General features: G+C 68.4%; 106 protein-coding genes, 2 tRNA genes, 1 other RNA gene and 8 pseudogenes (2 of these 117 cut by a window edge). 73 read left to right on the top strand and 44 right to left on the bottom strand.

Translation table 11 applies throughout. From position 1 onward, the window contains the following. A pseudogene (locus tag IPG68_04575) lies at window positions 1-1,034 on the top strand (NAD-glutamate dehydrogenase) (it extends 3,801 nt beyond the left edge of the window). A 4-nt stretch (window positions 1,035-1,038) separates the two neighbouring features. Here the strand turns inward: IPG68_04575 and IPG68_04580 are convergent. Beyond that, window positions 1,039-1,650: an alpha-ketoglutarate-dependent dioxygenase AlkB gene (locus IPG68_04580; GenBank protein MBK6762584.1), complete on the bottom strand. Its 612-nt coding sequence runs from the start codon at window positions 1,648-1,650 to the stop codon at window positions 1,039-1,041. A 59-nt stretch (window positions 1,651-1,709) separates the two neighbouring features. On the opposite strand from IPG68_04580, the gene IPG68_04585 reads away from it, so the two are divergent. From IPG68_04585 to IPG68_04620, 8 genes are all read left to right on the top strand, one after another. Then, a complete protein-coding gene (locus IPG68_04585; protein ID MBK6762585.1) occupies window positions 1,710-2,339 on the top strand; it encodes a hypothetical protein in 630 nt (209 codons plus the stop codon). Further along, a complete protein-coding gene (locus IPG68_04590; GenBank protein MBK6762586.1) occupies window positions 2,330-2,767 on the top strand; it encodes a hypothetical protein in 438 nt (145 codons plus the stop codon). Before IPG68_04585 ends, IPG68_04590 begins: the two co-directional genes overlap by 10 nt. 185 nt (window positions 2,768-2,952) lie before the next feature. After that, window positions 2,953-4,326: a peptide chain release factor 2 gene (prfB, locus tag IPG68_04595; GenBank protein MBK6762587.1), complete on the top strand. Its 1,374-nt coding sequence runs from the start codon at window positions 2,953-2,955 to the stop codon at window positions 4,324-4,326. 98 nt (window positions 4,327-4,424) lie between these two features. After that, complete coding sequence (ftsE, locus tag IPG68_04600; protein MBK6762588.1) at window positions 4,425-5,120, top strand: cell division ATP-binding protein FtsE; 696 nt, start codon at window positions 4,425-4,427, stop codon at window positions 5,118-5,120. Continuing rightward, complete coding sequence (locus IPG68_04605; protein ID MBK6762589.1) at window positions 5,117-6,025, top strand: ABC transporter permease; 909 nt, start codon at window positions 5,117-5,119, stop codon at window positions 6,023-6,025. Before ftsE ends, IPG68_04605 begins: the two co-directional genes overlap by 4 nt. Window positions 6,026-6,424: 399 nt before the next feature. Continuing rightward, on the top strand, window positions 6,425-7,303 hold the full coding sequence (locus IPG68_04610; GenBank protein ID MBK6762590.1) for a peptidoglycan DD-metalloendopeptidase family protein: 879 nt from the start codon (window positions 6,425-6,427) through the stop codon (window positions 7,301-7,303). 4 nt (window positions 7,304-7,307) lie between these two features. Further along, window positions 7,308-7,784, top strand: a complete 477-nt coding sequence (gene smpB, locus IPG68_04615; protein MBK6762591.1) for an SsrA-binding protein SmpB — start codon at window positions 7,308-7,310, stop codon at window positions 7,782-7,784. Window positions 7,785-7,866: 82 nt separating this feature from the next. Next, window positions 7,867-8,658: an amidohydrolase gene (locus IPG68_04620; protein MBK6762592.1), complete on the top strand. Its 792-nt coding sequence runs from the start codon at window positions 7,867-7,869 to the stop codon at window positions 8,656-8,658. Window positions 8,659-8,690: 32 nt separating this feature from the next. On the opposite strand, the gene IPG68_04625 is transcribed toward IPG68_04620, so the two are convergent. Next, window positions 8,691-9,464 (bottom strand): universal stress protein, encoded by a 774-nt coding sequence (locus IPG68_04625; protein ID MBK6762593.1) that lies wholly within the window; start codon window positions 9,462-9,464, stop codon window positions 8,691-8,693. Window positions 9,465-9,486: 22 nt separating this feature from the next. Then, window positions 9,487-10,968, bottom strand: coding sequence for an NAD(P)/FAD-dependent oxidoreductase (locus IPG68_04630; protein ID MBK6762594.1), 1,482 nt, complete (start codon window positions 10,966-10,968; stop codon window positions 9,487-9,489). Between the two features lie 59 nt (window positions 10,969-11,027). Here IPG68_04630 and IPG68_04635 point away from each other — a divergent pair, with 59 nt between their 5' ends. Both IPG68_04635 and ssrA read left to right on the top strand, forming a co-directional pair. After that, window positions 11,028-11,888 (top strand): hypothetical protein, encoded by an 861-nt coding sequence (locus IPG68_04635; GenBank protein ID MBK6762595.1) that lies wholly within the window; start codon window positions 11,028-11,030, stop codon window positions 11,886-11,888. A gap of 80 nt (window positions 11,889-11,968) precedes the next feature. Further along, window positions 11,969-12,334: a transfer-messenger RNA gene (gene ssrA / locus IPG68_04640) on the top strand. Window positions 12,335-12,582: 248 nt separating this feature from the next. Here ssrA and IPG68_04645 read toward each other — a convergent pair. Next, window positions 12,583-14,565 carry an EAL domain-containing protein gene (locus tag IPG68_04645; GenBank protein ID MBK6762596.1) on the bottom strand — a complete coding sequence of 661 codons (1,983 nt, stop codon included), beginning with the start codon at window positions 14,563-14,565 and terminating at the stop codon, window positions 12,583-12,585. A gap of 276 nt (window positions 14,566-14,841) precedes the next feature. Between IPG68_04645 and IPG68_04650 the strand changes: the two genes are divergently transcribed. From IPG68_04650 to IPG68_04665, 4 genes and pseudogenes are all read left to right on the top strand, one after another. Then, the gene (locus IPG68_04650; protein MBK6762597.1) at window positions 14,842-15,228 is read left to right on the top strand and encodes a hypothetical protein; all 387 of its coding nucleotides are present in this window, start codon (window positions 14,842-14,844) and stop codon (window positions 15,226-15,228) included. 83 nt (window positions 15,229-15,311) lie between these two features. After that, complete coding sequence (locus tag IPG68_04655) at window positions 15,312-15,752, top strand: hypothetical protein (protein ID MBK6762598.1); 441 nt, start codon at window positions 15,312-15,314, stop codon at window positions 15,750-15,752. A gap of 36 nt (window positions 15,753-15,788) precedes the next feature. Then, a complete protein-coding gene (locus tag IPG68_04660) occupies window positions 15,789-17,309 on the top strand; it encodes a biotin carboxylase (GenBank protein MBK6762599.1) in 1,521 nt (506 codons plus the stop codon). A gap of 48 nt (window positions 17,310-17,357) precedes the next feature. Beyond that, window positions 17,358-17,950 (top strand): annotated as a pseudogene (locus IPG68_04665) (LON peptidase substrate-binding domain-containing protein). A 16-nt stretch (window positions 17,951-17,966) separates the two neighbouring features. Here IPG68_04665 and IPG68_04670 read toward each other — a convergent pair. Next, window positions 17,967-18,392: an OsmC family peroxiredoxin gene (locus tag IPG68_04670; protein MBK6762600.1), complete on the bottom strand. Its 426-nt coding sequence runs from the start codon at window positions 18,390-18,392 to the stop codon at window positions 17,967-17,969. An 80-nt stretch (window positions 18,393-18,472) separates the two neighbouring features. Here IPG68_04670 and IPG68_04675 point away from each other — a divergent pair, with 80 nt between their 5' ends. Further along, a complete protein-coding gene (locus IPG68_04675) occupies window positions 18,473-19,072 on the top strand; it encodes a TetR/AcrR family transcriptional regulator (GenBank protein ID MBK6762601.1) in 600 nt (199 codons plus the stop codon). After that, the gene (locus IPG68_04680; protein MBK6762602.1) at window positions 19,069-20,307 is read left to right on the top strand and encodes a glycosyltransferase; all 1,239 of its coding nucleotides are present in this window, start codon (window positions 19,069-19,071) and stop codon (window positions 20,305-20,307) included. Before IPG68_04675 ends, IPG68_04680 begins: the two co-directional genes overlap by 4 nt. Before the next feature lie 134 nt (window positions 20,308-20,441). Here IPG68_04680 and IPG68_04685 read toward each other — a convergent pair whose 3' ends face one another. Beyond that, complete coding sequence (locus IPG68_04685) at window positions 20,442-21,152, bottom strand: aspartate/glutamate racemase family protein (protein ID MBK6762603.1); 711 nt, start codon at window positions 21,150-21,152, stop codon at window positions 20,442-20,444. Window positions 21,153-21,175: 23 nt separating this feature from the next. Here IPG68_04685 and IPG68_04690 point away from each other — a divergent pair, with 23 nt between their 5' ends. Continuing rightward, the gene (locus IPG68_04690) at window positions 21,176-21,952 is read left to right on the top strand and encodes a GNAT family N-acetyltransferase (GenBank protein ID MBK6762604.1); all 777 of its coding nucleotides are present in this window, start codon (window positions 21,176-21,178) and stop codon (window positions 21,950-21,952) included. A gap of 71 nt (window positions 21,953-22,023) precedes the next feature. After that, window positions 22,024-22,420 (top strand): annotated as a pseudogene (locus IPG68_04695) (NUDIX domain-containing protein). A gap of 6 nt (window positions 22,421-22,426) precedes the next feature. Here IPG68_04695 and IPG68_04700 read toward each other — a convergent pair. From IPG68_04700 to argF (IPG68_04715), 4 genes and pseudogenes are all read right to left on the bottom strand, one after another. Beyond that, window positions 22,427-23,023, bottom strand: a complete 597-nt coding sequence (locus tag IPG68_04700) for a TetR family transcriptional regulator C-terminal domain-containing protein (protein MBK6762605.1) — start codon at window positions 23,021-23,023, stop codon at window positions 22,427-22,429. Continuing rightward, window positions 23,020-24,117, bottom strand: coding sequence for an agmatine deiminase (aguA, locus tag IPG68_04705; protein ID MBK6762606.1), 1,098 nt, complete (start codon window positions 24,115-24,117; stop codon window positions 23,020-23,022). Before aguA ends, IPG68_04700 begins: the two co-directional genes overlap by 4 nt. Next, window positions 24,114-25,607: an APC family permease gene (locus IPG68_04710; GenBank protein MBK6762607.1), complete on the bottom strand. Its 1,494-nt coding sequence runs from the start codon at window positions 25,605-25,607 to the stop codon at window positions 24,114-24,116. Before IPG68_04710 ends, aguA begins: the two co-directional genes overlap by 4 nt. Before the next feature lie 13 nt (window positions 25,608-25,620). Further along, window positions 25,621-26,645: pseudogene (argF, locus tag IPG68_04715) on the bottom strand (ornithine carbamoyltransferase). A gap of 1,135 nt (window positions 26,646-27,780) precedes the next feature. Between argF (IPG68_04715) and IPG68_04720 the strand changes: the two are divergent. From IPG68_04720 to IPG68_04750, 7 genes are all read left to right on the top strand, one after another. Next, window positions 27,781-29,283 carry a PAS domain S-box protein gene (locus IPG68_04720; protein MBK6762608.1) on the top strand — a complete coding sequence of 501 codons (1,503 nt, stop codon included), beginning with the start codon at window positions 27,781-27,783 and terminating at the stop codon, window positions 29,281-29,283. After that, the gene (locus IPG68_04725) at window positions 29,250-29,669 is read left to right on the top strand and encodes a GGDEF domain-containing protein (protein ID MBK6762609.1); all 420 of its coding nucleotides are present in this window, start codon (window positions 29,250-29,252) and stop codon (window positions 29,667-29,669) included. Before IPG68_04720 ends, IPG68_04725 begins: the two co-directional genes overlap by 34 nt. A 45-nt stretch (window positions 29,670-29,714) precedes the next feature. Then, complete coding sequence (locus tag IPG68_04730) at window positions 29,715-30,833, top strand: DUF3089 domain-containing protein (protein MBK6762610.1); 1,119 nt, start codon at window positions 29,715-29,717, stop codon at window positions 30,831-30,833. Beyond that, entirely contained in the window at window positions 30,830-31,675 is an 846-nt protein-coding gene (locus tag IPG68_04735; GenBank protein MBK6762611.1) for a GNAT family N-acetyltransferase, read from the top strand. Before IPG68_04730 ends, IPG68_04735 begins: the two co-directional genes overlap by 4 nt. A 150-nt stretch (window positions 31,676-31,825) precedes the next feature. Beyond that, complete coding sequence (locus tag IPG68_04740; GenBank protein ID MBK6762612.1) at window positions 31,826-32,386, top strand: hypothetical protein; 561 nt, start codon at window positions 31,826-31,828, stop codon at window positions 32,384-32,386. A 66-nt stretch (window positions 32,387-32,452) separates the two neighbouring features. Further along, window positions 32,453-33,070 (top strand): hypothetical protein, encoded by a 618-nt coding sequence (locus tag IPG68_04745; GenBank protein MBK6762613.1) that lies wholly within the window; start codon window positions 32,453-32,455, stop codon window positions 33,068-33,070. Between the two features lie 33 nt (window positions 33,071-33,103). After that, window positions 33,104-34,801, top strand: a complete 1,698-nt coding sequence (locus IPG68_04750) for an STAS domain-containing protein (protein MBK6762614.1) — start codon at window positions 33,104-33,106, stop codon at window positions 34,799-34,801. On the opposite strand, the gene IPG68_04755 is transcribed toward IPG68_04750, so the two are convergent. From IPG68_04755 to IPG68_04770, 4 genes and pseudogenes are all read right to left on the bottom strand, one after another. Continuing rightward, a complete protein-coding gene (locus IPG68_04755; protein MBK6762615.1) occupies window positions 34,793-35,143 on the bottom strand; it encodes a glycosyl transferase in 351 nt (116 codons plus the stop codon). The genes IPG68_04750 and IPG68_04755 overlap by 9 nt on opposite strands. A gap of 139 nt (window positions 35,144-35,282) precedes the next feature. Next, on the bottom strand, window positions 35,283-35,915 hold the full coding sequence (locus IPG68_04760; GenBank protein ID MBK6762616.1) for a hypothetical protein: 633 nt from the start codon (window positions 35,913-35,915) through the stop codon (window positions 35,283-35,285). Between the two features lie 133 nt (window positions 35,916-36,048). Next, the gene (locus IPG68_04765) at window positions 36,049-36,312 is read right to left on the bottom strand and encodes a glycosyltransferase family 39 protein (protein MBK6762617.1); all 264 of its coding nucleotides are present in this window, start codon (window positions 36,310-36,312) and stop codon (window positions 36,049-36,051) included. A gap of 256 nt (window positions 36,313-36,568) precedes the next feature. Further along, window positions 36,569-37,587 (bottom strand): annotated as a pseudogene (locus IPG68_04770) (glycosyltransferase). 665 nt (window positions 37,588-38,252) lie between these two features. Here IPG68_04770 and IPG68_04775 point away from each other — a divergent pair. The 3 genes from IPG68_04775 to IPG68_04785 are packed head-to-tail and all read left to right on the top strand — an operon-like array spanning window position 38,253 to window position 40,987. Further along, window positions 38,253-39,464: an MFS transporter gene (locus tag IPG68_04775; protein ID MBK6762618.1), complete on the top strand. Its 1,212-nt coding sequence runs from the start codon at window positions 38,253-38,255 to the stop codon at window positions 39,462-39,464. Window positions 39,465-39,520: 56 nt separating this feature from the next. Then, on the top strand, window positions 39,521-40,054 hold the full coding sequence (locus IPG68_04780; GenBank protein MBK6762619.1) for a hypothetical protein: 534 nt from the start codon (window positions 39,521-39,523) through the stop codon (window positions 40,052-40,054). Between the two features lie 60 nt (window positions 40,055-40,114). Then, complete coding sequence (locus IPG68_04785; protein MBK6762620.1) at window positions 40,115-40,987, top strand: hypothetical protein; 873 nt, start codon at window positions 40,115-40,117, stop codon at window positions 40,985-40,987. Here the strand turns inward: IPG68_04785 and IPG68_04790 are convergent. Both IPG68_04790 and IPG68_04795 read right to left on the bottom strand, forming a co-directional pair. Continuing rightward, a complete protein-coding gene (locus tag IPG68_04790; protein ID MBK6762621.1) occupies window positions 40,944-41,876 on the bottom strand; it encodes a peptidoglycan-binding protein in 933 nt (310 codons plus the stop codon). The two genes, IPG68_04785 and IPG68_04790, sit on opposite strands and share 44 nt — an antisense overlap. A 214-nt stretch (window positions 41,877-42,090) precedes the next feature. After that, window positions 42,091-42,543 (bottom strand): VOC family protein, encoded by a 453-nt coding sequence (locus IPG68_04795; protein ID MBK6762622.1) that lies wholly within the window; start codon window positions 42,541-42,543, stop codon window positions 42,091-42,093. Between the two features lie 196 nt (window positions 42,544-42,739). Between IPG68_04795 and IPG68_04800 the strand changes: the two genes are divergently transcribed. Continuing rightward, a complete protein-coding gene (locus tag IPG68_04800) occupies window positions 42,740-43,417 on the top strand; it encodes a helix-turn-helix domain-containing protein (protein ID MBK6762623.1) in 678 nt (225 codons plus the stop codon). A gap of 98 nt (window positions 43,418-43,515) precedes the next feature. On the opposite strand, the gene IPG68_04805 is transcribed toward IPG68_04800, so the two are convergent. From IPG68_04805 to IPG68_04815, 3 genes are read right to left on the bottom strand one after another with little or no spacing between them, the layout of a single operon-like run. Then, window positions 43,516-43,920, bottom strand: coding sequence for an arsenate reductase ArsC (locus IPG68_04805; protein ID MBK6762624.1), 405 nt, complete (start codon window positions 43,918-43,920; stop codon window positions 43,516-43,518). A 34-nt stretch (window positions 43,921-43,954) separates the two neighbouring features. Then, window positions 43,955-44,671, bottom strand: a complete 717-nt coding sequence (locus IPG68_04810) for an aquaporin family protein (GenBank protein ID MBK6762625.1) — start codon at window positions 44,669-44,671, stop codon at window positions 43,955-43,957. Then, window positions 44,668-44,823 carry a hypothetical protein gene (locus IPG68_04815; GenBank protein ID MBK6762626.1) on the bottom strand — a complete coding sequence of 52 codons (156 nt, stop codon included), beginning with the start codon at window positions 44,821-44,823 and terminating at the stop codon, window positions 44,668-44,670. Before IPG68_04815 ends, IPG68_04810 begins: the two co-directional genes overlap by 4 nt. Window positions 44,824-45,069: 246 nt before the next feature. Between IPG68_04815 and IPG68_04820 the strand changes: the two are divergent. From IPG68_04820 to IPG68_04850, 7 genes and pseudogenes are all read left to right on the top strand, one after another. Then, window positions 45,070-45,376: pseudogene (locus tag IPG68_04820) on the top strand (winged helix-turn-helix transcriptional regulator). Then, entirely contained in the window at window positions 45,376-46,440 is a 1,065-nt protein-coding gene (locus IPG68_04825) for a permease (GenBank protein ID MBK6762627.1), read from the top strand. The pseudogene IPG68_04820 and the gene IPG68_04825 overlap by 1 nt, the downstream one beginning before the upstream one ends. Window positions 46,441-46,442: 2 nt before the next feature. Continuing rightward, window positions 46,443-46,727: a thioredoxin family protein gene (locus IPG68_04830; protein MBK6762628.1), complete on the top strand. Its 285-nt coding sequence runs from the start codon at window positions 46,443-46,445 to the stop codon at window positions 46,725-46,727. Then, window positions 46,724-46,963, top strand: a complete 240-nt coding sequence (locus IPG68_04835; GenBank protein MBK6762629.1) for a TM0996/MTH895 family glutaredoxin-like protein — start codon at window positions 46,724-46,726, stop codon at window positions 46,961-46,963. Before IPG68_04830 ends, IPG68_04835 begins: the two co-directional genes overlap by 4 nt. Before the next feature lie 14 nt (window positions 46,964-46,977). Next, window positions 46,978-48,081, top strand: a complete 1,104-nt coding sequence (gene arsB / locus IPG68_04840) for an ACR3 family arsenite efflux transporter (GenBank protein MBK6762630.1) — start codon at window positions 46,978-46,980, stop codon at window positions 48,079-48,081. A 52-nt stretch (window positions 48,082-48,133) separates the two neighbouring features. Next, a complete protein-coding gene (locus tag IPG68_04845; GenBank protein MBK6762631.1) occupies window positions 48,134-48,295 on the top strand; it encodes an arsenic metallochaperone ArsD family protein in 162 nt (53 codons plus the stop codon). 570 nt (window positions 48,296-48,865) lie between these two features. Then, the gene (locus tag IPG68_04850; protein MBK6762632.1) at window positions 48,866-50,698 is read left to right on the top strand and encodes a phosphoenolpyruvate carboxykinase (GTP); all 1,833 of its coding nucleotides are present in this window, start codon (window positions 48,866-48,868) and stop codon (window positions 50,696-50,698) included. A gap of 58 nt (window positions 50,699-50,756) precedes the next feature. Here the strand turns inward: IPG68_04850 and IPG68_04855 are convergent, their stop codons facing one another. From IPG68_04855 to IPG68_04865, 3 genes are all read right to left on the bottom strand, one after another. Next, window positions 50,757-52,268 carry a sulfatase-like hydrolase/transferase gene (locus tag IPG68_04855; protein ID MBK6762633.1) on the bottom strand — a complete coding sequence of 504 codons (1,512 nt, stop codon included), beginning with the start codon at window positions 52,266-52,268 and terminating at the stop codon, window positions 50,757-50,759. A gap of 19 nt (window positions 52,269-52,287) precedes the next feature. Then, window positions 52,288-53,244 carry an MFS transporter gene (locus IPG68_04860; protein MBK6762634.1) on the bottom strand — a complete coding sequence of 319 codons (957 nt, stop codon included), beginning with the start codon at window positions 53,242-53,244 and terminating at the stop codon, window positions 52,288-52,290. Between the two features lie 242 nt (window positions 53,245-53,486). After that, entirely contained in the window at window positions 53,487-54,509 is a 1,023-nt protein-coding gene (locus IPG68_04865; GenBank protein MBK6762635.1) for a LacI family DNA-binding transcriptional regulator, read from the bottom strand. 176 nt (window positions 54,510-54,685) lie between these two features. Between IPG68_04865 and IPG68_04870 the strand changes: the two genes are divergently transcribed. From IPG68_04870 to IPG68_04895, 6 genes are read left to right on the top strand one after another with little or no spacing between them, the layout of a single operon-like run. Beyond that, window positions 54,686-55,984, top strand: a complete 1,299-nt coding sequence (locus IPG68_04870) for an extracellular solute-binding protein (GenBank protein MBK6762636.1) — start codon at window positions 54,686-54,688, stop codon at window positions 55,982-55,984. 25 nt (window positions 55,985-56,009) lie between these two features. Beyond that, the gene (locus IPG68_04875) at window positions 56,010-56,927 is read left to right on the top strand and encodes a sugar ABC transporter permease (GenBank protein ID MBK6762637.1); all 918 of its coding nucleotides are present in this window, start codon (window positions 56,010-56,012) and stop codon (window positions 56,925-56,927) included. Beyond that, entirely contained in the window at window positions 56,927-57,751 is an 825-nt protein-coding gene (locus tag IPG68_04880; GenBank protein ID MBK6762638.1) for a carbohydrate ABC transporter permease, read from the top strand. The genes IPG68_04875 and IPG68_04880 overlap by 1 nt, the downstream gene beginning before the upstream one ends. A gap of 2 nt (window positions 57,752-57,753) precedes the next feature. Further along, window positions 57,754-58,926, top strand: coding sequence for a sn-glycerol-3-phosphate ABC transporter ATP-binding protein UgpC (gene ugpC / locus IPG68_04885; protein ID MBK6762639.1), 1,173 nt, complete (start codon window positions 57,754-57,756; stop codon window positions 58,924-58,926). A gap of 3 nt (window positions 58,927-58,929) precedes the next feature. Beyond that, window positions 58,930-60,198, top strand: a complete 1,269-nt coding sequence (locus IPG68_04890; GenBank protein ID MBK6762640.1) for a DUF4032 domain-containing protein — start codon at window positions 58,930-58,932, stop codon at window positions 60,196-60,198. Continuing rightward, window positions 60,195-61,832: a glycoside hydrolase family 13 protein gene (locus tag IPG68_04895; protein ID MBK6762641.1), complete on the top strand. Its 1,638-nt coding sequence runs from the start codon at window positions 60,195-60,197 to the stop codon at window positions 61,830-61,832. Before IPG68_04890 ends, IPG68_04895 begins: the two co-directional genes overlap by 4 nt. Window positions 61,833-61,905: 73 nt before the next feature. Here the strand turns inward: IPG68_04895 and argF (IPG68_04900) are convergent, their stop codons facing one another. Both argF (IPG68_04900) and IPG68_04905 read right to left on the bottom strand, forming a co-directional pair. Beyond that, entirely contained in the window at window positions 61,906-62,910 is a 1,005-nt protein-coding gene (argF, locus tag IPG68_04900) for an ornithine carbamoyltransferase (protein ID MBK6762642.1), read from the bottom strand. Window positions 62,911-62,982: 72 nt separating this feature from the next. After that, entirely contained in the window at window positions 62,983-64,215 is a 1,233-nt protein-coding gene (locus IPG68_04905; protein MBK6762643.1) for an arginine deiminase, read from the bottom strand. A gap of 217 nt (window positions 64,216-64,432) precedes the next feature. Here IPG68_04905 and IPG68_04910 point away from each other — a divergent pair, with 217 nt between their 5' ends. Both IPG68_04910 and IPG68_04915 read left to right on the top strand, forming a co-directional pair. Then, window positions 64,433-66,070: a YfcC family protein gene (locus IPG68_04910; protein MBK6762644.1), complete on the top strand. Its 1,638-nt coding sequence runs from the start codon at window positions 64,433-64,435 to the stop codon at window positions 66,068-66,070. A gap of 93 nt (window positions 66,071-66,163) precedes the next feature. Continuing rightward, window positions 66,164-66,370, top strand: coding sequence for a hypothetical protein (locus tag IPG68_04915; GenBank protein MBK6762645.1), 207 nt, complete (start codon window positions 66,164-66,166; stop codon window positions 66,368-66,370). A 43-nt stretch (window positions 66,371-66,413) separates the two neighbouring features. Here IPG68_04915 and IPG68_04920 read toward each other — a convergent pair whose 3' ends face one another. After that, window positions 66,414-66,788, bottom strand: coding sequence for a WhiB family transcriptional regulator (locus IPG68_04920; GenBank protein ID MBK6762646.1), 375 nt, complete (start codon window positions 66,786-66,788; stop codon window positions 66,414-66,416). 372 nt (window positions 66,789-67,160) lie between these two features. Here IPG68_04920 and IPG68_04925 point away from each other — a divergent pair, with 372 nt between their 5' ends. Together IPG68_04925 and IPG68_04930 are read left to right on the top strand one after the other, a co-directional pair. After that, window positions 67,161-67,436, top strand: a complete 276-nt coding sequence (locus tag IPG68_04925; GenBank protein MBK6762647.1) for a DUF3039 domain-containing protein — start codon at window positions 67,161-67,163, stop codon at window positions 67,434-67,436. Between the two features lie 105 nt (window positions 67,437-67,541). Beyond that, window positions 67,542-68,171, top strand: a complete 630-nt coding sequence (locus IPG68_04930) for a helix-turn-helix domain-containing protein (GenBank protein MBK6762648.1) — start codon at window positions 67,542-67,544, stop codon at window positions 68,169-68,171. A 9-nt stretch (window positions 68,172-68,180) separates the two neighbouring features. Here IPG68_04930 and dacB read toward each other — a convergent pair whose 3' ends face one another. Further along, the gene (dacB, locus tag IPG68_04935; protein MBK6762649.1) at window positions 68,181-69,620 is read right to left on the bottom strand and encodes a D-alanyl-D-alanine carboxypeptidase/D-alanyl-D-alanine-endopeptidase; all 1,440 of its coding nucleotides are present in this window, start codon (window positions 69,618-69,620) and stop codon (window positions 68,181-68,183) included. A gap of 199 nt (window positions 69,621-69,819) precedes the next feature. Here dacB and IPG68_04940 point away from each other — a divergent pair, with 199 nt between their 5' ends. Further along, complete coding sequence (locus IPG68_04940; GenBank protein ID MBK6762650.1) at window positions 69,820-71,574, top strand: hypothetical protein; 1,755 nt, start codon at window positions 69,820-69,822, stop codon at window positions 71,572-71,574. 74 nt (window positions 71,575-71,648) lie between these two features. On the opposite strand, the gene IPG68_04945 is transcribed toward IPG68_04940, so the two are convergent. Beyond that, complete coding sequence (locus tag IPG68_04945) at window positions 71,649-73,352, bottom strand: aminotransferase class V-fold PLP-dependent enzyme (protein MBK6762651.1); 1,704 nt, start codon at window positions 73,350-73,352, stop codon at window positions 71,649-71,651. 70 nt (window positions 73,353-73,422) lie between these two features. Here IPG68_04945 and clpS point away from each other — a divergent pair, with 70 nt between their 5' ends. From clpS to IPG68_04980, 7 genes are all read left to right on the top strand, one after another. Then, a complete protein-coding gene (gene clpS, locus IPG68_04950) occupies window positions 73,423-73,707 on the top strand; it encodes an ATP-dependent Clp protease adapter ClpS (protein ID MBK6762652.1) in 285 nt (94 codons plus the stop codon). Continuing rightward, entirely contained in the window at window positions 73,707-74,234 is a 528-nt protein-coding gene (locus IPG68_04955; GenBank protein ID MBK6762653.1) for a DUF2017 family protein, read from the top strand. Before clpS ends, IPG68_04955 begins: the two co-directional genes overlap by 1 nt. A gap of 99 nt (window positions 74,235-74,333) precedes the next feature. After that, a complete protein-coding gene (locus IPG68_04960; protein ID MBK6762654.1) occupies window positions 74,334-74,717 on the top strand; it encodes a M67 family metallopeptidase in 384 nt (127 codons plus the stop codon). 5 nt (window positions 74,718-74,722) lie between these two features. Then, on the top strand, window positions 74,723-74,995 hold the full coding sequence (locus tag IPG68_04965; protein ID MBK6762655.1) for a MoaD/ThiS family protein: 273 nt from the start codon (window positions 74,723-74,725) through the stop codon (window positions 74,993-74,995). 1 nt (window position 74,996) lies between these two features. Then, window positions 74,997-75,944: a cysteine synthase gene (locus IPG68_04970; GenBank protein MBK6762656.1), complete on the top strand. Its 948-nt coding sequence runs from the start codon at window positions 74,997-74,999 to the stop codon at window positions 75,942-75,944. Beyond that, window positions 75,941-76,747 carry a glutamate racemase gene (locus IPG68_04975; GenBank protein ID MBK6762657.1) on the top strand — a complete coding sequence of 269 codons (807 nt, stop codon included), beginning with the start codon at window positions 75,941-75,943 and terminating at the stop codon, window positions 76,745-76,747. Before IPG68_04970 ends, IPG68_04975 begins: the two co-directional genes overlap by 4 nt. After that, complete coding sequence (locus IPG68_04980; GenBank protein MBK6762658.1) at window positions 76,744-77,490, top strand: MBL fold metallo-hydrolase; 747 nt, start codon at window positions 76,744-76,746, stop codon at window positions 77,488-77,490. Before IPG68_04975 ends, IPG68_04980 begins: the two co-directional genes overlap by 4 nt. Here the strand turns inward: IPG68_04980 and IPG68_04985 are convergent. Next, entirely contained in the window at window positions 77,487-78,212 is a 726-nt protein-coding gene (locus IPG68_04985) for a hypothetical protein (protein MBK6762659.1), read from the bottom strand. The genes IPG68_04980 and IPG68_04985 overlap by 4 nt on opposite strands. A gap of 434 nt (window positions 78,213-78,646) precedes the next feature. On the opposite strand from IPG68_04985, the gene rph reads away from it, so the two are divergent. The 4 genes from rph to IPG68_05005 are packed head-to-tail and all read left to right on the top strand — an operon-like array spanning window position 78,647 to window position 83,153. Further along, on the top strand, window positions 78,647-79,438 hold the full coding sequence (gene rph, locus IPG68_04990) for a ribonuclease PH (protein MBK6762660.1): 792 nt from the start codon (window positions 78,647-78,649) through the stop codon (window positions 79,436-79,438). Next, window positions 79,435-80,052: an RdgB/HAM1 family non-canonical purine NTP pyrophosphatase gene (gene rdgB / locus IPG68_04995; GenBank protein MBK6762661.1), complete on the top strand. Its 618-nt coding sequence runs from the start codon at window positions 79,435-79,437 to the stop codon at window positions 80,050-80,052. Before rph ends, rdgB begins: the two co-directional genes overlap by 4 nt. Window positions 80,053-80,061: 9 nt before the next feature. Next, window positions 80,062-81,999, top strand: coding sequence for a M13 family peptidase (locus tag IPG68_05000; GenBank protein ID MBK6762662.1), 1,938 nt, complete (start codon window positions 80,062-80,064; stop codon window positions 81,997-81,999). Next, window positions 81,996-83,153: a YihY/virulence factor BrkB family protein gene (locus tag IPG68_05005; GenBank protein MBK6762663.1), complete on the top strand. Its 1,158-nt coding sequence runs from the start codon at window positions 81,996-81,998 to the stop codon at window positions 83,151-83,153. Before IPG68_05000 ends, IPG68_05005 begins: the two co-directional genes overlap by 4 nt. Before the next feature lie 36 nt (window positions 83,154-83,189). On the opposite strand, the gene IPG68_05010 is transcribed toward IPG68_05005, so the two are convergent. From IPG68_05010 to bcp, 6 genes are all read right to left on the bottom strand, one after another. Then, window positions 83,190-84,023, bottom strand: coding sequence for a DUF4239 domain-containing protein (locus IPG68_05010; GenBank protein MBK6762664.1), 834 nt, complete (start codon window positions 84,021-84,023; stop codon window positions 83,190-83,192). Next, on the bottom strand, window positions 83,926-86,154 hold the full coding sequence (locus tag IPG68_05015) for a fibronectin type III domain-containing protein (GenBank protein MBK6762665.1): 2,229 nt from the start codon (window positions 86,152-86,154) through the stop codon (window positions 83,926-83,928). Before IPG68_05015 ends, IPG68_05010 begins: the two co-directional genes overlap by 98 nt. 1,045 nt (window positions 86,155-87,199) lie before the next feature. Next, window positions 87,200-89,068 (bottom strand): hypothetical protein, encoded by a 1,869-nt coding sequence (locus IPG68_05020; protein MBK6762666.1) that lies wholly within the window; start codon window positions 89,066-89,068, stop codon window positions 87,200-87,202. Then, window positions 89,065-89,421, bottom strand: a complete 357-nt coding sequence (locus IPG68_05025) for a hypothetical protein (GenBank protein ID MBK6762667.1) — start codon at window positions 89,419-89,421, stop codon at window positions 89,065-89,067. The genes IPG68_05020 and IPG68_05025 overlap by 4 nt, the downstream gene beginning before the upstream one ends. 96 nt (window positions 89,422-89,517) lie before the next feature. Beyond that, a tRNA-Leu gene (locus IPG68_05030) sits at window positions 89,518-89,599 on the bottom strand. Window positions 89,600-89,636: 37 nt separating this feature from the next. Then, window positions 89,637-90,110, bottom strand: a complete 474-nt coding sequence (bcp, locus tag IPG68_05035; GenBank protein MBK6762668.1) for a thioredoxin-dependent thiol peroxidase — start codon at window positions 90,108-90,110, stop codon at window positions 89,637-89,639. A 116-nt stretch (window positions 90,111-90,226) separates the two neighbouring features. Between bcp and IPG68_05040 the strand changes: the two are divergent. The 6 genes and pseudogenes from IPG68_05040 to IPG68_05065 all read left to right on the top strand — a co-directional run bounded on the left by IPG68_05040 (window position 90,227) and on the right by IPG68_05065 (window position 93,529). Next, a pseudogene (locus IPG68_05040) lies at window positions 90,227-91,194 on the top strand (PDGLE domain-containing protein). Window positions 91,195-91,205: 11 nt separating this feature from the next. Beyond that, window positions 91,206-91,946, top strand: a complete 741-nt coding sequence (gene cbiQ / locus IPG68_05045; GenBank protein ID MBK6762669.1) for a cobalt ECF transporter T component CbiQ — start codon at window positions 91,206-91,208, stop codon at window positions 91,944-91,946. Continuing rightward, window positions 91,874-92,671, top strand: a complete 798-nt coding sequence (locus tag IPG68_05050; GenBank protein ID MBK6762670.1) for an ABC transporter ATP-binding protein — start codon at window positions 91,874-91,876, stop codon at window positions 92,669-92,671. The genes cbiQ and IPG68_05050 overlap by 73 nt, the downstream gene beginning before the upstream one ends. Before the next feature lie 9 nt (window positions 92,672-92,680). Further along, a complete protein-coding gene (locus IPG68_05055; GenBank protein MBK6762671.1) occupies window positions 92,681-93,019 on the top strand; it encodes a DUF3618 domain-containing protein in 339 nt (112 codons plus the stop codon). Next, window positions 93,019-93,325, top strand: a pseudogene (locus tag IPG68_05060) (co-chaperone GroES). The gene IPG68_05055 and the pseudogene IPG68_05060 overlap by 1 nt, the downstream one beginning before the upstream one ends. Before the next feature lie 131 nt (window positions 93,326-93,456). Next, a tRNA-Lys gene (locus IPG68_05065) sits at window positions 93,457-93,529 on the top strand. 66 nt (window positions 93,530-93,595) lie between these two features. Here the strand turns inward: IPG68_05065 and IPG68_05070 are convergent. Further along, a complete protein-coding gene (locus IPG68_05070) occupies window positions 93,596-95,182 on the bottom strand; it encodes an MFS transporter (GenBank protein ID MBK6762672.1) in 1,587 nt (528 codons plus the stop codon). A 174-nt stretch (window positions 95,183-95,356) separates the two neighbouring features. After that, window positions 95,357-95,869, bottom strand: a complete 513-nt coding sequence (locus IPG68_05075) for a CHAP domain-containing protein (protein ID MBK6762673.1) — start codon at window positions 95,867-95,869, stop codon at window positions 95,357-95,359. Window positions 95,870-96,112: 243 nt separating this feature from the next. On the opposite strand from IPG68_05075, the gene IPG68_05080 reads away from it, so the two are divergent. The 4 genes from IPG68_05080 (at window position 96,113) to IPG68_05095 (ending at window position 99,710) form a co-directional block, all read left to right on the top strand. Further along, entirely contained in the window at window positions 96,113-96,301 is a 189-nt protein-coding gene (locus tag IPG68_05080) for a hypothetical protein (protein ID MBK6762674.1), read from the top strand. Beyond that, window positions 96,298-97,032 carry a hypothetical protein gene (locus tag IPG68_05085; protein ID MBK6762675.1) on the top strand — a complete coding sequence of 245 codons (735 nt, stop codon included), beginning with the start codon at window positions 96,298-96,300 and terminating at the stop codon, window positions 97,030-97,032. Before IPG68_05080 ends, IPG68_05085 begins: the two co-directional genes overlap by 4 nt. A 147-nt stretch (window positions 97,033-97,179) precedes the next feature. Then, window positions 97,180-98,316 (top strand): hypothetical protein, encoded by a 1,137-nt coding sequence (locus IPG68_05090; protein ID MBK6762676.1) that lies wholly within the window; start codon window positions 97,180-97,182, stop codon window positions 98,314-98,316. Then, complete coding sequence (locus IPG68_05095) at window positions 98,316-99,710, top strand: hypothetical protein (GenBank protein MBK6762677.1); 1,395 nt, start codon at window positions 98,316-98,318, stop codon at window positions 99,708-99,710. Before IPG68_05090 ends, IPG68_05095 begins: the two co-directional genes overlap by 1 nt. Here IPG68_05095 and IPG68_05100 read toward each other — a convergent pair. Genes IPG68_05100 through IPG68_05110 form a run of 3 tightly spaced genes read right to left on the bottom strand, consistent with a single transcriptional unit; the run spans window position 99,600 to window position 102,813 of the window. Continuing rightward, a complete protein-coding gene (locus IPG68_05100; protein MBK6762678.1) occupies window positions 99,600-101,204 on the bottom strand; it encodes a hypothetical protein in 1,605 nt (534 codons plus the stop codon). The genes IPG68_05095 and IPG68_05100 overlap by 111 nt on opposite strands. A 4-nt stretch (window positions 101,205-101,208) precedes the next feature. Continuing rightward, the gene (locus IPG68_05105; protein MBK6762679.1) at window positions 101,209-102,663 is read right to left on the bottom strand and encodes a hypothetical protein; all 1,455 of its coding nucleotides are present in this window, start codon (window positions 102,661-102,663) and stop codon (window positions 101,209-101,211) included. A gap of 3 nt (window positions 102,664-102,666) precedes the next feature. After that, entirely contained in the window at window positions 102,667-102,813 is a 147-nt protein-coding gene (locus IPG68_05110; protein ID MBK6762680.1) for a hypothetical protein, read from the bottom strand. A 56-nt stretch (window positions 102,814-102,869) separates the two neighbouring features. Between IPG68_05110 and IPG68_05115 the strand changes: the two genes are divergently transcribed. After that, window positions 102,870-104,537 carry a methylmalonyl-CoA mutase gene (locus tag IPG68_05115; protein ID MBK6762681.1) on the top strand — a complete coding sequence of 556 codons (1,668 nt, stop codon included), beginning with the start codon at window positions 102,870-102,872 and terminating at the stop codon, window positions 104,535-104,537. On the opposite strand, the gene IPG68_05120 is transcribed toward IPG68_05115, so the two are convergent. Next, the gene (locus tag IPG68_05120; GenBank protein MBK6762682.1) at window positions 104,534-105,133 is read right to left on the bottom strand and encodes a TetR/AcrR family transcriptional regulator; all 600 of its coding nucleotides are present in this window, start codon (window positions 105,131-105,133) and stop codon (window positions 104,534-104,536) included. The two genes, IPG68_05115 and IPG68_05120, sit on opposite strands and share 4 nt — an antisense overlap. Before the next feature lie 119 nt (window positions 105,134-105,252). Here IPG68_05120 and IPG68_05125 point away from each other — a divergent pair, with 119 nt between their 5' ends. After that, window positions 105,253-106,176 carry a tetratricopeptide repeat protein gene (locus IPG68_05125; protein MBK6762683.1) on the top strand — a complete coding sequence of 308 codons (924 nt, stop codon included), beginning with the start codon at window positions 105,253-105,255 and terminating at the stop codon, window positions 106,174-106,176. A 3-nt stretch (window positions 106,177-106,179) separates the two neighbouring features. Here the strand turns inward: IPG68_05125 and IPG68_05130 are convergent, their stop codons facing one another. Further along, window positions 106,180-106,878: a glutamine amidotransferase gene (locus IPG68_05130; protein ID MBK6762684.1), complete on the bottom strand. Its 699-nt coding sequence runs from the start codon at window positions 106,876-106,878 to the stop codon at window positions 106,180-106,182. Beyond that, window positions 106,875-108,062 carry a DUF1727 domain-containing protein gene (locus IPG68_05135; protein ID MBK6762685.1) on the bottom strand — a complete coding sequence of 396 codons (1,188 nt, stop codon included), beginning with the start codon at window positions 108,060-108,062 and terminating at the stop codon, window positions 106,875-106,877. Before IPG68_05135 ends, IPG68_05130 begins: the two co-directional genes overlap by 4 nt. Window positions 108,063-108,205: 143 nt before the next feature. On the opposite strand from IPG68_05135, the gene IPG68_05140 reads away from it, so the two are divergent. Both IPG68_05140 and IPG68_05145 read left to right on the top strand, forming a co-directional pair. Beyond that, window positions 108,206-110,290 carry a DEAD/DEAH box helicase family protein gene (locus tag IPG68_05140; GenBank protein ID MBK6762686.1) on the top strand — a complete coding sequence of 695 codons (2,085 nt, stop codon included), beginning with the start codon at window positions 108,206-108,208 and terminating at the stop codon, window positions 110,288-110,290. Then, window positions 110,245-110,805 (top strand): hypothetical protein, encoded by a 561-nt coding sequence (locus IPG68_05145; protein MBK6762687.1) that lies wholly within the window; start codon window positions 110,245-110,247, stop codon window positions 110,803-110,805. Before IPG68_05140 ends, IPG68_05145 begins: the two co-directional genes overlap by 46 nt. A 93-nt stretch (window positions 110,806-110,898) precedes the next feature. On the opposite strand, the gene glgB is transcribed toward IPG68_05145, so the two are convergent. Further along, on the bottom strand, window positions 110,899-113,061 hold the full coding sequence (gene glgB, locus IPG68_05150; protein ID MBK6762688.1) for a 1,4-alpha-glucan branching protein GlgB: 2,163 nt from the start codon (window positions 113,059-113,061) through the stop codon (window positions 110,899-110,901). Beyond that, window positions 113,061-114,758, bottom strand: the 3' portion of a protein-coding gene (locus IPG68_05155) for an alpha-1,4-glucan--maltose-1-phosphate maltosyltransferase (protein MBK6762689.1). Its footprint extends 276 nt past the window's final position; only the last 1,698 of its 1,974 coding nucleotides appear in the window; the start codon falls outside the window, past its right edge; it ends in the stop codon at window positions 113,061-113,063. The genes glgB and IPG68_05155 overlap by 1 nt, the downstream gene beginning before the upstream one ends.

Consider the following 114,758-nt stretch of genomic DNA (forward strand, 5'->3'; position numbering starts at 1 on the left):
GCGGACTGAGTTCACCGGAGTTGTCCGTGCTGCTCGCGTGGTCGAAGATCGCGCTGACCGACGATCTGATGGCCACGAACGTCGACCAGGATCAATGGGCCCAGGAGATGCTGGCGGGATACTTCCCGCCGGATCTACGGTCGCGGTACGAGAACCGCCTCGACGAGCATCCCTTGCGCAAGGAAATCGTCATCACGATGCTCGCGAACGACATCGTCAACCACGGCGGCATCACGTTCATGCATCGCGTGACTGAGGAGACCGGCGCCTCGGTGGAGGAGGTCGCGCGGGCCTACGTCGCCTGCCGGCAGATCTTCGATCTCGACGGCATCTGGGAGGAGATCAAGTCCCTGGACCGGGCCGCCCCCACAGCCGCCCAGAACGAGCTGTACCTGGAGATCCGCCGCCTGCTCGACCGCTCCGTGCGCTGGGTGCTCACCACCCGCGGTGGTGTGCTGGACGTGTCCAGACTGATCGAGGGTGTGCACCCGGTGGTCCACGCCCTGACGCCGATGGTGACCGACTTCCTGCGCGGCACCGAGCGGCAGCGACTCGAGGAGCGTGCCGCCGAGTTCGCGTCCCTCGGGGCCCCCGAGCCGCTGGCGATGCGGGTGGCCGCCTGCCTTGACCAGTACTCGCTGCTGGACATCGCGGACATGGCCGCCCGCGAGAAACAGGACCCGGAGTCCGTGGCGCGACTGTACTTCGGGGTCTCGGAACGGTTCGGGGTGGATGCGCTGCTGACTCAGATCTCCAACCTGGACCGGGCGGACCGCTGGTCCGCGCTGGCCCGGGCTGCGGTGCGGCAGGACCTCTACGCGGCGCAGGCGGGGCTCACCGTGCGGGTCATGCGTCGCACCGACCCCGGGCTGGCGCCTGAGGAGCGGATCGCGCAGTTCGAGAAGGCCAACCCGGAGGGGCTGAACCGGGCCCGGACGACCCTTGCGGAGATCCGTATGTCCGGTCCGCCGAGCCTGGCCACGGTGTCGGTGGCCCTGCGGCTGCTGCGCAACGTGTCGCAGCAGGGGGTCTGACCGGTCAGTCCACCCCGGCCTGCCGGTACTGGACACTGATCCGCGGTCCCGCGGTGCGCACCTTCGGAACAGCGTGCTCCCACGTGGTTTGACACGTGCCACCCATGACGAACAGGTCCCCGTGGCCGAGACGGAACGACCGGCTCGGCCCGCCGCCGCGGGGGCGCAACAGCAAGGGACGGGCGGCGCCGACCGAGACGATCGCGATCACCGTCTCCTGGCGGCGGTGGCGGATCCGGTCGCCGTGCCAGGCCACCGAGTCCCGGCCGTCGCGGTACCGGCACAGTCCGGCGGTCTCGAACTGCTCCGGGCCGTAGTGGCTGTTGAGGGCGTGGAAGGCCCGCACCAACGTCGGGTGGGGCAGCTGTTGCGGGTCGGTGCACCACGCGGTCAGCCGCGGCACGTCCACCGCCCGCTCGTACATCATCCGGTTCCCCTGCCGCCACGGCACGTGGTCGCACAGGGCGTCGAAGACTTCGAGGTCGTCGGTGAGCCAGCCGGGAAGATGATCCACCCATGCGCCCGCCCCAAGGCCGATCCGCTGGATGCCGGCCAGTTCCTGCGGATCGGCACTGATCCCCTCAGCGCCCATGAGGCAGGGCTGCAGAACGGTCATAGGACCACCTTATCGAACATGCGTTCGCAGTGGAAGCACGTGGCGTAGGCTGGTTTGCAATGAAATTCTTGGTCGTAGCCAGCGGTGCCCTGTCCCTGCTCCTGCTGCCCGTGACCCCCGCGGGCGCCGACGACGGTGGGCAGCCGGCCGCGCCGCTGGCCGCCCCGCAGTCCGTGGTCGCGGTCCAGTCGGGCAACAGTGTCGAGGTGGCGTGGCAGGCTGTGCCGGGAGCGACGTCCTACGAGGTGCGCAGCGACCCGGCGGGCCAGACCTGCACGACCACGATGACCTTCTGCTCGTTCGACTCGCTGCCGCGCCGCGTCACGTACACCTTCACTGTGACGGCCTCCGACGGCGTGCAGACCAGTCTGGCGTCCCCGCCCAGCGCGCCCGTGCGACTGCGCGCGCAACTGGCCAAGCCGATCTTCGCCTCCGAGAAGGTGCTCGTCGGGCGGTCGGTGCGCGGCCGCAAGATCTGGGCGGTGAGACAGGGGAACCCGCTGGCCGTCAACGTGCTGCTCAGCGTGGGGCAGATGCACGGCAGCGAACCGGCCGGGCTGCGCGTCACCGACCGGTTGCGCAAGCGCGCGGTCGGGCAGGACGTCGACTACCAGCTGTGGACCATCCGCACGATGAACCCCGATGGCGCCGTGCGGGGAACCGCTACAACAGTCGCGGCGTGGACCTGAACCGCAACTTCCCGGGGACGTGGTCGGCCTCCCAGTCGCGTTCCGGGCGGGCCCCGGGCAGTGAACCCGAGACCAAGGCGATGATGCGCTTCCTCAAGCGGCTGCGCCCCACCGGCGTGCTCAGCTTCCACCAGCCCTGGGACACCGTCCTGAGTGTCTGCGACCAGCGGTCTGCCTACTGGGTACGGCGCACGGCTGCGTTGATCGGCCTGCGCCAGCCCGGCCGCGCCACGAACTGCGGCCGCTGGTTGCCCGGGACCATGAACAGGTGGACCGCCCGCAACACCGCCAGCTGGTTCGTCACCGTGGAACTCGCGCCCAGCCACCGGCTCGGCCGGCAGATCGGCACGTCGGTGTCGGCCGTGGTGCGGATCGCGGAGGAGATGTCCTCGGACGACGGGCCGGCGTTGGGGATGGCCGTTTCCTGATCGCTGCGGCAGTAGGGTGGCGTCATGACCGAATCCCCGCAGCCCGAGCCCGAGGCCACCCCGCCCAGCAGCACCAGCGTCCCGCCGCCGCCCCCGCCGGCAGCGCGCCACCGCCGCCCCCGCCCGCCCCGGCCGCCGTACCCACCACCGCCGCGGGCGTCCCGACCTTCCCCGACGGCAAGCCCATGGTCGACGCGCAGGGCAGGCCGGCATCCCCGAAGTCCCGCCTGGCCGCTGCGCTGCTCGCCTTCTTCCTGGGCGCCTTCGGCATACATCGGTTCTACGTGGGCAAGATCGGCACCGGCGTGGCGATCATCGTGACCTTCGGTGGCTTCTTCGGGATCTGGCCGCTGATCGACCTGATCATGATCCTCGTGGGTTCCTTCAAGACAAGCAGGAGCGGTACCTGGCCAACTGGTAGGCGCGGGCGCGGTTACCCTACGAGAGTGGCCGAACAGGAACTCTCCGAGCAGGTAGCCGCGCTCGACGGCACCCTGAAGCAGATCGAGGCGGTGCTGGACCTGCCAAGGCTGGGCGAGGAGATCGCCGAGCTCGAGCGGGAGGCCTCGGTGCCGAACTTGTGGGACGACCCTGAAGCCGCTCAGAAGGTGACCTCGCGGCTGTCCTACCTGCAGCAGGAGCAGCGACGTGTTGTGGCCCTGCGGCAGCGCGTCGACGACCTGCCCGTCCTCATCGAACTGGCCGAGGCGGAGCACGACGCGGCCAGCCTCGACGAGGCACGCAAGGAACTCGGGGAACTCCAGGTCACGGTCGCCGAACTCGAAGTGCGCACTTTGCTGTCCGGTGAGTACGACGAGCGCGAGGCCCTGATGTCCATCCGGTCCGGCGCCGGCGGTGTCGACGCCGCGGACTGGGCTGAGATGCTGCTACGGATGTACAGCCGGTACTGCGAGCGCCACGGCTGGCCGTTGGAGGTCTACGAGACCTCCTACGCGGAGGAGGCCGGCATCAAGTCCGCCACCTTCGCGGTGAAGGCGCCGTTCGCATACGGCACTCTGTCGGTCGAACAGGGTACCCATAGGCTCGTGCGCATCAGCCCGTTCGACAACCAGGGGCGGCGGCAGACCTCGTTCGCGGAGGTCGAGGTGATCCCGGTCGTGGAGAAGACCGAGAGCGTGGAGATCCCCGACGACGAGTTGCGTGTCGACGTGTACCGCTCGTCCGGCCCGGGCGGCCAGGGGGTCAACACCACGGACTCGGCGGTGCGCCTGACGCACCTCCCCACCGGCATCGTGGTCAGCTGTCAGAACGAGCGCTCGCAGTTGCAGAACAAGGCCAGTGCGATGGCCATCCTGCAGGCGAAGCTGCTCGAGCGCCGCCGGCAGGAGGAGAAGGCCGAGATGGACGCACTCAAGGGGGACTCGAGCGGCTCCTGGGGCAACCAGATGCGCTCGTACGTCCTGCACCCCTACCAGATGGTCAAGGACCTGCGCACCGAGGTGGAGACCGGCAACACGGCCGCAGTGCTCGACGGTGAGATCGACCAGTTCGTCGAGGCGGGCATCCGCTGGCGCCGGCAGCAGGCGACGGCGAACTGATCGGCGCCGAGACCGGCTCCGACCCGCCGGGAGCGGTGCTGTCAGCACCCGGACTTCCGTGCCTAAACTGAACGCAATCATCCGAGGTGGGGAAGTCAGTGATCACGTTCGAGCGCGTCACCAAGCGCTACGACAAACGCAACCGGCCCGCTCTGCAGGACATCAGCCTGCGGGTGCAACCCGGTGAGTTCGTCTTCCTCGTGGGGGCCTCGGGTTCTGGGAAGTCCACTTTCCTCCGGTTGGTCCTGCGGGAGGAGAGGGTCACGACGGGACGGGTGATCGTCGCCGGCCGCGACGTCGGCAAGTTGTCGCGCTGGAAGGTGCCGGCGTTGCGACGGGGGATGGGGGCGGTTTTCCAGGACTTCCGCCTGCTGCAGAGTAAGACCGTCTTTCAGAACGTGGCCTTCACACTGCAGGTGCTCGGCCGCAAGAACTCCCAGATCGAGCGCGCGGTGCCGGAGGTCCTCGACCTCGTCGGCCTCGCCGACAAGATGAACCGGATGCCCGACCAACTGTCCGGCGGCGAGCAGCAGCGCGTGGCCATCGCGCGCGCTTTCGTGAACCGGCCGCCGCTGCTGCTGGCCGACGAGCCGACAGGCAACCTGGACCCGGCGACCAGTGTGGGGATCATGAAACTGCTGGACCGCATCAACCGCGTGGGCACGACGGTGATCATGGCCACCCATGACGCGGCCATCGTCGACCAGATGCGCAAACGGGTCGTGGAGCTCGACGCCGGGCAGATGATCCGCGACGAGGCGCGCGGGGTCTACGGACAGGACCACCAGCCGTGAGACTGCGATTCATCTTCAGCGAGACCTTCCAGGGTCTGCGCCGGAACTTGACCATGACCTTCGCGGTCATCATCACCGTGGCCGTGTCCCTCACGCTGTTCGGTGCGGGCCTGCTGGTGCGCGCCCAGGTCGACTCGATGAAGGACTACTGGTACGACCGGGTGGAGGTGTCGATCTTCCTGTGCGGGGCGAGTTCTGCCGCGCCCGCCTGCTCCTTGGGAGCGGTCACCCCGGAGGTGCGCACCCAGCTCGAGACCGAGCTCAACGCGCTGCGGCCGCTGGTCCAGGAGGTGTACTACGAGTCCAAGGAGGAGGCCTATCAGCACTTCCTCGAGCAGTTCCAGGACTCCCCGATCGCACAGAACGTCACCGCCGACGCACTGCCGGAGTCCTTCCGGGTGAAGCTGTCCGATCCGACGAAGTACGAGGTGATCGCGGCCGCGTTCGCCGGTCGCCCGGGCGTGGAGCAGGTTCAGGACCAGCGGCAACTGCTGGACCGATTCTTCAAACTGCTCAACGGTCTGCAGGTCATCGCGCTATCCGTCGCGGTCGCCATGCTGCTGGTCACCGCGCTGCTCGTGATCAACACCATCCGGGTCGCCGCGCACGCCAGGCGCCGGGAGGTGGGGATCATGCGGCTTGTGGGTGCCAGCAACTTCATGATCCGGATGCCGTTCCTGCTGGAGGCCGCCGTCTCCGCAGCGGTCGGCGGGCTCCTTGCCGTTGGGGCGCTCGTGGCGGCGAAGGTCTTCCTCATCGACGAGGTGCTGGCGCCGTCCTACCGCTTCACCGCATTCGTGGCGTGGGACCAGGTCATTCTGATCCTGCCGGTGGTCTTCTTGACAGGCATCGTCATCGCCATGATTGCAGCCGCGCTCACATTGCGCCGATATCTCAAAGTGTGAAGGTATCCTGTGAGGACCATGTCCAGTTTGTCCAGTAGCCACCGCCGGGGCGCCCGCCGTGCCGCCGCGGCGCTGGCGCTCGGGCTGGCGGTGGGCCTCGTGGCGTATCCGGCCCACTCCGAGGACATCAACGAGCAGGTGGCCGACGCCACCGATGACCTCGCCCGCGCCGACGCCAAGGTGGACGCCGCGATCAAGCAGCTGGACTCCGCCCGCTCGCAGTTGCCCGAGGCCCGAAAGGAACTCGCCGCCGCGCAGTCGGAACTGGCCCAGGCTCAGGAGCGCAAGTCCGCTGCCGACGTGAAGGTGGCCACGGCGATCGCGAAGGTCGCAAAGGCCAAACAGGACATCGCCGCCACCGAGCAGCAGATCGCCTTCCTGGAGCAGAGGATCGGGCAGATGGCCCGGGAGGTCTACGAGCAGGGCGGGACCATGTCGGAGGTGGAGATCCTCCTCGACTCCCATGACCCCGGGGATTTCGCCTCCCGGCTCGAGGCCCTACGCAGCATCGCCCAGGGCAACAACAACACCCTCAGCGACCTCGATGCCGCCAAAGCGCAACTGAACGTGCGCCTGGCCAGTCTCAAGGTGCTCGAGAAGGAGGCTGAGGACGCCCAGGCCGAGGCGCAGGCCGAGGTGCAGAAGGCCGCGGACGCCAAGGCGCGGGCCGATGCCGCGAAGGCAAAGATCGATGAACTGGTGGCGGCGAGGTCGTCCGCACTGCGCGACGCCCGGGACCGCAAGGCCGCGGTCCGAAAGCAGTACAACCAGTTGAAGGCCGAGCAGGAGCGCATCGCACAGATCGCCCGGGCAGCCGCTGCGAAGGCATCCCGGGGGCAGACCGGCGTCCCGGTGAACATCGGCGCCGGGGGCCTCGCCTGGCCCGCGCCCGGTGCACCGGTCGTCGGCAACGTCGGCCCGCGCATCCACCCCGTCTACGGCTACCGGTCCTGCCACACGGGCACGGACATCGGGGCCGGCATGGGCTCGCCGATCCTGGCCGCCGCTGATGGCGTCGTGGTGTCCATCCAGAACGGCGGTCCGTATGGGCTGCACACCCTGATCCAGCACGGCTCCGGCACCTCGACGATGTACGCCCACCAGAGCGCCACGACCGTCAGTGTCGGGCAACGGGTGAAGCGCGGGGACGTGATCGGTCGCGTCGGATCCACGGGCTGGTCCACCGGTCCCCACCTGCACTTCGAGGTGCACGTCAACGGCACCCCGTACGACCCCATGGGCTGGTTCGGCGGGACCAAGGGCCCGGTGCGGTGCTGAGGACATGGTCAAGGAGAAGGGCCGCAAGGTCATCGCGGTGAACCGCCGTGCGCGGCACGACTACGCCATCGAGGACACCTGGGAAGCAGGTCTGGTCCTGCGCGGGACCGAGGTCAAGTCCTTGCGTGCCGGCCGGGCGTCGCTGGTGGACGGGTACGCCGAGGTCCGTGACGGCGAGGTGTGGCTGATGAACGTCCACATCCCGGAGTACGACCAGGGGACGTGGACCAACCATGAGCCGCGCCGGCCGCGCAAGTTGCTGCTGCACGACTACGAGATCAACCGTCTGATCGGCAAGACCAAGCAGAGCGGCCTGACGCTGGTACCGATGAGCCTGTACTTCTCCGACGGCAAGGCCAAGATCGAGATCGGTCTGGGCCGGGGCAAGAAGTCCCACGACAAGCGGCAGGACATCGCCGCGCGGGAGGCCAGGCGCGACGCCGAACGTGCGGTGGCTGCGGCCCGACGCCGTGCTGACTGACGAGGACCTCCCCGCGCTCTGGCGTGAGTTGGGTATCCCGGGAATCGTCGACGTCCATACGCATTTCCTGCCGGCACCGGTGATGCGTGCGGTGTGGGCCTACTTCGACGAGGCGGAAGCCAACTACGGCGTGCCGTGGCCCATCACGTACCGCTGGCAGGACGACGCGCGGCTGGCGCACCTGCGGGCGATGGGGGTGCTGAGGTTCACCGCCCTGGTCTACGCGCACAAGCCGGGCATGGCTCGGTGGCTCAACGACTGGTCGTTGGACTTCGCTGCCAAGGTCCCGGACTGCCTGCCCACGGCGACGTTCTACCCGGAGGTGGGAGCTGCGGGGTACGTCCGGGACTCTCTGGATCGCGGCGCCCGGGTGTTCAAGGTCCACGTCCAGGTGGGTGACTTCGACCCCCGGGACCGGCTCCTCGACCCGGTGTGGGATCTCCTCGCGCAAGCCCGCGCCCCCGTGGTGATCCACTGCGGCTCCGCGCCGCTGCCCGGCCGCTTCACCGGTCCCGGACCCATCGGCGAGGTGGCCCGGCGGTTCCCCGAGCTGCGGCTGATTGTGGCCCATCTGGGGGCGGGGGAATTCGCCGACTTCCTCCAGATGTGCCGGAGCCGACCGAACACCTGGCTGGACACGACCATGGGGCTCACGGACTTCATGGAGGAGATGACTGCGTATCCGCGGGAGTTGCTGCCCTCCCTACGGGAGGCCGCTGAGCAGGGCAAGGTGCTGTTCGGTTCGGACTTCCCGAACATCCCGTACCCCGTCGCCCACCAGGTGCAGGTACTCATGGACCGCGACCTGGACATGCCGCAGATACTGTGGCACGCACCCGCTCATCTCTTCGGGCTGCAGGCCCCCGGGGCGTAGCGCCTGGGCCGCGCACCTGGCCCGTGGCAGCCTCAGCCGGTGTGCCGCGCGACCAGCACGGAGCACGACGCGTGGTTCGCGACCCCCGTCGCTGTCGATCCCGCCCGGAAGAGGGCAGCCTCGTTCAGGGACTCCCAGCGCGTCATCCCGCGACTGCCGATGGCCACGAGGTCGGGCTGCCAGTCCGCGATGTGGCGCAGGATGACGTCGCGGGGCCGGTAGAAGACCTCGAGGTCGTCGGGACCCACCACCACCACGTCGACCGCCGCGACTTGCCCTTCCAGTCGCGCCCGGGCCTCCTCGGTCACCTTCTCGGCATCGGAGGTGCCATCCGAGATCGACAGCACGCGTACCTCCACGCCGGCGGACCACGGCATGGCCAGGACGGCCTGCTCGGCGGCCAGGGCATGACGTGAGCCGTCGTGAGCGAGCAGCACCCGCTGCGTGCGGTGTGCGCCGCGCACGATCACCGTCGGCGCGGTGGGCATGTCGATGAGCCATTCCGCCGTGCTGCCGATGTGCAGGGCCTTGAGCAGGCCGCGTCCCTTGCTGCCGACCACGAGCAGGTCGTAGTCCTTGCCGCGGGTGTGCAGGGCGAAACGTGGGTCCTCCTTGACGGTCTGCTCGTGCACCTGCACGGCGACCTCGGGCCGCAGGAGTTCGCGCACCGGACGCGCCTCCGGCGGGCTGCTGCCACTGACCGCACGCAGAACGTCGATGTCCCACCCGGGCCACTCGTGGCTGTTCACCCAGAGCCATGCCGCATCAGCGGATGTTGAACCGTCGTCACCAAAGAGAATCTTCACAACACCACCCCTTGGTTCCAACCTAGGTGACCGCGTCGTTTTGCGGGGGTCGGCGTCCGGACAACGGACTTCCCGCCCGGTGTCCCGCCAGGTATCTGCGGAGATCGGTGCGTATCGTGGTGGCCGCATCGAGCACGTAGTTCTGGCGCATGCGCCACGGCGCGCGCGTGCCCTGCTTCGGCAGCAGCGCCACGGAGCGCTGGATGTAGCCGGACTTCAGATCCATGAGCGGGAGCGGATCGAGTTGCTGGCGGGGCTGCGGCACCACCCAGTCGTAACCCCGCGCATCCATGAACCGCAGGACCTTGCACACCAGGCGCGAGGTCAGATCGGCGCGCAGGGTCCACGACGCGTTGGTGTAGTCCACGGCGAACGCGAAGTTGGGCAGGCCGCTGATCATGGCCCCGAGCAGCACGAACTGGGCGGGCAGGTCGACGGCCCGGCCGTTCACCGTCGCCTCGACGCCGCCGTTGGGGCGCAGAAGCAGCCCAGTGGCGGTCACGATGATGTCGGCGGCCAGGACGCGGCCGGAGCGCAGGCGAACGCCCTCGGCGACGATCCGATCGATCTCGTCGGTGACGACGTCGGCCCGGCCCGAGCGGATCGCCCGGAACAGGTCCCCGTCGGGTGCCACGCAGACCCGCTGGTCCCATACGTCGTAGTCCGGGGTGAAGTGCGCATCCACCAAGCCCTCGTCACCGAGTTCCCTGACCGCGAGCCGGTGGAGTAGCTTCGCGGCCGCGGTGGGGTAGCGCCGGCTGAAGCGGTAGAACGCGGTGCTGAAGGCGATGTTCTTCGCGCGGATCAGGCGGTGGGCGACCTGTGGCGGCAGGTGCTTGCGGGCGGCATCAGCCAGCGGGTCGGTGCTTGGCAGTGGGCTGATCCACGTGGGCGAGCGCTGCACCATGGTGATGTGCTCGGCCGTCGGGGCCATGGCGGGGATGAGCGTCACGGCTGTGGCGCCGGAGCCGATGACGACCACGCGCTTACCGGCATAGTCGAGGTCCTCGGGCCAGAACTGCGGGTGCACGAGGGTTCCTTGGAAGTCCACGAGGCCCGGCAAGTCCGGCAGGTATGCCTGCTCGTAGTCGTAGTAGCCGGCGCAGGAGTACAGGAAGTTGCACGTGATCGTGCGGTGGTCCGACAGGGTCAGGGTCCACGTGGCCGTGTCGGTGTCGAAGCCGGCGCGTGTCACGCGGCTGCCGAACTGGATATGCCGGTCGATGCCGAACTGCGCGGCCGTGTCCTCGATATAGGCCTTGATCGCCGGCCCGTGGGCCAGCGACATCTCATCGCGCCAGGGTTTGAACGGGAAGCCGAAGGTGTACAGGTCGGAGTCCGACCGGATGCCCGGGTACCTGAACAGGTCCCAGGTGCCGCCCATCGCCGTCCGCGCCTCGAGGATCGTGTACCTCTTGTCCGGGCAGGTCCGCTGCAGGTGGTAGCCGGCGTCGATGCCGGACAGCCCGGCGCCGATGATGATGACGTCGAAGTCGGGGCGCACGCATCCAGTCTGCTCGGTCCGCGCTGCCACCGGCTGCCCGGTTGACGCAAGATGCGTAGGTGATCGCCGCTGCTCTCGTCGTTGCCACCTTTGCCGGGTGCCCGGTGTTCCCGGCTGACAACTACTGGAACACCCCGGTGGCAGACCTTCCGGTCCATGCCTCGTCGCAGGCTTGGCTCGACGCGATCGGCGGCACCTTCCTGCATCCCGACTTCGGCGGGCCGTCGTACGGCATCCCGATCACGGTGACGACGAAGAAGGCCCGTACGAAGGTGCGGTTCGACTACGCCGACGAGAGTGACCACCGCCGCTACCCGTTGCGCTCCAGTACCCGGATCGAGGCGGGCAGCGACCGGCACGCGGTCGTGGTCGACCGCAAGCGGTGCCGCCTGTTCGAGACGTGGAACACCCGCCGGACGGCCAGTGGCTGGCGGGCCGGCTCCGGGGCGGTCTGGAACCTGCGGTCCAACGCTCTGCGTCCGGCCGGCTGGACCTCGGCGGACGCGGCGGGGCTGCCCATCCTGCCGGGCCTGCTGCGCTGGTCCGAGGTGCGCTCCGGGCGGGTCGACCACGCCATCCGGTTCACAGCGCCGACGACCGCCCCCCGTTACGTCTGGCCGGCACGGCACCAGGCCGGGGACGACCCCGGCGCCCCGCCCATGGGAGCCCGCTTCCGGCTGCGCACCGACTTCGACGTCAGCGGATTCTCGCCCCACGCCCGCACGGTGCTGACCGCGATGCGGGACTACGGGCTGGTCCTGGCTGACAACGGCAGCGCTTGGTACTTCCAGGGGGCTACGAACGCCGCGTGGCCGGAGGGGCTACTGGACGAGCTCAAGTCGGTGCCCGCCGGGGCCTTCGAGGCGGTGGACACGTCGGGGATGGTGGTGTCGCCGGATTCCGCCCGGGCGCGGCGGTGAGGAATAGTCCACAGGGTGGCGGCGTTCACTCAGTGGACCGGTGTCGCAGGGCGCCGGTACGCTGCAAGTACAACTCAACAGGGGGTGAACGGTTTCGACAGCGGATGCTTCGACGAGAGAAGCGGGCTGAGGACGACGGTTATCTCATTAACGATCCGTCAAAAACACAAGTGCCGATACCAATCGCGCTGACTTCGCCCTCGCTGCCTAAGCGAGCGTGAGTCCGTCGGCCTACGGGTGCCTTCCCCGTAGTTCCCGGCGTCATCCAGAAGGCTTGCTGAGCGCCCCGATCACGGGGGCGTGAGGGACTCCAACAGTGATGTAGGCCGTGTTGGCGGATGGGTCGCACGAACCCGCCAGGCCGAATGCACCACACCGCGACTGCGCCCGGAGAATGCTCCGATTTGCACCGTTGGACCCGGGTTCGATTCCCGGCACCTCCACAAAGAGAAGAACCCCCAGGCTTGGGGGTTCTTCTCTTTGTTCGGCTGATACGGCGGGAATCGGGAGGAGGGCGCCGGAGGCGGCCGACGGCTCCCGGCACCTCCACGACCCCTCGGCGCGAAGTTGGCGGGTCGCGGCCCCGCGCACACGGCGGGGGAACGAGGATGCCGACCGGGTGATCGCGCGGGCGGACCAAACGATGTACAGCGCGAAGCAGTCGGTCGCAACATCGTCGTGGTGGTCTTGGCCCTTACGTCACAAGGTCAATCCGTCCGGATGGATGCTGTCCTCGGTGTCGAGCGGTCCGGCTGACAGCCACACGCCGATCTGGTCGGCCGGTATGGGCCGCGACCACAGGAATCCCTGCGCGATCCGGCCGCCGAGTGATTGCAGGACGTGCAGTTGCTGCTCGTTCTCGACGCCCTCGGCGATCACGTCGAGTTGCAGCGCCGAGGCCAGGCTTGAGGATCGCGTCGGCGATGGGCCGGTCGGAATGGTCGTCGGCACCGCCCAGGCCGTCGACGAATGATCGGTCGATCTTCAGGGTCGCCACCGGCAGGCGCTTCAGGTAGGACAGCGAGGAGTACCCCGTGCCGAAGTCGTCGACCGCGAGGTTCAGACCCAGCGCTCGCAGGGCGTCGAGCGTTGTCAGCACTGGGTCCAGGTCGCCCATGAGTGCCGACTCGGTGATCTCCAGGTGCACGGCACTGGGCGGCACGCCTGCCTGCAGCATGGAATGGGCGACGTGTTCGACCAGGAGCGGGTCGAGCAGTTGTCGTGACGAGAGGTTCACCGCGACCCAGAGGTCGCGGGCCTGTGGTATCTCCGCGCGCCAGCGGCACAGGTCCGCAAGTGCCGCCTCGAGGACCCAGTCCCCGATGGCCAGGATCAACCCGGTCTCCTCAGCGGCCGGGATGAACGCATTCGGCGTCACCACGCCACGCTGTGGGTCGTCCCAACGGATCAGGGCTTCCAGGCCGACGGTCAGACCGGTGGCGGTGTCGACGATCGGCTGGTAGAGAAGGCGGAACTCGTCGTTCTCCAGCGCCCGGTGCAGACCCATCGAGTCCTGCAGGCGCACCTCGGCCTGCTGGTGTATCGCATCGTGGAAGAGGACGACTTGATTGCGTCCGCGTTCCTTTGCCCGGTACATCGCCGCATCCGCGTCCCTGAGCAGGGTGTGGGGGTCAGCGTCCGGGCCAGCCATGGCCACCCCGATGCTGGCACTCACGCTGGCCTGGGTGTGATGGGTGGAGAAGGGCTCGCGCAGGGCGTCCGCGAAGCGTGCGGCGAGCGATCCGACCTCCGCCGCGGTGACGTCGTCACAGACGATGACGAATTCGTCGCCGCCGAATCGAGCCAGGGTGTCGCCTGCCCGCACGGCCCGCTGCAGGCGTGCGGCAACATCGATGAGCAGCGCGTCACCGGCGTGGTGGCCCAGGCTGTCATTCACGACCTTGAACAGGTCGAGATCCAGGAACATCACGGTGACCGCCCCGCCGCTGCGACGCGACCGTGCCAGCGCCTGCTCGATCCGGTCGGTCAGCAGCAGTCGGTTCGGCAGGCCGGTCAGTGGATCGTGCAGCGCCTGATGCTCCTGCTGGCGTGACATCTCCGCGGCCTTCTGGACCGCCAGCAGAGGCAGCAGGATGAGTGGCAGCAACGTCCATGACATGGGATAGGCGACCGCGACGATGGCGATGAGCGGGGACAGCGCCAGCACGGCCATCGTGGACACCGTGTAGAACCAGAACTCGTCGGAGAAGTCCTCCCACCAGGTGGTGCCCTCGTCGGCCAGTCCGGCCACGAGGGCGAGGTTGACCACGTGGTACACCGCCCACGAGCCGAGGATCCAGCCCAGATCGAGGGCCACGAACTGCGCCTGCGGGGCACTCGCGGAGGGGGTGATCCCGGCGACGACCAGCACGAGCCATGCCGCCGTGAGGCTGACGATGTACTGACCGACGTTGAAGAGGATCTTCCAGAGGGGCTTGCGCTGCAGGATCTCGGACAGCAGGATCGACCCGGCAAAGAGCAGGACTGCGGGGTAGAGGCCCCACAGGTACATGGTCGCGAAGACGAAGGCCAGCGTGATCGACACCGGGTTGCCGGCCAGCCGGGTCATCACGATGGGACGCAACTCGCTCAGCACGATGATCACGACGATCATGAGCAGGGGCTCGCCGACCGTGCGCAGGTCCGCGGGCCGGGCATGGGCCAGGGACAGCGCCACGATGGCCCAGCCGAGCCGTGCACAACTGCCAGGTCAGCGCGAACCGGCCCGGTCGCACCAGCGAGGGTCGCACCGCCGACATCCCCCACCTCCCTCACTACCGCGGAAGATACCGTGATCCGCGGTGTGGAGGCGTGCGGACCGGCGAATGGCCGCAGCGCGCAGTCCGCCCGAACGGGCCGATCAGCAGGAACCCTCCGCGCGCCGCCGCAGACCACGCCAGCCACGGCCCTAGGGTGATGCGGGGAACTTCCCCGATCCATGGAGGGAGACAACATGAGCAAGACCCGCACGGTGCTGGCGCTGGGTACATCTGTGGCGCTCGCGGGGGGTGCCCTGTTCATGGGCGCCGGCGTTGCCACCGCGGCCAGCGACCCTGGTTTCACCAAGATCAAGGCGCCGAAGACGGTCACGGCGGGCCAGACGTTCCTCGTGAAGTGCCAGCTGGACACCTCCCAGAACAACTGGACCGGCGCCGACGCCGAACTGCTCGAGAAGGGCGCTCTGGTCAACGCCCACCGCACAGTGTCGTCCAACGGCGACTGCAGCATGCACGTGGTCCTCACCGCCACCGGCAACCGCAAGATCCGGGTGGTCGTAGAGCAGAACCTCGGTGCGATCCAGACCAAGTGGCTGAAGGTCAAGGTCAACCCGGCCTCCTGACCACCCGCAGCCCCGGAGCCACGCCGGCACCGGGGCTGCGGCGTGTGCGGTGGGACAATGGGGATGGCTGTAGGGGAGGTGTCATGGAACCGGTACGCAGTGCGGGTGCCTATCGCACGAACATGACAGCAATGGGGGTCCGTCCAGGTGCTCTGACGTTGGCCGACGGCAGGTTGTCGTTCCTGGCCGACGACGGTCAGACCCTCTTCGACGCGCCGGTCGAGGAGTTCCACTCGGTCGCGCTGGCGGAGATGAACGAGACCCTGGAGATCTGGCAGGGCGCAACCCGGCACCGGATCTCGCTGGCCGTGGGAGGTCCGTTGCTCGGGAACATGGTCGGTGAGTTCGAGTCCGATACGCTCGCCAAGCGCTGGCGCGACCTCCTCGCGCCGCTCGTGGGTGCGGTGCCGCCCGGCGTGACGGTCAAGAAGCCGATGAGCAAGGGCGTGCAGTTGACCCTGGCCCTGCTGTTCAGTCTGGTCGTCGTGATCGCCGTTCTCGTCGCCGTGTTCATGCTGAGTTGACCCCCGCGAGGTGCGGTCGGCGGTAGGTTCAGGCTCGTGACGGATCCCCTTGATGAACTGCGCCGCCGCCGGGCGCTCGGCGAGGACGCCGCCCGGCCCGACAAGGTCGCGGCCCGGCATGACCGCGGGGGCCGCACCGCTCGCGAGAACATCACCCACCTGCTCGATGCCGGTTCGTTCGTGGAGTACGGCCGACTGGCCACCGCGGCGCAGGAACAGGTGATGGCGGTGGAGGAGTTGATGGCACGCAGCCCTGCGGACGGACTGGTCGCCGGACTCGGATCGGTGGCGGGACGATCGTGCGCGGTGCTGTCGTACGACTACCTGGTCATGGCCGGCACGCAGGGCATCCGTGGCCACCACAAGTCCGATCGCCTGCTGGGGCTGATCGAGGATCTGGCGCTGCCGACGGTGTTCTTCGCCGAGGGCGGCGGCGGCCGGCCCACGGACACCGACTACCCGGTGGTCTCGGCGCTGGATGTACGGACCTTCGCACTGTGGGCCAGGCTGTCGGGGGTGGTGCCCCGGATCGCGGTGGTGGCCGGGCGGTGTTTCGCCGGCAACGCGATCATTGCCGGGTCATCGGACCTGATCGTCGCCACCCGCACGTCCACCATGGGTGTGGCCGGGCCGGCGATGATAGCCGGTGCCGGGCTCGGCGATTATCGCGCCGAGCAGATCGGTCCGGCTGAGACGATGGCCGCCAACGGCGTCATCGATGTGCTCGTCGACGACGAGCAGCAGGCGGTGGCGGTCACCCGAGCACTGCTGTCGATGTTCGCCGGGGACGGCCCGGTGGCAGGGGCAGCCGATCAGAGAGTGCTGCGTGAGGCGCTGCCGGAGCGGGAACGACAGGCGTATGACGTGCGACCGATCATCAGCACGCTGGCGGACACGGATTCGGTGATCTTCCTTCGTGAGGCCTTCGCGCCGGAACTGGTCACCGCGTTCGCCCGGATCGGTGGGCGCCCGGTCGGGGTGATCGCCAACCAGACACTGCACATGGCCGGCGCGCTGACCGCGGATGCCGGGGACAAGGCCGCGCGGTTCGTGCAGTTGTGCGACGCGTTCGGCATCGCCCTGGTGTCGCTGGTCGACACACCGGGGATCATGGCGGGTCCCGACGCCGAGCGGACCGCGATCGTGCGCCACGCCTCGCGCCTGCTGGTCGCCACCGCGCGGTTGAGCGTCCCCCTCATCGGCATCGTCCTGCGGCGCGGGTACGGGCTGGGTGCCCAGGCCATGCTCGGCGGCAGCACGAAGGAGCCGCTGATGACGCTGGCGTGGCCTGCCGGGCACATGGGCCCGATGGGCCTCGAAGGTGCCGTCAGGCTGGCGATGGGTAAACAACTGGACATGATCGAGGACCCGGTGCAGCGCCAGGAGCGGACGCGGGAGGCGACGCAGGCCTACCGCGAGCACGTCACCGTGTTCAACGCGGCCCGGCTGTTCGAGATCGATGATGTGATCGACCCTGCCCAGACCCGGGACGTGATCGTGCGACTGCTGGCCGCGGCCCCGTCCACGCCGAGTGGTCGCGTCGTCGACACCTGGTGAACGCGCTCAGCGATTGCCCCGCCGGTGATCCGGTGCTTGTGTGGGGATGTGACGGTGCTGCCGATGTTCCCTCTCGGCTCGGTGCTGCTTCCGCACATGCCGCTCGGACTGCGGTTGTTCGAGCCGCGGTACTTGCAGATGCTCGGTGAGTTGCTCGAGGAGCGCGAGCCGCAGTTCGGCGTCGTCCTCATCGAGCGTGGCCACGAGGTGGTGGCGGGGAACAGCGGTTCGCCGTGGGCACAGTGGCCCGGATCATCGAGGTGGAGGCGCGACAGGACTTCATGGCCGTCGTCGCCCGCGGCACCACCCGCTTCGATGTCGCCGAGTGGTTGCCGGATCGGCCCTACCCCCGGGCCCGGATCCGCGAGATCGACGATTTCGCCTGGGACCCGGCGCTGGCCGGGCGGTGCGACGAGGTGGAGTCCCAGGTGCGGGCGGCGCTGACTCTGGCCGGTGCCGGAGCGGACATCGAACTGGCTGAGGAGCCGCTCCCACGGGCGTGGCAGATGGCGGGTCTGACGCCGGTGGGCCCGCTGGACCAGCAGCGACTGCTGGGCAGTTCGAGTCTGGCCGACCTGCTGGATACCACCGCACGCTTGACCGAGGAGGCGGTGGCCACCCTGCGGTACCTGGAGCCGTAGGTCCGCGCAGATTGCGTCAGGCGGGGCCCACGGTCAGGGAGATCGGCACAGCCCGCAGCGCCTGGCTCACCGGACAGTTGACCTTCGCATCCTCGGCGGCCGCTGCGAATCCCTCCGCGTCCAGACCGGGCACGTCGCCGACGACGTTGAGGCGGATGCCGGTGATCCCGGTCCCCGGCTGGAAGTCCACTTCGGCGGTGGTCTTCAACCTAGTGGCGGGAGTGCCGGCCTTCGCCAGGCCGTTGGACAGAGCCATCGAGAAGCAGGCGGAGTGCGCGGCGGCGATCAGTTCTTCGGGGCTGGTCTTTCCTGCGGGCTCCTCTGCGCGAGCGGGCCAGGAGACCGGGTAGGTGCCGATCCCGGACGACGACAGGGTGACCTCTCCTTCGCCCTCGAACAGGGTGCCGTTCCACGTGGTGGTCGCGGTGCGTGTGGTTGCCATGCCTTCATGACTATCGCGGATCCGGCGTGCTGTCGACAGGGGGGTTGTCTGCAGACCATATTCATGTCACTATGACTGACATGAAATCAGCGGCCCCCAGGACCTACCGCATGCAGGCGCGGGCTGAGTCCTCCGAGCTCACGGCGCAGCGCATCCTGCGCGCCACCGTGGACATGTTCTGGGAGCGCCCCGGCGCTGACATGTCCCTGGACGACGTGGCCGGACGCGCCGGGGTCGCTACGCGCACAGTGATTCGCCGTTTCGGGTCCAAGGAGCAGTTGGTGGCTGCCGCGGCACAGTGGTCGGCCGACCAGGTGACCGCACAGCGGGCACAGGCGCCGGTGGGCGACATCCCGGGCAGTATCGACGTGCTGCTGGATCACTACGAGGAGTATGGCGACCGGGTCCTGCGGCTGCTGGCCGCCGAGGTCGAAGCCCCGGCGCTGGCGGCGGTCGCCGATCGGGGGCGGCAGGTGCATGTCCAGTGGTGCCGGGAGGTCTTCGCCCCGTACCTCGTGCGCGGCTCGGCCGCCACGCGACGACGCCGGCTCGCGCAGTTCGTCACGATCTGCGATGTCTACTCGTGGAAGCTGCTGCGCCGTGACTCCCGTCTGACCCGCTCGCAGACCCGGATGGCCCTGGTCGAAATGCTCATCCCTCTCACATTGGAGTCGTCATGACCCGGATACTCGCCTACACCTCGCCTGCCCGGGGGCACCTCTACCCAGCGACCGCCATCCTGCTGGAACTGCGCGACCGCGGCCACGACGTCGTGGTCCGCACGCTGGCATCCGAGGTGTCGATGCTGCGTGGTCTCGGACTGCGCGCGGATGCGGTCGACGGGCGGGTCGAGGCCGTGCTGCAGCAGGACTGGCGCAAGCGTGGCGCACAGCAGGCGCTCAAGGCCAACGTGGCCACCTTCGTCGAGCGCGCGCAGTTCGACGGTCCTGACCTGGAGGACGCGATCGCGCGAGAGCGCCCTGACGTGGTGATCGTGGACATCAACACCTGGGGTGCCCTCGCGGCGGCGCAGAAGTGGGGTGGTCCTTGGGCGGCATTCTGCCCGTACCCCATGCCCCTGCCGTCGGCAGACGTGCCACCTTTCGGGCCCGGTCTGCGGCCCGGTCGGTCTGCGGGAGCGCGGATGCGTGACGCCGTGCTGCGTCCGTTGATCACCGGGACCCTGGAGCGCGGGATGCTGCCCGGGCTGAACGACGGCCGGGCTCGGATGGGTCTGCCGCCACTCGCGCACCTCACCGGGCAGTTCCTGGCGCCGCCGCTGATGGTGTACCTCACGGCCGAACCGTTCGAGTACCACCGCAACGACTGGCCTGACAGCGTCGTCATGGTCGGGCCGTGTCCATGGGAGCCGCCTGCCGATGAGCCCGCGTGGCTCGACGGGATCACCGAGCCGCTCGTGGTGGTCACGACGTCCTCGGAGTTCCAGGACGACGGCCGCTTGGTCCATGTCGCGCTCGAGGCGCTGGCCGACCGGTCGCTGCAGGTTGTTGCCACCGTCCCGGCCGGCGACCCCGGATCCTTCCCGGTGCCCGCCAACGCGAAGGTGGTCTCGTTCGCGGCGCACGGTCCGCTGTTCCAGAGAGCCAGTGTGGTGGTCACCCACGGCGGGATGGGTGCCACGCAGAAGGCCCTGGCGAACCAGGTGCCGGTGGTGGCGGTGCCGTTCGGTCGTGACCAGTTGGAGGTGGCCCGTCGGGTCGAGGTCGCCGGTGCGGGCGTCCGCCTGCCCAGCCGCCGTCTGTCACCGCCCCGCCTGCAGTCGGCGGTCCAGCAGGCGATGGGCATGCGCGAAGGGGCGCAGCGGGTGGCGGCCGGGTACCGGTCCGCGGGCGGTCCGCGTGCCGCGGCCGACGCGGTGGAAGCGCGACTGCTGGGTGTGTCAGCGCGAACGTAGCGTCCTGTGTCACGCGGGCCAGGTTGGAGTCCGTTCACGGCGCTGGAGGTGCCACGTGTGCGTTCTCCAACCTCGTGGTCGTTCTCCAACGTCGCGGTGCTCGCCCCCCTGGCCAGGCCCGGTGCGCGACGAACCTAGGTTCCACCCCTGAGGCCCGAGCCCAGGGCAAAGTCGGCTGCGGCGCGGGCGTGGAGGTAGGCGGTCGGGAAGAACGCGACGGGGACATCGCCGGGTCCGACGAGCAACTCGATCTCCGTGCAGCCGGCGATCACGCCCTGCGCTCCAGCCATTACGAGGCGCCGGATCGCCTCCACGTAGCGGGTTCGCGACTCCGCCACGACGACACCACGCACCAGCTCTGCGTAGATGATGTCGTGGATCATGCTCCGGTCCGGCTCGTCGGGGACGAGGACGTGCAGCCCGGCGGCGCGCAGGCGCTGGGAGATGAAGTCCTGCTCCATCGTGTAGCGGGTACCCAGCAGCGCGACCCGGTCGATGCCGGCGCGGGTCGCCGCACTCGCCGTGGCATCCGCGATGTGCAGCACGGGTACCGTGACCGCGGCCTGGATGTCGTCGAAGACCCGGTGCATGGTGTTCGTGCACAGCACGACACCTTCCGCGCCGGATCGCTGCAGGTCCTGCGCTGCGTCGCTGAGGACCGTGGCTGCGCCGGGCCAGTCGCCGGCCTCTTGCAGGGCCTCGATGTCCGCGAAGTTGAACGAGCGGATCACCAGATCGGCCGATGCCGTGCCGCCGAGTCTGTCGCGCACCGCTTCGTTGATCCATCGCTCGTACTGGATCGAGGATTCCCAGGACATCCCGCCGAGCAGGCCGAGCCTCTTCATGGCCGCCAACTTAGGCTCGAGGCATGCATGACGTCCCCCTGGGCTGGCGTACCGACATCGAGGTGTTGCGCCGCTCCGGGGCGCAGATCACCGAGTCGGCCGGTCATGTCGTTGTGCGGTCCCCGGACAACCCGGGCTACTACTGGGGCAACTTCGTCTACATCGGCGACCCGGCGCTCGCCGCCGACCCCGAGGGGTGTCTGGCACTGATGCGCCGGTCGGTCCCGGATGTCACGCACGTCGCGATCGGCCTTCCGGGGCCGCCGGCCGTCCCCGCGTGGCAGGCGCTCGGCATCACGGTGGAGTGTGACGAGGTGCTGGTCGCCGATCGGCCACCGGCAGGTCGGCCGCTGCCGGAGGGTTACCACGCCCGGGAACTCCGTGACGCTGACGACTGGGAGCAGGCCGTCGGCAAGGAACTGGCCGAGGCGGGATCCCCGTCGGACCCGGCGTACGAGGAGTTCGTGCGCCGCCGTGTCGATTCCCGCCGCCGCATGGTGAGCAACGGCGACGCCGCGTTCATGGGGGTGTTCCTGGGCGACCGGCTCGTCGCGGACCTGGGGATCGTCCTGTGTGCCGGCCCCGCGCGGTACCAGAGCGTCGGCACCGACCCCGCGCATCGTGGGCGGGGGCTCGCCTCGCACCTTCTGCACATGGCGGGCGAGTGGGCCGAGGGTCGCGGGGCCACCCGGTGGGTGATCGTGGCGGACCGCGGCAGCGATGCCGCACGGCTCTACCGGCGCTGCGGCCTGCGCCCGGCCGGGCATTCGTGGCAGGTGTACCGGACGGGGGAGACGTGAGCGCGCGTCACAGCGCGGGGCTGCTGCCTGTGCGCCACACGCCGGCCGGGCCCGAGATCTTCCTGGTTCACATGGCCGGCCCGCACTGGGCCCACAAGGATGCTGGAGCCTGGTCGATCGCCAAAGGGGAGTACGACCCGGCCACCGAGGACCCCTGGCAGGTGGCCGTGCGGGAATTCGGCGAGGAGGTCGGCATGCCCGCGCCCGAGGGGCCGGTCTCGGACATCGGGGAGCACCGCATGCCCAGTGGCAAGCGCGTGCGCGTCTTCGTGGTGGAGACGACACAGGACCTGCGATTCGTCTCGAGCAATCTGTTCGCCATGGAGTGGCGCGCGCGGTTCCGGCCGGCTCGAGGAGTTCCCCGAGACCGATGGTGCGGCGTGGTTCTCGCTGGATGAGGCCGCCCGCAGACTCGTCTCGGGGCAACTGGCGATCCTCGCCGCGGTGCGCGCGCATCTGGATCACTGATCCGGCTCAACCGCGGCCGGTCTCCACCCGTGCCATGTGGTGGGACCATTCCTCCACGTCCGCGCGGCCCGGCCCGTCGGTCTGGGCCACGACCTGGATCGTGAGGCCGTCCAGGAGTGCCAGCAGACGCCAGGCGGAGGCGCGGGGGTCCGGGCAGTCGAACTCGCCCGCTTCCACCCCGGCCCGCAGGATCTCCTCGAGCAGGCCCTGCCAGCCGGCGTTCAGTTTCGCCGCGATGTCGCGCACCGCCGGGTGACGCGCCGAACTGCTCCAGGCATCCATCCACCACTGGAACTGCCAGGCGTCGCGCGCGGGCTGGAACTCGGACACGATGGCGTCCAGTTGTTCGCTCGGTGTGTCCAGCCCGCCGACCACGGCGCGTGCGCGCTGCAGGTCCTCGGCGGCGACCCGTTCGAAGGCCGCCGCCATGAGGTCGTCGTAACTGTCGAAGTAGTGGTGCATGAGGCCGGTGCTGACACCGGCCTCCGCAGCCACCGTGCGGGTGCTCGACTCGAGCATGCCGTTGCGACGGATCGCGCGCACCGCCGCGGCGATCAGCGCCTCACGCCGATCGCCCGCGGACATGTGCACCTGGGTCTTCACGGCCCGCCCGGTTCCTGCTGGGTGATGCAGTGGACGTTGCCGCCGCCGAGCAGGATCTCCCGACCCGGGACGGTGACGATCTCGCGGTCGGGGAACAACCGCTTGTACGTCAGTATCGCGTCCTCGTCGTGCGGGTCGTCGAAGACCGGCAGCACGACCACGCCGTTGCCGATGAACGAATTGACGTACGAGCCGGCGAGTCGTTCACCCTCCACGCGCGGTTGCACCCCCGGGATGTGATCGACGCCGGCGGCCTCCTCGGCCGTGATGAAGATCGGTCCGGGCTGGTGCAGTTTCACGACCTCCAGCGGGCGGCCCCGGGCGTCGGTCTCAGCCTGCAGGATCTCCAGCGCCTCGTTGCTGATCTCCCACTGCGGGTCGCTGCGGTCGTCGGTCCAGGTCAGCATCACGACCCCGGGTGCCGCGAAGCGCGCGAAGTTGTCCACGTGGCCGTCGGTCTCGTCGAGGTACACCCCGTGCGGCAGCCAGATCACCTTGTCCGCACCGAGGTACTCGCACAGGTTGTGCTCGATCTCCTGTTTGCTCAGGTGCGGGTTGCGGTTGTGGTTGAGCAGGCACTCCTCAGTGGTGAGTACGGTGCCCTGCCCGTCCACGTCGATCGACCCGCCCTCGAGGACGAAGTCCGCGCGGTACATCGCGACCCCCTCCATCTCGAGGACCTTGCGCGCTACCAGGTCGTCGTGGTCCCACGGGAAGTACAGGCCGCCTTCGAGGCCACCCCAGGCGTTGAACCGCCAGTCCACCCCGCGCAACTCCCCGGCGTCGTTGATGACGAATGTCGGCCCGGTGTCGCGCATCCACGAGTCGTCGGTGGACATCTCCACCTCCCTGACCTGGGCCGGAAGATGTTGGCGGGCGTTGAGGTACTGCTGCCCGGAAACCACCATGGTCAGCGGTTCGTGGTCGCAGATGGCCGCCGCCACCTGGCTGAACGCATCCTGGGCGGGCTTGGCCCCCAGTCGCCAGTTGTCGGGGCGCTCGGGCCAGACCATCCAGCAGTTGCACTGCCGCTCCCATTCCGCCGGCATGCGGAAGCCGTCGGCTTTGGGCGTGCCGTCGAGGACGCGGGTCATCGCCGCTCACCCCCGTGGGCTTCGTAGGTCCGGTCGATACCGGCCGGGGTGTCCGGAGCGATCCCTTCGAGATCCACCGCCGCCCCCGCCTCCGGGTGTTCGGTGCGCTTCCAGTGCGGCGAGCGCCACACCAGCAGCTCCTGGGCGACGAACGTCGCGGCGAGGCCACCGAGGATCAGCCACGTGGTCGTGGCATCGAACTCCACCCACGGGTTCCACACGAAGAAGAACACAGCGGCGGCCAGCAGTACGACGACCAGCGTGGCCGACAGCCAGGCGCCGAACGCCTTGCCCGGCACGGTGTACGGCCGGTGTGCGTCCGGGTCGATCCGGCGCAGGCGCAGGAACGCCAGCGACATGGCCACGTAAGGCAGCAGGAACACGATCGAGCTGAACGCGAACAGGCTCCAGAAGAGAGCGTCGATGTCACCGTTCGTCAGGGAGAACAGCACTCCGTAGACCAGCGTGATGGCGGCGCTGACCAGAGCGGTGAAGCCGGCGGCTCCCACCGGTGTGCGGCGCTTCGCGCTCATGTGCTTGAACACCGGCGGCAGGTCGCCCTGCTCGGCAGCCTCCGCAGCGGCCCGGTTCGCCCCTATCGTCCATGGGATGAGCGCGGCGAAGAACGCGTACAGGATCCCGATGCCGAGCACGGTCGTGAACACTCCGGCGCCGAACACCGTCGTGAGCGCATCCAGCAGGCCGCTGGTCTCCGAGATCTCCTCCGCCGGCACGATGACCTGCATCCCGATGGTCGAGATCAGGTAGAACGCGCCGATCAGCACACCGGCGATCACGATCGTGCGGGGCACGTCGCGGCGCGGATTGCGCATCTCGTTCGAGGCGCTGCTCATCAGTTCGAAGCCGAGGAAGTTGTAGATGATGATCGGTAGTGCGAGCGCCACGGTCGGTGCGGTCGGGATCATGGACTCGGTCGTCCACGTGAAGTTCGTCGCCGATCCGTCGCCGGACCACGCCACGAACCCCGCCACGCCGATCAGGACGATGACTCCCACGGTGATCATGGCGCCGAGGTTCGACACCCACTTGCCGGTGTCGAGCGTGAGAACGTTGACCAGCCAGTTGACGCCGATCAGCACCAGGGCGATGCCCACCTGCGGCCAGAATCCGAGTCCGGGGAAGAACATGTCGGACAGGACCACCGAGAACATCAGGTAGACCGAGGGGACCCACAGCGCGACGTTGAGCCAGTACCACCAGGACACCCGGGTCCCCCACCGGTTCCCGAACGCCCTCACGATCCACGCGTAGATGCCGCCGGTGTCCGGGTAGGTGGAACCGAGTTCGGCGGTCATCAGCCCGTACGGCAGGAAGAAGGCTGCGATCATCACCACGGTCCATACGACCGCGGACGGTCCGATCTGCGCGGTGAGCGTGACCTGGCTGAGCAGCAGGATCGCGCAGACGCTGAACAGGATCATGTCGAACATCCGCAGCGCGCGCGGTGTGCTCGTCTCTTGTGTGGTCATGTTCCGGCTCCCCTCAGATGCTCACGGTGTCGTGGAGGAAGGACTCGATGCGTCCTTCGTGGTAGGCGCGCAGCGCAGCGGTCGGCTGCTCCAGGCGCGGCATGATGTACCAGGCCAGAGGCCCTTCTCGGTGTGCAGCCGGTTCTCGCTCTGGTCGTAGATGATCGACTGGGCGGAATCCATGACCTCGTCGGTCGCCTCGACCCCGCGTGATGCCGGCAGGCAGTGCATGAACCTGGCGTGCTCCGGTGCGCGGGCGAGCAGGCCGGCGTTGACCTGGTAGCGCGGCTTGAATGCCTTCACGCGATCCGGGATCTCGTCCTCCTGGCCGAACCACCACCAGAGGTCGGTGTAGATGAAGTCGGCGTTGACGACCGCATCCTCGACGTCCTCCGTCTCGAGGTACCGCCCGCCGTACGTCTCCTGGTTCTTGGCGAGTTCGTCGAGCACCGTCGGCCACTGGGCTTTGATGCCGTACTGCTCGGGCCGGGCGTGGATGAACGTTCCGCCCAGCATGGTGACGATCTGGGCCGTCGAGGTGCAGACGTTGGTGGCGTCGCCGACGAAGACGACCGTGAGATCCGAGAACGGCTTGTCGGTGTGCTCGGTCATCGTGAACACGTCGCACACGGCCTGGGTGGGGTGGTTGTAGTCGGTGAGTCCGTTGATGACGGGGACCTCGGCGTGCTCGGCGAAGTCGGTGACCGTCGCATGCTTGAATGCGCGGATCTCGACCGCATCCACCATGCGGGACAGGACCTGCGCGGTGTCCTTGATGTTCTCCTTGGCCCCGAGGTGGATCTCGCCGGGCTTGAGGTACAGGGCGTGGCCGCCGAGTTTGGTCATCGCGACCTCGAACGAGACGCGGGTGCGGGTGGAGGCTTCCTCGAAGATCATTCCGAGGGAGGCGCCCTCCAACAACCGCGGGCAGGCGTTCTGTTTGTCGGCCTGCTTGAGCAGCGAGATCAGGGACATCTGGGCGCGGATGGTCTCCGGCCCCAGGTCCTGGGTGTCGATGAAGTTGCGAGCAGTTCGCATCGAAGAGACAACCTTCCTGTCGAGAGGTCGTCGAGAGCGGCGGACGGGTGGGCCTCGCCCGCCCCGGTCGGCGGTCCCTTTGTGAGGGAACATCCACCACTGTACGCCGGACTTGAGCGTGCGCTCAACTCGGGTCCACAACGGGAAAACGCCACCCCGTGGCGCTTACCGTGATCGTGAAGGGGGGTAGGTCCATGACGCAGGAGGGCTCGCGACCGCCCACGGTGATCGACATCGAGAGCCTCCCCGACCCGCACATGGTCCTGACGGCTGTGCGCGACGACGCCCGGCGCATCGTTGACTTCGTGTACACCGGGGTCAACGAGGCAGCCCTGGCAGATCTGGGTATCCCACGGGAGAAGGTGCTGGGTTCCACACTGCTCGAACTGGCGCCGCTGACCGGTGACGACGTGCTGCTGGAGCGGTTCATCGAGGTGGTGGACAACGACACGGTGCTGGTTCTGGACAGTTTCCAGTATCCCGACTCGTCCCCGAACCGTGCGCTGCGCTCCTACGACGTCAGCGCCACGAGGATCGGAGACGGTCTCGGCTGCTCCTGGTGGGAGGTCACGCAGCGTGACCGCAACGAACGGGAACTTGCCCGCGCGGAAGCCAGGATGCGTACGACGCTGGACTCCCTGCTCGATCCCCACGAGATGCTCACGCCCATCCGCGACGACGCCGGTCACATCGTGGATCTGGAGTACGTGCAGGTTAACCGTGCCAGTTGCCGCTACCTGGGCATGTCGCGCGACGAGCTGGAGGGACATCGCCTCGGCGACATCTGGTCCGGCGCGGCCAAGGACTTCGTGATGCAGTGCGCCCGGCAGGTGCTGGCGACCGGTCAGCCGCTGCGGGTGGACGAGCAGGAGGTTGTCACGCCGCGCGGTGACATCCGGGTGTTCGACATCCGCGGCGTGCTCATCGACGAAGCCTTGAGTTTCACCTACCGGGACGTGACCAAGCGGGTCGCGCAGGCACGGGAGGTGGCGCAGTCACGGGAGTACTACCGCTTGGTGGCCGAGAACGCCTCGGAGATGGTCTTCCGCTCGGAGTCCGACGGCACGCTGTCGTGGGTCAGCCCGTCGGTCGCCCGCACCTCGGGTGGCCCATCGACCAGATCCAGGGGCAGAGTTTGCGCGATCTCATCCATCCCGACGACCTGCCGGTCGTCACGGAACTGCAGAAGTCGGCTATCGCGGCCGGTGAACTCACCGGGAACGTACAGTGCCGGATGGCCACTGCCGATGGTGGCTGGCGCTGGATGAGTGTCCTGGGCCGGTCAATCGTCGACGAGCGCGGCCAGGTGATCGGCGGTGTGGACGCCATCCGGGACATCCAGGCCGAGCACGACGCGCTGGTGGCACTCGCCGAGTCCGAGGAGCGCTTCCGCCGTTCGATGATGGACGCGGCGATCGGCATGGCCATGGTCGGTGTTGACGGCAGGTTCGTGAGTGTCAATCCCGCACTCTGTGCCTTGTTGGCCCGTGACGAGCGCACCTTGATGGGCAGTACGTGGCAGGAGTTGACTCACCCCGACGACCTCACCACGGACGCATCCCTGGTGGATGACGTGTTCGCCGGCCGCCGTGACACCTACCGATTGGCCAAGCGCTACCTGCGCCCCGATGGCACTGTGGTCTGGGCCGACCTCACGGTCTCCGGTGTGCGGGCGGAGGACGGTCGGCTCGCGCATCTCATGGCACAGGTCGTCGACATCACCGAGAGTGTGCACGCCCGGGAGGCGCTGGCGCGCAGCGAGGAGCACTTCCGCCTGCTGGCCGAGAACTCTTCGGATGTCGTGTTCCGCGCCTCGTCGGCCGCCGTGCTGGAGTGGGTCTCGCCGTCGGTGATGGACGTCCTGGGCTTCGCGCCGCGCGAGGTTGTGGGGGCGCCGGTTCTCGACTTCGTGGAGCCGGAGGACCTCCCGCCCGATCTGCACCTGGACCCTCGCAACGCGGACACCATCGACTTCGTGGGCAGAGTCCGCACCGCCGCGGGTGCGTCGTTGTGGATGGACATCGCCGCGCGTCCGGTGCTCGGCGAGGACGGGTCGGTCATCGGCCGGGTCGGCCGGCTGCGGGACGTGCAGGCGCAGCACGACGCGCAGGAGGCGTTGCGGCGCAGTGAGCAACTGTTCCGCACGGCCATGGAATCGGCGCCGACGGGGATGGCGGTGGTCGGCTTGGACCGGGAGTTCCTCCAAGTGAACCCGGCGCTGTGCCGTCTGCTCGGGCGCACGGAGGAGTGGTTGCTCGGGCGCAGCGTCAGTGACGTGCTCGACCCCCTCGACGACGACCTCGACCGCCGGCTTCGTTCCCAGATCCTGGCCGGTCTGATGGCGTCGCTGACTCGCGACCACCAGATGATCCGCTCGGATGGTGAGCGGGTGCTCGTCGAGCAGTCCATCGGCCTGCTGCGTGACGAGCAGGGCCGGGCCACCGCCTACGTGTCGCAGTTCGCCGACGTCACCGAGGCCAGGGCGACCCGTGAGCAACTGCGGTTCCTCGCCACGCACGACTCCTTGACCGAGTTGCTCAACCGCCGGGAACTGGTCACGCGGATCTCCGGGGTCTCGCGCAGACTCCCCGCACCGGGATCCACGTGGGTGTGCTGTTCATCGACCTCGACGGACTGAAGTCGGTGAACGACACCTACGGGCATGCCGTCGGCGACGAGGTGATCGTGACCGTCGCCCGCCGCGTCCGGGACAGGGTGCGGGTCAACGACGTGCTGGCCCGCTTCGGCGGAGACGAGTTCGTCCTGGTGCTGCCAGCCATCCACGGCGTCGATGACGTGGCGCGCATCTGCGAGGAGTTGCATCGGGCGGTGACGCAGCCGATGGCCGTCGGCGAGCGCACCATCGTCATGACCATGAGCGTCGGCGTGGCCGTGGTGTCGCCGGGAGAGGATCCGGACAGCGCCTTGCGCCGGGCCGATGCGGCGTTGTACCGGGCGAAGCGGGAAGGCCGGGCCCGCACGGTCGTCTACGACCCCCGGCTCGATGCCACCGAGCCTGCCTGAAGGTAGCCTCAGCGCCCGCGACGGGTTGCGGTTAGTCTGCGGATCATGGCCCGAGTACTGAAACTGATCCTGCCGCTGGCGATGGCGACCAGCGTGCTGGCGGCTCCGGCGGTGGCCCACGCCGACACGGTGTGGCTGTGCCGTCCCGGGGCGAGCCCCAACCCCTGTGATGGATCGCTGAAGACGACGATCCGCACCCCCGGCAAGGCGCCGCGGGTCGTGACGCCCAAGCCCGCCAAGAAGCCGGCGATCGACTGCTTCTACGTGTACCCGACGGTCAGTGAGCAGCCCACGGTCGTTGCCGACCTGGCCAAGGACCCGCAGGAGATCGTCATCGCCAAGCACCAGGCGGCGCGCTTCAGTCAGGTCTGCGATGTGTACGCACCGATGTACCGGCAGATCACCCTGAAGGCGATCCTGGGGACCGCGACTCCCACCCCGCAGGACCGGGAGGTCGGCTTCGACGACGTGAAGGCGGCATTCGCCGAGTACCGTGCCGCGCATCCTGATCGGGGATACGTCCTCATCGGGCACTCGCAGGGGTCGGGGGTACTGAAGCGGCTGATCCGGGAGGTCATCGAACCCGATGCGGCACTGCGCGCGGACATGGTCTCGGCGCTGCTGCTCGGCACCAGTGTCGCGGTGCCGGTCGGGAAGGCGGTGGGCGGTGACTTCAGCAGTGTGCCGTTGTGCACCCGGCCCCGGCAGGTCAACTGCGTCATCTCCTACTCGACCTTCGGTCAGGAGCCGCCGGACAGTTCCTTCGGCCGGGTGCGTCCCGACAGCGTCGGCCTGGACCCGAACGTGCAGTACGAGGCGGCCTGCACGAATCCGGCGGCGCTGAAGGGCGGTTGGTCGCGCATCGACACGATCCTGCGGACCGAGCCGATCCCGGGCCTGCTGGGTGTGGCGACGGGTATCACCTACGGCGGGACCCCGCCCACGGCGAAGACCGCGTGGCTGACCCCCAAGGGCCGCTACAAGGCCAAGTGCATGCGCTCCAACGGCGCCCACGTGCTCATGGTCAAGGGTGTCGGGAAGGCCAAGGCACTCCAGCCCGCACCGACCCCGACGTGGGGGCTGCACCTGCTCGACGCGAACCTGCCGCTCGGGGACCTCATCGACGTGGTGCGCGTGCAGTCCAAGGCGTTCAGCGCGCGATGACGCGGATCGTCGCGCTCGCACGGGCCGACGTGGACACTCTGCTGGAATGGGCGGCCGCTGAGGGCTGGAATCCCGGGGACGAGGCCGAGGTGTTCTGGAACACCGACCCGCAGGCCTACCTCGGTGTGCGCGACGACGACGGCCGTCTCATCGGTGCCGTCGCCACTGTCGACTACGGCGGGCGGCTCGGCGTGATGGGCCTGTTCATCGTGGCGCCGCCGCACCGGGGCCGCGGATTGGGCCGGCAGTTGTGGTATCACGGCCGGGACACGCTGCTGGAGCGACTCGAACCGGGCGCGCCGATCGCCATCGATGCCGTGCCCGCGATGGCCCGCTTCTACCGGGACAGTGGTTTCAGGCAGACCCACGACCATCGCCGCATGCGCATCCTCAGCACCGTCGAGGACGTGCCGGCCGCAGTGCGCCGGGTCACCGCGCCGCTGGGCAGTCTGCCCGACCTGGACACCCGATGTTTCGGCGCTCCGCGCCCGGGGTTCCTCGGGCCCTGGTTGGCGCAGCCGGATCACGTGGCTGTCGCCCATGTGGATGACCGCTTGAGCGGATACGGGGTATTGCGTGGCTGCCGGCACGGATTCAAGGTCGGGCCGCTGTTCGCGCAGTCGGCGGCAACGGCTGATGCGCTGTTCCGGGGACTGACTGCGGGGATCCCGGCAGGCTCCGACGTGTTCGTGGATGTCCCCTCCGTCAACGAGTCGGCGGTGCAGTGGGCCGCGCGCCGTGGTGGCCAGGAAGTGTTCACCTGCGCCCGGATGTACCACGGTGCGGCGCCGGCGGCCGATTGGGCCTCGGTGTTCGGGGTCACCACTCTCGAACTCGGTTGATGCCTGTGCCGCACCAGGTTGTTGCGGCGTGCAGGTCAGTGTGATCGCCGTCACCAGTGGGCGTGTCCTAGGTCACGCGTAGACAGGTATCAGCGAGGGAATCACCGAAGCGACCTCAAATGTCGTCGTCGTCGAGGAGTTCCCCGACCCATGAACACAAAGACCCTGGTCGCCGGCATCGCCGCAGCGCCCGTGTTCCTCGGTGCAGCCGTCGTGCCCAGCACCGCAGCGGTGCAGCCCGCCACGTCCGCGGCTGCTGCGCCGGCTGTCAAAGCCAAATCCACCGACCGGACCAAGCGCGCCTCGCGTGCCGCCGGTGTCTCCATGCGCACCAAGGGAACGCAGTACAGCCCCACCCGGGCCGCGATGCGCCTGGAGCGCTGGGCCAAGCGTGGTACGCGCGGGTACCACAACCAGTGCCTGCGTCTGGCTGACAACGCTTACCAGCCGAAGGGCAACCGCACCAGCACGGCCTTGAGCCAGTGGAAGCGGGCCAAGCGCAAGGGATATGCCCATCCGCACAACCGCCGGCCCCCGGTGGGGGCGCAGATGTTTTGGCGGACCTCCAACCCCGCCGGCCACATCGCGACCTACGTCGGTAACGGCAAGGCCGTGACTAACATGCCGGGCGGCGCGGTCCGCAAGATCAACTGGAAGCGCATGAACCAATGGGGTCCCTACCTCGGCTGGGCCGAGCCGTTCTACGGCTGAGACACGTCGCGAATACAGCCCTGCCGCGGGCCACCTCGACCATCGAAGAACCGTCTGGAGAACACTGTGAAACGCACCGCTTCGCTGATCGCCGGCGTCATGGCGGTGCCGGTGCTAGCCGGTTCCGTCGCCGCCTCCACCCCCCAGGCCCCGGCGCAGCCACAGATCCACCTGGCAACCGCGGGCACTCTGGTGGCCGCGACTCCGGGCAGTGCACGTGACACGGACCTCGTCCACGCCGCAGCCTGGGCCGAGCAGGACGATGCTCGCCAACTCCGGCGGGCTGCGCGGTCCGCGGTCTTGCGCACCTACGGCACGGCGAACACGGCCGAGGAGGCCGTGGGCCTGCTGAAGAAGTGGGCACGCGAGGGCGTCGGCGGATACCCCAACCAGTGCCTGCGCCTGGCCGATGACGCCTACCGCGCCTCCGCGCGCACCACGACCGCGCTGGCACAGTCGAGCCGGGCCAAGGAGGCCGGAGTCGCCTACCCGGACAGTCGCGACATCCCGGTGGGTGCGCACATGTTCTGGCGGACCGATCACCCGGCCGGGCACATCGCCACCTACGTGGGGGACGGCAAGGTCGTCACCAACATGCCGGGCGGCAGCATCAAGATCGTCGATTGGCACAAACTCAACGAGTGGGGTCCCTACCTCGGCTGGGCCAACCCGTACTATCGCTAGCCTCCCCGGGTCGGCGCCCACGATGATGGGCGGGTGACCGCCTCGTTCCTGCGCACCTGGCTGCCCGGCCTGACGCCGGAACTGCGCCCCTTCGAGCGGCACAACGTCATCGCCGGGCTCACCGTCACCGCCTACCTCGTGCCCCAGGTGATGGCCTACGCGATCCTCGCCGGACTCTCCCCGGTCACCGGTCTGTGGGCCGCCTTGGTCGCGGTTCCGCTGTACGCCCTGCTCGGGACGTCGCGCTGGCTCAGTTTCGGGCCAGAGTCCAGCGTCGCCGTGACCGCCGCAGTGATCGTGCCGGCGGTGGCCGCCGGCGGCACCTCCCCGGCCGCGGTCGCTTCGGCGCTGGCGTTGGCGGTCGGTGTGGTGGGCCTGCTGGCAAGCCTCCTGCGGATGTCGTTCGTGGCGGACCTGCTCGGCCGGCCCATCCTCGTCGGGTACATGGCGGGCATCGCGGTGCTCATGATCGACAGCCAGCTCGAACGTGTGACCGGCGAGTCGGTACCTGGCGACCCGGGGGTCCTCGAGCATCTCTGGCTGGTGATCGGTACGACCCCGCAGTGGTCGGCGGTGATCACCGCGGCCGGGGTGCTGGCCGTGCTGGTGGGGTTCGCCCGCACGCGTCTGCGCCCGTTCGCGCCATTGATCTCCCTAGTGGTGGGCGCCGCGATTGCAGCGGCGCTGTCGGCAAGTGGCCAGCCGGTGGAACTGCTCGGCGACATCCCGGCGGGACTACCCACCCCTGCGCTCCCGTCGGTACCCGCGTCGCTCGTGCCGGATCTCATGCTGGCCGCGGTGGGGGTATTGCTCGTGGCGTTCGCCGATGCCACGCTGACCGGGCGGTCGTTCCACCTCGTGCAGGACCCGCCTCTGCGGGCCCCCACCGAGTTGCGGGCCTTGGCGGTGGTGAACGTGGCCGCGGGATTCTTCCGCGGGATGCCGGTGTCCACCAGCGGCAGTCGCTCAGCGGTTGCCCGCGCGAGCGGTGCCACATCGCAGGGCTACTCGATCGCCGCCGCATTGTTCCTCGCCGTGGTCCTGCTCGTGGCCGGTCCCGTCCTCGAGGTAGTTCCGCAGGCGGCGCTGGGTGCGCTGGTGGTGTACGCGGCGGTGCTGCTCATCGACGTGCCGGGGTTCCGGGGGTTGTGGCGGTTCCAGCGCTCGGAGTTCCTCGTGGCCCTCGTGACCACGGCCGGCGTGCTGGTGTTCGGGGTCCTGTACGGGGTGCTCATCGCCGTGGGTCTCTCGGTGCTCCTGCTGCTCTTCGAGGTGGCTCGGCCGCACTCGGCGGTACTGGGTTTCGTGCCGGACCTCGCGGGCATGCACGACATCACCGACTTCCCCCAGACCCGCGAGGAGCCGGGCCTGCTGATCTTCCGGTACGACTCGCCCCTCTTCTTCGCCAACGCTGACAACTTCCTCACGAATGCGCGCACGGCGGTCCAGGAGCGGATGCCGGGCGTGGAGTGGTTCGCGCTGCAGAGCGAGGCGATCGTCGAGGTGGATTCGACCGCGGTGGAAGCCCTCGAGGTGCTCGTGCGAGAGCTGCGAGCCGCCGGCGTCCGCTTCGTGCTGGTGCGGGCCAAGAGCGAGTTGCTCGACGACCTGTCCCGAACTTCACTGATCGGCGAGATCGGCGAGGAGTACATCTTCCCGACCCTGCCGACACTGGTCGGCGCCTTCCGGTCCCGGAAGTTCTCCGAGCCCGGAAGCGACGAGTCATCCTGACAGGTTGTACAGCGTCACACCGTCGACGGTGACGGACGGGAAGTTCTGCTGTACCCAGGTGCTGATCTGGGAACTCGTCTGCCCGCCGGCGATGAACCAGTGGATCCGCCCGTCCGCCACGTACTGCTGGAACCGCTCGAGGGTGGGGGAGGGGTCACTGCCGTTGAAGCCACCGATCGCCATCACGGGGTGGCCGGTGGCCAACTGGTAGCCCGCGGCGGTCTGACTGCCCACCCCGGCGGCGACCCACGTGTAGTCGGCCGCGTCCTGGGCGAGAGTGGTCACGAGGTCGCCGCTGACGTCGGGGGAGTCCAGCAGCCCGCCCGGGCCGCCAGCGGGCACGCGTTGCCATTTCCTCCGGTGCCGCCGGGCCACCCACTGTGGCGCCGCCGGCTCAGGCCGGCAGTGGGTAGCGCCCCGCTGGTCACCCGGGATGCGGTCTGCAGGCTGAAGGCCGGACCGGACAGCAGCATCGCGACAATCAGGGTGCCCGCCAACGCGGTGCGCACCCTCGGCCCGCTGAGGTCGCCGAGTCCGAGGGCGATTCCGGCCACCACGGCCACCGCGATGACCAGCCAGCCGAGCAGGTCGTAGTCGCGCGCACGAGCAACGTGCCGCCGTACAGCGCGGAGCAGGCCAGAAACACCGCGAGGCCGCATAGGCCCCGCGCCGCCACAGCAGGGTGACCGCCGTGGCCCGCCAGCACAGCGATCGCCGGTGCCAGCGCAACCGCGTAGTACTGGTGGATGATGCCCTGGCTGAAGCGAAGACGGCAAACGTCACGACCAGCCAGCCGCCCCACAGGATCGTGGACACCCGCTGCATCCGGCCGTCGGCCAGCACCCAGGCGAAGACGATCGCCGCGAGCGCCGCAGGCGGCGATCTGCCGGCCCAGTCGGCGTCGAACATCCGGTGCCAGCTCGGCGTCCCCAGCCACCGCCGCCCGCCCGGCACCGCCGCCCACGCTGCCGGTCTCATCGCCGGTCCGCCGCCCCAGGCCGTTGTAACCGAGGATGAGTTCGAGTGCGGAGTCGGTCTGCGAGCCGCCGATGTACGGGCGGATCGACGCGGGCACGAGTTCCACCACGGCCACCCACCATCCGCCGGCGACCACCAGGGCCGGCTGCAGTGGTCAGCATCGCGATCCGCCGCCGCGAGTGGACCAGGATGGCTGCGACGAACGCGGGGAGGACCAGGAAGGCCTGCAGACTCTTGGTGAGGAACGCGAGCGACCGCCGCCAGGACGATCAGCGCAGCCGCTCGGTTCGGTGCCCGCGCCACGGCGTAGGTCGCGGCGACCAGCAGCGGACCGCGGCATCGGGGTTGTTGAACCGGAACATCAGCGTGGCCACCGGCGTGGTGGCGAGGATGACCCCGGCGAGCAGTCCGGCTGGCCTACCGAAGTAGCGCGCCACGAACAGATACAGCAGTCCGACGGTCGCCACGCCCATCAGCGCCTGCCGGGCGAGATGCTCAGGAACTGAGGCCGAACAGGCGCACGACAGGGCCATGACCCAGATGGCGGCAGGCGGCTTGTCGATTGTGATCGCGTTGGCGGCATCGCTGGAGCCGAAGAAGAAGGCCTCCCAGTTCTGCGAGCCGGCCTGCGCGGCCGCGGGTAAGCTGCTGGCCCAGCCGGACAGGCCCCAGATGTACAGCACAGCGGTACCGGCAAGTGCGCCGCAGGGCCGGACGTGTCGGTCGCGGGCCTCGGCGGGGGTGGTGGCGGCGGCCCGTTCGAGCGTGGCGGTCATCGAGTCCTCCTCGGAAGATCCAGTGGCGGAACAGGACGAACCGCACAAGGGTGGCGATCGAGTTGGCGGCGGTGAGGACGGCCAGTTCCATGCCTCTGCTCAAGGTCTCCGGGAGCAGGGCTGCCGTCGCGCTCGTGATGACCAGCGCGACGGCCAGCACCGCGTAGCCCTTGGCCTGGTGCAGCCACCAGTCGGCGCGCCCCGAGATGCCGAACGTGAAGCGGCGGTTCACCGCGGTGTTGGTTGCGGTCGCCAGGAGCAGGGCAGCGACGTTGGCGACCACCGGCTCCACCAGGGTGCGCGCCAACAGGTAGAGGACGGCGTAAACGGCGGTCGAGCCCAGGCCCACGGCCACGAACCGCAGCACCTGACCCGGCCCACGATCCTGGGGGACGTCGGCCATGCGGATGCGCCCGGAGGCGATGTCACGACCCAGGCGGGCGATCCCACGAAGGTCAGCCAGCGCGGTGGCCATGATGTCCACGCTGGAATCCGGGTCGTCCACCCAGTCCACGGGCACTCGTGGATGCGCAGGCCGGTGCGTTCGGCGATCACGAGCAGTTCGGTGTCGAAGAACCAGTCTTCATCCTTGACCTGCGCCAGCAGCGCGGGCAGCCGGTCGGCTCGCACAGCCTTGAACCCGCACTGGGCGTCAGAGAACCGTGACCGCAGAGTCAGCCGCAGCAGCCGGTTGTAGCTGCGTGAGATGAACTCCCGCTTCTGGCCCCGGGTGACTCGTGACGCCGTGCTCAGGCGCGTGCCGATGGCGACGTCGGAGTGCCCGACAGCAGTGGCGCGACCAGGACCGGCACGAGGCCGGTGGAGAGGTCGACATCCATGTAGGCGACCACCCTGGCGGCCGCACCGCCCCAGGCCTGGCGCAGTGCGCGCCCGCGACCCTTCTGCTCCAGGCGCAGGTACTCCACCTCCCGGAAGGCCGGTCGCAAGTTCCCGGGCGATCCGCGGAGTCGCATCGTTGCTCGCGTTGTCCGCGATCAGGATGCGATGGGTCCAGGTTGCGCCCGCGCGTATTCGACCAGGTCAGATGCTGCGACGCAGCGCATTGCTCGTTGTACACGGGGACGACGATCTCACGTCGACCAGGCGGGTCCGGGGTGTCCCAGGCGACGTCGGTGGCTGTCATCTGACCTGATCCTCGGCGGAACCTGCGGCGGCGGCGGCGTCCGCCTGCTCCTGGGTGAGTTCGGGTTCGTGACGGCGGTCTCCAGGAATCCGTCGGGACCACCGGGCAATCGGCCGAGGAACTCCTGGAGCAGGTCCTGGTTGACGGTGCCATCGGCGTTGAACAGCATGGCGGCCAGGTCCTCCCCCTGGCTGGTGACATGCCCGGTTGGGCCGGGCCGAACTGGCCGGGACCGCCGAACTGTCCTGGACCGGTCGTGGCTGAGGCACCGGTGTTGCTGAGCCCCCATGCGCCTGCCGCCACCGCCAGCAGCGAGGCGGCGACCGTGGTGGCGCCCAGGATGTGGGCCTTGCGACGTTCGCTGGTGTAGAGGGCGTACCAGCGGCTCTGTGCGGCGGGTTCGGTCTGCGGGTCCGGGGATGCCTGGGGGTTCGGTGCGGTGTCCATGTCCGCACTGTGCGGCGTGCAGGTCGGAACCAGTCGGGAGGACGGTGAGAGTCCGGTGAGGAGCCTCGGACGTGGTCGGGCCGCGTAGAACACCTAGGGTGGGGCGGTGCCGGTCAACCCCACCCGTCGCCTGGCGGTCCTCACCGCGCTGCGGTGGTTCCCGGTCGGGCTCGTGGTCCCGGTCTTGGTGCTGCTGCTCGGGGCCCGCGGCCTGCCACTGGACCAGGTCGGGCAGGCGATGGCCCTCTACGGCATCGTGACCCTGTCCTTGGAACTGCCGACCGGTGGGTTGGCCGACGCGTGGGGGCGACGTCCCGTGGTGGTGGTCGCTGCGGTGCTCAACGCGGCCGGGCTGCTGGTCCTGGCGTTCTTCGGCGCACTGCCCGCGATCCTGGGCGGGATCGCCATGCTGGCATCGGCCCGGGCACTGTCGTCCGGGCCGATGGAATCCTGGTTCGTCGACTTCATGCACGAACTGGGGGATCACCACATCGAACCCGGCCTGGCCAGGGGGCAGATCGCCGAGTCCTTGGCCCTCGGGCTCGGCTCGGTGATCGGTGGCCTGCTGCCCGTGGCGTTCGCTTCCCTGCCCCACACCGGTCAGGGTTTCCTGTCCTTGTCCGTGCCCTTTGTGCTGGCGGCGTGCATGCAGGTGGTCTTCGCGGTGGCCGCCGTGTTGCTGCTGACCGGGGAGACTGCACGGGAGCGGACCTCCGTGGCCTCGACGGTGGTAGCCGGTGCCCGGCGCAGTGTGAAGGACGCACCTGTGCGGCGGGTCATGGTCGTGGCCATGTGTCTAGGGGTCATGCTCAGCGGCATCGAACTGCTGGCGCCCAACACTTTCGCGGATCTGCTCGGCAGTCCGACTGCCGCATCGGGGCTGTACGGCGTGCTGACAGCGGTGGCCTTCGGCACCGCCGCGCTCGGTGCCGCGATGAGCGCCCGGATCCCGGGGCGGCGTCCCGCGGTGGCTGCCGGGGCTTACGTCACCGGTGCCGGGATCGTGCTGCTGGTCGGGGTGCCGCTGATCGGCGTGGCCGCGGCGGCCTTCTTGCTCTTCTACGTGGTGATCGGAGTGCAGGGTCCGGTCATGGCCGGGCTGCTGCATGACCGCGTGGACTCGACGGTGCGCAGCACGATGATGTCCGTCGAGAGCCTTGCCCTGCAGGGTGGCGGCGCGTTCGCGAGCCTGGTGGTCGGTGCGCTGTCGGCGGGTGTGGGACTGGTGGCCGGCCTCGCAGTCATCGCCGTCGCGGCGGTGGCCGCCGCCGGCGCCCTGTGGCGCGATCTGGGGCAGTCAAGCTCCTCGCGGGTGTGACGGATGTCACGTGAATACCGGTACTTCGGGACGCGAAATGTGGGTCACTGGAAAATGTGCGCCGCCTTCTGTGCGCGGGAATCCTCGCCTTGCTGCCCCTCGGGGTGACTCCTGCGCAGGCCGCGCCCGGCTTCGGGATCGGCACGGAGATTGGGGCCGGTTGGTCGCAGGATCGCGAACTGCAGGTCTCCCGGGACGAGCCGATGCGGCCCATCGGGGTGACCCGTTCCCCGCAGAAGGCGGTGGCCTACCTGCAGAAGCTGGCCGAGGATCGCGCCAGCGGGTACTACGACCAGTGCCTGCGGCTGGCCGATGACGCCTACCTGCCCAAAGGCCCCCGGGTGGCCACGGCCTTCGATCAGTGGCGGCGGGCCAAGCGGGCCGGGGTCGCGCACCCCGATGACCGCGAACCCCCGTTGGGGGCGCAGATGTTCTGGGATCCCGGCCATGATGCCGGGCACGTCGCTACCTACGTGGGGGACGACCGGGCAGTGACCAACATGCCCGATGGCACCGTCAAGCGCATCAAGTGGCGAGAGATGAACGACTGGGGCCCGTACCTGGGCGGGGCCCTGCCGTACTACAAGTAGCCGTCCACAGATTCTGAGCGGGATCTTCCGGCCGACGGGCGCAGTCGGTGGACTGGACCCATGCCGCTGAGTGCCACCGTCGACGAGGAACTGCTCTGCGCCCCGCTGCTCGACGAGGCCGCCTGGTCGCGGCTGCGGGGCCGCACCATCGTCCTGCAGCCGTGCGGCCATTCCGGCTTCCGCGGGTGTCCCCCACTGGGCACCCGCCGCTTCGTGCACGCCCGCGACAGTGCGTGTGCAGCCCGTGAGTCGCCCGAGCATCTGCACCTCAAAGCGGTGGTCGCCCGGGCAGCGGCCCAGGCCGGGTGGCAGGCCGACACCGAGGTGCCCGGAGACGGCTTCGTGGCCGACGTGCTCACCCGCGGCCCGTCCGGTCAGGTGGCTTTCGAGGTCCAGCGCTCCGCGCAGATCCTGCGCGAGTACGAGCGCCGGCAGGCCGGCTACGAGGCGGCTGGCATCCGCTGCGTCTGGCTGGTCGCGCGCATCCCCACCGGTCACCGGGCCGGAGCGGGGTTGCCCCTGTTCCTCGTGGACGGATGGCGGGAGCAGCCACGATGCGTCGTCAGCGGGCGGTCGATGGCGGTGCCGGTCTTCGTGCAGGCACTGCTGGCGGGGCAGTGCCGGTGGCGCGACAGTGTGCCGGGGCGGGCAGTGACCGTGGAGACGCTGCGCCAGATGTGCCCGGTGTGTGCCACCGAGCGGGAGGTGGAAGTGGCCCGCTGGTCGCGCGGCGCCTGTGTCTGCGGGCTGCCCATCCTGCACAGCACCGGTAGCATCGGATGGTCGCAGGCGCGCAGGTGCTGCGGTCATTGGGGACCCATGCTCACACTGGCCGCGGCAGTGCGAACCGAACCGAGCGCCCGGGAAGTGCCCGCCGGGCGTTGGTGCGTCAGTTCTTCAGAATCCCGTCTGTCACCAGAGCCGCCCGGGTGAGGGTGTCCACGGCCCCGCTGGTCGGCAGGTTCTCACGTTGTTGGTAAGCCAGCACGGCGCGCATCGTGGCTGGGCCGAAAAAGCCGTTGGCACCCGGCACTCCGAGCGCCTTCTGCACCGCCAGGACCTCCTTGGACTGGCTGCCGCGCCACAGCCGCGGGCCGGGGTTCGCCGACGTGCGGGTCAGGCGTGGTGGATAGCCACAAGGTCGCCGGTTCGGCTGCCCGGGGTGCAGTGGCGCCGGTTCGTTCTGGAAGACGCGGCAGGGTCCGTAGTCGGTGGGAGCCGGCGTGCCGTCCCAGAAGCTGGTCCGGCCCAACGCGCCCGCCCACGAGAACGAGAAATGGACGTGGTCGGTGTGGGGGTTGGAGTTGGTGAGTCTGCGCCAGCCGTCGGACGCCCGGTAGGCGCCCCAGATGCGGTGGTTGTAACCGATGTACATGATCCCGAGCCGGCGGGCCCAGTAAGCCTGCTGGCCATCCGGCCCCTTCGCCATGAGCCAGTTGATGAGGTCGGTCGCCGCGGCGAACGCCTTGGGGTTCTTCACGTCTGCATGCCAGTCCCACGCCCGGCCGTCGAGGTGTTCGCTCGTGCCGTCGTCGGTGCAGTTGCGGGTCGAGCCCCAGTCCTGGGTCTGCGGGTAGGTCTTCATGACCAGGTCGCGGAACCCCTTGATGCCCTTGCGCCATTTGGGGTCGCAACTGGTCTGTGGCACGTAGGCGGTGAACCCCTCGACCCGGCCCGCCGGTGCGGCGTACTGGCCCAGGCCGCTGCTGTTGTCCATCACGGGCACCGGCAGCCGTTGTGGCTTCGCCTGGCTGGGCAGAGTGGCCAGCCCCGGTGCGGCGGCGACACAGCACAGGGCTGCGACGAATGCGATCTTGCTCACCCGTGCTCCTTCGTCCTGTTGCGCGCCAGACTGTACAGGTTGAGTGCGCAATTGCGCCAAACGCAAGGCAATCGGGTGACCTGCGCGCCGGGCATCGTCACTGGGCGTGACCGGGGCGTCTGCACGTGACGGGGTGCGGCGGGCGCTCGCGGGCGCCCCATCGTTGTCCCGCCGCCACGTGCGCCCTCGCCGCCGGGTCAGCGGGCAGGCGGCATCAGCAGCAGGCGCTGGCCGAACTGACCGTCAAGGTCTGTGGGGTGCAGCAGCCCGCAGGCTGAGCTCTGTCCACGGGGTTGTCATCGGTGATCGTGTAGACCTCCCAAGGTGCGCCGGCCGGGTCGTTGACCCACACCTTGTCCTGCTGTGCGTAGCAGCAGACCGTGTCCATCTCCTCGGTGGTCTGCAGGCCCTCGTCGCTGAGGCGGTCAACGGCTGCCTGCACATCGGCGGTGGAGTCCACCTCGACACCGAGGTGGTTCAGGGCTCCTTCGGTGCCCGTGCCTCGGTCGGCGTTTTCGATGAGCACCAGCTTGAGCGGCGGATCCTGGATGGCGAAGTTCGCATATCCGGGGCGCCGCTTGTGGGGGGAGACACCGAACAACTTGCTGTAGAACTCGACCGACCCCTCGAGGTCGGCGACATTGAGTGCGAGTTGGACTCTGGACATGGGGCAGACTCCTCGTATCGATGACTGTCAATGTGACCTTAGACAGAATATCGACTCTCGTCAATATATGGCTCGATCCCTGGGCGACCGCGGCCTGTCGCCACGATGTTGGGAAGCGGCATCCGCGTCGGCGGCGATGCTCCTGCTGAGCCATGAGCGTTTGACTTCGGCCCAGTGCGGGAGGCACGATCGCTCAATGGGCACTGAGAAGCCTCCAGGCGCAGATCTGGTGCGACGCGCGGCCGGACATGCCGCGTTGGGGGATGTGGGGCGACTGCAGGTGGTGGACGCCCTGGGGGTTGGGGACCGCAGTCCCAGCGACCTTGCTGCAGAGCTGGGAATGCCGTCGAATCTGTTGGCCCATCACCTCGGAGTGCTGGAGTCTGCCGGTCTGGTGACGAGGGCCCGATCGGAAGCCGACCGGCGTCGGACCTACGTCCGCCTGGTCCCCGCGGCGATGCGACATCTCGGTCACGTTCCTGGCCCCGACGTTCCCTCCGGCCGTGTGGTATTCGTGTGCACGGCGAATTCCGCGCGGTCGCAACTGGCGGCGGCGGTGTGGGCGGATCGAGCGGGATCAGCTGCGTCGGCAGGGACGCATCCGGCGGCCCGCATCCACCCAGGCGCGGTAAGGGTTGCCCGCTCCCACGGGTTGGACCTGACGGCTGACCGGCCAACGGCTCTCGATCACGTGTGGCGGCCCGAGGACACCGTCGTCACCGTCTGCGATTCCGCGGATCGCGAGGTGGAGGTCACCCATCTGCACTGGTCCGTGGCGGATCCGGTCCCGGCGGGCAGCGCTCGAGCGTTCGAGCAGGCGCTCACGCAGATCACGGGTCGGATCGACCAGTGGCTCACGCTGCGGTCGAGGTAGTCCGCGCCGACGCCGTCCCGCAGCGGCTGGATCGGCTGTCTCCTGCAGGTCTTCGCCAACTCGTCGAACGCGTCGTGAGTAACGCTGAAATGCTGCTGTCACTGCGGGGCGATCTCCGAAATGAGGGTTTCGATGCGCCGGCGGATGTCGTCGCGTATGGGCCGAACGGCCTCCACGCCCTGGCCGGCCGGGTCGTCGAGTTGCCAGTCCTCGTAGCGTTTCCCGGGGTAGATCGGGCAGGTGTCGCCACACCCCATGGTGATGACGACGTCCGAGGCCAGGACCGCATCGTTGGTGAGCACCTTCGGGATCTCAGCCGACATGTCGATGCCTTCCTCGGCCATGGCCGCGACCGCCGCGGGGTTGACCGACTCGGCGGGTGCGGAACCGGCCGAGCGCACCTCCACCCGATCCCCGGCCAGGTGAGTCAGGTAGGCGGCTGCCATCTGGGACCGTCCGGCGTTGTGGACGCAGACGAACAGGACACTGGGTTTGTCGCTCATGGTCTTTCTCCTTGTTTGGGTAGCGGTGTTGCGGTCAAGAGTCGTCGTGAACGGGGCCCGGCAGGTCGAGTGGCTCTGGGATGACGCCGACGCGTGGGTGGAAGAGTTCGGTCTGCGCCGCGCCGATCGCCGCGCCGAGCATCTGGGCCACGATGAACGGGAACAGAGAAGCCGGGGCGATGCCGGCGAAGGTGTCGGTGAATGCGCGTCCGATGGTCACGGCGGGGTTGGCGAAGGATGTCGACGACGTGAAGAAGTACGCGGCACCGATCCACGCGGGCACCAGCGCTGGCCCGAGACGGCCGTGCCCGGTGCGCGTCAGGGCTCCGATGATCCAGAGCAGCCCGGCCGTGGCCACCACCTCGCCGAGCAGGATTCCGGTGCCACCGCGGGTGTGGGTGGAGATCTGGATGGCGGGCAGGTCGAACATCACGTTGGCCAGGGCGCAGCCGGTGATCGCCCCGGCTATCTGGGCAGGGACGTAGGCCGCGCCCTCGCCTGGATGCATCTCTCGGCGGGCCATGGCCACGCCGGTGACAGCCGGGTTGAAGTGGGCGCCGGAAATCGGGCCCAGGGTCCAAATGAGCAGGCCCAGCACCAGCACCGTGGCAAGCATGTTCATCAGCAGCTGTACGCCGACATCATCGGACAGCAGGGAGGCCATGATGCCGGACCCGACGACTGCCGCCACCAGGATCATCGTGCCCAGGAACTCGGCAGCCACCCGTCGCTGCACCACGCTGATACTCAAAGTCCCACCCCGGCCCGCCGGCAGCGACGCCCGGCCGCGGTTTCGTGCTCGCGCCGGAAACCGGCGACATTCCGGCGATGGACCACCATCTTGGCGAGCTGGGCGTTGCGCACGGCCTGCGCTGCGAGCCGTCCAACTATGACAATGCCCATTGAGTAATCGTGCCCTACGGCCGTTTCGGCGTGGCAATCAGGGGCGGATTCCAGGTCGGGAGGCGGGACCCGTGGTTTGAGGCCGGTTGCGGGTACGCGTCGCGACGACGCGATTCCGGCCAGAAGCCCACCCCGGGAGAACCCGGCCGTGCGTGCGCCACGTCTGTGGACTCGACGTGGTCGGCTGCCTGGTCGTCCTGCAGGGCAGCTGATTCCCGGTGATACAATTCGATTGTGATCGAAGCGATGGTGTTCGAAGTTTCGGAACAACGTCTCAAGGAATCGCTGGCCGTGATGACGGCGGCGGCGGACCCGGTGCGTTGGCGACTCCTGGCCGAGTTGGCGTCGGCAGGGACCCGTTGTCTGTGATCTGCAGCCCGTGGCCAAAGTCGCGCCCAATGTGTTGTCCTACCACCTCAAAGTGCTGAGGGAGTCCGGCCTGGTGACCTCGGCGAAGCGGGGCCGGTGGGTCGACTACACCCTGGCGCCGGACGCTCACGACCGGCTGCAGCGGGCGCTGCCGACCGCGGGTGTGCTGATCGGGAGTTCCTGATGAGCCTCGTCGAGCGAGTACCGGAGACTCGTAGCCGCCTTGGGGGCCTGGTGGCCGCCGCCGCCGGGCTGTGGGTACTTGCGTACTGGCTCAATGAGCGGATTTGGGACTGGGTCTTCTATGACGCGCTCGGGATGGCGCCGGATGATCGGTTGACCGAGACCCTGCACTTCTTCTTCTACGACACCGTCAAGATCGGGCTGCTACTGACTGGGATCATCTTCGTGGTCACGATCCTGCGCTCGTTCATGAGTGTGGAGCGCACCCGCCAGCTGCTCGGCGGCAAGCGCGAGGGCGCGGGCAACGTGATGGCCGCTGGGCTCGGTGTGGTCACCCCGTTCTGCTCGTGCAGCGCGGTGCCGGCGTTCATCGGTTTCGTGTCGGCAGGGGTGCCGATCGGGGTGACGCTGAGTTTCCTGATCGCCTCACCGCTGGCCAACGAGATCGCTATCGGATTGCTGTGGAGTCTGTTCGGGTGGCAGATCGCCGCCTTGTACGTGGCGGCCGGGGTGACGATCGCGATCGTCGCCGGCTGGGTCCTGGGGCGCATGGGTGTTGAGCGGTGGGTGGAGCCGTTCGTCTTCGAGACCAAGCTGAAAGGTCAGGCGATCGACCCGTCGCAGGGGTTGACGATGAGCCAGCGCGTCCAGATGGGCGTCGAGGAGGTCGGCACCATCTGGCGCAAGATCTGGCCGTTCCTGCTGGTCGGTATCGGGTTGGGCGCGGTCATCCACGGTTGGGTCCCCACCGACTTCTTCACCACCTACGCCAACTCGGACAACCCGTTCGGTGTGCTGGTTGCCGTGGTCATCGGCGTGCCGTTGTACTCCAACGCCGCCGGCGTCATGCCACTGGTCGAGGTGCTCTACAACAAGGGCTTGCCGATGGGCACGGTTCTCGCGTTCATGATGAGTGTCGTGGCGCTGTCGCTGCCGGAGTTGATCCTGCTGCGCCGCGTGCTCAAACCCCAACTGCTGGCCGCATTCGTGGCGGTCGTAGCCACCGGCATCGTCGCGGTGGGCTACTTGTTCAACCTCGTTCTGGGCTCGGGGGTACCGGGATGACCATGAACATCAAGGTCCTGGGGACGGGATGCCGCAAGTGCCTGACTCTCGACCGGATCACTCGGGAGGCGGTGGCCGATCTCGGTCTCGATGCCGACGTGGCAACGGTCGAAGACTATGGCCAGACCATGGCCTATGGCGTGATGACCACTCCGGCGCTCGTCATCGACGAGCACGTGCTGACAGTCGGTCGCATCCCCACCCCCACCGCGCTCAGACAGTTGCTGACGCAGGCCGCCGCAGCCCACACATCCCCCGAAGACCCCATCGAAAGGAACCCGTCATGATCATCAAGGTTCTCGGCCCCGGCTGCGCCAACTGCCAACGGCTGGAGGCCCACACTCACGAAGCCCTGGCCGCCCTGGGCCTGGAGGCCACCGTGGAGAAGGTCACCGACTACGGCGAGATCGCCAGCTACGGCATCATGCGGACGCCGGGTCTGGTCGTCGACGAGCAGGTGGTGGTGTCGGGCCGCGTGCCGACAGCGGCTGAGATCAGCGAACTACTCTCGACGACCCTCTGACCGGAAGGACAGGCGTGACCCCCGAAGAAGTCGGCACCGCCACGACCACCGACGACACGTCGGAGGTCGTCGGACGGCTCTCGACCCTGGACCGGTTCCTGCCGGTGTGGATCCTGCTGGCTATGGCCGGCGGGCTGCTGCTGGGCAGGTTGGTGCCGTCGGTGCAGACGGCACTGGACGCGGTGAAGGTCGATCAGACCTCGCTGCCGATCGCGCTGGGCCTGCTGCTGATGATGTACCCGGTGCTGGCGAAGGTGCGCTACGAGGACATGAGCCATGTCACCGGGGACCGGAAACTGCTGTGGTGGTCGCTGCTGCTCAACTGGGTCATCGGCCCGCTGCTCATGTTCGCCCTGGCGTGGGTATTCCTGGCCGACTACCCGGCCTTCCGTACCGGGCTGATCGTCATCGGTCTGGCACGCTGCATCGCCATGGTGCTGATCTGGAACGATCTGGCCTGCGGGGACCGGGAGGCAGGGGCCCTGCTGGTTGCCATCAACTCGGTGTTCCAGATCCTCGCCTACGCGCTGCTCGGAACGTTCTACCTGAAGATCCTGCCGGATTGGCTGGCCCTGGATTCCCAGGACGTGGCATTCTCCACCTGGGAGATCACCAAGTCCGTGTTGATCTTCCTCGGAATTCCCCTGCTTGCCGGCTACCTCACCCGGCGCATCGGTCTGCGGGTCAAGGGCAAGGACTGGTACGACACCGTGTTCGTCCCGCGGATCGGCCCGCTGGCCCTGTACGGACTCTTGTTCACGATCGTGGTGATGTTTGCTCTGCAGGGCGATGCGATCATCAGCGACCCGCTGTCTGTGGTGCGTATCGCGGTCCCGTTGCTCGTGTACTTCGCGATCATGTGGAGTGTGGCGTTCTTCGTCGGCAACCGTGCCCGGCTCGGCTACCCCAAGACCGCCACCCTCGCCTTCACCGCCGCCGGAAACAACTTCGAGCTGGCGATCGCTGTCAGTATCGGGGTGTGGGGGGTGACCTCGGGGCAGGCCTTGACCGGCGTGATCGGGCCGCTGATCGAAGTGCCGGCCCTCGTCGCCCTGGTGTACCTGTCGCTGTGGCTGCACCGACGGCTGTCCTGGCCCAACACGCAACGCTCGACCTGAGTTCCCGTCCCAAGGACGACATCGCGAACTGGTCGGCTCGGGTGGCCTTCCGATGACTCTCGTGGACGGGGTGACGGTGATGACCGGCGGGTATCCGACCCGCGAGCAGTTGATCAGTCACTCCGGGCTCGCTGTCACCGCCCCGGCCGGTGTGCAGGAGCTGGGGTTGGCTGCGGACTCCGACAGGTGCTGTGGCTCAGGCGGATGCTGCTGACATGACTGCACGCCGCAGTTCCTGACCGACCCGCCCGGTTCCTGTTCCCGGGCTTGACGGAGATTTTGGCTCAGTCTAGATTAGTTCAAGGAGCACTGAGCCAAATGTGCGATCTCGCCTGCGGTTCCAGCGCATGGGGGCTGCTCTGGCGCAACTCCTCGGACCTGATCTGCACCCGGTGCTGCGACTGCTCCACGACCAGCCCCTCACCGTCCCAGACGTGCTCGGCCGCCGCGACGAAACTCTGACTGAGTCCGTCGTGGTTTCTCAGCGGGAGTGGTCTTCTGGACAGTGAACCCGGAGGCCGCGACCTCTTCCGGCGCGACCGACGCGGTACACCCGAGGTCCGTCCCGATCGGCGTAGGCAACTGCGGGCGTGGGCAGGCAACCCGGACCAGTCTCGATTTGCCACATAGGCCGCTGGGACCGTGTGAACATCGAGTGAAGGGCAGACCCCGGGGCTGCTTCACCGGGCCCGCCATGGCAAAGTGGGGGGACAGGCATCGCGCAGCCACGTCGGCGCCGACACCGCGCCGTTACCATCCGACCGCGCGGAGACGGAGTGCACAGATGACGATCGCAGGTTTGGAAAACCCCCCCACGAAGAACAAGAAGTTGCTCGAGTGGGTCGAGGAGGTCGCCAACCTCACACAGCCGGACCGCATCGAATGGTGTGACGGCTCAGACGCCGAGTGGGAGCGCCTCACCCAGGAGATGGTCGACGCAGGCACCTTCACCCGGCTGAACCCGGAACTGCGGCCCAACTCGTTCCTGGCCCGTTCTGACCCCTCCGACGTCGCCCGCGTCGAGGACCGCACCTTCATCTGCTCGCTGCGCGAGGAGGACGCCGGCCCGACGAACAACTGGCAGGACCCGGTACAGATGCGGGGCACCCTGAAGGAACTGTTCGCTGGCTGCATGCGCGGCCGCACGATGTACGTGATCCCGTTCTCCATGGGTCCGCTCGGCTCGCACATCGCCGAACTCGGCGTCGAGCTCACTGACTCCCCGTACGTCGTGACCAACATGCGGATCATGACCCGCATGGGGCGCGAGGCACTCGACCTCATCGGTGAGGACGGCGACTTCGTCCCGGCGCTGCACTCCGTCGGTTACCCGCTGGTCGACGCCGATGGCAACCCCCGCGAAGAGGTGGCGTGGCCGTGCAACGACACCAAGTACATCGTGCACTTCCCGGAGAGTCGCGAGATCTGGTCGTACGGCTCCGGCTACGGCGGCAACGCACTGCTGGGCAAGAAGTGCTTCGCGCTGCGGATCGCCTCGGCGATGGCCCGCGACGAGGGCTGGATGGCCGAGCACATGCTCATCCTCAAGCTCACCGCGCCGGACGGCGACGTGAAGTACCTGGCCGCCGCGTTCCCGTCGGCCTGCGGCAAGACCAACCTCGCCATGCTCGAGCCCACCGTTCCCGGCTGGAAGGTCGAGACGGTCGGTGACGACATCGCGTGGATGCGCTTCGGTGACGACGGCCGGCTGTACGCGATCAACCCGGAGGCCGGCTTCTTCGGGGTGGCTCCGGGCACCGGGGAGAAGACCAACGCCAACGCGATCAAGACGCTGTCGGGCAACTGCATCTACACCAACGTCGCGCTGACCGACGACGGCGACATCTGGTGGGAGGGGCTCACCGACGAACCGCCGGCGCACCTGATCGACTGGAAGGGCCGGGACTGGACGCCGGACTCCGACGAGCCGAGCAGCCACCCCAACGCCCGGTTCACCGCACCGGCGTCCCAGTGCCCGTCGATCGCGGACAACTGGGAGGACCCGGCAGGTGTGCCGATCTCCGCGATCCTGTTCGGCGGCCGGCGCGCCACCAACGTGCCGCTGGTCAACGAGGCGCGCGACTGGGCGCACGGCGTGTTCATCGGTGCCACCGTCTCCTCGGAGATGACCGCGGCAGCCGTGGGTGGGATGGGTCAATTGCGCCGCGACCCGTTCGCCATGCTGCCGTTCTGCGGATACAACATGGCCGACTACTGGGGACACTGGCTCAAGATCGGTCAGAAGGCCGACCCGGCGAAGCTCCCGAAGATCTACCAGGTGAACTGGTTCCGCAAGGACGAGAACGGCAAGTTCATCTGGCCGGGCTTCGGCGAGAACAGCCGGGTGCTGGCCTGGATCATCGAGCGGGTGGAGGGCCGCACCGACGCTGAGAAGACGGCCATCGGCGGCAAGCCGAAGGAGGGCGACCTCTACGTCGACGGGCTTGACCTCAGCGCAGAGCAGCTGGCCGAGTTGTTCGCCGTGGACGCGGACTCCTGGCTGGCCGAGTGCGACCTCACCGAGGAGTACTTCGAGCAGTTCGGCGACAGCGTCCCACAGGCTCTGCGCGACGAACTCGACGGCCTGCGGCAGCGCCTCGAGGCCGCGAAGGCCTGACCACCGCGCACGGCGCCTCCACTCCCTTGTGGGTGGGGCGCCGTCTCGTTCCGCGCGCCTACGCCCGGCTGACGCGGTCGGTGTCGGGCTCTGGTTCCGGCGGCGGCGCGGTACCCGATCGCTTGGGGCGCCAGCGGGGGAGATCGAACGTCGGGCCGAAGCCTGGCGGCGGTTTCGCGCACGCACCCCGGGCCAGGCCACGCAACTGCTCGATGCGGTCACGGGCTGTCGGATCGTCGATGCGGTTGCCCAGTTCCAGGGGGTCCGTCCGGTAGTCGTAGAACTCCTCCTCGCCTGACCCGTAGCGCACGAACAACTCCTCATTCGTGCGCCATGCGCAGAAGGGAGGCCGCACGACCCGACTGGTGGATTCCGCACCGACCAGCTGCACCCCTTGCTGGTTCCGGTCGTTGAGCACCGAAGTCCCGGCGCCGGTGTTGGGCAGTCCGGCCGCCTGCAGGACCGTGGCGTGGATGTCCACGTTGGCGATGGTCAACCGGTCGTCGGTGCCGGCCGATCCCTTCCCCCAGCGCATGACCAGTGGCACGTTCGTGGACTTCAGGTACGGGTAGCCCTTGCCCTCCAACCGGTGCTCGCCGTGCATATAGCCGTTGTCGGAGACGTAGACGAACAGCGTGCGATCCAGTCGCCCGCGGGCCTTGACCGCGTCGTACAGCGCCCGGACCTGGTCGTCGACACTGCGCAGGGTGTCCATCTGCCGGGCCAGGTTGACCCCCGGCGACTGTCCCTCCACCGACGACGACGGCGGGAGGTCACGCACGTAGGAGGGCTTGTCGGAGACGTCCTGCTCGAGCACAGCAGGGTTGAAGTAGTCGGCCGGGACCCTGCTGGTGGCGCGGTACCCGGGCTGCGCGTTGAAGGGGGAGTGCGGCGCGTAGGGCGCGAAGACGGTGAACTGAGGCCTGCCCGGTGCGGCCGAGCGGATGTGGTCGGCCGCCTCCTGCCCGAAGAACGTCGTCGAGTACTTCTTGATGAACTCCTGGTCGACGCGTCGAGGGGTCTGCCCGAAGGGGACGGCAAGGGTGACCCCGTACCGGCGGTACTTGCCGCTCTGCTGCGTGGTGAAGGAGCGCCACGTGTCCCAGCCGGGGGGAGCGGTACCGTCGTACGCCGCACCGTACTCGTTGAGGTACTTGCCGAAGTACGCAGTGTCGTAGCCGGCCGCGTCCAATGCCGTGGCCAGGGTGGCGTTCTCCAGGCCGGAGGCCTTGAGAGCCGGGTAGCCGCCGTATCCCGTGTTGGACTCGTTGCTGTAAATCCCGGCGGTGGGAGCCAGTTGACCCGTGAGCAGGCTGGTACGGCTCGGACAGCAGAGGCTGGTGGGTACCACGGCGTTGGTGTAGTTCACCCCCTTGCCGATCAGCAGTCGGTTGAGGTTGGGCATGGCTGCCAGCGTCCCCACCGGTTGGTCGTCGGTGAGGATCAGCACGACGTCCCACTGCTTGTCGTCCGGCGCCCGCTTGGCTGCGCCGGCGAACTGGGAGGTGCCGCCGACAAGCAACAACAGGGTCAGGATGACCCCGGTGACCGCTGTCAGGACTCGCCGCACTCATCGAGTCTAAGGCGCGTCAGCCTACGTCGGGCGCAAGTGCGATGTCCGGACGGGGCAGCCGTGCCGCAGCCACCCACACGATGATCGCTCCCACCAGGGCCGCACACCCGGCGACCACCCACATCAGCGACCAGTCCCGGTTGGCCAGCAGGCCGAGCGTCAGCGGCCCCAGCAGCAACCCGATCGCCACCCCGGTCTGGGCCACGCCGCTGGCGGCAGCGGTCGACGTGGGGAACCGCCGGGCCACGGCCAGGTGCTGCAGTCCCGGCCAGCCCCAGCCGAACGCATTGGCCACCACGAGGCCTACGACGAACAGCAACTCGGTCCCCGTGGCCATGAGGAACCATCCGGCGGCCCCGAGCACGCACAGAACCACCACCCCGCGCAGGGGGTCGAAGGCGTTCTTGTCCGCCCGCAGACCGGCGAGCAGTCGCACGGCCAGGCCCGCGAGGCCGCCGGCGGCCACCAGGTATCCGGCGGTGGCCTCGCTCAGCCCGACCTGGACCCCACCGGCCGCGCCGAGCGCGCCGATGGACGTCGCTGCCAGAACCGCGGCCACCATGCCGGCTGCGAGCAGCCACAACCCGGAGACCAGTTCCGGCGGCACCTGTTGCTCGCTGCGGCCGGTGCGGGCTGGCAGGTCGGGGGGCACCATCAGTACGGCTACGACGGCGGCGGCCGCGGCCAGGACGTACGCGAATCGCCAGCCGATGGTCAGCGCGATCAGTGGCACCGCCAGGCCTCCGAGCAGGGTGGCTAGCGGTATGCCCGACTGCTTGATCGCAAAACCGAGTCCGAAGCGCTCGGGACGCACCTGCGCGGCGACCAGCGCGTTGCCGGCGGGCTGCCCGATCGCGTTTCCCAGACCGCCGACGAAGAGTGCGGCGGCCAGCATCGGGATCGATGAACTCGCCGCGCAGGAAAGCAGCGCGACACTCGAGGCAGCCGTGGCGACCCACATGCTGCGGCGCACCGAGCCGGCGCACCTGGCGGCCCAGAAGGTGCGCGGCCCGCCGAGGTGGCCAAGGCGAAGACGGATGCCAGGGCGCCGATGCTGGCCGGGGCCACGCCATACTCCCGGCCGATCTGCACGGACATCGCACCGGTGAGGAACAGCGCCAGCACGCCCATGAGGTTGACGGCTACCGCCGCCAGTACCGCGCGCCGCCCACTGGTCACAGCAACAGGCTAGTCAGGGCCGTTCCGCCGCCCGGATCACTCCTGGTCTGCTGCAAGGCGTGTGGTGCTGTGCCGGACGACCAGCCGGGTGGGCAGCACCACGTCGCTCACTTCGCCCCCGGCAAGCAGTTGTCCAACCATGGCGGCGGCGCTGAGACCCTGCTCGAATCCCGACTGCCGGATGGTCGTGAGGTCCAGCCACTGGGACATGGGGTGATCGTCGATGGCCACGACCGACATGGCCCAGGGGACGGTGAGGCCTGCCCGGCGAAGCGTCCGCAACGCGCCGAAGGCCACCTCGTCGGAGAAGCAGAACACCGCGGTCGGCGGGTTGTGGAGGCTGAGCAGGTGTTCCATCCCGTCGGCGCCGCCCTGACTTCCCCACGGTTCGGCGACCAGCAGCGCGTCGTCCAGCGGCAGCCCGGCACGCGTGTGCGCTTGGCGGTAGCCCTCGATCCGCTCGGTGTCGGCCGCGGGCGAGACCCCGGCACCGGCCCGACTGCTGATCATCGCGATCCGCACGTGGCCCGCCCGGATCACGTGCTCGACGGCCTGCCGCGCGGCGTGACGGTCGTCGATGCGCACGGATGCGAAGGACTGGGCGCGGTCGCCGATCAGCACTACCGGCAACCCGAGGGCCGACAGCCGGGATTGGGCGCGGGTGTCGAGCACGAACCCGGCGACGATCACCGCGTCCACCTTGCGGCGCAGGGGGAGGCGCTCGAAGAAGTCGAACTGCTCGCGGGGTGAGGCCAGGCGGTGCAACAACAGGTCCAGACCGCGAACTCGTAATCCTTCCTCCGCGCCTGCCACGACGGCCGCGTGGAACCACGACTCGATCCGGGGTACCAGCACGGCGACCTGCCCGGTGGACCCACTCGCCAGTGCTGCAGCGGCCGGCGACACCACGTAGGACAGCGCCTCGGCAGCGCTGAGAACCCGGCGACGGGTCTCCTCGGCCACACCGGGCATTCCCCGCAGCGCCCGCGAGACGGTTGCCGGCGAGACGCCGGCCCGCTCGGCGACGTCATGCATCGACACGTGTGGCTGGGGTATCACACGGTCATTGTGCTGACCTGTGCCCTGGACTACAAATACTTTCACTTGGCGGTGGCTGACTATCTGCCTTCGAGAATCTCCCGATCTGGCCAGTTGGGGGTTGACTCTCAGGCAGATTCTGCGCCAGAGTTGCGCGCGGAAGCGTTTGCATGTTCGAAAGACATGAGGAGTGCCCCATGGCAGGATCCCGGTCTAAGCGGCGATTCATCGTCGGTGTCTGCGCCGGTGCATTGGCGGCCGCTGCCCTGACCGGGTGTAGCCAGGAAGCCGGCACCCCCACACTGACGTGGTTCATCAACCCCGACAACGGCGGCCAGGCGCAGTTCGCGCAGGAGTGCGCGGATGCCTCCGGGGGCGCCTACCAGGTGCGCATCGAGACCTTGCCGAACGACGCGACGGCACAGCGCGAGCAGCTCGTGCGGCGACTCGCGGCCAAGGACTCGTCGATCGACATCATGAGTCTGGACGTCATCTACACCGCGGAGTTCGCCAACGCCGGATTCCTGCTGCCCTACTCCCAGGAAGATGCCGACCAGATGACCCAGGGGATGCTCGACGCTCCGATCGAGACCGGGGAATGGAAAGGGACCCTCTACGCGGTGCCGTTCAAGTCGAACGCGCAACTGCTCTGGTACCGCAAGGCCCTGGCCGAAGAGGCTGGTGTCGATCCCACCTCGGAGAACTTCACGTGGGACGACATGCAGAAGGCCGCCGACGAGATGGGCAAGAAGATCTCCGAGCAGGGGGCACGCTATGAGGGCTTCATGGTGTGGATCAACGCCCTGATCCTCTCCGGCGGCGGGCAGATCCTCACCGATCCGGAAGCGGGCCAGGACGCGATCCCGAGCATGGCAGGTGAGGCCGGGACCAAGGCCGCCCAGATCGTGAGCACGCTGGCCAACTCGCAGGCGGCGCCCGCCGACCTCTCCGTAGCGCAGGAGGAACAGGGCCGGGCAGTCTTCCAGACCGACCAGGGCATGTTCATGCTGAACTGGCCGTACGTTCTGGCCGCCGCGCGGGCCGCCGTGGAGGAAGGCACCCTCGACCAGTCAGTGGTCGACGACATCGGCTACGCCCGCTACCCGCGCGTGTTCGCCGACACCCCCAGCCAGCCGCCGCTCGGCGGGGTCAACCTCTCCGTCGGTGCGTTCACGAAGTACCCCGACTTGGCAATGGATCTGGTCAAATGCGCCAGCACTCCGGAACACGCCACGCAGTACATGCTCGAGGAGGGGGAGCCCTCGCCGTACGCGGCCAGCTACGACGACCCCGAGGTGCGCAAGGCGTACCCCAACGCCGACCTGATCCGGGAGTCGATCAACGACGCCGGGCCCCGGCCGATCACCCCGTACTACGTGGACGTGGCCGGGTCGATCATCAACACCTGGCACCCGCCCGGCTCGGTGAACGACGACACGCCCGCCGAGACCGACCAGTTCATGTCCGACGTTCTCCAAGGGCGGCGACTGCTATGAGCAGCGCGACAGGAAGGAACGCGAAGTGACTGCAACGACAACCGACCGACCTCCGCAGCCAGTCGTCTCCGAGCGGGTCAAGGGCGAGCGCCGGCTCGGGCTATGGCTTTCCGCACCGTCGTTCGTCGTGATGATCCTGGTGACCGCCTACCCCTTGGTGTACGCGGTGGTGCTGTCGCTGTACAACTACCGGCTCACCGACCCGGGCGGCCGCGAGTTCGTGGGACTGAGCAATTACTTCGTCATCCTGCAGGACCCGCTGTGGTGGAACGACTTCATGACCACCCTGGTGATTACGGTGGTGACGGTGGCCATCGAGTTGGTGATCGGCTTCATGTTCGCCTACGTGATGCTGCGGATCATCCGTGGCCGTGGCCCCTTGCGCACGGCGATCCTCGTCCCGTACGGGATCGTGACGGTGGTCTCCGCGTTCATCTGGCGGTACGCCTTCGCCGTCGACTCCGGGTTCGTCAACCAGTGGCTGGCCCTCGGTGACTTCAACTGGTTCGGGGACCGCTGGTCGGCGCTGTTCGTGATCTGCCTCTCGGAGATCTGGAAGACCACGCCGTTCATCTCCCTGCTGCTGCTCGCGGGCCTGGTGCAGGTCCCCGAGGACATGCAGGAGGCCGCCAAGGTGGACGGTGCCACGGCCTGGCAGCGGCTGTGGAAGGTGACACTGCCGAACATGAAGGCCGCGATCATGGTCGCCCTGCTGTTCCGCACCCTGGACGCATGGCGGATCTTCGACAACCCGTTCGTCATGACTCGCGGCGCGAACAACACGGAGACGATCTCGTTCCTGGCCTACCGGCAGAACGTCACACTGGTCAATCTCGGGATGGGATCGGCGGTGTCTGTGCTGTTGTTCCTCACTGTCGTGGCCATCGCCTGGATCTTCGTCAAAGGATTCAAGACCGATCTCTCCCAGGTACGGGGTGACTGATGAAGACAAGTCGTTGGTGGACGGTCGCCGGGATCGTCATCGTCCTCTACAGCCTGTTCCCGTTGCTGTGGATGCTGAGCCTGTCCTTGAAGCCCCCGTCGGACATCGTGTCCGGGCAGCCGCAGTTCCTGCCCACCGCATCGACGTTCGACAACTTCACCGAGGTCTTCAGCCAGTCGCTGTTCACCCGTGCCCTGATCAACTCGATCGGGATCTCCCTGATCGCCACGCTCTTCGCGGTCATCGTCGCGATGTTCGCGGCGTACGCGATCGCGCGACTGGACTTCCGAGGTAAGCGTCTGCTGCTGTCGCTGGCACTCGGGATCGCGATGTTCCCGCAGGCCGCCCTGGTCGGACCACTGTTCAACATGTGGCGCAACATCGGCATCTACGACACCTGGATCGGGTTGATCATCCCCTACCTGACCTTCGCCCTGCCGCTGTCCATCTGGACCATGTCGGCCTTCTTCCGGCAGATCCCGTGGGAGATGGAGCAGGCCGCCCAGGTCGATGGGGCGACCGCCTGGCAGGCGTTCCGGAAGGTGATCGTGCCGCTGGCGGCGCCCGGCGTGTTCACCACGGCCATCCTGACCTTCTTCTTCTGCTGGAACGACTTCCTGTTCGCCATCTCGCTGACGTCCACTGACGCGGCGAGGACCGTCCCGGCGGCGCTGGCGTTCTTCCAGGGCGCGTCGCAGTTCGAGTCGGCGGTGCCGTACATCATGGCCGCGTCAGTGGTCGTGACCATCCCCGTTGTGGTGCTGGTGCTGCTGTTCCAGCGCCGGATCGTTGCAGGACTCACCTCCGGAGCAGTGAAGGGCTGACCATGGCTGAAATCACGATGAAGAACATCGTCAAGCGGTACGGCGACGGATTCCCCGCCGTCAACGATGTCAGTCTCGACGTCGCCGACGGCGAGTTCATGATCCTGGTCGGGCCGTCCGGCTGCGGGAAGTCCACGCTGCTGCGGATGATCGTGGGGCTGGAGGACATCACGTCCGGCGACATGCTCATCGGGGGCACGCGGGTCAACGATATGGCGCCGCGTGACCGGAACCTGTCGATGGTGTTCCAGAACTACGCCCTGTACCCCCACCTGACGGTGTTCGAGAACATCGCGTTCCCGCTGCGCCTGCGTGGCAAGCTCCCCGAGCAGGAGATCCGCAAGTCCGTGGAGGATGCCGCGGAGACCCTCGAACTCACCGAGCACCTCGACCGCAAGCCGTCGCAGTTGTCCGGTGGCCAGCGCCAGCGCGTGGCCATGGGACGCGCCATCGTGCGGCAGGCGGACGCCTTCCTGTTCGACGAGCCGCTGTCCAACCTCGACGCGAAGTTGCGCGGGCAGATGCGCACTGAGATCCTGCGGCTGCAGCGCCGGCTCGGGGTCACCACGGTCTACGTGACCCACGACCAGACGGAGGCGATGACGCTGGGGGACCGGGTGGCGGTTCTGCGCCGGGGTCTGTTGCAGCAGGTGGCCAGCCCCCGGGAACTGTACGAGCAGCCGGTGAACCTGTTCGTGGCAGGCTTCATCGGCTCGCCACCTATGAACTTCATCCCCGCCTCGGTGGAGGACGGCCATCTCACGCTGCCCTTCACAACGGTCCCGATGCGCGAGGAGTGGAAGTCCGTGCTGGGCGACCGCAAGGTGCTCATCGCCGGGATCCGCCCGGGAAGTTTCGAGGACGCCAGCCTGGTCGACGCGAGCAAGGTGGACAAGGGCGTCACCTTCGACGTCACGGTGGACGTCACCGAGTGGCTCGGCAACGAGCAGTACGCGTTCGTGCCGTACACCGCTCCCGCGGACATCGCCGCCACACTGGCGGAACTGCAGAGCGAGTTGGACAGCGAACAGGTGCGCACGCAGATGTGCGTGGAACTCGACCCGATGAGCCGGGTACGCGACGGCGACACCGCGACCCTGTGGCTGGATCCCAGCCGGATGCATCTGTTCGACCCGGCCAGCGGCGAGAACCTTACGAGGGTCGCCCCGAGCTAGTGCATGGCCGCACCTGAGATCCGGCTGCGCTCGACCTCCCCGGAACTGATCGCGCTGCCCTGGCACATGCCCCTGGCGCACTGGTCGATGCCAGAGGTGCCGTTGCGCGACGTCGCGGTGGGCCCGAGCCGCCACCTGGTGAAGTTCGTGGCGGCCGACGGCCGGCTGTGGGCGCTCAAGAGCTTGGACCCGCGCCTGGCGGTGCGCGAGTACGAGGCCCTGAGGCGGATGGAGGACATGGCCCTGCCGGCCGTGCGACCGGCCGGCCTTGTGCGGCAGGACGGCGAGGACGCGATCCTGGTGACCGAGTTCCTCACCGCCTCCTGGCAGTACCGACGCCTATTCATGCGGCTGCCGCCCGGCCAGTCCGTCCACCGCGCGCGGCTACTCGACGCCATGGCCGGTCTGTTGGTGGAACTGCATCGGCACGGGGTCTTCTGGGGTGATTGTTCGCTTGCCAACACCCTGTTCACCCGCGACGGACAGGTGCTGCAGGCCTGGCTGGTGGACGCCGAGACCAGCGAGGTGCACGATCACCTCAGTGACGGGCAGCGGTCCCTGGACCTCGAGATCCTGACGGAGAATGTGGCCCTGGGCATGATCGATCTCGCGGTCCGGCTCGAACGACCGGCCGAGATGCACGGCAAGCTCATCGCGGAGGCCCGCGGCATCGCTGACCGCTATGCCGAGTTGTGGGACCTGCTGCACGCAGCGCCCACGTTCGAGTTCACCGACCGGTACCGGGTCGAGTCGACCGTGCGCAGACTGAACGAGCTGGGATTCGCCGTTGACGAGGTGTCCCTGCGTCCGGTGAGTCAGGAGGACCTGCAACTCAGCGTCCGGGTCGGCGACCGGCGCTTCCACGCCCAGCACCTGAAGGACCTCACCGGTCTCGATGTCGGCGAGGGCCAGGCCATGGTCCTGCTGGGGGACCTGCGCGCCTACCGCCGCCTCATGCAGCAGGAGGCAGACGAGGAGGTGACGGAACACGAAGCAGCCGCCCGCTGGATGACGAACGTCCTGCGACCCGGGATGCAGCAGGCGCACGCCGCGGTTGGTGCAGCGGGAAGCCCCATCCAGGCCTACTGCGACCTGCTGGAAGTCCGCTGGCTGCTCAGCGAGAGTGCAAGACACGACGTGGGCAGCGAGGCCGCGCTGGCGGCCTTGCGGATCCAGGGACCACCTCGGGACGCGGCTGCCGCCATGGGGGTCGCCGAGAAGCAGACCAGTCAGTTCCCGGCCCTCGACGATGAAAGGGGCGAGCTCACATGACAGCTACCGACGATGCCCGGTGGTACCGCGAGGCGGTGGTCTACCAGGTGTATCTGCGCAGTTTCGCCGACGGCGACGGTGACGGGGTCGGCGACATCGCCGGTCTGCGCAGCCGCCTACCGTATCTGGTGGACCTCGGCGTGGACGCGATCTGGATCAACCCCTGGTACCCCTCGCCGATGGCCGATGCCGGCTATGACGTCATCGACCAGCGCGCGATCGACCCGGCCTTCGGCACGCTCGCCGCCGCCGAAGCCCTGATCCAGGAGGCTCATGACCACGGCCTACGGGTGATCCTGGACGTCGTCCCCAACCACACCTCTGAACGGCGGCCCTGGTTCCTGGAAGCCGTCGCGGGCGGGCCCGGGTGCGCCGCTCGCAGCCGGTACCACTTCCGCGACGGCCGCGGTGAGCACGGGGATCTGCCGCCCAACAACTGGGTCAGTGAGTTCGGCGGGTCGGCGTGGACCCGGGTCACCGAACCCGACGGCACGCCCGGGCAGTGGTATCTGCACCTGTTCTCCCCGCAGCAGCCCGACCTGAACTGGGACCACCCCGAGGTGCGCGCGGACTTCGAACACACTCTGCGCTTCTGGTTCGACCGCGGGGTCGACGGATTCCGGATCGATGTGGCCCACTACTTGGTCAAGGGCCACGACCTCCCGGATCTGCAGGAGGGCGGGCATGCCACCGGCGAGCACCCGCACTGGGACCGCGAGGCATTGCACGACATCTACCGGCGATGGCGCCAGATCGCTGACACCTACGACCCGCCGCGCACCTTCGTGGCCGAGGTGTGGGTGGCCAGCGCCCAGCGACTGGTGCGGTACGTGCGGCCCGATGAGTTGCACACAGCGTTCAACTTCGACTTCCTGGCCTCCCCGTGGTTGCCCGGTGCCCAGCACGACGTGATCGAGGAGACGCTGACCACGCATGCCCGGGTGGGCGCCGCAGCCACCTGGGTGCTGTCCAACCACGACGTTGCCCGGCACGTGTCCCGGTTCGCCCGGCCCCAGCTACCGGGCGTCGCCCGCTTTCTCGACGACTATCTCGACCGGCCCGTGGACCTCGCGCTCGGCACGCGGCGGGCGCGGGCGGCGCTGCTGCAGATGCTGGCGCTGCCGGGAAGTGCCTACGTCTACCTGGGGGAGGAACTCGGCCTGCCAGAAGTCGAGGATCTGCCGGAGGACGCGTTGCTGGACCCGATGTTCGAGCGCTCCGGGCGGATCAGCCGGGGCCGGGACGGCTGCCGTGTCCCGTTGCCCTGGTCGGGGGACAGTCCGCCGTACGGCTTCTCGCAGCCAGGGGTGCGTACATGGCTGCCCCAGCCCACCGACTGGGCGCGATACTCCGTGACCGCTCAGCAGGGGCACCCGGGATCGATGCTCGAGTTCTACCGGGCCGCGCTGCATCTGCGGCGTGCCCACCCCGCGCTCGGCGACGGGTCGATGCAGTGGCTCGACACCCCGGAGGGGGTGCTCGGGTTCGCCCGTGAGCCAGGGTTGCACTGTTTGGTGAACTACTCCCGGGTGCCATACGCGCTGCCGCCGGACGCCGAGATCCTGCTCGCCAGTTCGGACTTTGACATCGCCGACGGTCTGCCGGGGGACACCGCGGTGTGGCTGGGGGTATGAGTCGCAACCACGCCCCGGACACACGACGGCCGGGGAGCCATGTGCTGGGTCCCCGGCCGTCGAGTGGGAGCGGTCAGTCGCCGATGGTGGCCACCATGATCGCCTTGATCGTGTGCAGCCGGTTCTCGGCCTGGTCGAAGGCGATGTTCGAGGTCGACTCGAAGACGTCGTTGGTGACCTCGAGGCCGTTCTCCATCCCCGTGGACGCGGCGACATCCTTGCCGACCTTCGTGTTGGTGTCGTGGAACGCCGGCAGGCAGTGCATGAACTTCGCGTCGCGCTGACCGGTCTTCTCGAGCGCCGCGCGGTTCACCTGGTAGGGCGTCAGCAACTTCACGCGCTCGTCCCACACCTCCTTGGGCTCGCCCATGGACACCCACACGTCGGTGTGCAGGAACATCGCACCCGGGATCGCCTCGTCCGGGTCCTCGGTCAGCGTCACCTTCGCGCCCGACTGCTCGGCGCGTTCGAGGGCGGCGTCATGCACTTCCTGGGAGGGCCAGAGGTCCCGCGGCGAGCAGATGCGTACGTCGGAACCCATGATGGCGCCCATGATCAGCAGGGAGTTGCCCATGTTGGAACGGGCGTCGCCCATGTAGGCGTAGGTGATCTCATGGGTCGGGCGGTGGCTGTGCTCGATCATCGTCAGGAAGTCGGCGAGCATCTGTGTGGGGTGCCACTCGTCGGTCAGGCCGTTCCACACCGGCACGTCGGAGAACTCCGCGAGTTCTTCGACGTTGGTGTGGGCGCTGCCGCGGTACTCGATCCCGTCGTAGAACCGGGACAGCACACGGGCGGTGTCGGCGATGGACTCCTTGTGGCCCAGTTGCGAGCCACTGGGGTCCAAGTAGGTCACCCCGGCGCCCTGGTCATAGGCGCCGACCTCGAATGCGCAACGTGTGCGGGTCGAGGTCTTCTCGAAGATGAGGGCGACGTTCTTGCCCTGCATGCGCCGGCGCTCGTTGCCGGTGTACTTGGCGCGCTTCAGGTCGCGGGACAGGTCGAGCAGGAACTGCAGTTCCTGGGTGGTGAAGTCGAGTTCCTTGAGGAAATCGCGGTTGCGAAGATTGACAGGCACTGGTTCTCCTTCTGGTTGAAATGGTCGGTACATGCGTGTGGGGTGACCCTGGGGCCACCCCACACGTGAGGACTACTGCGCCGGACCGCGTACGATCGGGCAGCTCATGCAGCGTGGGCCACCCCGGCCGCGGCCGAGTTCCGATCCCACGATCGTCACGATCTCGATGCCCTCCTTGCGCAGGAAGGTGTTCGTCGTCGTGTTGCGCTCGTACCCGAAGATGACCCCGGGTGCCACGGCCAGGAAGTTGTTCCCGTCGTCCCACTGCTCGCGCTGGGCGCCGAGTTCGTCGATGGGGGTCTTGAGGACCCGCATCTCGTCGACCCCGACCGCGTCGGCCACCACCGGCCACAACTCCTCGTTCTCCTTGACCGTGAACTCGCCACCGTCACCGATGGGCTCCAGGGTGTAGGAGCGCAGGTGGTCGGGCAGGTAGGGGTAGCAGGAGAACGCGTCCTTGTCGATCATCGTCATCGCGGTGTCGAGGTGCATGAAGGCGCGCGTCTTCGGCAGTTCCACCACGATCACCTTGGTGATCTGGCCCCCGCCGAACTGGAAGTACTTGCGGGCCAGGACCTCCACGCCTTGTGGTGTCGTGCGCTCACCCATGCCGACCATGACTGCACCGTTGCCGATCACGAGGATGTCGCCACCCTCGATGGTCGCCGGCTCGTGGTGCAAGTCGTCGTTGCCGTAGTAGAAGTTCAGCCCCGCGTCGGCGAAGCGCGGGTGGAAGTTCCAGATGGTGCGCGAGTGCAGCGTCTCGCGCTTGCGTGCCGGCTTGGCCATCGGGTTGACGCTCAGGCCGTCGTAGACGAACGCGGTGTTGTCCCGCTGGAACAAGTGGTTCGGCAACGGGGTGAGGATGAAGTCGTAGTCATCCAGGTAACTCCACAGCAGGCTCTGCGTGTGGGGCAGGTGCAGGTCCTTCTTCAGGACGCCACCGATGAGGACCTCGGACAGCAGTTCCGCGTCCTGCTGCATCACCAACTCGGTCAGCGGTTCGTCCAGGGCTGGGCCCACCTGGGTGGCGTTGGTCAGGCGCTCGTCGAGGAACTCCCGGGCGCCGGGTGCGTCCAGGGCCTCCTTCAGCAGTGTCTGGAAGTGCAGGACCTCGATACCCTTGTCCCGCAACTTCTGGGTGAAGGCGTCGTGCTCCTCACGGGCGCGTGCCGCCCACATGACGTCGTCGAAGAGCAGGTCCTCGACGTTCGACGGTGTCAGGCGGGCCAATTCGAGGCCAGGCCGGTGCACGATGACCGACTCGAGCCGTCCCACCTCCGAGTCGACGTGGTACTCAGACATACACGATTCCCTTCGTGGCGTCCCGCCATGTGCGGGATGCTTCGATCTTGCTTCACAAAACCTGTCGATGCCAGGCGAGCACGTTCTGCGGCCCTCGGCGGTGGCAGGTGGCCGGTTTTGTGCAACACGCCTCTGTGGACGAGACACCGCGGTTGCGCACCTGCTAGACCGGGATCGCGCACTGTTGCCCACAGGTGCGAAGGATCTGGGAGGAACGATGGCAACCGACACCGCGCCACCGGTGGAATCAGAGCCCGAGAAGAAGAAGGGCTTCAAATTCCCCACGGCCTACACGGTCTTGTTCTTCGTTCTGCTGTTGGTGTTCGCCCTCACATTCGTGATCAAGCCGGGCGCGTACCAGTACGTCTCCTGTGACGGCGGCAATGCCAAGCCGATCCCGGGGTCGTACCAGCAGACCGACACCAGCATGACCTTTAAAGAGCGGCTATACGACCTGTGGCTGTCCCCGGTCAACGGGTTGTACGGCATCCGTGAGGTCTCGGAGCCCGCCGAGGAGGTGACCCCCGAGCAGCAGGCCGAGGCGGATGCCATCTGTGACGGCACTCCCGCTGAGGTCGTCACGGCACCCGGCAACACCGGCCCGTACAACGAGGGGTCGCTGTTCGGCGCCGCCCAGGTGTTCTTCTTCGTCCTGGCCATCGGTGCGTTCATCACCGTGACCATCAAGACCGGGGCCATGGACGCCGGCATCGCCCGGTTGACGCACAGGTTCCGGACCCGCGCCAACGTACTCATAGTCGTGCTGATGTTGATCTTCTCGATCGGCGGCACGACGTACGGGATGGCAGAGGAGACATTGGGCTTCTACGCCCTGATCGTGCCAATATTCGTGGCCCTCGGGTATGACCGCATGTTGGGAGCGGTGGTCATCCTCGTGGGCGCAGGCACCGGCACCATGGCATCCACGGTCAACCCGTTCGCCACCGGTGTGGCATCCGACGCCGCGGGGATCGACCTCGGAAACGGCATCGTCCTGCGGTTCCTCATGTGGATCGTGCTGACCGCCACATCCATCGCCTTCGTCCTGTGGTATGCCCGGCGGATCAAGGGCCACCCGGAGAAGATGATGGTCCCCTGGACCGAGGAGGACCGCTCGCTGGAGATGGAGAGCGAGGGCGAGCCCCCGGTCATGACCGGTGCCCAGAAGGCCGTGATGTGGGTCTTCGCGCTGTCCTTCGTGCTCATGATCTTCTCGGTCGTGCCGTGGGCGGACCTGCCCGGACTCGGTGACATCTCGTGGATGGAGCGGATCACGCTCTACTGGTACTTCCCCGAGTTGGCCGCCCTGTTCCTCGTGGCCGCGATCATCATCGGCCTCATCGGGAAGCTCGGCGAGGAGGGGATGGTCAACGCCATCATCTCCGGCATGGGCGACTTCATCGGCGCGGCGTTCATCATCGCCTTCGCCCGTGGTGTGACGGTCGTGATGAACAACTCCGGAATCACCGACACCGTGCTCCACTCCTTGGAGAGCCTGGTCACGGGCCTGTCGGGTGCGGTGTTCGCGGTGATGATGTTCATCGTGAACATCCCACTGGCCTTCTTGGTCCCGTCGTCGTCCGGTCACGCGACGCTCGCGATGCCCATCATGGCGCCGCTGGGCGACTTCGCGACCGTCAGCCGGGCGATCGTGGTCACCGCCTACCAGTCGGCCTCGGGATGGGTGAACCTGTTCACACCCACCTCCGCGATCGTCATGGGTGGTCTGGCCATCGCCAAGGTGCGCTATGACCGCTACCTGAAGTTCGTGTGGCCGCTGCTGCTCGCCCTGTTCGTGCTGACCTGCCTGCTGCTGGCACTCGGAACGGTGGTGCCGGCGCTGGGTGGCACCTGAGCCGGATGAACGGAGGACGGCCCCCGGGAAACCGGGGGCCGTCCTCCGTTTGTGTCGAGCGCGGCAACGTCGTGAGCCGCTACTCTCGCCACCGTGAGCGGAGCTGCAAAGTCCAACGTGCTGATGTTCCTGACCGCGATGTGCGCGATGGGTGCGGTGTGGGTGGGTATCGTCGCGGTCACCGGCCCCGATCCGCTCTATGCGCTGATGGCCGCCCTTCTGCTGGTCGCCACCGTCGTCGCCTTCCGCGCCTACCGCACGGTTCTGCGGGAGCTCGACGAGCAGGAGCGCCGGACATGACGAAGCGCCGCCGGCCGAGGTGACCGACGGCGCTTCGCGAGATTCAGGAAACGACGCCCAAAGCGCCGGGGGAAACAGCCGCCGAGATCTCGGCGGCGGCAGCCACGGCACCTTCGCCACGTTGCCGGGGGAACTGGGCCACGGCGATGCGCACGTACACGCGCTCGCGCTCCTCCTCGGTCAGCCCGCCCCACACGCCGTAGGGCTCGCGGGCCCGGATCGCGTAGTCGGCACATTCGATGCGCACTGAGCAGTGGGAGCACACGGCCTTCGCAGCGCGGTCACGGCGCATGCGGGCCAGCCCGCGCTCGTTCTGGGGGTGGAAGAACAACTCTGGGTCGGCCTCGCGGCAGGATCCGATCTCCTGCCAGTCCCAGGTGGCGTCGGCCGGCACTTGTGACAGAGGTTGCTGTGGCATGTACACCTTCTCCAATCAGCCGACGGGAAGCCGGCGACCGCCACTCACACCTACTGCGAGTGGATTCCCTCGCTCTCTAGAACAATCGGAGAGCGCTGACCACGCCTTGAACGCTACTGACAGTGAGCGGTCGCTGCATCGTACGTTCGGGTGATCTCCGTCTCCATCGTTCGTCGCCATTATGCGCAGAGTAATCACCCTCGCGTCAAGCAAGTGTCGAATTCCTCATGGCATTCGCCAACGAACACACAGCGTCACACTGTGAGGATTCAACGGGATCTCCGGCGGCCCAGGATCCGGTGTGAAGCATCCTTACACACGGTGAAATCGACCCCGTTCTCCGTGTGAAGTGGCTCACGTAGACTCGTCCGTATGGCTGCTTCCGATCCGCTGGAAAGCCCAGGGCTGTCCGGCGACACCCTGGTCGAGACCGAGACCCGAACCGAGGAGGGTGACCACGAGCGGTTCGCCCATTACGTCAAGAAGGACAAGATCGTGGCCAGCGCGGTGCTCGGGGAGTCGGTCATCGCCTTGTGCGGCAAGGTCTGGGTCCCCAACCGGGACCCCTCCCGCTTCCCCGTGTGCCCCACATGCGAGGCGATCTACAAGGGGATGTCCGGCGGCGGGGACGACAGCGACAAGACGTAGGTCGTGCGGGGCATGGAATCCCGAAAGCCGGATACAGGCTCGCTGACGCCGACACGGCGCGGCAGGTGATGGCCACCGCCGCTCATCGGCGAGAAAGTGGTGGTGATGACTGCTGAGACCTCGCAGACCCTGGACCGGGGACTGACCCTGCTGACGCTGCTGGCCGACCACCCCGAGGGGATGCGGGTCAGCGAGATCGCGACCGAACTTGGGATCGGCCGCACTGTCGTCTACCGGCTCGTGGTCACTCTGGAGAAGCACGCGCTGCTGCGCCGCGCCGCGGATGGCCGGTGCCACGTGGGCCTCGGGCTCATCGGGCTGGCACGGCAGGTGCAACCGCTGCTGCGCGAGGCGGCCATCCCGCCCCTGCGCCGGCTGGCCGATGTCACCACCGCGACTGCCCACCTGACCATCACCGACGGCGCCGATGGTCTGGTGGTGGTGGCAGTGGCCGAACCTCCCCGCGCCGAGGTGTTCGTGGGACTGCGGGTGGGGTCGCGGTCGGTCCTGGAGGACAGCGCTGCGGGTCAGGCGGTCTTGCTGTCGCGGCGTGGGGACACGCGGCCGGTGGTCTCCCCCTCTCGCACACCGGGCTCGGTGGCGTCGGCTGCCGCGGCCCTGTCCGTGCCCGGGATCGACGCGGTCGTCGGGGTGTACATGCTGACCGCCCCTGACGAGAAGGTGCTCAGCGAGTTGATCGCTGCCCGCGACGCGATCGCCTCGCGCCTGCGGTGACTCACGGGCTCAGTTCCCCGGGGGCTGGCCGGTCTTCTGCGTCGGGCCCCAGCACCCGTTGACCGTGGCCACGAGCCCGTCGACGGCCTGTCGCGTGGAGAGCGGGCTGTACTGCTGCGGGCGGTCGTTGACCAGTGCGGAGAACACCTTCAACTCCCCATCCGCGCCGCGGGTGTAGCCGGACAGACCGATGGTGTCGAACAGCGTGCCGGTCTTGGCGAACACCTGGCCGGCGGCGCACTTGCTCGGGCTCGTGGTGAACCGGGCCGTACTCGCGGACAGCGTCCCCGTGCGCCCGCCGACGGGCAGTGCCTCGAGGAACGACGCGAACTGCGGGTACGTGTCGGTGTCCAGTGCGACGCGCAACAGTTCGGTGAGGAAGCGCGGCGTCAAGCGGTCGTCGCGAGAGACACCGCTGCCGTCCAGGAGTCTGAGCCCGTTGGTGTCCAGCCCGAGTTCCCGCAGGCTGTCGCGGGCTGCGAGCCGGGCGCCCTTGAAGGTGCCCTTGCGGCCGCGCTCGACCGCGACCTGCCGGAAGAGCATCTCCGCGATGTTGTTCTCGCTCACCTGCATCATCTGGCGGACCTGGGCGGCCACCGTCTGACCGCTGACCTGCGCGGCCACGGTGGCCCCCGCCGGGGCATCCCGGTGGCCCGCGGTGCTCGCTTTGATGCCCTTCGAACGCAAAGCCGCGGTGAACACCGAGCCCGCCTCCTGGGCGCTGTCCCACTGGTAGACGCCGATGCGCCCCAGCGGGCGGACAGGGCGGACCACGGACGGCTGGTACGAACCGGTCCAGCCCGGGCCGCGCTTGGGTTTGCCGTAGAGGGAGTCATCCACGTAGACCTTCACCGCCGGGCGCACCTTGTCCGGTGTGATCAAGGGGCAGGGGTTCTTGCGCGTCGACTTGCGGGACTTGCCGTTGACGGTGCACGAGCTCGGCCGGTATTCCGGTGGCTGCGCGAGCGCGGGGAGCAGGTCGTTGGTTCGCAGGTACCTGGCGGTGCGCTTGGCCAGGCGGGTCAGCCCGGTGACGCCGAGGGTGGTGTCCCCGCCCCCGCGCAGGATGACGGTTCCCGGTTCGAGGACCAGAGTGTCGGTGGTCATCCGCGTGTCAGGGCCGAGGACCCGCAGGGCGTTCAGCGCCGTCACGATCTTCATGTTGGACGCCGGTCGCAGGGGGGTAGTGGCCATCCGCGAGTAGATGGCGTCCCCGGTGCTGGCGTCGACCACGTCGAACCCGAACGTCGAGCCGATGCGAGGGTTGCTGATGCGTAGCGGGACGAGGAAGGCGATGGCGGCATTGGCCTGCGCACTGGAGACTCGGGCGCTCAGTTTCGCAGAGGCGGCGGCGGCATCGGCGCGCTCGGCCAGGGAGGGTGGGTCGGCGACCGCCGGACCGGCGGAGAAGACCAGGGCCGTGGTGCACACGGCGATGACGGATCGCATGGACACTCACGGTAGCCCGCGCCCGGCGGTGGTGGGTGGCCATGGGGGCCGTACGGGGCGATGCATCCCTACCAACCGACCGGAAACCGGACGAGGGAGCCTCCCAGAGCCGTCCGGTTTACACTGACAGAGACGCAGTTCAGGAATTGTCTCTGCGTGTCGAAGTACTCTGTGTAGGCACACGATGCTGGGAGGCTGGATGAAGCGCCGAGGCGTGGCTGTCGCCGCCGCGTTCGCGGCCGGCTGCCTGACCGCCACCGCAGTCGCACCCCTGCATGCCGCTCCAGAGCCGCGGCGCTACCTGTCTGGGTGGTTGCCCTACTGGTCCACCCAGACCTCCACCGCCAGTTTCCTGACCAACTCCGACCTGTTCAGCGACATCTCCCCGTTCTGGCACGACGCGCGCTGGGACGGCTCGAAGGTGTACATCCACAACCACCTGTCGCCCACCGCGCAGGCCGCCGCCCTGGCGAAACTGCAGGGACAGGGAGTCAAGGTCCTGCCGTCCATTACCGACGGGTCGGGCAAGGGCCGCATGGCCGACACGCTGTCCTCGGACACCAAGCGGGCCGCCCACGTCAAGGACATCGTCAGCCTCGTGCTGAGCAATGGCTACGACGGCATCGACCTGGACTACGAGGCGTTCGCCTTCTCCGACGGCAGTTCCTCATGGGCGGCCACCCGGCCGAACTGGGTGAAGTTCATCGCCGAGCTGTCCGATGCGCTGCACGCCGAGGGCAAGCTGCTCGCGGTCACGGTGCCGCCGATGTATGACGCCGACTACGACTCCTCCAGCGGCTACTGGGTCTACGACTACAAGGCCATGGGCGAGCACGCGGACCTGCTGCGGATCATGGCCTACGACTACTCGGTGGGTAGCCCTGGCCCGATCGCGCCCCTGAGCTGGGTGCAGAAGGTGGCCGCGTTCGCGCCGACCCAGTTGCCGGGCAGCAAGGTGCAACTGGGGATCCCCGTGTACGGCCGCAACTGGTTCACCGGCAAGACCGGCAAGTGCCCGGTGGGCCAGGAGATCAAGGACTCGAACTACTCGATGACCGCGGCCAATGCGCTCAGCCTGCTCGCCGAGGACGGTGTGGCTCCCAGTCAGATCGGCCGTGACGCAGCCTCCGGCGAACTCACCGTGTCCTACTCGATCGTGTACAAAGGGCTGACCGCCAAGGGCGACAAGACCGAGTGCACGGTCTCCCGCAAGGCGTTCTTCGCCGACGCCAAGTCGGTGGCCGACCGCGTACGGGTGGCCCGGTCAGCCGGGCTGGCCGGCGCAGCGCTGTGGACCATCGGCGGGGAGCCCTCCGACCAGTGGCCCGCCGTGCGCGAGGTCGTTGGCGTGCAGAAGGACAAGCCGGGGGCCCGTAAGGGGGCCGCGGTCAAGATCGGCGCACCGCGCTTCGTGACCCGGGGGCAGAAGGGGTCGATCACCGCCAAGGTCACCGTGGACGGATCGCCGAGTTCAGGCGGCAAAGCGGCACTGCAGGCCAACCCCACCGGCAAGGGTGGCTGGCGCACGGTGGCGCGCAAGCAGGTGCCGAAGTCCGGCCAGGTCGTCTTCAGCCATTCCCCCAAGCGCTCCTCGGCGTTCCGCGTGAAGGTCTCCGCGACCGGGACCCGCAAAGCCGCCCGCAGCATGGTCGTGCGCACGAAGGTGCGGGCCGCGGTGAGCGTCAACAGTTCGATCGTCGCCTTCACCGGCCAGCGGGTGCGGCTCACCGGGGTTGTGAGCCCGGGCCGCAAAGGAGTCCGTGTGGTTCGCCAGCGGCTGGTGGACGGTGGCTGGGTGACCTTCGGGAACGCGCGCACCCGTTCCGACGGGTCCTACCGGTTCAGCGTCACGCCGACGGTCAAGAACGGCAGTTACACCTACCGGGTCGTTTCCGCGCCATTTGCCGGCTTCGCCAAGGGTTACAGCTCCACGGTCAGTTTCCGCTCACGTTGAGCGGCTCTGACGGAGTCTGCGGCTGATTGCCGAGAGGGTCACTGATCGCTGAGCACCACGTCGCCCACCCGGCACTAGCCACCAACCACGCAGCGCTGCGGCAGCTCGAACCACCGCAAGTGTTCGAACTCCGGTGACATCTGTGCAGAGGGGCTCACGTCCGGGTCCGGCCGGGCGGCCAGCACATCCACCGCCTCCTGCAGGTACCCCGCGAGGGCGGACTCCTCGGCGGTGTCCTGGTGGTGGGGGTAGGCGAGACGGCCCTGCTCGTAGCGCAGTTGGTCCAGCCGCAGCGGTGGTTCCACCGGGCCGTTGCGGTGGCGCCACAAACCGGAGGCCGCATCGAACGTGTAGTCCTCGATGAGCCGGTAGCCCAGGTCGGCGATGAGTTCCACGGCTGCCACCACGTAGGCGAACACGGTCTCCGAGACGAAGTAGTTGAAGTTCACCCGGACCCACCCGGGCTTGATCCCCTCACACCCCCGGGAGATCTCAGTGCGCAACTCCTCGGAGCGATCGAGGTCGATGCCCAGGAGTCGGTGGCCGTATGGCCCGGCGCACGAACAACCACCGCGGGCCTGGATCCCGAAGAGGTCGTTGAGGATCGCCACCACCAGGTTGTGGTGCAGATACATGCCGCCCGGCCGGCGGATCACGAAACTCACGATCGACAACCGTTCCGCCTGCGGGTTGCCGAGTACCTCGATGTCCGGATGCCTTCGCCACGCGGTGATGGCTCGGCGCAGGAAGTCCTCCTCGTGGGCCCGGATGACGTCGGCACCCACGGCCTGTTTGAGTTGGAAGACGAGGCCCGCACGGATCGATTCCACGATCGCGGGCGTGCCGGCTTCCTCCCGGTGCTCGATGTCGGCGATGTAGAAGTGGTTCTCCGGGTTGACGTACTCCACGGTGCCGCCGCCCACAGCCTCGGGCACGCTGTTGTGCACCACGTCGCGACGCACGATCAGCAGTCCGGGGGTGCCGGGCCCCCCGATGAACTTGTGCGGCGAGAGGAACACCGCATCTGCGTAGGCTCCCGGCTCGGGCGGGTTCATGTCGATGTCGACGTAGGGACCCGCCGCCGCATAGTCCCAGAAGGCCAGGGCCCCATGCTCGTGCAGCAATGAGGAGATGGTCCTGGTGTCTGTCACGATGCCGGTGACGTTCGACGCGGCGCTGAACGAGCCGATCTTCAACGGCCGCTCGGCGTAGTCGACGAGCGCGGCACGCAGGCCCTGCACGTCCACGTGGCCGTCGATGTCCTCGGGAATGGTCACCACGGTCGCGATCGACTCCCGCCAGGGCAACTCGTTGCTGTGATGCTCGTACGGACCCACGAAGACGACCGGCCGCTGCTCCGGTGGGATGTGGGCGAGCAGCCCGTACTGACGGTCGAGGTCCGCCGGGATCCGCAGATTGAGCATCCCCACGAGTTTGTTGATCGCCCCGGTGGTTCCGGACCCGCAGAAGATGACGGCCGCGTCGCGGGCGTTGACGGCCTCCCCGATGATCCGCCGGGCATCCTCGCGAAGCCGGGTGGTCTGCAGGCCGGTGCCCGAGGACTCGGTGTGGGTATTGGCGTAGCGGGGCAGCACCTCGTCGCAGATGAAGTCCTCGATGAACCCCAGCGCCCGGCCGCTGGCCGTGTAGTCGGCGTATGTCACGCGACGCGGACCGTACGGCCCCGGCATCACCTGGTCGTCGCCGATGACTGCGGCCCGGATCGTCTCGAGGATCGCCGGCTGGGGCAGATCCGGGTCGGCTGGCGGCAGGTCCATGGCCGTACCGTAACTCCCAGCCCACACACAATCGCGCCCGTCGCGGGCACAAGTGGAACAATCGACCGTGATGAACGTCGCACCCGCCGAGTTGGAGTCCCCGGACACCGAGGTCGCCGCGGAACCTCCGTGGATCTGTCTGGTGTGGAACGACCCCATCAACCTCATGAGTTATGTGACGTATGTGTTCATGCAGTACTTCGGGTACGGCCGCGAGAAGGCCGAGTCCCTGATGTGGGACGTGCACACGAAGGGACGGGCAGTGGTCAACTCGGGCACCAGGGAACAGATGGAGCGCGACGCGACCGCGATGCACGAGTACGGGTTGTGGTCCACCGTGCAGAAGGACGACTGATGGGCCGCCGACGGCCGTTCTCGGTGAAGAAGGGGGAACTCGTCGCCCGCCTCAACGATCAGGAGCGCCGCGTGCTGGAGTTCGTCTGCGACGAGCTCACCTTGGTGCTCGCCGATCCCATGCCGGAGCCCGACGTCCCGGAATGGGCCCGCGAACTCGGGCTGTCCGGCGTCGGGGATGCCCGGCAGGCCCCGCGGGACCCGGTGGTGGCCCGGCTGCTGCCCGACGCCTACGACGATCCGAAAGAGGCCTCCGAGTTCCGCGGCCTGACCGAGGCGGGACTGCGCGCGACCAAGCTGGCGCACGTCTCGGTGGTGCGCGAGCAACTGCATCATGAGCCCACCGTCATCACCGACGACGTGAAGGCGTGGCTGGCCTTCTTGGCCGACGCGCGACTGATGCTGGGCACGCGACTGGACGTCACGGAGGACGACGACCTCGTGCCCAGCGACGACCCCGAGTTCAACCTGTACCTCTACCTCGGCTACCTGCAGCAGTCCCTGGTGGAGGAGTTGATGGGGCGCTGAGGGGCTGGCGCTGCCCTGTCAGGTCCGGTCGCAGTACCTGCGCCGGGGCCCCGGCACAATGGTCGGGTGCTGAAGATCCGCCGTGCACTCGTCGACGCGATGATCGCCCATGCCCGTAGCGACCACCCGGACGAGGCCTGCGGGGTGATCGCCGGTCCGGGGGGCAGCGACACCCCGACCCGCTTCATCCCCATGGCCAACGCAGCGCGCTCGACCACGTTCTACGAGTTCGAGTCCGGTGACCTGTTGCGCTTGTACCGGGAGATGGACGCCAACGACGAGGAGCCGGTGGTGATCTACCACTCCCACACCGCGACCGAGGCCTACCCTTCGCGCACCGACGTCAGCTACGCCTCCGAGCCGAACGCCCATTACGTGCTCGTTTCCACTCGATTGCCCGACACCGCAGAGGTGCGCAGCTACCGGATCGTGGATGCAGAGGTGACCGAGGAGGAAGTCCAGATCGTCGACTCCGTACCCTAGTGTTCATGGCAATCGACGTTCAGATCCCGACCATCCTGCGCACGTACACCGGCGGTGAGAAGACCGTGTCCGCTGAGGGCGCCACGCTGGCCGACCTGGTGGCCGATCTCGACGAGAAGTTCCCTGGGATCAGGGACCGAGTCGTCGACGACGCCGGTCTGCGGCGTTTCGTCAACGTGTACCTCAACGACGAGGACGTGCGGTTCCTCGACGGGCTGGGCACGAGCCTTTCCGACGGCGACTCGGTGACGATCCTGCCGGCAGTCGCTGGCGGCTGACTTGCGCTACCCCGACCTGCTGGCCAGTGTGGGCCACACGCCCATGGTCGGCCTCCCCAGGCTGAGCCCGACACCGGATGTCCGGTTGTGGGCCAAGCTCGAGGATCTCAACCCCACCGGTTCGGTGAAGGACCGGGCGGCGCTGGCCATGATCAGGCGAGCCGAGGCCGACGGCGTGCTCACGCCCGGGGCGACGATCCTGGAGCCGACCAGCGGCAACACGGGTATCTCCCTGGCCATGGTCGCCCGGCAGCGTGGTTACCAGTTGATCTGCGTGATGCCGGAGAACACCTCCGCCGAACGCACGCAGTTGCTGCGCATCTGGGGGGCAGAGATCGTCTACTCCCCGGCGCAGGGCGGGTCGAACGAGGCAGTGCGGGTGGCCAAGGAACTCGCGGCCAAGAACCCCGACTGGGTCATGCTCTACCAGTACGGGAACCCGGCCAACCCGCAGACTCACTACGACACAACTGGTCCGGAAATCCTCGCCGACCTGCCGGAGATCACGCACTTCGTGGCCGGGCTGGGCACCACCGGCACCCTCATGGGCGTGGGCCGCTACCTGCGCGAACACAGGCCGGACATACAGATCGTGGCCGCTGAGCCGCGCTACGGGGAACTGGTTTACGGCCTGCGCAACCTCGACGAGGGTTTCGTTCCCGAGCTCTACGACTCCTCGGTGCTCACGGCCCGCTTCTCGGTCGGCCCGCACGACGCCCTGATGCGCACGCGGCAACTGCTGCACGAGGAGGGCATCTTCGCGGGGGTCTCGACCGGGGCGATCCTGCACGCTGCACTCGGGCTGGCGGACCGGGCCGCAGGGTCGGGGGAGAGTGCCGACATCTGCTTGATCGTGTGCGACGGCGGGTGGAAGTATCTGTCGACTGGTGCGTACGAGGGCACCCTGGAGGACGCCGAGCAGGCCATCTCGGGGCAACTGTGGGCATGAGCGACGCCCCGTTGGGCATTTTCGACTCCGGGGTCGGCGGTCTGACCGTCGCGCGGGCGGTCATCGACCAACTGCCGCACGAGGCTGTCATCTACGTCGGCGACACCGCCCGCGGCCCTTACGGCCCCCTGCCCCTGGCCCAGGTGCGCGCCTATGCGCTGGACATCATGGACCACCTTGTGGAACACGGGGTGAAGGCTTTGGTCATCGCCTGCAACTCCGCGAGTGCGGCGGTGCTGCGCGACGCGCGCGAGCGGTACAGCGTGCCGGTGGTGGAGGTGATCCAGCCGGCTGTGCGGCGGGCGGTGCGGGTCACCGACAACGACCGGGTGGCGGTCATCGGGACACAGGCGACCGTCACCTCGGGGGCCTATGAGGACGCCTTCGCCGCGGCCCCGGACGTCGCGCTGCACATGCAGGCGTGCCCGAGATTCGTCGAGTTCGTCGAGGCCGGGATCACCGGCGGCCCGGAACTTCTGCGCGTGGCCCAGGAGTACCTCACGCCGCTGCGTGACGCCGGCGTCGACACGCTTGTGCTGGGCTGCACCCACTACCCGCTGCTGACCGGGGTGATCCAATGGGTCATGGGTGACGACGTGGTGCTCGTGTCCAGTGCCGAAGAGACCGCGAAGGACGTGTACCGGACGCTCGCGGCGCACGATCTGTTGCGTGAGCCCGGGCTACCAGAACCCGAACACCGGTTCCTGGCCACGGGGGACCCGCAGGCGTTTGCCACGATGGGACGGCGGTTCCTCGGCCCCGAGGTCCGGGAGGTGCATTCTGCGGTGGAGGTGGTCTCGTGAAGCTGACCGTGGTGGGGTGCACCGGCTCGTTCCCGGGGCCTGACAGCCCGGCGTCCTGCTACCTGCTCGAGCACGAGGACGCGCGTATCCTGCTGGATCTCGGCAACGGGTCGCTGGGACAGTTGCAGCGGTACGCCGACATCTACGACATCGACGCGGTGTTCCTCTCGCACCTGCACGTGGACCACTGCATCGACCTCTGTTCCTATTACGTCGCGCGCAAGTACCACCCCGATGGGGCGGCTGCGCGCATCCCGGTCTTCGGCCCGAAAGGCACTGCCGACCGCATGGCCGCGGCGTACGGGCTGCCGCTGACTCCCGGCATGCACGACGAGTTCAACTTCGTACGCCACGCACCAGACCCGACAGTGGTGGGGCCGTTCACGATCGAGACGGCGCGGGTCGCACACCCGGTGGAGGCCTACGCCATCAAGGTCACGGCCGGCGGGCGCTCGCTCGTCTACTCCGGGGACACCGGCCCCACCGATGCGCTGGTCGAGTTGGCCCGGGGGGCGGATCTGGCGCTGTTCGAGGCGTCCTTCGTGGACTGCCCCGGAAACCCCGTGAACCTGCACATGACCGGCGGTCAGGCAGCCGATGCGGCGCGGCGGGCCGGCGTGGGTCGCCTGCTCCTGACGCACCTGGTTCCGTGGAACGACGCTGCCGTGGTGCGGGCGGAGGCGGCGGCGGGGTTCGACGGTGACTTGCAGCTGGCCAGCAGCGGCCTCCGGGTGGAGGTTTAGCCCGCCCGGCGGACGTGACGGGCCGACCTGTGGTGCAGACGTTCCATCTCGCTGCTCGGGTCGGCAAACAGGTGCTCGACGAAGACCCGGTGGAAGCCCAGGCCGGTCTCGCGCAGATCGTCCTCGCGAAGTTTCTCGGCCGTCAGGGCCTCCAGGCCCGTGTACTTGACAGCACCGTCGATCTCGATGGCCAGACCGTCCAGCAGGATGTCCACGAAGAACTGCTTGCCCGACGCCCCTCGCCGGGGCACCCCGCAGCGGGACTCGGGGAATCCCGCCACCAGCATGTGGCCGCGGTAGAACGACTCGGCCGGGGATTCCGCGGCCGGGTCCGCCAAGCGGGTGACCGGGAGGTCGGCCCTTTCCTGCAGCAAACGCCGCACCCGCGTCCGGCACTGTTGCGAGGCCAGCGTGAACCTGTCCATGGTGCCTGCCAGAAGGGTGGCCACGGGGTCGACGACCATCAGGGCCTGCGGCAGTGGCAGATCGGCAGCTACGCCGATGGCAGCGGTGACCGGATCGACCGCCGGTCCCCACGGGGTTTCGACCGGTTCGAGCCGGCCGGCGGGTTCGATGTGGCGGTCGGGCCTGGACCTCGGTCCGGCGATCCGCGCCGGTCTTGAGGACCATGGTGCGAACCAGGGGTTGGGCAGTTCGTGGAATGCGGCTGCGGAGTCCGCGATGGCGAAGTGGTCCCTGCGGGTGACGAGTTCAGCGGCCACCCGCTGGGCATACCGCGTGCGGTCATCACGACCTGTCTCCTGAACGTAGACCCCGCGACGCAGCCGTGACAGGGCCCCGGACTCAATGGCCTCCCGCCACTTGTGTGCCGGAAGGCCCGCAGCCAGAATCTGCGCCCTGCTGAAGGGATGGGGCCCGAGCGGATGTGGAAAGTCCATTGATCCAGGGTGGTGGCCGCAGGGCGGGTCCGGGTGTGGCGATCGGAATCTGTGGACAGCCGGTGGCGACACCACAAGTGGGCGCCGGGGGTCTGTTTCAAGATCATTTCGCCCAGTTGTGGGCCGGATTTGGGCTGGATGTCGGAAATGACCGGCGTGCTGGGCGCCACAACTGGGCGTGGGGGCAGGCTGCGCGCCCACTTGTGGTGTGAGACGGCGGCGCACCCGTTGCCAAGTGCCTCAGTAAAGTCGGAGCCATGCGTACTGACGGCCGAGCTGCCGACCAACTGCGTCCGATCCGCTTCCACCGCGGCTGGCAGGACAACGGCGAGGGCTCCTGCCTGGTCGAGTTCGGCCGCACCCGCGTGCTGTGTGTGGCGTCGTTCGCCGCCGGGGTGCCGCGCTGGCGCCGCGACTCTGGCAAGGGGTGGATCACCGCGGAGTACGCGATGCTGCCCCGGTCCACGGACACTCGCGGCGCCCGGGAGTCCATCAAGGGCCGTCCCGGCGGCCGCACCCAGGAGATCTCCCGCCTGATCGGCCGGGCGCTGCGCGCGGCCATCGACGACTCGCTGCTCGGTGAGAACACCATCCAGGTGGACTGCGACGTGCTGCAGGCCGACGGGGGTACCCGCACTGCAGCGATCACCGGCGCGTACCTCGCGGTGGCAGATGCCTGCGCTTGGGCCCAGGAGAAGGGACTGATCCGCCAGTCGCCACTGCGCAACTCCGTGGCCGCGGTCAGCGTCGGGGTGGTCGACGGCGAGCCGCGCCTCGACCTGCACTACGACGACGACGTCAACGCGGACACCGACATGAACGTCGTGATGACCGGAGACGGGCGCTTCATCGAGGTGCAGGGCACGGCCGAGGGGGAGCCCTTCGAGAAGGCCACCCTGGATGCACTGCTCGACCTCGCGGTTGCCGGTTGCGCCGAACTCACGGGACTGCAGGAAAAGGCCCTGGCTACCGAGGGCCCACGCCCCGGGCGCCTGCTCGACGGCGGCCCGGCCGTGGTGAGCGACGGTGCCGCCCCGGGCGGGTCCTGATGACGTGGGTCCTCGCCACTCGCAACCGCGGCAAACTCGCGGAACTATCGGTCATCCTCGCTGATGCCGGGTTGCACGACGAGGTCCTCGACCTCGACGACGTGCATGTCCCCGACACCCGGGAGACCGGGGTCACCTTCGACGAGAACGCGCTGCTCAAGGCCCGGGAGGTCGTCGCCGGTACGGGGCTGCCGGCCATCGCCGACGATTCCGGGCTGGCAGTGGACGTCCTGGGGGGAGCGCCGGGCGTGTTCTCCGCGCGGTGGTGCGGGCGCCACGGTGACGATGCGGCGAACCTTCGTCTGCTGCTCGCGCAGTTGGCGGATGTACCTTCTGAACACCGCACCGCGCGGTTCGTGTGCGCGGCGGTGGCTGTCTGGCCCGACGGCCGGGAGGTGGTGGAGCGCGGGGAGCTCCACGGGACGCTGACCTTCGCCCCCCGTGGCAGCAACGGGTTCGGCTACGATCCGGTCTTCGAGGTGCAGACCCCGGCGGGACCGCGCACGACCGCTGAACTCGACGCGGAACACAAACACGCGATCAGCCACCGCGGTCGGGCGTTCCGGGCGCTGGTGACGCGTCACCTGGTCGCAGGTGCGGCGCCGCCCATTTAGGGTGGCTGCATGACACTCAACCTGCAATGGCAGGACCACGGCGTGCGGCCGCAGGACGACTTCTACCGGCACTGGCTGGGTCGGTGGCTCGACACCTTCGAGATCCCCGCGGACAAGGCGGAGTTCGCCTCGTTCACGGATCTGCATGACACCGCCCAGGAGCAACTCAAGGCCATCATCGAGGACCTGTCTGCGCAGCAACCCGACCCGGGCACCAACGCCGGCCGGATCGCGCTGCTGTTCAACGCCTTCATGGACACCGACGAGATCGACCGAGTGGGACTGGATGCGATCGCGGACCTGTTCGCGCAGGTCGACGCCCTGGTCTCCACCGCCGAGTTGCCTGCCCTGTTCGGCCGGCTGGAACGGCTGGGGGTCGGCTCGCCGCTGGGCGGTGCGGTGCACCAGGACAACCGGGACTCCAGCCGCTACGTCCTGGACATGTGGCAGAGCGGGCTGGGCATGCCGGACCGCGACTACTACCTGGAGGAGACCTTCACGTCGCAGCGGGAGGCCTACCGCGAGCACGTGGCGGCCATGCTGCAGCGCTGCGGTCTGGGTGGTGGCGAGGATGCAGACCGCATCGTGACGCTGGAGACCAGGCTGGCGCAGGGCCATTGGACCCAGGTCGCCAACCGCGATCCGGTGCGGACCTACAACCAGTACCGGCTCGGGGAGTTGAGCGACCTGACGCCGGGCTACGACTGGGGTGCCTACCTCGACGCCATCGGCGTGACGGGTCGCATCGAGACCCTGAACATCGCACAGCCCGACTACGCCCAGGCCTGTGCGCGCTTGCTCGATGAGGTCGACCTGGCCGATTGGCGGCCCTACCTGCGCTGGCGGATCCTGAACTCGTTCACCGGGCTGCTGTCCGAGGAAACGGTCCAGGCCTCGTTCGAGTTCTACGGCAAGGTCCTGCGGGGGGTTCCGCAGATGCGGCCCCGCTGGAAGCGCGGAGTGGACCTGGTGGAAGGCATGGTCGGCGAGGCGCTCGGCCAGGAGTACGTGGGCCGCCACTTCCCGCCGGAGAACAAGGCCCGCATGGTCGAACTGGTGGACAACCTGCTGGCGGCGTTCGAGGTGTCCATCGATGGCCTGGCCTGGATGACGGAGCAGACGAAGCAGGAGGCCCACGCCAAACTCAAGCGCTTCACGGCCAAGATCGGCTACCCGGAGGTCTGGAAGGACTACTCCGACATGGACTTGGTGCCCGGGCAGTTGATTGCGTCGGTACGGGCGGCCCGGGAGTGGCACCACGACTACGAGGTGAACAAGCTCGGCGGCCCGGTCGACCGCCACGAGTGGCACATGAACCCGCAGACGGTCAACGCCTACTACAACCCCGAGATGAACGAGATCGTCTTCCCGGCAGCGATACTGCAGCCGCCGTTCTTCACCATGGCCGCCGACGACGCCGTCAACTACGGCGCCATCGGGGCGGTCATCGGCCACGAGATCTCGCACGGCTTTGACGACCAGGGCTCGCAGTTCGACGGGGACGGCAACCTGCGCAACTGGTGGACCGACGCCGACGACGAGGCGTTCTCCGACCGCACCCGGGCGCTCATCGACCAGTACGCAGCGTACGAACCGGTCGATGGTCACACACTCAACGGTGAGTTGACGCTGGGGGAGAACATCGCCGACGTGTCGGGGCTTGCCGTTGCGTACCGGGCCTACCAACTCTCGCTGGGTGGGCGACCCGCGCCGGTCGTTGACGGGCTGACGGGGCAGCAGCGGTTCTTCGTCGGCTTCACCCACGTATGGCGGGCCAAGACCCGTCCGGAGGAGACTGTCCGCCGGATCACGATCGACCCGCATTCCCCGCCCGAGTACCGGGTGTTCGGGACGCTGGTCAACACCGACGCCTTCTTCGACGCCTTCGATGTCAAACTCGGCGACGGCATGTGGCGCGAACCCTCCGACCGTGTGCGGATCTGGTGAGCGAGGACGACGACGCGTTCTACGAGCCGTGGCGCGACCCCGACCGGGACTACGCGGCCACGCCGCCCCCCACCTCCCACACCGGCGCCGCCGGCCGTGTGGAGAACGTGGTCCTGGGGGTCGGGCGGCTGGTGGACAGGGCGCAGTCCCGGTTCGCGCCGGTGGCCTTCGGGTACGCGGTCTTCAAGAAGTACGCCGACGACGAGGGCAGCCGGCTGGCGGCGCTGCTGGCCTACTACTTCTTCCTGAGCATCTTCCCGCTGGCCATCGGTGGTTATGCCATCCTGCGCACCATCGCGGACAACAACCCCGACCTCATCAACCAGCTGGTCGAGCAGGTCGTGCCACCGGAGTACCAGGAGCAGATCATTGCCTCCTACGACACGCTGCCCAGCGGCGGGGCGGCGCTGGCGATCGCGCTCATCGGTCTTCTCATCGCCGGTACCGGGGGCGCATTCGCGCTCTATGCCATGGTCAACCAGGTCTTCTGCGTGCCGTACCGCTTCCGTTACGGTTTCGGCCCACGTTACCTGCGGGTCCTGCTGACGCTGCTGCTCATCGGGATCGGGGTGGTCGTCATCGCCGGCACATCCCTGCTGATCGGGCAGTACGTCCCCGGCAGCTTGCAGGGACTGGCCAGTTCGGTGATCACGTTCGCGGTGGTGGCGGGGATTCTGTTCGCCGCGCCCAAGATCCTGACACGTCGGCACGTGCACTCCGCGGAAGTCGTCGTCGGGGCTGTGGCCGGTGCGCTCGTGTTTACCGCGATCCTGGCGCTGGCCGGCTTCATCACCGGCCGGACGCTCGCCAATTCCTCGGCCATATACGGCGCGATGACGACGGTGGTGGCCTTCATCTCGGTGCTGTTCCTGGCGTCCAACGCGATCGTCTTCTGCTACGAGGCCTCCGTGGTCTGGGCGTGGCGCCTGTGGCCGCGCGGCGTCGACATCAACAACCTGTTCCCAGCAGACGAGCGGGCGTACGCATTGTTGTCGCTGATGGACGAGCGGATGCCCTCGCAGCGCAACGGCATCTACTTCGACGCCCACGGGCATGAGGACGACCGGCGGCCGGAGCTGGAGGCGTTGATGCGCCGCCCGGAGGGTGTGCCGCGATCACCGTACGACGTGCCGCCGGACGATTCCGAGGGGTAACCGCAGCCGTCGCAGCGGCGCGCCCGAAGCAGGGCGTCACCCGAACTCCGAGACCGCCAGGCGTTCACAGGGCGACCAGTCCTGGTCGGGGTTGGTGTCCTCCAGGCGCAGCAAGGCGCCGTAGATGTCGTCGGGCTTGACCGAAACGCCCAGGTGCGTGAATGGCGTGGCGAACATGCTCAGGGCCCCGACCACGCCCATCGTGAAGACCAGGCATGAGCCGATGAGGACGATGGCCAGGCGGGGACGGTCCGGCAGGCTGACCATCATCAGCGTCGCGAAGACGAGCACTCCGAGATCGATGACGAGCCACACGATCAGGGGTAGTTGGAAGGCCGAACTGAGGATACGTTTCTGGCGGGCGTTCTGCGCGTCCTGGAAGGCCGACATCGTCTGGGCCTGGGCCTCCTGCTGCGTGCTGGTGCGTACGGGGAGGTCCCCGATGCTGGCGCGCGTCCGCGCGGCCCAGGCAGCGGTGTTCTCGTCGCCGGTGAGGTCACCGTTTTCCGCGGAGGTCCAGGAATCTGTGGCCACAGACCGCATGAGGCAGACGGTGTCACGGCGGACCTGATCGGCCGGTGATGAGGGGAAGTAGTCGGCGTTCTCGAACACGTCGGCGAGGGCGACGGCCTCCTCGCGCGCGCTCTGCCGTACCTCCTCGTAGACCTGCACGGAGAAGAAGAGCATCAGGCCAAGCATGATCCCGAGCACGCCGCTGACGTAGGCGAGCGCGTCGGTAAGCACCCCGCCAGCGGCGTGTTCGGAATCGTCCTCACGACTGGCGACGTAGCGACGCAGGAGGATGCCCGTGCCGATGCCCAGTGCGGTGCCGAGCAGCAGTCCGAGCCAATTGAGCGCAACCAGCGTCACGCCGGACATCCTGGCAGAATCCAGCGGCCGTGGTGATGCCAGACGAGGACGATCCGTGTCCGTGGCAGCGCGAGGACTGCCGTTGCTCCTGGCGATCGAGGACAGCTGGATCCCGCGTCACCTCCGGCGCTGGATCGTCACGCCATCGATGATTACCGGTCCTCCGCCCAGCGACACGAGCCGCAGGTAGCCACGTGCCGAGGCGGGCCAATCCACGGAGAACTCCTTGGCATGCCTGCCAGCGGCCGTGCCCTGTCGGTCGGCGCCGGCCTGCGAGAGGTCGATGACCTTGAGCAGTTGACCCCTGTGCCGGACTTCCAGTCGTCCGCAGTCGCTGCACGCCACCGCGGTCACGGACACGGCTTCCGTGCGCCCGATCCGGATCGACAACGCAGAACGGTAGTCCACGGCCCTGAGTGCCTTCTTCTCGGAGAAGAACCGGCCCTTGAGCGGGGCCCACCTCCCCGACGCCTTCAGGGGAGGCCTGATCGAGCGGGCGGCTCACGCAACTCCAATCAGACCACCCGGACCAGTGGCCGACCCCGTCGACGGCGCGAACGCTGGCACAGACGGTCTTGCCCCGCCCGATCGTGAGCCGACGTACGCGCTCCGGGGACGAGTCGGCGTCATTGACGATTACTGGTTCTTCGAAGTTCCCCAGGACCCCGCTCTGGCGTGTACGGATCTGGTAGGAAGCGAGGCCGGAACCGCCGCGGTCGGCACCTGAGTACCGAAGCCTCGGGATCCCCTTCCTGGCAATTGCCGGCAGGTCGTCGATGGCGACCTTCGGATCCTGGCTGTCGACCATCCACGAAAGCAGTGGCGTCTGCGCCGCACCCCCCGGGCCTTCCGCCTTTGCGCGGAAGGTGTGCTTCCCGTCGGCGAGTCCGGTCAGCCGCAGCGGCGATGCGCACGGCTGTCCGACACCGTCGATGAAGCAGGTGACGGCAGCGCCATCGATGGACGTGGCGAACTCGATCGTGGCGTCCGGCGTGGTGAACGACCCCTCCGCAGGCCCGCGAACGATGGCGATGTCGGGAGCTGCCGCCAGCGAGACCTCGGGAGTCGTGGCAGGCGGCGACTCGAGGCCGGCCTCGTTGCGTCCGGTCACGGTGAAGATCAGCGGTGTCTCCGCGGTCAGACCGGTGAACGTGGACTGCTGGCTCGACCCCGCCTCGTCCTGGCATGTCCCACCCAGCAGGCAGACCCGGTAACTGTCCATAGGCACGCCGCCGTTGCTGGCCGGCGGGATCCAGGAGACGACCGCCGAACCCGGCGCCGACCCTGCCGCCGCACGCACGTTGCGAGGGGCGCTCGGCGCGTCAGGCAGGGTCAAGGGGTTGCTCTGGTCCGACTCCGGACCCCGACCCGTGGCACTGATCGGCGTCACGGTGAACGTGTAGGTCACGCCTGTCTGCAGCCCCGGAACCGTGGCCGTGACCGCATCGCCGGGGAACTGGAAGAGGGTTCCACCCGGCGACACCGCGATCTCATAGGAAGTGACGCCCGCCCGGGCCGATGACGGCGTCGGCGGCTTCCAGGTGATCTCCGCCTCTCCAGGGCCACCGCGCTTGGCCTTCACGTCGGTCACCTTCTCAGGCACGCCCAGCGGAGTGACCGGTGCACTTGGGGAGGACTGGTCACCAGGCGCCGCACCGTTGATCGCTTGCACGGTGAACCGGTACGGGCGTCCGTTGGTCAGGCCGGACAGCGTCATCGCCGTGGTGGTTCCGGTCACCGTGGTGTCGATCGGAGTCTCCGGGAAGGTTTCGCCCGGCTGCCGGAACTCGCGGATCCGGTAACTGTCGATCGGCGCCCCACCGGTGGCGGAGGGCGGATCCCACTGCAGACCGATCGACTGGTCTCCGGCGTACCCGTGACGTTGGACGGCGCGCTGGGAGCCTCCGTGACCACGTCGATGGGTTCGGACGGGTGAGATGCCGGTGACTCGGTTCCTCCCGAGATCGAGAACACGGCGACTCGGTAGCGGCCCGGCGCGACGTCGGGGAACGACGTTGCGGTCTGACCACCGGGAACCAGCTTCTCGAGAGGGCTGGACCCGTCCTCCGGATAGGCCACGACGCGCCAGTCGTGTCCGGTCGGCTGAACCGGCCCGAGCGGATCGGACCACTGGATGTCCAGGGTCCGGCCGGGGCTGAGGTCGACCTCGACGTCCTCCGGTGCTCGAGGCGCAACGGACGTAACGGCCACGATGCGGTGCGAGCGGTAGCCCTTGTTGTTGTCCTCGTGGACCTCGTCGGCCACCCCGTCGGAGTCCACCTTCGCGAAGAAGCGCGGAGCGCCGCCCGCGTACCTCGCGTCGGGCGTCCAGTCCAGGTAGGCGAATTGCGACCCGCGCGCCGGGATGGCGCCGAGGTTCGAGATCTTGCCGATCGACACGCCACCTACGTCGGGATCGGCGTCGAAGAACTCGACGGCGACACCCGCGGGCTGGTCCTTCAGGCTGTAGTTCTCGACCTGTGCGCGCAGGCACAAGGGCACTCCGGGCGCTGCGTACTCGGTGGTGGGCACCCGTGGGTCGTTCGGGGCGCACGGCCCACGGAACACCTGGACGCCCGGTGAGATGAAGCGTGCGGAATCCGACGAGATACCGGCTTGCTTCTCGTAGTCCAGCAGCCGCGGCAGTTTCAAGGTGACGTCCGGCTTCTTGCCGTACATCTGCTGCCACCATGTCCTCGGAGAGCCCGGTGGCGCGATGCCCGGACTGACCGCGTAGTCGAGGACCAGCGCCGCACTCTCGTTCCAGTACGCGAACGGCTTCACCGTGTACGCGGTCTCCCCGAAGCTCTCATCGATGCCGCCGAGGATCGCGGCCAGCTTCGTCGTGTCGCCGACGGACGTCTTGGTGTTGGTCAGGCTGGAGTTCTTGTAGTCGCCGGAGACCTCGACGCTGACCTTGACCAGGCCGGCGACGTTCCCGCCACCCTTCAAGGTGCCACCGACGTTCCAGTCCTTCTCGGTGGACGCCTCCTCGGCGGTCACCTTCTCCTTCGTCAACGTATAGGTGAAGTCGCTGAAGTCGGACAGTTCGAACTCCTGCTGTGCGAAGGGCCCCACGGGCGGACTCTGGGCGTCCTTGGCAGTGGGCGAGATGAAGGGGTTCTCCTGCTCAGTGAGGTCTTCGGGGTAACTGAGGATGTTCCCCGGCTGGTGGTTCACGTTGAGATCCACCGCGTCCGGCGAGTTGATGTCGATCCACCGCTTGGTGATGGTGTGCGGGTCGTGGTGAGTACGTACGCCGAAGGCTGCGTGCCACCCGGCTGGTAGATCGGGTACTCGAGGGTGTCATAGGCCCGCCGGATCGCGTAGATCTTGTCGGTGTTGCGCGCCTTGACGTTGACCTCAATGGTGTCCTTCGTCGTAGTGGCATCGACGTTCTTGAACTTCTCGCCGTAGCCGCCGCGGATCTCCGCCTCGACGTCGACGACGTCGAACAGCGAGAACTCGGCGCTGGCCTTGGCGCTGACCGCCCAGTCCTCGGTTGACTCGCTTGTCACCTCGGTGGTCGCCTCGGTCTTCTTCTCGTACTCCGAGGTGAAGAAGCAGACCGGTGGCACCAGATATTGATTGCCGGCGTAGCAGAAGTTCGGGTCGTACATGCGGCCGTCGAGGACGTCGAAATGGGTAGGCGGAGCGTTGAGGATCACCGACGGCTCGAGTGTCGTGTACCGGCCCGGGACCGGGTCCCCGAGTTCAGCCCGGCCGTCGAGGGCCATGGAGGCGAGCTCCGGGGTGTCAGGAGCGCCACAGTCCGAAATGAACTGTGGGCTGCCGAAGGTCATCTTCCCTTGGCTGTTCAGACTCGCGAAGTTGAAGAAGGCCCGTTCTCCGGAGGAACAGCCCGAGTCCGTCCTGGCCGCCACAGCGATCTGTGGGAACGCCCGCACAGACGCCTGTCCCGGCACGGGCGCGACCACCTGTTCATTGGTGGGACGGGTGTCCAGAACCGTCATCTCGGCGAAGGGGATTGTGAACTGCGAGTCCAAGGTTCTGAACACATTCTCGTAGGTGCCGACATCAACGACATCGATGAAACCGTTGGGCTGGTTCAAGATGCCCCACTCGGGCATGGACACCAACTCATCGACACCGTCACCGGTCAGGTCGCCGACCGATTCGATCTGCGAGTGGAAGTTGCGCCACTGGCCAGTGTCCAGCACCGCGCCGTCCATCGTTCCCATCAACTTCTCTTTGAGCGTGAACGAGGCGCCTGACGGTACCAACTCCGTCAGCCTGCCGTTCCCCTGGATCCCGGAGCCGACGAACAGCCGGGGCTTCTCCGGCCCGTTGCCGCTGGTGTCGCGGACAACCGCAGCCCCCGGACCAGCCTGCTCGTCACCGCTGCCCGGCAATCCTGACAACGAAGGAGTGATCGTCTGGGGCGGTACTGCTTCCTGCAGATCGCCCTGGCCATCGACCTTGAGCAATGCAGCCCTGTAATGCCGGTCCGCCGCGGTGCTGCTCTGGGGTGCCCACAGGACCGCGACCTGATCGGAGCCGGCCCCGGTGAAGTCCGCCACCGCCAACGACGGACTAGTGGCGACACCCCCGTTGTTGGAGTACACGGGGCCATAACTCAGAACGGGCCCTGCAACCGACAGTCCCGTCACTCGGCCATTCGCATCACGCTGCACCCCGATGCGTGCGACCCTCAGTTCGTTCGTGCCCGCCTGCACGTAGGACACGACCAGAGACCGGGCGGCATCAGTGCCGAATCTGCCAGGAACGAGCGCCACCTCTGTGAGATCGCTCGGTTGACCCCCCGGCAGCGCGACGTGGAATGTCTGGGCGAAGCCGTTGAGTTGGTGGTTCGCGTCATAGGCCGGCCGTGACCAGGTCACGCAGATGGCGGACTGCCCGCTGCATCCGATGCCGGTTCCTGCATGCGCCAGGCCCGGTTCCAGCGAGGGCCGCCACACGTCATCGGGGTACTTGATGAGATCGAGGTCGGCTTCCACAGCCCTCGATCGGTACTGCGACGTTGAGGACTTGGACAGGCTGGCCGCCACGCTGGTCCCGTTCACGACCGGGGGTTGATGACCTTGAGCTCGCCGTCGATCTGCAGACTGGCCCGGCGCACGTCGATCTTGGGGATCCGTCCCAGTTGTTGATCCAGTTGCCCCCTGCTTTCGACGAGGACCAACCCTTCTCGCCCGATGGACCGACGGTTCTCGAAGCGGTCGACGGGGCCCGGGGTCTGGACTGCCGCCGGAACAGCCTGGGCGACGCCCGGAGCCGCCGCGACTGCGGCCGTGGGAGTTGCGGCGAGGGCCGGGCCAGCCGCGCTCATGGGGAGCGCGATGACGCCGGCCACACCGAAACTCAGGACCGTTCTGGCCGTGACAACAGAGGTGCGTTTCGCGATCCCACTGACCATTGCGGACCTCCCAGGGTCAAGAGCCCCGAAACTACGGGACGTCGACAGGGAGGTTCAACTCGAGCGGTGGAACGGTAGGGGGCGTCTGCACTTCGGTGCGGGTGGGGAGACTTGAACTCCCACGTCCTAGGACACAGGAACCTAAATCCTGCGCGTCTGCCAGTTCCGCCACACCCGCGTGGCTACCAGCGTAGGCGCGACGTCGCGCCCCGGGTTCAGAGGCCCAATTCGGCGCGCAGTTTCGCGACGTGTCCCTTGGCCTTGACGTTGTACATGGCCCGGTCGATCTTCCCGTCACTGTTGATGACGAACGTCGAACGGATCACGCCGACGTACTTCTTGCCGTAGAGGCTCTTCTCGCCCCACGCTCCGTAGGCCTCCAGCACCTCGTGGTGCGGGTCACTGACCAGCGGGAAAGTGAGTGTGTCGCGATCGCGGAACTTGGCCAGCTTCTCCGGTGCGTCGGGGCTGATCCCGACCACTTTCACGCCGGCGGCGTTCAGGGCGTCCAGCGAGTCGCGGAAGTCGCAGGCCTGTGTCGTGCAGCCCGGAGTCATGGCGGCGGGGTAGGCGTAGAGCACAACCGTGGAGCCGGCGAAGTCGGACAGGCGCACGGTGTTGCCCTGATCGTCGGTGAGGGCGAAATCGGGGGCGGGGTCGCCGGGTTCAAGTCGGACGTTCATGGACAAAGGGTAGGTTCGGCGTCAAGGGTCTGCAAATGGACACTGCAGGGACCGTCAGCCGGGTCCTTATTGCGAACTGTTCGCAATAAGGATTTAGACTGGCCGATGTGAACACTGTCGCCATGCACATACCGGATGGGTTCCTGGATGTCCCCGTGAGCCTGCTGTCGTACTTGGTGACCGGGGTGATCCTCGCGATAGCCGTGGTCAAGGCGCGCACGGAACTCGACGATCGCACTGCGCCGCTGGCTGGGTTGACTGCGGTGTTCATCTTCGCCGCGCAGATGATCAACTTCCCGGTCGCGGCCGGCACGAGCGGGCACCTGCTCGGCGGCGCGCTTGCGGCGATCCTGGTGGGCCCGTGGGTGGGCATGCTGGTGATCGCGGTGGTGCTGGCGGTGCAGGCGCTGCTCTTCGCCGACGGCGGGTTGACCGCGCTCGGCGCGAACATGCTGAACATGGCCATCATTGCCACAGTCGTGGGCTGGATCGTGTTCCGCCTGGGGCTGCGGTTCGTGCGCTCCCGGACAGGAGCCGCGGTAGTTGCCGGTGTCGCCGGCTTCGTGTCCGTCCCGGCCGCCGCCCTGGGTTTCGTCGCTGAATACGCCGTGGGTGGCACGGCCCCGGTGTCGATCTCCGCAGTGGCTGCCGCGATGGGTGGGGTGCACGTTCTCATCGGCATCGGCGAAGGTGTCATCACCGGCATGGTGGTTGCCGCGGTACTCGCATCCCGGCCCGACATCGTCGTCGGCGTGCGAGGGACTGCATTGGCCGGTCCGGTCGTGCGCCCCGAGGCGGTGACAGTATGAAGCGCCTGTTGATCATCGGTGCGCTGTTGGCGGTCGTTCTGGCAGCCGTGGTGAGTTTCTACGCATCCTCCCAGCCCGACGGACTGGAGAAGGTCGCTGGCGACCACGGCATCCTGGCTCAGGAGCGGGAGTCCGCGACCTCCACGTCGCCGCTGGCGGGTTACAGCCTCAGCGGGGTGGGCGATCAGCGGGTCAGCGGAGCGGCCGCCGGCCTGGTCGGCGTCGCGGTGACCGCGGCGGCCGGATTCGGCCTCTTCTACGCCGTGCGGCGGCGGTCCTGAGCGCGACCGGTCTGCTCGACCGCGGTTATGTCGATGCGGCCTCCGTGCCGCATCGCCTGAACCCCGCGGCGAAGGTGGTGGCGATCACGGTATTCGTGTTCGTCGTCGTCCTCACGCCGCGGGAATGGTTCGCGGTCTTCGCGGGGTACGCCGCATTGCTGCTGTCGGTGCTGGTGGGGGTGGGTGTGCGGCCGGGGCGCATCGCGCGCAGTCTCACCCTCGAGATCCCCTTCGTCGCCTTCGCTCTGCTGTTGCCTTTCGTAGGGCCGGATCCGGCCGGATTCGCGGGCCTCTCGGTCCCGGGCATGTGGGCGGCATGGAACATCCTGGTCAAGGCCTCGCTGGGAGTGCTGGCGGCGACGCTGCTGGCGGCGACCACGTTGCCGGTGGACATGGTCGCCGGTTTGCAGGCGTTGCGGCTGCCCGCGCCCATCGTGGCGATCTTCACCTTCTTCATCCGGTACGTCGACGTGGTCGCCGACCAATGGCGTCGCATGCGCGTGGCACAGCAGGCGCGCGGCTTCAACGCCTCCTCGCCGCGGTCGTGGCCGGCCCTGGCCAGGACGCTCGGTGCGCTGTTCGTGCGGTCCTTCGAGCGCGGGGAGCGGGTCCACCTCGCGCTGGTGAGCCGGGGCTATGACGGGAAATTGCCACCGGCGCCGGCGGGTCTGCCGCGATCATGGGCCATCGCGAGCCTGTTGCCCGGCACCGCGGCGGCAATCCTGCTGATCGGGGTGATCGCAGCGTGGTGATCGAACTGGACGCGGTGGACTACACGTACCCCGATGGAACGCCTGCGCTGCGGCAGGTGTCGCTCGCGGTGGAGTCCGGGGAGCGCGTCGCCCTGCTCGGCCCGAACGGTGCCGGAAAGACCACCTTGGCGCTACACCTCAACGGGGTGCTGACCCCGCAAGCCGGCGAGGTGCGCGTCGCCGGTCGGCCCGTGGGCCCTGACACGGTGCGGGAGACGCGCAGGATCGTGGGTCTGGTCTTCCAGGACCCCGACGACCAGCTGTTCATGCCGACCGTGCGCCAGGACGTGGCGTTCGGGCCGCAGAACTTCGGCCTCGACGACCTGGATGGCCGGGTGGCGCGGGCACTGTCCGCTGTCGGTATGCAGGATGCCCGTGACCGGGCCCCGCACCATCTGTCGTTCGGCCAGCGGCGTCGGGTGGCGATCGCGACAGTGCTGAGCATGGATCCGCAGATCCTGGTCCTCGACGAGCCGAGTTCGAACCTGGACCCGGCCAGCAGGCGGGAATTGGCCGACGTCCTGACCTCATTGGACGTGACCATGCTCATGGTGACCCACGACCTGCTGTTCGCCCTGCAACTATGCCCGCGCAGTGTGGTGCTGGCCGAGGGCCGGGTGCAGTACGACGGTCCCACCCGGGAGTTGCTGGCGGACCCGGATCTGCTGACCCGCTTCCGGTTGGAGTTGCCGTACGGCGTCGTTCTCGACCCTGCGGATGGATAGAGTGGGGGCATGTCTGATGCGTCCGATGCTGTGGTGCCCGTTGCGCCCACCGGAGTCGAGAAGAAGCCGTCGCCGGAGGTCGTGAAGGGGCAGCCGCAGCCGGTTCAGCGCTCGATCGCGGAGATCGAGTCGGACATGGAGGCCACCCGCGCCCGGCTCGCAGCCACGCTGGGCGAGTTGAAGGTGGCCGCGCAACCCAAGACGATCCTCAACCGCCAGGCCGAGAAGGTGAAGGGCTTCTACGTCGATGAGTACGGTGCCGTGCGCATCGACCACGTCGCCATCACCGTCGGCGTGGTCGTCGGCGTCATCGTCCTGCGACGCACGTGGAGGCGGGTCACCAGCTGATGGTCCCGATCAAGCTCCTGCACGATCGGGTGCTGGTGTCCGAAGAGGCCGAGGGGGAGCGGCAGTCCAGCGGTGGCATCCTGATCCCCGCCACCGCGTCGGTGGGCAAGCGGCTCTACTGGGCGAAGGTGGTCGCGACCGGTCCGAACGTCCGGCACATGACCCCGGTGACCGGGTCCTCTTCGAGCCGGAGGACCGCGCGGTGGTCGGTTGCAGGGCAGCAGTTACGTGATGCTGCGCGAACGCGACGTGCATGCGGTAGCAGCGGAGCACGTCGATGTCGAGGAGACCGGGCTCTATCTGTAGGCGTCCACGGCGTCGCTGAGAGATCGTGCGCGTCACGTCCGGCCCTTGCGCCCACCACCGCTGGCCGGCCTGTGTCTGAGGCCCCCGGGGCGGGAGTGCACGGGCGGACCGCTGCTATGCTCGGGGACGTTGCGCCGCTAGCTCAATTGGCAGAGCAGCTGGCTCTTAACCAGCGGGTTCGGGGTTCGAGTCCCTGGCGGCGCACTTCTCGTGTTGGGCCCGACTCCGGGTCCTGAGGAAGGTGGCCTACGGCCCCTCCTGGTGCCTGATTCATGTCGCTGACGCGGCGGAATCGTGCGGGAACCGTCTTCGGGACCAAAGGAATACCACCAAGCAGACGCCGGTGAACGCGGCTCCGCTGACTCCGTGTGCGCGCAGGCCGTCGACCATGGCGTCGCGCTGCGCGTCCGCGATCTGTTCCACCTGCTCGACCGGTACCGCGTAGTTGGCCGCGACGTTCTCGGATGTCACGCCCTCACGGATGCTCTCAGCGATCTGGACAGACTGCGGCGACGTCAGGCCCTCGCTCTCCAGCGTGCTCGACAGAGAGGCGGAGAAGGTGTTGAACACGATCGTGGACATCACGATCACCCCGACGGCACCGCCGATGTTGCCAGCGGCACTGCGGAAGGCGGACGCACTGCCGTCCTCGCCCGGGGGAGCCAGGTCCATCACGGCGTTGGTCAGTGGGATGCCTGCCCCGACGGAGGCGACAGCGTAGAGCCCGGTCACCAGGACCAGGACCCACATCGGCGATCCAGGACTGATCAGAGCGCTGAGGAGCAGGCTCACCGCCAGCCCCAGGAGCATGACGGAACCGGCGACAGTGATGCCGCGCTCCCGAAGAAGCCATCGGGTGATCACCGCTCCGACGATGGCTGCCGCCTGAGCGGGCAGCAGCGCGACCGCGGTCTGCAGGGCGTTGAGGCCGTAGATGTACTGGAGTCCGACGGTCATGTAGAACCACAGGTTCGCGAACGACATGAGGATGACAATGATCAGCAGGAGGAACATTCCGCCCTGTTCCAGCGCCGCCAGCGACAGGGACGGGGATTCTGTGCGGCGCAGAGCCCAGGCCAACGCGGCGAACGCGATCACTGTCATGCCCAACCGGACGAGGGCGCCGGCCGAGAGCAAACCGTCCCGGTTCGCCGCGCTCAAGAACTGGACGGCCGCCATCAACAACACACCAGCCAATGCCGGGGTGAGCAACTCGCGCGAGTCGCCCGAGTCCTCCGTCCGAGGCAGGTACTTGCGCGACGCCATGAGTATGACCAGCCCGCTCAGAGCCCAGACCGCCGCCACGAGCCGCCAGCTGCTGTGGTCGAGGAGTAGTCCTGTCAACAGCGGCATGGCGAGGTAGACGATGGGACCGACCATCGCGTAGGTGGAGAACGCAGAAGCGCGCGCCTGCTTGTCCGACACCGTCGAACTGAGCAGGGCGAGCGCGACCACGATGAACCCCGAGGCGCCGATGCTTTCGAGCACGAGGCCCGCCACGGCGACAGCCATGACGGGCGCCACCGCGACCACGGCGTTTCCAACGGTGAAAAGGATCCCGCACCTGGTGATGAAGCGACGCTCTCCCCAGCGGTGACCGAGGATGCCGGCGAGGAAGATGACGAGGAGTCCGGCGATGCTGGGGAGCTGCCGCAACAGCGAGCCCTGCTCCTCACTTGCCCCGAGGCCCTCCAGCATGGGGACGACCATGTAGTTGTAACTGGCCGGGACTGTGGTGGCCGCGCCCACCACGATGCAGACCCCCGCGAGTACACGACGCTGGTCACCGGTGAGCAGGTCGCGTCGCGACGCGGAGGTGCGTCCCGAGTGGCGGAGGTTGCGATGGCGCGTTCGCACGACGCACATACCCTTCCCTGCGACGCCTTGCGGGTCGATCCGCGGCCCGCAGCGGTTCGAGTGCCGACCCTCTCGCGAAGTTCAGTACTCCACCATTCTGACGCAGCAGGCGAGCGATGGTGTGGGGAACGGCTTATCAAGCCACGGTCCGGAAGGTGCGCCCGTCCATCCTGTCTACATGTAGAAGTACGGCGGCATCCATCCGAGATAGGCGTCGTCGGCGAACCCCCGGATGGGCAGGATCGCCACCGCGGACGATGTCGTCGAGACCATGCGGCCGTCGCCGAGGGACACCGCGATGTGACCGTGACCTCCGCCGATGGCACTGGACCACACGACCACGGCCCCGCGCGGGGGTGTGCCCTCCGTGTGGTGCAGTTCGGGTGGGGACTGCGTCCACACCAGGTGCGCCGAGGGCGGGCCGCTAGCGCGACCGAAGGCCAGGTCCACGAACCGCAGGCAGAACCCGCTGTCGCGCACGGCGCCGACCTGGGACAGCGCCCAGCGCACAGCCAGCTCGGCGGAACGCGGGTTGCGGAACCCGGACGGCAGCATCGCGTCGACGTCGGCAGCGTCACCTGGGGCGAGGGTCGATATCGCCGGACTGCTGACAGCCGATGCCCCCACCACGGCGGTGCCGGCAGTGGCGAGTGTGAAGACGGCGACGACGGCGGCAAGCAGTTTCATCCGGGCATCTCCAGTGGTCGGGCATGCACCGACTCTGTCGGGCACGACCGGTGGTCTCGGCGCTTCTCCACATGTCCACAGGTCGTGATGCACGACAGCCGTGATGTCCCCGCCGCGTGGCACGGTGGCTGCAGTCGAGAGGGGAGAAACGTGAGTCTCTGGGGCTTTCTGGACGTTGTTGCGGACCTGAGCAACCCGTCGCCTGCGGCGCCCTCGGAAGTGACGGCGCAGTGGGCGAAGATCATGGGACTGGCCAAGTGGGTCGCCTTCGCCGCCGGAGCCATCGGCTTGGTCGCCGCCGGGGTCATGATGAGCGTCGGGCGCCGGCACCGGTCGAGCGCTGCAGCCGACGGTGCCGCTGGCATCCCCTGGGTGATCGGTGGATTGTCCACGATCGCGTTGGCGGTACCCCTCGTGAACCTGTTCATGTGATGGAGCAGGTCGCGCAATCCTTCGCGCACACATACGCATCGCTGCTGGCCTGGGCGCTGACGTGGTGGGCGGACGGTGGGGGGTGGGGACTTCCCGAGGTCAGGGCGCAGGTAGGGGACCTGCGCCCCGTGACGCGGTGGGCGACGGCCGCCCTCCTGGCACTCGGGCTGGTGGCCGTCGGCTTGGTGATGGTCGTGCGCCGGCGAGGTGAGGACGTCGCGGCCGCGGTCGTCGGCGCGGGAAGGGCGCTGTTGGCTGTGTCTGCCGGGTGGCTGATCCTGGCCAGCGGCTGGTCGCTCGGCAACCACGTGGCCAGCTGGATCCTGGGGCGGTCCACAGGTGTCGGCGAATACCGCCGCGAGGTCGAGGAGGCGGTCTCCGCGGCCGACCCGGTGGTCGCGCTGACCCTGTCGATCGTGGGGATCGCCTGCTGCCTCGGCTTCATCAGCGCGGTTCTGGTGCGCTTGGTGGTGGCTGTCCTGATCGTCGTCGGCATGCCGGTGATCGCTGCCGGTTCGCTGTTCGGCGCACGGGCGCTGCGGACCGTGGCTGCCTGGGGGGTGGCGGTCATCGCGTTCGAACCCCTCAGTGCTGTGGTGTACCGGGTGGGTCATGCGCTCGCGCTCAACGCCCGGGAACCGGTACTCGTGTTGCTGGTGGCAGCGGTGACCTCGTTCCTGGCCGCGAGCATGCTGCCGCTGACCGCGCGCCTCGTGGGACCTGGGCCATGAACGCCGACGTACGCACGTACGGCGGGTGGCGGGAACGGCGCGGCTTCGGGGTGGCGGGGCTGTCGGGCACGCAGACGGGCTTGGCGCTCGCCGGGGTCGTGGTGTGCCTGGCGACGGCACTTGTGCGCCCGCAGGGCGTTGATGGTGATGGCAGTCCCGTTGTTGGCGCTGGTGGCGTTGGTGGCCATGCGCGTCCGTGGTGAGCCCGTGGCGGCCGTGCTTGGGCGGCACGGCCGCTTCCAGTGGGTCCGGCGACGAGGTGGACTGTCCTTCCGGGGCTCCGAGTCGGGTCGGCTGCCGGGAGTCCTGGCCGACGCCCACGTCATCGACGCCACCGACGGTGCGGGTCGCGGGGTGGGTATGTTCTGGTCGCCGGGCCGCAGGACCCTGACCGCGCTGGTGCCGCTTGAGCCGTGGTGGCCGGACCTCGTCGACACCGATGACATCGCGGGCTGGGTGTCCGGCTGGTCCGACTGGCTGGCGCACCTCGGCTACGCCCCACTGCTCGAGCACGTGGCAGTGACCATTCGCACCGCGCCGACCGGACAACCCGCTCGCACAGTGATGGGCATCACCGTCGGTCAAGCGGCCCGCTCCGCGCTGGATCAGGCCACGGCCGCGCTCTTCGACGCCCTGAGCGGTGCCCGTGGTCTCGGTGCCTGTGGCATGTCCGTGCTCGAGCCCTTGAACCCGGAGGAGATCATGACCTGGGTGCGCCAGGGCTACGACCAGGCCGCGGCGGGTGCCGCCGCAGTGGCCGCGGACATGCGCCCGACCGCGGTGGATGAGGGATGGGAGACCTACCGCCACGACGGCTGGCTCTCTGCGGCCTACGCGTGGCACGAGCCACCGGGCGGGGCCATCACCCCGGCCGGCCTGGCTCGGTTCCTGGGACCGGCGGAGTACCACAAGTCGGTCACCATGGTCTTCACGCCCGTGCCTGCGCACGAGGCAGCGCGGGAGGTGGATGGGCAGGCCCAGGCGGCGCTGTTCAGGCGCGAGTACCGCCGGCGGCTCGGCCGCGATGAGACGGCCCGGGATGCCGTCGACCTCCGGCGGGCGCGCCGCACTGCGGAGGAACAGGCGGCGGGTGCGGGCATCGTGGACGTGGGACTGTTCGCCGTGGCCACTACCCGGGATCCGGTGTCGCTCGCGTCGGCCGCGGCCGATCTCGAGAACCGTGCGGGAGAGGCCCGGCTGCGGCTGCGCCGCTGCTACGGCGAACAGGAACGGGCTTTCGCGTGCGCGCTCGGGGTCGGGTTCGTCCCGGGCAGGTGGTGGTGATGCGCACCTTCACGGCGAGCACCCTGACGGCGGCGTCGATGTTCCCGTTCGTGGTCGGATCCGGGGCTCCGCGTGACGGCGTGTGCGTCGGTCGTCATCTGGTCTGGGGTGAGCCTGTCCGCGTTGATCCCTTTGCGTGGCTGGCTGCCGGGCTGACTACGAACACCGGCATGTTCCAGCTCGGGCAGCCGGGCACCGGCAAGTCCGCCTTCGCCAAGCGCCAACTGCTGGGCCTCGTCGCGACCGGGGTACGACCAGTCGTCCTCGGCGACCCCAAGGGGGAGTACACACCCGTCGTGGAGCACCTGGGCGGGCAGGTGATCCGCGTGGGTCGCGGGCTCGACCGACTCAACCCGCTGGACCCGCAGACCTTGCGCGGGGCGCCCGCCGACGAGGTTCGCGGCCGGCGTCTGAGCCTGCTGATGGCCCTGTGCGCGCTGGTTCGGCGGGACCAAGGGCTCACCAATGGGGAGGAGGTGGTGCTGGCCGCCGCGCTGGACGAGGTCGCGGTACGCACCGACGATCCGGTGGTGCCCGAGGTGCTGGCTGCGGTGCAGACCCCGGGTGAACGGGTGCTGGCCGCCGCCCAGGTGCGGTCACACGCCGACTACGACACCGCCACCCAGCACCTGCGGTGGACGTTGGCGCTGCTGTGCGGGGGCACGTTGGCCGGGGTCTTCGACAGCCGCAGCACGCAAGCGTTCGATCCGGCGGCCCCAGCGATGGCCGTGGATCTGCGCGCTGTGCAGGACGAGACCCTGCTGGGCGCCGCAATGCTGTGCAGCTGGGCGTGGGGCCAGAACGCAGTGGCGTCGGCGCTGGCCCAGGATGCCGGATCCCGCTGGTTGCTGGTGCTGGATGAGCTCTGGCGGGCCCTGCGAGGCGCGCCGGGCCTTGTCGACCATGCCGACGCGCTCACCAGGCTCAACCGCTCGCGGGGCGTGGCCAGCCTGATGGTTACGCACTCGCTGCGGGACCTCGAGGCCCTGCCCGGAGCGCAGGACGTGGCCAAGGCGATGGGATTCGTGGAGCGCAGCGCGGTCGTGGTGCTGTCCGGCCTCCCGCGCCGGGAACTGGAGGTGGTCAGCCAGATCGTGCCGCTGTCGCGCCCGGAGATCGCACTGGTCTCCAGTTGGGCCTCCGCGCAGTCGTGGCGCGCTGGCGCCCGTCATCCCGGGCGCGGAAAGTACCTCATCAAGACCGGGCACCGCCCGGGGCTGCCGGTAGCGATGGAACTCAGTGCGGCCGAGGAGTCGCTGTACGACACGGATGTGCCGATGGCGTCACACCCGCACGGCCACGGACCGGCGCGGCAGGAAGCGGTAGCCGGCGGTGCGCTTGTACGGCAGCAGGCGCTTGCTCCCTTTGGCGCGTTGCACGACTTTGACCCGTAGCGGGCGCTTGGAGTTCAGGATCAGCGTCGGCAGGCCCTTGCGCTTCACGACCCGGCAACGGTACTGCTTGCGCAACTTCCCGCCAGAACCGGCGGGCCTGCAGTACGCGGTGGTGCGCAGCTTTCGTCCCTGCGCCGTCTTCGGCGGTCGCAGCGCCTGCCGCTCGCGCAGTTTGCGCGGCAGTGCGCGCTTGACCGTCTGCGCGCGCCGCGCGATCTTCGTCACCTCGGTGTCACCGCTCTTCTCCACCGAGGCGTTGTCCTTCGCGCCGGCGCGACTGCAGCCCGAACTCATCGCGGGGTCGTTCCACAGCCGGTCCCAGTTGGTGGCGAAGGCGCCGGAGACGTCCGGGTCTGTGAGTTGCAGGAATGTCTCGTCGTTGCGTTCGAGGGCGTTGTCGGTGAAGTTGTGGCTGCCCACCCAGGTGATGCGCTGGTCGAGCCCACCACCGTACGAGCCGTCGACGAGCACGTACTTGGCGTGGATCGTGACCCGGTCCCGGGTGGGCGCGGGGGCGATCTTCACGGCAACCTTGCTGGGATCGAGCCGGTCACAGAAGTCGCGGGTCATCGTGTCCTGGCGGGCCAGGACCTGGACCCCGCATCCCGCGTTCGCCATGTCCCGCAGAGTGTTGCGAACGCGCTTGCGGGAGAAGAACGGCGCCATGACCCGCACCGTGGTGGGCTGCGCGGCGCAGTTGGTGGTGCGCAGCGCCGCTGCCAGGGTGTCGACGTCGTCGGTGCGCGGGAAGAAGTGCGCCGTCACGGGGCCGGAGGTGACCGGCCGGCGGTAGGCGTCGTAGTTGTCCTCGCTGACGCGGCGTTCGGAGTAGAGGTCGTCGAAGTATCCGACGTACTGGTCGTAGGTCGTCCGGTCACCGCGCAGGACCACAGCTGCGTTGTAGGCGCTGTCTCCGCTGCCATCGGCGCGCAGGTTGCCCGTGCCCTGGAACGTCACATACTCGGCGTCGTCGGTGCGGGAGAACGCCGCGAACTTGTTGTGGTTGATGCTCTCGGGTTCGTCCGTGATGCACGAACGGTTGCACTGGCGGGCGAAAGAGTCGCCCGCCGTGCCGAGCATCTCGGCCAGCCGTGCGTAGGCGGCGTCGACCGCGGCGTTCTTCTTGGCCTTCTGCCCGTCGCCGCTGTCCAGCACTACGCGTACACGCACCCCGCGGCCGTAGGCACGCAGCAAGGCGTCGATCACCGGGTGGTGGGGCTGGATGACGAAGTAGGACAACACGATCGCTTCACCGGACGGGGTGCGGTCGATGAGCCCGACCAGGGCGTCGCTGATGGACAGATCGGGGGTGCCGGGCACCGGGTAGTTGAAGAGAACCTCGCGGCCCGTGCGCAGTGCCGGCGGGGCGGTCGGGCTGGGTTTCGGGTCCGCCGGTGGGTCCACCGGCGGCGGGTCGCCGGCGGCCGGCGCGAGTGTCCCTGCGAGCAGTACGGTGGCCACAGTGGCCGCGCACATCTGCAGGATCCGCTTCATCAGGTCAGTCTCGCACGGCGCGCTTCGGCCGTTTGTAGGCGTAGTCCTGGTGCCGGCGGAACGGCAGGAGGGTCGCGCTGCCGACCGCAGACTGGACGATGCGGACCTTCAGCCGGCGCTGCTTCTTCGTGGGCCTGAGGACGAGGGTCGGGTCTGACTTCGGCTTCACGATGCGGCAGATCTTGCGCTTCTTGAGCCGCTGCGAGGTGCCCTTCACCCGGCACGTGGCCACGTGGGTGAGCCGCTGGCCTTCGACCGTGTGGGTGGACCTCAGTGGTGTGCGCTTCTTCAGTCTCTTGGGCAGCCTGCGTTGAACGGTCTGCTGCTCCTTGATCAGCGGCGTGACCTCGGTATTGGCTTCCTCCTCGATCTGCTCCTCGCTGGTACCCCCTGCCCGTCCGCAACCGGCGGTGAGGCTGGGATCGGCCCAGATCCGGTCGAAGTTGCCCACGAATGCGTCATGCAGGCCGACGTCGTCGACGAGCAGGAACGTCTCGTCGTTGCGCACCAGCGCGTTGCGGGTCAGGTTGTGGCTGCCCACCCACACCACGCGCGCGCCGGGCGAACCGTTGAAGCCGCCGCTGACCGTGAGGTACTTGCCGTGGATCCCCACAGCACTGACAGACGGCTTGTTGGCGATCCGCACATCGACCGGAGCGAGCAGCGAGTCGCAGAATTCGCGCGTGATCGTGTCGGTGCGCGCGATCACCCGGACACCGCAGCCGGCCGCCGCCATGTCGTTGAGCCGGTTGCGCACCTTCGGCCGCGTGAAGAACGAGGCCATCACGGACACGGTGGTCGGCGCCAATGAGCAGTCGACGTTCATGAGCGTCTGGGAGACCGAGTCGGTGCCGTCGGTACGCGGGAAGAAGTAGGGCGTGGCGTTGCCGAAGGCGGTGGCTGGCCGGACCGCGTGGTAGTTGTCGTCGGGGACGGCCAGAAGGGCGGCGAGGTCCGCGGCGTACCCGATGTACGAGCCGTACACCTGCGGATTGCCGCTGGACACGACCGCGGCGTTCCAGGCGCCGTCGCCCGACCCGTCGCTGCGGATGTTGGCAGTCGACTGGAAGACCACATCACTGAGGTCCCCGGCGGCCGACATGGCCACGAACTTGTTGTGGTTGATGCTCTCCGATGCCTTGGAGATGCACGACAGCACGCACTGCACGGCGTACGAGGTCGCCGCGGGATCGTTCCCGAGCGTTGCGGCCAATCGGGCGAAGGTCTCGTCCACTGCCTGATTGGTCGACGCCGACTGCCCGTCACCGCTGTCCAGCACCACCTTCACCCGTGCGCCGCGGGTGAACGCGTTGATCAGGGCATCGACCACGGGGTAGTTCGGCTGGATGACGAAGAAGGCAGCGGTGATATCGGCGTCAGAAGGAACCTGGTCGAGCAGACGCACGAGGTCGTTGTTGATGGCCGGGTCGGGCACGCCCACCTGCGGGTAGTTGAACACCGGCTACCGCGCCGCCTCCCGCGCGGAGGCGCCCGGCCTCGCACTCGGAGCCGTCGAGGGGTCGTCGGTGCCACCGGCCGCCGCGGGCAGAACACCGGCCGCCAGAAGCAGGGACACCAGGATCACTGTGAGCCAACGCATCCGTTCCATCGTTACATGCGATGCGGCCGGGACCGTCCATCCGGCGCGCTGCGTAGACTTCGAGCATGGATGCCGAGCAGATCGCCGAGGGCCGCCGGCGGTGGCAGCAGCGCTACGAGCAGGCGGATACCCGGGACACTGATTTCACCACGCTGAGCGGGGTGGAAGTGGAACCCGTCTACGGTCCGGACTCCGACACGCCGGGCTTCGACCGCATCGGCTGGCCGGGCGAGTACCCGTTCACCCGGGGGCTCTATCCGACCGGATATCGGGGACGACCCTGGACCATCCGGCAGTTTGCCGGGTTCGGCAACGCCGAGCAGACCAACGCCCGCTACAAGATGCTGCTGGCGGCCGGTGGCGGAGGTTTGAGCGTTGCCTTCGACATGCCCACTCTGATGGGCCGCGACTCCGATGACCCCCGTTCGCAGGGCGAGGTCGGCCACTGTGGGGTGGCGATCGACTCCGCCGCGGACATGGACGCCCTGTTCTCCGGGATCCCGCTGGGCACCACCACGACCTCGATGACCATCTCCGGGCCGGCCGTCCCGATCTTCTGCATGTATCTGGTCGCCGCAGAACGCCAGGGCTTTTCCCATGGTGAGCTCGACGGCACGCTGCAGACCGACATCTTCAAGGAGTACACCGCCCAGAAGGAGTGGATCTTCCCGCCCGAGCCGCACCTGCGGCTGATCGGCGATCTCATGGCGTACACCGACGCGCACATGCCGCGGTACAAGCCGCTGAGTGTGTCGGGGTACCACATCCGGGAGGCCGGAGCCACCGCCGCGCAGGAGTTGGCGTTCACGCTTGCCGATGGCTTCGGCTACGTGGAACTGGGACGCTCCCGCGGTCTGGATGTCGACCGGTTCGCCCCCGGTCTGAGTTTCTTCTTCGACGCGCACATTGACTTCTTCGAGGAGATCGCCAAGTTCCGGGCCGCTCGCCGGATCTGGGCCCGCTGGTTGCGCGAGCGCTACGGTGCCACGACGCAGCGCGCCCAATGGCTGAGGTTCCACACCCAGACCGCCGGGGTGTCGTTGACCGCCCAGCAGCCGGACAACAACGTGGTCCGCACGGCAGTGGAGGCCTTGGCGGCTGTGCTCGGCGGAACCAACTCGCTGCACACCAACGCCCTCGACGAGGTCCTCGCGTTACCCAGTGAGAAGGCCGCGGAGATCGCGTTGCGGACCCAGCAGGTCATCGCGGAAGAGACCGGAGTCATGAATGTGGCCGACCCCCTCGGTGGTTCGTGGTACGTCGAGGCGCTCACCGATCGGCTCGAGCAGGAGGCGGAGAAGATCTTCGAGCACATCGAGCAGATGGGCGGCGACGGCACCATCCTCTCCGGGCTGCTGCGCGGCATCGAGGACGGCTGGTTCACCGGTGAGATCGCCGATGCTGCGTTCGCCTATCAGCGAGCGCTGGAGAAGGGCGACAAGCAGCAGGTCGGGGTGACGGTGCACACCGAGTCGATCGAGGCCCCTCTGGACATCCTGCGGATCTCGCACGAGGTCGAGAGTGCGCAGGTGGCGCTGCTGCGTGGCCGCCGGGAACAGCGCGACCGGGCTGCGATCGACGCGAGTCTCGAAGCCCTGCGCGCCGCAGCGCGGTCGGAGGAGAACATGATCCCCGTGATGGTCGAAGCCTGCCGCCGGGAGGCCACGCTGGGCGAGATCTGCGACGTGCTGCGCCAGGAGTGGGGCGAGTACAGCGAACCGGCCTGGATCTAGGGTCGCTGCAGCGAGCCCAGGTTGTAGACGAACCGGGTCAGCGCACCGTAGCGCTTCACGAAGTCCTCATCGATCGGCACCTGCCGGATCAGGGCGCGATGGACGAGCGTCCCCATCAGGACGTCGAACGCGAACTCCGGGGAGGCCTGCGGGTCCGCCTCGCCCTGCGCGCAGGCGTCGGCCAGGACAGCCCGGCTCCGCTCATCGAGCGGGCCCAGCACCTTTTCGGCGAACAACGCGTGCCCCTCGGGATCATTGGCGGCAGCGGCAGCCACCGAGAGGAATGCGTGCTGGGCGCTGCGAGAGGCGAACCGGCCCCCGAACTCGTTCAGGCCCAGTTCGACGCTCTCCTCGAGGGTCTCCGCCGGCTCCCACGCGGGGCTGATGAGTTCAGCGACTGCCGCCACGGCGAGTGCGAGTTTGGTCGGATACCGGCGGTACACGGTGGTCTTGGCAACACCGGCGAGTTGGGCGGTGCCCTCCACGGTGAGGTTCTCGATGCCGCCGTCGGCCATCAGGTCGCGGGCCGCAGCCAGGATTGCCTGATCCGCGTGCGGATCCCGAGGACGGCCGGGCCGGGCACTGTGATCACCCATCAGAGTGCAGCGTACGCTCCTGCGCGGGCACGGCCGGGGCCGGGTCAGGCAGGTTCGCAGCGTCGTCGGATTCCGACGCCCCGGCTGGCCCGGACCTGCCGATGCGGAACAATGTGCTCATGACCACACAGCCCAACCCGAACCTCGCGCTGCGCGGCGCAGTCGACCTCGGCGCGCTCGCCGCAGCCCGGCAGGCCCAGGAGCAGGCAGCCGCCCGCAAGATCGACCCCACGGCGTCGAAAGTCATCATCGACGTCACCGAGGCGACCTTCGAGACAGATGTCATCGCCGCCTCACAGTCGGTGCCGGTCATCGTGGACCTGTGGGCGACGTGGTGCGGTCCGTGCAAGCAACTCAGCCCGATCCTCGAGAAGCTGGCCGTCGAACACGCCGGCAGTTGGGTACTGGCCAAAGTCGACGTCGATGCCCAACCGCAGATTGCTGCGGCATTCCGGGTGCAGTCGATCCCGACGATCGTCGCCGTCATCGGCGGGCAGGTTCTGCCCATGTTCCAGGGTGCGTTGCCCGAGCCGCAGGTGCGGCAGTACATCGACGAGGTGCTCAAGGTCGCCCAGCAGGCCGGTATCGCGGGGACCGTCGCGGAGGACGAGGCCGTGACCACCGAGCAGCCGCAGGAGGACCCCCGCTGGGACCAGGCGGCAGACGCCATCGAAGCCGGTGACTGGGACGGCGCGGTCACCTTGTACGAGCAGTTGCGGGCCGTCGACCCGGAGCAGGCCGAGGCGGCCCTGGCCCAAGTGGCGCTGGCCCGGCGCACCGACGGGGTCGATGCCGCCGCCGCGGTCGCGGCTGCCGACGCCGATCCCGGGGATCTGGCTAAGGCGAGGGCGGCTGCCGACGTCGAGGTCTCGCGCGGCGACGCCGAGGCGGCCTTCGAGCGCCTGCTGGCCGTGGTGCGCACCAGTGCAGGGGAGCAGAAGACCGCCGCCCGCGACGCGCTCGTCGAGTTGTTCGGGCTCGTGGGTGACGCCGATCCGGCGGTCATCGCCGCGCGGACGAAACTGGCGAACGCGCTGTTCTGAGGGTCAGCCCAGAACGGTGCGCAGGCGCTCCTCTCGCAACTGCGTCACCTCTGCCTCCTCGATGAACGGCAGGTGCTGATCCGTTGCCCAGCCGAGCAGCACGTCGGCGATCTGCGGGTTGCGGGCCAGACATGGCCCGTGCAGATAAGTGCCCATGATGTGCCCACGGATCGCCCCCTCGGAACCGTCGCCGTTGCCGATGCCGCTGCGGACCATGCCCAGTGGGCCGACGCCGGGCCCCCGGTGGGTGGCGCCGGCGTGGTTCTCGTACCCGCTGAGAGTCTGGTCCAAGGGTGGCTTCGGCGCCGCTGCCAGTTCGCCCACAGCACGTTTGGGGAGGCGGTCGGTGCGAAGGTCGAGGATGCCGAGCCCGGCCGCCGGGGTGCTGGTGGCGTCCGGGAAGTACTCGCCGAGCAACTGGTACCCCGCGCAGATGGCCAGCACCGCAGCACCGCGCTCAGCCGCGCGCACCAGCGCCCCGTCGGCACGCAATGCGTTGGCCGCGGCCGTCTGCGCGCTGTCCTCCCCGCCACCGAGCACGTACAGGTCCGCGGATTCGGGAACCGGGTCGCCCGGGTCCACCTGCACGATCTGAACGTCGATGCCGTGAAGACGGGCGCGGTGGCGCAGGGCCGTGACGTTGCCCCCGTCGCCGTAGGTGCCCAGCAGGGTGGGATAGATCGACACCAGGGTGATGCTCATCGCTGCTCCGCGGTTGTGCGCAGGTGGTGGAACGCGGTGTACGTGGCCGCGCAGTCAACAACGTCGAGGTCGCGCATGCCCGCCGCAAGTGGCGCACCGGGGGCATAGGGGTCCTCGATGACGACATGTTCGACCTCGGCGTGCAGCAGGCGCACTGCGAGGTCCCGGCGGCGATCACCAGTGGCGACGACCGTGCGTCCGCGCAACCTCTCGAAAGGAACGTCCCACAGCCAGGACGGATCCCGGCCGTCGGCGGCGTTGGAGTTGATCGTGACGATCACCGGGGTGGGTGCCGGGGGCATCACATCCACGAGTTCGGACCACCCCGCAGGGTTCTTGGCCAGGAGCAGGCGGATGGTCAGTTCGCCCACTCGGACGATCGCGTACCGTCCGGACACCGACTCCACAGTCGCCATGCGCCGGGCGGACTGCTCCGGATCCAGTCCCAGTTCGACCGTGGCGACGAGAGCGAGCGCGCCGTTGGCGGCGTTGAAGCGACCGGGTAACTGCAGGTCGAGGCGGTGCTGCGCCCCGTCGGGGCCGTGCACGATGCCGTGCTCTCCGGTCCACTCCAGCGTCCACGACGGCTGGGGGCGGGCGAATCCGCACTCGGGGCAACCCCAGGAGTCATCCGCGCGGCGCAGCAAGGCTCCGCAGTCCAAGCACACGGCGGAATCGGCGGTCCACACCTGACCGGCGGCGACCCAGACCACGTGCGGGGCGTGCCGGGCCGCCCAGACGATGGACGGGTCGTCGGCGTTCGCGACGACGGTGGTGGAACCTGCGTCGACCAGCATGTCGCGCCAGCGCCGGGCCACCATCGCGACCTCGTTCATCCTGTCGAGCTGATCACGGCTGAGGTTGCCCAGCAGCACCACCCGGGGTCGTGTGGCCTCGAAGACTGTCGGCAGGTAGGCCTCGTCGACCTCCAGCACGGCCTGCGCGGCAGGGTCACCGCTGGCCAGCGTCACCGCCACTCCGGAGGTCATGTTCGCCCCGGTGTGCTGACTGATCACGGGGCCCGCCTGCTCCACGGCGGTGGCCAGCAGCCGGGTCGTGGAGGTCTTGCCGTTGGTCGCGCTGACCAGAGCCGCTACGCGGTCGTGGGCGAGGTCGCGGATCGCATCGGGCGCCAGGCGCAGGATCACCCGGCCACCGATGACCATACCTTCGCCGCGGCCCATGCGCCGGGAGAGCGAGGAGGTGAGCAGACCGAGGCGGGCAGCAGCGCGGGTTCGGGCGGGCACTGTCACATCCGCGACTCTACGCCACGCCCCGGTGCCGAACGGGTGCCCTCGCGCGGGTGCGTCTGCCACGCTTGCGTGTTGTGGACGATGTGGGGCAACGCCTGGCGGCCGCCCGGCTACCTGCCCTACGGGCGCATCAGGCCGCCTGCCTCGCGGCCTTCGACGCGGACCCTGGTTCCGGCAGGTACCACTTCGTGCTGCCACCGGGGGCGGGCAAGACGGTGCTGGGCGCGGCAGTGGCGCAGCGGGCCGGTCGCAGGACGCTGGTGCTGGTGCCGAACACCGCGATCCAGGAGCAGTGGCTGCGCTTGTGGACCGGCGCCGGCGCGGTCACCGTCGGCGACGACCGGTCCCTGGCCAGCGATGTCACGGTGCTGACCTACCAAGCACTGGCCACCTTCGACGACGACGCGGATCCGACGGACGAGTCGATGGTGGCGCGGTTGCACCCGAACGCGCTCGAGATCATCGACGCGCTGCACGACGGTGAGCCGTTCACGGTGGTGCTGGACGAGGCGCACCATCTGGCGCAGACCTGGGGCCGGTTGCTGGCCGAGGTGCTGCAGCAGGCGCACGCCGGGCAGCAGGAGGGCCCGGTTGTGGTGGCCCTCACCGCGACCCCGCGAGAGTCGTTGTCGCCGGCCGAGGCTGAGCTCGTGGAGACGCTGTTCGGTCCCGTGCGCTATGCGGTGAGCACCCCGGCCCTGGTGCGTGACGGGGTGCTCGCCCCGTACCGGGAACTCGCGTGGTTCGTGACCCCCACCGACGCCGAACGCGATTACCTGGCCCGGTCCGCGCAGCACTGGCAGCAACTCATCGTGGGGGTGATGGAACCCGAGTTCGCCCAGCCGGGCCTGCTGGCCTACCTCGACCCCGCATGGGTGGCACATGAGGGCGTCTCCTGGGCGCATATCGAACGCACTCGACCGGAGTTGGCGCGGGCGCTGCTGCGAGCCTCCCACCAGGGTCTGTTGGCCCTGCCCGAAGGCGCGCGCCTGCGTGACGAGCACCGGCAGCCCGTGCAGGTCGACGACTGGGTGGAGATCCTTTCGGACTACGCGCGCACGGCCCTGGCCGGCTCGGACGCACCTGGGTCGGCCTGGCAGCAGTTGCGTGCCGCGATGTCGTCAGTCGGCTGGACCCTGACCCGCAAGGGGGCCCGGCGCGGGCAGTCTCCGGTCGACCGGGTGCTCGCCCGCAGTGCGGCCAAGGCCACGGCGGCGGGTTACCTCGTGCAGCAGGAGTACCTGGTGCGCGGTGACGACTTGCGGGCCATCGTGCTGACCGATTACGAGAACGTGGGCGCCACGGCACCGGTCGACCTGCAGCAGATCCTCACCCGGCATGCCGGGAGCGCATGGGAGGCCCTCCGGCAGGTGCAGGCATCCAACCCAGCGTTGCGCTGCGTGCTGATGACGGGGACATCTGTCGGGGGCGACCCGGACGTACTGGCCGGACTGCTGCCCCAGGGACTGACGGCGGTACCCCGCGATGACGGACTGAGCAGGGTGGAGGGCGGGTGGACGCCACGGGCGTGGGTGGCTCACCTGACGGCAGCCTTTCAAGCGGGCGAGATCGACGTGCTCGTCGGGACCCGTGGCATGTGGGGGAAGGCTGGGACGCGCCGGCCGCCAACGTCGTGGTGGACCTCACGGCCGCCACGACTGCCACAGCGGTCGTGCAGATCCGCGGGCGGGCCATCCGCCGCGACCCGGTCCGCGCGGACAAACTCGCACACGTGTGGTCAGTGGCGGCGGTGGACGACGGGCACCCCCGCGGGGACCTGGACTACAGGCGCCTGGTCGCCAAGCATCGCGGCTACCTGGCCCCGGATGCCCAGGGCCGGATCGTCGCCGGGGTCGCGCACCTGGATGCCCGCTGCACGCCGTTCGCCGCTCCGCCGCCGGATCAGCGCGCGGGCATCAACGCCGACGCGCTCGAGGCCGCCGGGCGCATCGCACAGTCCCGCGAGGCGTGGGCCATCGGCACGCCCTACCGGGATGTCACGGAGATCGTGGTGCGGGTGCGTGCTGCGCGCCCTGAGGCTTTGGGAGTGCCCGAGCCGTCGGTGCGCACAGGCCCGGCGTGGCCGGTTGTGGGGGTCCTCGGCGGTGGGGTCGTGGCCGCAGCGGCAGCGGTCGTGGCGCAGGCCCCGACACTGCTGACCGGCGTGGCCGCGGCTGCCGGCGCCGGTGCGGGCTGGGTCGCGCAGACAGCGGCCCGGGCCGTGCGGACCCGCCGCGTCGCCGCGGCCCTCGGTGCTGATGGCATGCTCCTGGCCTTCGGGCGGGCGGTCGCCGGTGCCATGCAGGCGCCGGGGCAGGTACAGGTCGAACCGGATGCCTCGGGCACGTGGATGGTGCGGCTGGCGCAGGCGGCCGCAGCGGATTCCCGACGGTTCGCCACCGCGATCGAGCAGCTTCTGCAGCCGGTGGACTTCCCGCGGTACGTCGTGTCGCGGCGCCTGCCCGGCCATCGGACCGTGATGTGGCACGCGGTGCCCGACGAGTTCGGGGTCAACAAGCAGGCCGCCTCGGCCTTCTTGGTCCACTGGCAGCGGCACGTCTCGCGGGGCTCGGTGCTCTACACAGGTTCGCCCGAAGGGGCAGGGGTCGCGCAGGCCGTGCGTGGTGAGGATCCCATGGACCTGTCCACCGGGATGTATGCCGAATGGGCCTAGTCACGGGTGCGCGCGGGCTGTCGCGGAATGTGATCGCAGGGCCTGATGCACGCTCTCCAACCTCGTCACTGCGGCGCCCTTCGCGTCAGGTGCTCATTCCGGGGTCAGCCAGACCGCCCCGAGCGGCGGAACCGCCAGCCGGGCGCTGAACGGCCGACCGTGCCATTCCCACTCCTCGGCGTCGACCCCGCCGAAGTTGCCGACCCCGCTGCCGCCGTACTCCTGGGCGTCGGTGTTGACGACCTCCCGCCAGCGCCCGCCGGTGGGCAGGCCCACGCGGTAGTCGAAATGCGGGACGGCGCTGAAGTTCACCACGCACGCCAGCAGTTCCCCGTCCTGGCCGCGGCGCAGCCAGGAGAAGGTGTTGCCCCCGGCGTCGTTGGCGTCGATCCACTCGAAGCCGTGCGGTTCGACGTCCAGGCTCCACAAAGCGGGGTTCGACCGGTACTCGGCGTTCAGGTCGCGGACCAGGCGGGAGAGGGCGGCGTGATCCGGCTGGTCGAGCAGCCACCAGTCCAGGCTGCGGCCCTCGGACCACTCCGACTCCTGGCCGAACTCCTGGCCCATGAACAGCAACTGCTTGCCGGGGTGGGCCCACATGTACGCGAGGAATGCGCGCAGGTTGGCACGCTTCTGCCAGTGGTCGCCCGGCATCTTCGCCAGCAGCGAACCTTTGCCGTGCACCACCTCGTCGTGGGAGATGGGCAGCACGTAGCAGTTCTCCGACCAGGCGTAGACCAAGGCGAAGGTCATCTCGTTGTGGTGCCATTGCCGGTGCACGGGTTCGCGGTGCACGTAACCCAGCGAGTCGTGCATCCAGCCCATGTTCCATTTGAGGCCGAAGCCCAGGCCGCCCAGGTGTGTGGCCCTGGTGACACCCGGCCACGCGGTCGACTCCTCGGCCACCGTGAACGCGCCCGGTTGGCGGCGGTACACCGTGGCGTTCATCTCCTGCAGGAACTGCACGGCGTCGAGGTTCTCCCGGCCGCCGTAAGCGTTGGGCGACCATTCGCCCTCGTTGCGGGAGTAGTCCAGGTACAGCATGGAGGCCACCGCATCCACCCGCAGGGCGTCGATGTGGAACTCCTCGCACCAGTACACCGCATTGGCCACGAGGAAGTTGCGGACCTCCGGGCGGCCGAAGTCGAAAACGTACGTGCCCCAGTCGGGGTGCTCTCCGCGGCGGGGGTCGGCATGCTCGTACAGCGGCGTACCGTCGAAGCGCGCGAGTGCGAACTCGTCCTTCGGGAAGTGCGCGGGGACCCAGTCGACGATGACGCCGACACCGGCCTGGTGCAACCGGTCCACAAGGTGCCGGAAGTCGTCGGGGTTGCCGAAGCGGGCGGTCGGAGCGTAGTAGGCGCTGACCTGGTAGCCCCACGAGCCTCCGAACGGGTGCTCCATGACAGGCAGTAACTCCACATGGGTGAAGCCGTGGGCGACCACGTAGTCGGTGAGTTCCTCGGCCAGCTGTTGGTAGGACAGGCCCTGCCGCCAGGAGGCGAGGTGCACCTCGCAGACGCTCATGGGTCCGGCGTGGACGGGACGGTCGGCACGATGGGTGATCCACTCGGCGTCGGCCCAGGTGTACCCGGAGTCGAAGACGACCGAAGCGGTGGCTGGCGGCACCTCCGTGGCCTGGGCGAGCGGGTCCGCCTTCAGCCGGCGCACTCCGTCGCGGCCGATGATCTCGTACTTGTAGCGGGTGCCCGCACCGATCTCGGGGACGAAGACCTCCCACACGCCGCTGGATCCCAGCGAACGCATCGGGGTGGCGGTGCCGTTCCAGTAGTTGAAGTCACCCACCACGCGCACCCCTTGGGCGTTGGGTGCCCAGACGGCGAAGGCCACGCCGCGGATGGGTCCGTTGGGGGTCTCGTAGACGTGGACATGCGCCCCGAGCACTGTCCACAGTTGCTCGTGGCGGCCCTCGGAGATCAGATGCTGGTCCATCTCACCGAGGGTGGGCAGGAAGCGGTAGGGATCGTCGGCGGGGATCTTGTCACCGCCGTACGCGACGGCCAGCCGGTAGTCCGGCACGTCGGAATAGGGCACCTCGGCGACCCAGACCCCCGAGTGCTCGTGCTGCATCGGGAACCGCTCGGCTCCGATGACCACGTCTACCTCGGTGGCATCCGGGCGCAGCACCCGGATGGTGAGGCCGTCGTCGTCGGCGTGCGGCCCCAGGATCTGGTGCGGCTGGCTGTGCGTACCGTCGACCAGTGAGGCTAGTGCTGCAGTGTCTACCTTGATCATCAGATGACTCCCGGCCTGATCGACATGATGTGAGCGCACGACAAGTGGGGGTCGAGTCGCACGAAGTTGGTTGCGGACCACGAGAAACTCTGTCCGCTGATGAGATCCTGCGCCACGAAGCGGTCGTGCCAGTCGAAGCCGAGCGCCGGCATGTCCAGGTGCAGCGTCGCCTCCCGCGGGCCGAACGGGTCGAGCGTCACGACGACGATGACGGTGTCGTCACCGTCACGCTTGCTGTACGCGATCATGCGGTCGCTGTCGATCTGGTGGAACACGATGTGCCGCAGCTGTTGCAGGCCGCGGTGCTTGCGCCGGATGTCGTTGAGCAGCGTGAGGTACGGGGCCAGCGATGTGCCGCCGGTTTCCGCCGCCTGCCAGTCCCGGGGGCGGTACTGGTACTTCTCGGAATCCAGGTATTCCTCGCTGCCCGGGCGCACTGCGACGTGCTCGAACAATTCGTAGCCGCTGTAGACGCCCCAGGTCGGCGACATGGTGGCCGCCAGGGTGGCGCGGATGGCGAAGGCAGCCGGCCCGCCGTACTGCAGATACGCGTGCAGGATGTCAGGGGTGTTCACGAAGAAGTTGGGGCGCATGTACGCAGACGACGGGCCGCTGAGCTCCCGCAGGTACTCCTCGAGTTCCCACTTGTCGGTGCGCCAGGTGAAGTACGTATAGGACTGGTCGAAGCCGACCTCGGCCAGTGCGCGCATCATCGGGGGGCGGGTGAACGCCTCTGCCAGGAACAGCACGTCGGGATCGGTGCGCTTGATCTCGTGCAGGACGTGGTCCCAGAAGCGCACAGGTTTGGTGTGCGGGTTGTCGACACGGAAGATCCGCACGCCGTGAGCCATCCAGAACCGGATGACCCGCAGCACCTCGGCGGTGAGGCCGGCCGGGTCGCCGTCGAACCACATGGGGTAGATGTCCTGGTACTTCTTCGGTGGGTTCTCGGCGTACGCGATCGTGCCGTCGGCGCGGACGGTGAACCAGGGCTTGCCGGCCGTGGGCCACGGGTGGTCCGGAGCCACCTGCAGCGCGAGGTCCAGCGCCACTTCCATCCCGAGTTCCTCGGTGCGAGCCACGAACCGGTCGAAGTCGTCGATCGTCCCCAGGTCCGCGTGGACCGCGTCGTGCCCGCCTTGCGCCGAACCGATCGCCCAGGGAGAGCCGGGGTCCCCGGGGCCGGGGGTGAGGGTGTTGTTCGGACCCTTGCGGTTCACTGTCCCGATCGGGTGGATCGGTGGCAGGTAGACCACGTCGAAGCCCATGGCGGCGATGGCCGGCAGGCGCTTCTGCGCGTCAGCGAACGTGCCGCTGGCCGGTGGGTCCAGGGTGGCGCCTTCGCTGCGGGGGAAGAACTCGTACCAGGATCCGAAGAGCGCCCGGCGCCTAACCGCCTGCACCGGCCAGGGCCCGCACGGCGACTCCAGGTCCCGGATGGGGTGCTCGCGCAGCATCTTCCACAGCGTCGGGTCGAGGCCGGCGGCGAGCCTGCGGGCCGGCGACATGCTCACGTCGCGCAGCCCGGCGATGGCCTTGCTGATCAGGGTCTGGTCGGGCACGTCAGCGCGTGAGAGGATGCGTGCGCCCTCCTCGAGTTCGAGTTCCACATCCACGCCCACGGGGATCTTCACTTCAGCGCGATGCCGCCAGGTGCTCAGGATGTCGGCGTAGGCCACGATCGTGAACGTCCATGC

Source organism: Micrococcales bacterium (genome assembly GCA_016703125.1).
Classification (GTDB): domain Bacteria; phylum Actinomycetota; class Actinomycetes; order S36-B12; family UBA10799; genus JADKAV01.

Excerpts from the sequence above, each read along its gene's own strand:
- IPG68_04580 (MBK6762584.1), bottom strand. The coding sequence starts at position 1,650 with ATGACCGTTCTGCAGCCCTGCCTCATGGGCGCTGAGGGGATCAGTGCC.
- IPG68_04585 (MBK6762585.1), top strand. The coding sequence starts at position 1,710 with ATGAAATTCTTGGTCGTAGCCAGCGGTGCCCTGTCCCTGCTCCTGCTG.
- prfB (MBK6762587.1), top strand. The coding sequence starts at position 2,953 with ATGGTCGACGCGCAGGGCAGGCCGGCATCCCCGAAGTCCCGCCTGGCC.
- IPG68_04610 (MBK6762590.1), top strand. The coding sequence starts at position 6,425 with ATGGCCCGGGAGGTCTACGAGCAGGGCGGGACCATGTCGGAGGTGGAG.
- smpB (MBK6762591.1), top strand. The coding sequence starts at position 7,308 with ATGGTCAAGGAGAAGGGCCGCAAGGTCATCGCGGTGAACCGCCGTGCG.
- IPG68_04620 (MBK6762592.1), top strand. The coding sequence starts at position 7,867 with ATGCGTGCGGTGTGGGCCTACTTCGACGAGGCGGAAGCCAACTACGGC.
- IPG68_04650 (MBK6762597.1), top strand. The coding sequence starts at position 14,842 with ATGAGCAAGACCCGCACGGTGCTGGCGCTGGGTACATCTGTGGCGCTC.
- IPG68_04655 (MBK6762598.1), top strand. The coding sequence starts at position 15,312 with ATGGAACCGGTACGCAGTGCGGGTGCCTATCGCACGAACATGACAGCA.
- IPG68_04670 (MBK6762600.1), bottom strand. The coding sequence starts at position 18,392 with ATGGCAACCACACGCACCGCGACCACCACGTGGAACGGCACCCTGTTC.
- IPG68_04675 (MBK6762601.1), top strand. The coding sequence starts at position 18,473 with ATGAAATCAGCGGCCCCCAGGACCTACCGCATGCAGGCGCGGGCTGAG.
- IPG68_04680 (MBK6762602.1), top strand. The coding sequence starts at position 19,069 with ATGACCCGGATACTCGCCTACACCTCGCCTGCCCGGGGGCACCTCTAC.
- IPG68_04685 (MBK6762603.1), bottom strand. The coding sequence starts at position 21,152 with ATGAAGAGGCTCGGCCTGCTCGGCGGGATGTCCTGGGAATCCTCGATC.
- IPG68_04690 (MBK6762604.1), top strand. The coding sequence starts at position 21,176 with ATGCATGACGTCCCCCTGGGCTGGCGTACCGACATCGAGGTGTTGCGC.
- aguA (MBK6762606.1), bottom strand. The coding sequence starts at position 24,117 with ATGACCCGCGTCCTCGACGGCACGCCCAAAGCCGACGGCTTCCGCATG.
- IPG68_04710 (MBK6762607.1), bottom strand. The coding sequence starts at position 25,607 with ATGACCACACAAGAGACGAGCACACCGCGCGCGCTGCGGATGTTCGAC.
- IPG68_04730 (MBK6762610.1), top strand. The coding sequence starts at position 29,715 with ATGGCCCGAGTACTGAAACTGATCCTGCCGCTGGCGATGGCGACCAGC.
- IPG68_04735 (MBK6762611.1), top strand. The coding sequence starts at position 30,830 with ATGACGCGGATCGTCGCGCTCGCACGGGCCGACGTGGACACTCTGCTG.
- IPG68_04740 (MBK6762612.1), top strand. The coding sequence starts at position 31,826 with ATGAACACAAAGACCCTGGTCGCCGGCATCGCCGCAGCGCCCGTGTTC.
- IPG68_04765 (MBK6762617.1), bottom strand. The coding sequence starts at position 36,312 with ATGGCCCTGTCGTGCGCCTGTTCGGCCTCAGTTCCTGAGCATCTCGCC.
- IPG68_04785 (MBK6762620.1), top strand. The coding sequence starts at position 40,115 with ATGCCGCTGAGTGCCACCGTCGACGAGGAACTGCTCTGCGCCCCGCTG.
- IPG68_04795 (MBK6762622.1), bottom strand. The coding sequence starts at position 42,543 with ATGTCCAGAGTCCAACTCGCACTCAATGTCGCCGACCTCGAGGGGTCG.
- IPG68_04800 (MBK6762623.1), top strand. The coding sequence starts at position 42,740 with ATGGGCACTGAGAAGCCTCCAGGCGCAGATCTGGTGCGACGCGCGGCC.
- IPG68_04805 (MBK6762624.1), bottom strand. The coding sequence starts at position 43,920 with ATGAGCGACAAACCCAGTGTCCTGTTCGTCTGCGTCCACAACGCCGGA.
- IPG68_04815 (MBK6762626.1), bottom strand. The coding sequence starts at position 44,823 with ATGGGCATTGTCATAGTTGGACGGCTCGCAGCGCAGGCCGTGCGCAAC.
- IPG68_04825 (MBK6762627.1), top strand. The coding sequence starts at position 45,376 with ATGAGCCTCGTCGAGCGAGTACCGGAGACTCGTAGCCGCCTTGGGGGC.
- IPG68_04830 (MBK6762628.1), top strand. The coding sequence starts at position 46,443 with ATGAACATCAAGGTCCTGGGGACGGGATGCCGCAAGTGCCTGACTCTC.
- IPG68_04835 (MBK6762629.1), top strand. The coding sequence starts at position 46,724 with ATGATCATCAAGGTTCTCGGCCCCGGCTGCGCCAACTGCCAACGGCTG.
- IPG68_04845 (MBK6762631.1), top strand. The coding sequence starts at position 48,134 with ATGACTCTCGTGGACGGGGTGACGGTGATGACCGGCGGGTATCCGACC.
- IPG68_04850 (MBK6762632.1), top strand. The coding sequence starts at position 48,866 with ATGACGATCGCAGGTTTGGAAAACCCCCCCACGAAGAACAAGAAGTTG.
- IPG68_04870 (MBK6762636.1), top strand. The coding sequence starts at position 54,686 with ATGGCAGGATCCCGGTCTAAGCGGCGATTCATCGTCGGTGTCTGCGCC.
- IPG68_04880 (MBK6762638.1), top strand. The coding sequence starts at position 56,927 with ATGAAGACAAGTCGTTGGTGGACGGTCGCCGGGATCGTCATCGTCCTC.
- ugpC (MBK6762639.1), top strand. The coding sequence starts at position 57,754 with ATGGCTGAAATCACGATGAAGAACATCGTCAAGCGGTACGGCGACGGA.
- IPG68_04890 (MBK6762640.1), top strand. The coding sequence starts at position 58,930 with ATGGCCGCACCTGAGATCCGGCTGCGCTCGACCTCCCCGGAACTGATC.
- IPG68_04895 (MBK6762641.1), top strand. The coding sequence starts at position 60,195 with ATGACAGCTACCGACGATGCCCGGTGGTACCGCGAGGCGGTGGTCTAC.
- IPG68_04905 (MBK6762643.1), bottom strand. The coding sequence starts at position 64,215 with ATGTCTGAGTACCACGTCGACTCGGAGGTGGGACGGCTCGAGTCGGTC.
- IPG68_04910 (MBK6762644.1), top strand. The coding sequence starts at position 64,433 with ATGGCAACCGACACCGCGCCACCGGTGGAATCAGAGCCCGAGAAGAAG.
- IPG68_04920 (MBK6762646.1), bottom strand. The coding sequence starts at position 66,788 with ATGCCACAGCAACCTCTGTCACAAGTGCCGGCCGACGCCACCTGGGAC.
- IPG68_04925 (MBK6762647.1), top strand. The coding sequence starts at position 67,161 with ATGGCTGCTTCCGATCCGCTGGAAAGCCCAGGGCTGTCCGGCGACACC.
- IPG68_04930 (MBK6762648.1), top strand. The coding sequence starts at position 67,542 with ATGACTGCTGAGACCTCGCAGACCCTGGACCGGGGACTGACCCTGCTG.
- dacB (MBK6762649.1), bottom strand. The coding sequence starts at position 69,620 with ATGCGATCCGTCATCGCCGTGTGCACCACGGCCCTGGTCTTCTCCGCC.
- IPG68_04940 (MBK6762650.1), top strand. The coding sequence starts at position 69,820 with ATGAAGCGCCGAGGCGTGGCTGTCGCCGCCGCGTTCGCGGCCGGCTGC.
- IPG68_04945 (MBK6762651.1), bottom strand. The coding sequence starts at position 73,352 with ATGGACCTGCCGCCAGCCGACCCGGATCTGCCCCAGCCGGCGATCCTC.
- clpS (MBK6762652.1), top strand. The coding sequence starts at position 73,423 with ATGAACGTCGCACCCGCCGAGTTGGAGTCCCCGGACACCGAGGTCGCC.
- IPG68_04955 (MBK6762653.1), top strand. The coding sequence starts at position 73,707 with ATGGGCCGCCGACGGCCGTTCTCGGTGAAGAAGGGGGAACTCGTCGCC.
- IPG68_04960 (MBK6762654.1), top strand. The coding sequence starts at position 74,334 with ATGATCGCCCATGCCCGTAGCGACCACCCGGACGAGGCCTGCGGGGTG.
- IPG68_04965 (MBK6762655.1), top strand. The coding sequence starts at position 74,723 with ATGGCAATCGACGTTCAGATCCCGACCATCCTGCGCACGTACACCGGC.
- IPG68_04975 (MBK6762657.1), top strand. The coding sequence starts at position 75,941 with ATGAGCGACGCCCCGTTGGGCATTTTCGACTCCGGGGTCGGCGGTCTG.
- rph (MBK6762660.1), top strand. The coding sequence starts at position 78,647 with ATGCGTACTGACGGCCGAGCTGCCGACCAACTGCGTCCGATCCGCTTC.
- IPG68_05000 (MBK6762662.1), top strand. The coding sequence starts at position 80,062 with ATGACACTCAACCTGCAATGGCAGGACCACGGCGTGCGGCCGCAGGAC.
- IPG68_05025 (MBK6762667.1), bottom strand. The coding sequence starts at position 89,421 with ATGGTCAGTGGGATCGCGAAACGCACCTCTGTTGTCACGGCCAGAACG.
- IPG68_05050 (MBK6762670.1), top strand. The coding sequence starts at position 91,874 with ATGGGCCATCGCGAGCCTGTTGCCCGGCACCGCGGCGGCAATCCTGCT.
- IPG68_05055 (MBK6762671.1), top strand. The coding sequence starts at position 92,681 with ATGTCTGATGCGTCCGATGCTGTGGTGCCCGTTGCGCCCACCGGAGTC.
- IPG68_05075 (MBK6762673.1), bottom strand. The coding sequence starts at position 95,869 with ATGAAACTGCTTGCCGCCGTCGTCGCCGTCTTCACACTCGCCACTGCC.
- IPG68_05080 (MBK6762674.1), top strand. The coding sequence starts at position 96,113 with ATGGGACTGGCCAAGTGGGTCGCCTTCGCCGCCGGAGCCATCGGCTTG.
- IPG68_05090 (MBK6762676.1), top strand. The coding sequence starts at position 97,180 with ATGGCAGTCCCGTTGTTGGCGCTGGTGGCGTTGGTGGCCATGCGCGTC.
- IPG68_05095 (MBK6762677.1), top strand. The coding sequence starts at position 98,316 with ATGCGCACCTTCACGGCGAGCACCCTGACGGCGGCGTCGATGTTCCCG.
- IPG68_05100 (MBK6762678.1), bottom strand. The coding sequence starts at position 101,204 with ATGAAGCGGATCCTGCAGATGTGCGCGGCCACTGTGGCCACCGTACTG.
- IPG68_05110 (MBK6762680.1), bottom strand. The coding sequence starts at position 102,813 with ATGGAACGGATGCGTTGGCTCACAGTGATCCTGGTGTCCCTGCTTCTG.
- IPG68_05115 (MBK6762681.1), top strand. The coding sequence starts at position 102,870 with ATGGATGCCGAGCAGATCGCCGAGGGCCGCCGGCGGTGGCAGCAGCGC.
- IPG68_05120 (MBK6762682.1), bottom strand. The coding sequence starts at position 105,133 with ATGGGTGATCACAGTGCCCGGCCCGGCCGTCCTCGGGATCCGCACGCG.
- IPG68_05125 (MBK6762683.1), top strand. The coding sequence starts at position 105,253 with ATGACCACACAGCCCAACCCGAACCTCGCGCTGCGCGGCGCAGTCGAC.
- IPG68_05130 (MBK6762684.1), bottom strand. The coding sequence starts at position 106,878 with ATGAGCATCACCCTGGTGTCGATCTATCCCACCCTGCTGGGCACCTAC.
- IPG68_05135 (MBK6762685.1), bottom strand. The coding sequence starts at position 108,062 with ATGGGCCGCGGCGAAGGTATGGTCATCGGTGGCCGGGTGATCCTGCGC.
- glgB (MBK6762688.1), bottom strand. The coding sequence starts at position 113,061 with ATGATCAAGGTAGACACTGCAGCACTAGCCTCACTGGTCGACGGTACG.